This is a genomic window from Xanthobacter sp. DMC47 (assembly GCF_056313845.1).
The window spans coordinates 398,472-510,731 of the sequence record NZ_JBQUZM010000004.1; the positions used below are offsets into that span (position 1 = coordinate 398,472).

General features: G+C 66.5%; 109 protein-coding genes, 1 tRNA gene and 3 pseudogenes (1 of these 113 cut by a window edge). 58 read left to right on the top strand and 55 right to left on the bottom strand.

Features of this window, described 5'->3' with window-relative positions:
* The 3 genes from ACT54R_RS13525 to ACT54R_RS13535 all read right to left on the bottom strand — a co-directional run.
* Positions 1-604: the 5' end (the start) of a polysaccharide biosynthesis tyrosine autokinase gene (locus ACT54R_RS13525; protein ID WP_476327083.1), read on the bottom strand. 1,649 nt of this gene lie to the left of the window's left edge; only the first 604 of its 2,253 coding nucleotides appear in the window; the start codon lies at positions 602-604; its stop codon lies beyond the left edge, outside the window.
* A gap of 215 nt (positions 605-819) precedes the next feature.
* Positions 820-1,107: a hypothetical protein gene (locus ACT54R_RS13530; protein ID WP_476327085.1), complete on the bottom strand. Its 288-nt coding sequence runs from the start codon at positions 1,105-1,107 to the stop codon at positions 820-822.
* Between the two features lie 125 nt (positions 1,108-1,232).
* Positions 1,233-2,303 carry a DMT family transporter gene (locus ACT54R_RS13535; protein WP_476327087.1) on the bottom strand — a complete coding sequence of 357 codons (1,071 nt, stop codon included), beginning with the start codon at positions 2,301-2,303 and terminating at the stop codon, positions 1,233-1,235.
* Positions 2,304-2,515: 212 nt separating this feature from the next.
* Here ACT54R_RS13535 and ACT54R_RS13540 point away from each other — a divergent pair, with 212 nt between their 5' ends.
* From ACT54R_RS13540 to ACT54R_RS13550, 3 genes are all read left to right on the top strand, one after another.
* Entirely contained in the window at positions 2,516-4,492 is a 1,977-nt protein-coding gene (locus ACT54R_RS13540; protein ID WP_476327089.1) for a hypothetical protein, read from the top strand.
* 583 nt (positions 4,493-5,075) lie between these two features.
* On the top strand, positions 5,076-6,542 hold the full coding sequence (locus ACT54R_RS13545; RefSeq protein ID WP_476327091.1) for an undecaprenyl-phosphate glucose phosphotransferase: 1,467 nt from the start codon (positions 5,076-5,078) through the stop codon (positions 6,540-6,542).
* A gap of 633 nt (positions 6,543-7,175) precedes the next feature.
* Entirely contained in the window at positions 7,176-8,213 is a 1,038-nt protein-coding gene (locus ACT54R_RS13550) for an NAD-dependent epimerase (protein ID WP_476327093.1), read from the top strand.
* Positions 8,214-8,219: 6 nt separating this feature from the next.
* Here the strand turns inward: ACT54R_RS13550 and ACT54R_RS13555 are convergent, their stop codons facing one another.
* Entirely contained in the window at positions 8,220-8,972 is a 753-nt protein-coding gene (locus ACT54R_RS13555; RefSeq protein WP_476327095.1) for a competence/damage-inducible protein A, read from the bottom strand.
* Between the two features lie 170 nt (positions 8,973-9,142).
* On the opposite strand from ACT54R_RS13555, the gene ACT54R_RS13560 reads away from it, so the two are divergent.
* The 8 genes from ACT54R_RS13560 to ACT54R_RS13595 all read left to right on the top strand — a co-directional run bounded on the left by ACT54R_RS13560 (position 9,143) and on the right by ACT54R_RS13595 (position 17,353).
* Positions 9,143-10,558, top strand: coding sequence for a circularly permuted type 2 ATP-grasp protein (locus ACT54R_RS13560; RefSeq protein ID WP_168456627.1), 1,416 nt, complete (start codon positions 9,143-9,145; stop codon positions 10,556-10,558).
* Between the two features lie 257 nt (positions 10,559-10,815).
* Positions 10,816-11,766, top strand: coding sequence for an alpha-E domain-containing protein (locus ACT54R_RS13565; RefSeq protein ID WP_168456626.1), 951 nt, complete (start codon positions 10,816-10,818; stop codon positions 11,764-11,766).
* 109 nt (positions 11,767-11,875) lie between these two features.
* On the top strand, positions 11,876-12,715 hold the full coding sequence (locus ACT54R_RS13570) for a transglutaminase domain-containing protein (protein ID WP_476327097.1): 840 nt from the start codon (positions 11,876-11,878) through the stop codon (positions 12,713-12,715).
* A 180-nt stretch (positions 12,716-12,895) separates the two neighbouring features.
* Positions 12,896-13,747 (top strand): phosphate ABC transporter ATP-binding protein PstB, encoded by an 852-nt coding sequence (gene pstB, locus ACT54R_RS13575; protein ID WP_476327099.1) that lies wholly within the window; start codon positions 12,896-12,898, stop codon positions 13,745-13,747.
* An 83-nt stretch (positions 13,748-13,830) separates the two neighbouring features.
* The gene (locus tag ACT54R_RS13580; RefSeq protein WP_476327101.1) at positions 13,831-14,265 is read left to right on the top strand and encodes an HIT family protein; all 435 of its coding nucleotides are present in this window, start codon (positions 13,831-13,833) and stop codon (positions 14,263-14,265) included.
* An 8-nt stretch (positions 14,266-14,273) separates the two neighbouring features.
* Positions 14,274-15,254 carry a beta-ribofuranosylaminobenzene 5'-phosphate synthase family protein gene (locus ACT54R_RS13585; RefSeq protein WP_476327103.1) on the top strand — a complete coding sequence of 327 codons (981 nt, stop codon included), beginning with the start codon at positions 14,274-14,276 and terminating at the stop codon, positions 15,252-15,254.
* A 109-nt stretch (positions 15,255-15,363) separates the two neighbouring features.
* The gene (locus tag ACT54R_RS13590; protein WP_476327105.1) at positions 15,364-16,500 is read left to right on the top strand and encodes an ATP-grasp domain-containing protein; all 1,137 of its coding nucleotides are present in this window, start codon (positions 15,364-15,366) and stop codon (positions 16,498-16,500) included.
* A 19-nt stretch (positions 16,501-16,519) separates the two neighbouring features.
* Entirely contained in the window at positions 16,520-17,353 is an 834-nt protein-coding gene (locus ACT54R_RS13595; RefSeq protein ID WP_476327107.1) for a triphosphoribosyl-dephospho-CoA synthase, read from the top strand.
* 89 nt (positions 17,354-17,442) lie between these two features.
* Here the strand turns inward: ACT54R_RS13595 and ACT54R_RS13600 are convergent, their stop codons facing one another.
* A complete protein-coding gene (locus tag ACT54R_RS13600; protein WP_476327109.1) occupies positions 17,443-20,913 on the bottom strand; it encodes an autotransporter domain-containing protein in 3,471 nt (1,156 codons plus the stop codon).
* Positions 20,914-21,118: 205 nt separating this feature from the next.
* A complete protein-coding gene (locus ACT54R_RS13605; RefSeq protein ID WP_476327111.1) occupies positions 21,119-21,823 on the bottom strand; it encodes a HisA/HisF-related TIM barrel protein in 705 nt (234 codons plus the stop codon).
* Between the two features lie 36 nt (positions 21,824-21,859).
* Here ACT54R_RS13605 and ACT54R_RS13610 point away from each other — a divergent pair, with 36 nt between their 5' ends.
* From ACT54R_RS13610 to ACT54R_RS13665, 12 genes and pseudogenes are all read left to right on the top strand, one after another.
* Positions 21,860-22,825, top strand: coding sequence for an ATP-grasp domain-containing protein (locus tag ACT54R_RS13610; protein ID WP_476327113.1), 966 nt, complete (start codon positions 21,860-21,862; stop codon positions 22,823-22,825).
* Between the two features lie 55 nt (positions 22,826-22,880).
* Positions 22,881-23,345: a dihydroneopterin aldolase gene (folB, locus tag ACT54R_RS13615; RefSeq protein ID WP_476327115.1), complete on the top strand. Its 465-nt coding sequence runs from the start codon at positions 22,881-22,883 to the stop codon at positions 23,343-23,345.
* 68 nt (positions 23,346-23,413) lie between these two features.
* Positions 23,414-24,403, top strand: coding sequence for a class 1 fructose-bisphosphatase (locus tag ACT54R_RS13620; RefSeq protein WP_476327117.1), 990 nt, complete (start codon positions 23,414-23,416; stop codon positions 24,401-24,403).
* Between the two features lie 116 nt (positions 24,404-24,519).
* Positions 24,520-26,127 (top strand): acyl-CoA synthetase, encoded by a 1,608-nt coding sequence (locus ACT54R_RS13625; RefSeq protein ID WP_476327119.1) that lies wholly within the window; start codon positions 24,520-24,522, stop codon positions 26,125-26,127.
* Positions 26,128-26,554: 427 nt separating this feature from the next.
* Complete coding sequence (locus ACT54R_RS13630; RefSeq protein WP_476327121.1) at positions 26,555-27,631, top strand: glycosyltransferase; 1,077 nt, start codon at positions 26,555-26,557, stop codon at positions 27,629-27,631.
* A 2-nt stretch (positions 27,632-27,633) separates the two neighbouring features.
* On the top strand, positions 27,634-29,187 hold the full coding sequence (locus ACT54R_RS13635) for a glycosyltransferase family 39 protein (RefSeq protein WP_476327123.1): 1,554 nt from the start codon (positions 27,634-27,636) through the stop codon (positions 29,185-29,187).
* Between the two features lie 101 nt (positions 29,188-29,288).
* On the top strand, positions 29,289-31,358 hold the full coding sequence (locus ACT54R_RS13640) for a putative bifunctional diguanylate cyclase/phosphodiesterase (protein ID WP_476327125.1): 2,070 nt from the start codon (positions 29,289-29,291) through the stop codon (positions 31,356-31,358).
* Positions 31,359-31,790: 432 nt separating this feature from the next.
* Positions 31,791-34,303 (top strand): annotated as a pseudogene (locus ACT54R_RS13645) (BPTD_3080 family restriction endonuclease); the annotation flags it as partial.
* Between the two features lie 46 nt (positions 34,304-34,349).
* The gene (locus ACT54R_RS13650) at positions 34,350-35,294 is read left to right on the top strand and encodes an HNH endonuclease (protein ID WP_476327127.1); all 945 of its coding nucleotides are present in this window, start codon (positions 34,350-34,352) and stop codon (positions 35,292-35,294) included.
* Complete coding sequence (locus ACT54R_RS13655) at positions 35,287-36,195, top strand: hypothetical protein (protein WP_476327129.1); 909 nt, start codon at positions 35,287-35,289, stop codon at positions 36,193-36,195. The genes ACT54R_RS13650 and ACT54R_RS13655 overlap by 8 nt, the downstream gene beginning before the upstream one ends.
* 7 nt (positions 36,196-36,202) lie before the next feature.
* The gene (locus tag ACT54R_RS13660) at positions 36,203-36,571 is read left to right on the top strand and encodes a DUF4357 domain-containing protein (protein ID WP_476327131.1); all 369 of its coding nucleotides are present in this window, start codon (positions 36,203-36,205) and stop codon (positions 36,569-36,571) included.
* On the top strand, positions 36,572-38,620 hold the full coding sequence (locus ACT54R_RS13665) for a UvrD-helicase domain-containing protein (RefSeq protein ID WP_476327133.1): 2,049 nt from the start codon (positions 36,572-36,574) through the stop codon (positions 38,618-38,620).
* 28 nt (positions 38,621-38,648) lie between these two features.
* Here the strand turns inward: ACT54R_RS13665 and ACT54R_RS13670 are convergent.
* A pseudogene (locus ACT54R_RS13670) lies at positions 38,649-39,838 on the bottom strand (tyrosine-type recombinase/integrase).
* 711 nt (positions 39,839-40,549) lie between these two features.
* On the opposite strand from ACT54R_RS13670, the gene ACT54R_RS13675 reads away from it, so the two are divergent.
* The gene (locus ACT54R_RS13675) at positions 40,550-40,996 is read left to right on the top strand and encodes a hypothetical protein (RefSeq protein ID WP_476327135.1); all 447 of its coding nucleotides are present in this window, start codon (positions 40,550-40,552) and stop codon (positions 40,994-40,996) included.
* Positions 40,997-41,164: 168 nt separating this feature from the next.
* Here ACT54R_RS13675 and ACT54R_RS13680 read toward each other — a convergent pair whose 3' ends face one another.
* Together ACT54R_RS13680 and ACT54R_RS13685 are read right to left on the bottom strand one after the other, a co-directional pair.
* The gene (locus ACT54R_RS13680; RefSeq protein ID WP_476327137.1) at positions 41,165-41,404 is read right to left on the bottom strand and encodes a hypothetical protein; all 240 of its coding nucleotides are present in this window, start codon (positions 41,402-41,404) and stop codon (positions 41,165-41,167) included.
* 2 nt (positions 41,405-41,406) lie between these two features.
* Complete coding sequence (locus tag ACT54R_RS13685; protein WP_476327139.1) at positions 41,407-41,616, bottom strand: CUE domain-containing protein; 210 nt, start codon at positions 41,614-41,616, stop codon at positions 41,407-41,409.
* A 112-nt stretch (positions 41,617-41,728) separates the two neighbouring features.
* Between ACT54R_RS13685 and ACT54R_RS13690 the strand changes: the two genes are divergently transcribed.
* The 3 genes from ACT54R_RS13690 to drt3b all read left to right on the top strand — a co-directional run bounded on the left by ACT54R_RS13690 (position 41,729) and on the right by drt3b (position 45,800).
* On the top strand, positions 41,729-42,451 hold the full coding sequence (locus tag ACT54R_RS13690; RefSeq protein ID WP_476327141.1) for an SOS response-associated peptidase: 723 nt from the start codon (positions 41,729-41,731) through the stop codon (positions 42,449-42,451).
* A gap of 180 nt (positions 42,452-42,631) precedes the next feature.
* Positions 42,632-43,867, top strand: a complete 1,236-nt coding sequence (gene drt3a / locus ACT54R_RS13695) for an antiviral reverse transcriptase Drt3a (RefSeq protein ID WP_476329181.1) — start codon at positions 42,632-42,634, stop codon at positions 43,865-43,867.
* Complete coding sequence (gene drt3b, locus ACT54R_RS13700; RefSeq protein ID WP_476327143.1) at positions 43,860-45,800, top strand: antiviral reverse transcriptase Drt3b; 1,941 nt, start codon at positions 43,860-43,862, stop codon at positions 45,798-45,800. Before drt3a ends, drt3b begins: the two co-directional genes overlap by 8 nt.
* A 390-nt stretch (positions 45,801-46,190) precedes the next feature.
* Here drt3b and ACT54R_RS13705 read toward each other — a convergent pair whose 3' ends face one another.
* The 31 genes from ACT54R_RS13705 to ACT54R_RS13855 form a co-directional block, all read right to left on the bottom strand.
* Complete coding sequence (locus ACT54R_RS13705; RefSeq protein WP_024279519.1) at positions 46,191-46,517, bottom strand: hypothetical protein; 327 nt, start codon at positions 46,515-46,517, stop codon at positions 46,191-46,193.
* A 118-nt stretch (positions 46,518-46,635) separates the two neighbouring features.
* Positions 46,636-47,007, bottom strand: a complete 372-nt coding sequence (locus tag ACT54R_RS13710) for a hypothetical protein (protein ID WP_476327145.1) — start codon at positions 47,005-47,007, stop codon at positions 46,636-46,638.
* Entirely contained in the window at positions 47,004-47,882 is an 879-nt protein-coding gene (locus ACT54R_RS13715; RefSeq protein WP_476327147.1) for a glycoside hydrolase family 108 protein, read from the bottom strand. Before ACT54R_RS13715 ends, ACT54R_RS13710 begins: the two co-directional genes overlap by 4 nt.
* Before the next feature lie 385 nt (positions 47,883-48,267).
* Entirely contained in the window at positions 48,268-48,813 is a 546-nt protein-coding gene (locus ACT54R_RS13720; RefSeq protein ID WP_476327149.1) for a DUF6362 family protein, read from the bottom strand.
* On the bottom strand, positions 48,753-49,274 hold the full coding sequence (locus ACT54R_RS13725) for a hypothetical protein (protein ID WP_476327151.1): 522 nt from the start codon (positions 49,272-49,274) through the stop codon (positions 48,753-48,755). Before ACT54R_RS13725 ends, ACT54R_RS13720 begins: the two co-directional genes overlap by 61 nt.
* Positions 49,275-49,347: 73 nt before the next feature.
* Positions 49,348-49,494: a hypothetical protein gene (locus ACT54R_RS13730; protein WP_476327153.1), complete on the bottom strand. Its 147-nt coding sequence runs from the start codon at positions 49,492-49,494 to the stop codon at positions 49,348-49,350.
* Between the two features lie 10 nt (positions 49,495-49,504).
* On the bottom strand, positions 49,505-49,762 hold the full coding sequence (locus ACT54R_RS13735) for a spike base protein, RCAP_Rcc01079 family (protein ID WP_476327155.1): 258 nt from the start codon (positions 49,760-49,762) through the stop codon (positions 49,505-49,507).
* Positions 49,763-49,795: 33 nt separating this feature from the next.
* Positions 49,796-50,506 carry a hypothetical protein gene (locus ACT54R_RS13740; RefSeq protein WP_476327157.1) on the bottom strand — a complete coding sequence of 237 codons (711 nt, stop codon included), beginning with the start codon at positions 50,504-50,506 and terminating at the stop codon, positions 49,796-49,798.
* 2 nt (positions 50,507-50,508) lie between these two features.
* Positions 50,509-51,936: a DUF2793 domain-containing protein gene (locus ACT54R_RS13745; protein ID WP_476327159.1), complete on the bottom strand. Its 1,428-nt coding sequence runs from the start codon at positions 51,934-51,936 to the stop codon at positions 50,509-50,511.
* 21 nt (positions 51,937-51,957) lie between these two features.
* The gene (locus ACT54R_RS13750; protein WP_476327161.1) at positions 51,958-52,383 is read right to left on the bottom strand and encodes a hypothetical protein; all 426 of its coding nucleotides are present in this window, start codon (positions 52,381-52,383) and stop codon (positions 51,958-51,960) included.
* Entirely contained in the window at positions 52,380-56,126 is a 3,747-nt protein-coding gene (locus ACT54R_RS13755) for a host specificity factor TipJ family phage tail protein (RefSeq protein ID WP_476327163.1), read from the bottom strand. The genes ACT54R_RS13750 and ACT54R_RS13755 overlap by 4 nt, the downstream gene beginning before the upstream one ends.
* Positions 56,127-56,133: 7 nt before the next feature.
* On the bottom strand, positions 56,134-56,556 hold the full coding sequence (locus ACT54R_RS13760; RefSeq protein WP_476327165.1) for a hypothetical protein: 423 nt from the start codon (positions 56,554-56,556) through the stop codon (positions 56,134-56,136).
* On the bottom strand, positions 56,556-57,089 hold the full coding sequence (locus ACT54R_RS13765) for a DUF1833 family protein (protein ID WP_476327167.1): 534 nt from the start codon (positions 57,087-57,089) through the stop codon (positions 56,556-56,558). Before ACT54R_RS13765 ends, ACT54R_RS13760 begins: the two co-directional genes overlap by 1 nt.
* Before the next feature lies 1 nt (position 57,090).
* Entirely contained in the window at positions 57,091-57,471 is a 381-nt protein-coding gene (locus ACT54R_RS13770; RefSeq protein ID WP_169121142.1) for a hypothetical protein, read from the bottom strand.
* The gene (locus tag ACT54R_RS13775) at positions 57,468-59,846 is read right to left on the bottom strand and encodes a hypothetical protein (RefSeq protein WP_476327169.1); all 2,379 of its coding nucleotides are present in this window, start codon (positions 59,844-59,846) and stop codon (positions 57,468-57,470) included. The genes ACT54R_RS13770 and ACT54R_RS13775 overlap by 4 nt, the downstream gene beginning before the upstream one ends.
* Positions 59,846-60,166 carry a phage head closure protein gene (locus ACT54R_RS13780; protein ID WP_476327171.1) on the bottom strand — a complete coding sequence of 107 codons (321 nt, stop codon included), beginning with the start codon at positions 60,164-60,166 and terminating at the stop codon, positions 59,846-59,848. Before ACT54R_RS13780 ends, ACT54R_RS13775 begins: the two co-directional genes overlap by 1 nt.
* Positions 60,163-60,570 carry a DUF3168 domain-containing protein gene (locus ACT54R_RS13785; RefSeq protein WP_476327173.1) on the bottom strand — a complete coding sequence of 136 codons (408 nt, stop codon included), beginning with the start codon at positions 60,568-60,570 and terminating at the stop codon, positions 60,163-60,165. Before ACT54R_RS13785 ends, ACT54R_RS13780 begins: the two co-directional genes overlap by 4 nt.
* A complete protein-coding gene (locus tag ACT54R_RS13790) occupies positions 60,570-61,058 on the bottom strand; it encodes a phage tail tube protein (protein WP_476327175.1) in 489 nt (162 codons plus the stop codon). Before ACT54R_RS13790 ends, ACT54R_RS13785 begins: the two co-directional genes overlap by 1 nt.
* Before the next feature lie 11 nt (positions 61,059-61,069).
* A complete protein-coding gene (locus ACT54R_RS13795) occupies positions 61,070-61,291 on the bottom strand; it encodes a hypothetical protein (protein WP_476327177.1) in 222 nt (73 codons plus the stop codon).
* Entirely contained in the window at positions 61,288-61,629 is a 342-nt protein-coding gene (locus ACT54R_RS13800) for a hypothetical protein (protein WP_476327179.1), read from the bottom strand. Before ACT54R_RS13800 ends, ACT54R_RS13795 begins: the two co-directional genes overlap by 4 nt.
* Positions 61,626-62,114, bottom strand: a complete 489-nt coding sequence (locus ACT54R_RS13805) for an HK97-gp10 family putative phage morphogenesis protein (RefSeq protein WP_476327181.1) — start codon at positions 62,112-62,114, stop codon at positions 61,626-61,628. The genes ACT54R_RS13800 and ACT54R_RS13805 overlap by 4 nt, the downstream gene beginning before the upstream one ends.
* Position 62,115: 1 nt before the next feature.
* Entirely contained in the window at positions 62,116-62,706 is a 591-nt protein-coding gene (locus ACT54R_RS13810; protein ID WP_476327183.1) for a head-tail connector protein, read from the bottom strand.
* Position 62,707: 1 nt separating this feature from the next.
* Positions 62,708-63,070 carry a hypothetical protein gene (locus ACT54R_RS13815; RefSeq protein WP_476327185.1) on the bottom strand — a complete coding sequence of 121 codons (363 nt, stop codon included), beginning with the start codon at positions 63,068-63,070 and terminating at the stop codon, positions 62,708-62,710.
* Positions 63,071-63,128: 58 nt separating this feature from the next.
* Positions 63,129-64,421 (bottom strand): phage major capsid protein, encoded by a 1,293-nt coding sequence (locus ACT54R_RS13820; RefSeq protein ID WP_476327187.1) that lies wholly within the window; start codon positions 64,419-64,421, stop codon positions 63,129-63,131.
* An 11-nt stretch (positions 64,422-64,432) separates the two neighbouring features.
* The gene (locus ACT54R_RS13825) at positions 64,433-65,323 is read right to left on the bottom strand and encodes a head maturation protease, ClpP-related (protein WP_476327189.1); all 891 of its coding nucleotides are present in this window, start codon (positions 65,321-65,323) and stop codon (positions 64,433-64,435) included.
* Positions 65,313-66,548, bottom strand: a complete 1,236-nt coding sequence (locus ACT54R_RS13830; RefSeq protein ID WP_476327191.1) for a phage portal protein — start codon at positions 66,546-66,548, stop codon at positions 65,313-65,315. Before ACT54R_RS13830 ends, ACT54R_RS13825 begins: the two co-directional genes overlap by 11 nt.
* Before the next feature lie 8 nt (positions 66,549-66,556).
* On the bottom strand, positions 66,557-68,230 hold the full coding sequence (locus tag ACT54R_RS13835; protein WP_476327193.1) for a terminase large subunit: 1,674 nt from the start codon (positions 68,228-68,230) through the stop codon (positions 66,557-66,559).
* A gap of 38 nt (positions 68,231-68,268) precedes the next feature.
* Entirely contained in the window at positions 68,269-68,769 is a 501-nt protein-coding gene (locus tag ACT54R_RS13840) for a hypothetical protein (protein WP_476327195.1), read from the bottom strand.
* Positions 68,770-68,911: 142 nt separating this feature from the next.
* Complete coding sequence (locus tag ACT54R_RS13845; protein WP_476327197.1) at positions 68,912-69,268, bottom strand: HNH endonuclease; 357 nt, start codon at positions 69,266-69,268, stop codon at positions 68,912-68,914.
* An 82-nt stretch (positions 69,269-69,350) separates the two neighbouring features.
* Positions 69,351-69,968, bottom strand: a complete 618-nt coding sequence (locus ACT54R_RS13850; RefSeq protein ID WP_476327199.1) for a hypothetical protein — start codon at positions 69,966-69,968, stop codon at positions 69,351-69,353.
* A gap of 326 nt (positions 69,969-70,294) precedes the next feature.
* Positions 70,295-73,135: a phage/plasmid primase, P4 family gene (locus tag ACT54R_RS13855; RefSeq protein WP_476327201.1), complete on the bottom strand. Its 2,841-nt coding sequence runs from the start codon at positions 73,133-73,135 to the stop codon at positions 70,295-70,297.
* Between the two features lie 57 nt (positions 73,136-73,192).
* On the opposite strand from ACT54R_RS13855, the gene ACT54R_RS13860 reads away from it, so the two are divergent.
* The gene (locus ACT54R_RS13860) at positions 73,193-74,365 is read left to right on the top strand and encodes a DUF6161 domain-containing protein (protein ID WP_476327203.1); all 1,173 of its coding nucleotides are present in this window, start codon (positions 73,193-73,195) and stop codon (positions 74,363-74,365) included.
* A 23-nt stretch (positions 74,366-74,388) separates the two neighbouring features.
* Here ACT54R_RS13860 and ACT54R_RS13865 read toward each other — a convergent pair whose 3' ends face one another.
* The 4 genes from ACT54R_RS13865 to ACT54R_RS13880 are packed head-to-tail and all read right to left on the bottom strand — an operon-like array spanning position 74,389 to position 75,857.
* Positions 74,389-74,580: a hypothetical protein gene (locus tag ACT54R_RS13865; RefSeq protein WP_476327205.1), complete on the bottom strand. Its 192-nt coding sequence runs from the start codon at positions 74,578-74,580 to the stop codon at positions 74,389-74,391.
* Positions 74,570-75,067 (bottom strand): hypothetical protein, encoded by a 498-nt coding sequence (locus ACT54R_RS13870; RefSeq protein WP_476327207.1) that lies wholly within the window; start codon positions 75,065-75,067, stop codon positions 74,570-74,572. The genes ACT54R_RS13865 and ACT54R_RS13870 overlap by 11 nt, the downstream gene beginning before the upstream one ends.
* Positions 75,064-75,489 (bottom strand): hypothetical protein, encoded by a 426-nt coding sequence (locus ACT54R_RS13875; protein ID WP_476327209.1) that lies wholly within the window; start codon positions 75,487-75,489, stop codon positions 75,064-75,066. Before ACT54R_RS13875 ends, ACT54R_RS13870 begins: the two co-directional genes overlap by 4 nt.
* Positions 75,486-75,857, bottom strand: coding sequence for a hypothetical protein (locus ACT54R_RS13880; RefSeq protein WP_476327211.1), 372 nt, complete (start codon positions 75,855-75,857; stop codon positions 75,486-75,488). The genes ACT54R_RS13875 and ACT54R_RS13880 overlap by 4 nt, the downstream gene beginning before the upstream one ends.
* A 78-nt stretch (positions 75,858-75,935) precedes the next feature.
* Here ACT54R_RS13880 and ACT54R_RS13885 point away from each other — a divergent pair, with 78 nt between their 5' ends.
* The 11 genes from ACT54R_RS13885 (at position 75,936) to ACT54R_RS13935 (ending at position 82,119) form a co-directional block, all read left to right on the top strand.
* The gene (locus ACT54R_RS13885) at positions 75,936-76,733 is read left to right on the top strand and encodes a S24 family peptidase (protein ID WP_476327213.1); all 798 of its coding nucleotides are present in this window, start codon (positions 75,936-75,938) and stop codon (positions 76,731-76,733) included.
* 178 nt (positions 76,734-76,911) lie between these two features.
* Complete coding sequence (locus ACT54R_RS13890; RefSeq protein ID WP_476327215.1) at positions 76,912-77,175, top strand: hypothetical protein; 264 nt, start codon at positions 76,912-76,914, stop codon at positions 77,173-77,175.
* A complete protein-coding gene (locus ACT54R_RS13895) occupies positions 77,168-77,443 on the top strand; it encodes a hypothetical protein (protein WP_476327218.1) in 276 nt (91 codons plus the stop codon). Before ACT54R_RS13890 ends, ACT54R_RS13895 begins: the two co-directional genes overlap by 8 nt.
* Before the next feature lies 1 nt (position 77,444).
* Positions 77,445-77,705: a hypothetical protein gene (locus tag ACT54R_RS13900; RefSeq protein WP_476327220.1), complete on the top strand. Its 261-nt coding sequence runs from the start codon at positions 77,445-77,447 to the stop codon at positions 77,703-77,705.
* Positions 77,706-77,708: 3 nt separating this feature from the next.
* On the top strand, positions 77,709-78,287 hold the full coding sequence (locus ACT54R_RS13905; RefSeq protein ID WP_476327222.1) for a hypothetical protein: 579 nt from the start codon (positions 77,709-77,711) through the stop codon (positions 78,285-78,287).
* On the top strand, positions 78,284-79,186 hold the full coding sequence (locus ACT54R_RS13910; RefSeq protein WP_476327224.1) for a DUF2312 domain-containing protein: 903 nt from the start codon (positions 78,284-78,286) through the stop codon (positions 79,184-79,186). Before ACT54R_RS13905 ends, ACT54R_RS13910 begins: the two co-directional genes overlap by 4 nt.
* Positions 79,183-80,106, top strand: a complete 924-nt coding sequence (locus tag ACT54R_RS13915) for an AAA family ATPase (RefSeq protein ID WP_476327226.1) — start codon at positions 79,183-79,185, stop codon at positions 80,104-80,106. The genes ACT54R_RS13910 and ACT54R_RS13915 overlap by 4 nt, the downstream gene beginning before the upstream one ends.
* Before the next feature lie 3 nt (positions 80,107-80,109).
* Entirely contained in the window at positions 80,110-80,535 is a 426-nt protein-coding gene (gene ssb / locus ACT54R_RS13920; RefSeq protein ID WP_476327228.1) for a single-stranded DNA-binding protein, read from the top strand.
* A gap of 9 nt (positions 80,536-80,544) precedes the next feature.
* Entirely contained in the window at positions 80,545-80,760 is a 216-nt protein-coding gene (locus ACT54R_RS13925) for a hypothetical protein (RefSeq protein WP_476327230.1), read from the top strand.
* Positions 80,747-80,998, top strand: a complete 252-nt coding sequence (locus tag ACT54R_RS13930) for a helix-turn-helix transcriptional regulator (protein ID WP_169121172.1) — start codon at positions 80,747-80,749, stop codon at positions 80,996-80,998. Before ACT54R_RS13925 ends, ACT54R_RS13930 begins: the two co-directional genes overlap by 14 nt.
* The gene (locus ACT54R_RS13935; protein ID WP_476327232.1) at positions 80,995-82,119 is read left to right on the top strand and encodes a tyrosine-type recombinase/integrase; all 1,125 of its coding nucleotides are present in this window, start codon (positions 80,995-80,997) and stop codon (positions 82,117-82,119) included. Before ACT54R_RS13930 ends, ACT54R_RS13935 begins: the two co-directional genes overlap by 4 nt.
* 89 nt (positions 82,120-82,208) lie before the next feature.
* Here ACT54R_RS13935 and ACT54R_RS13940 read toward each other — a convergent pair.
* Positions 82,209-82,284: transfer RNA gene (locus ACT54R_RS13940), tRNA-Phe, on the bottom strand.
* A 405-nt stretch (positions 82,285-82,689) separates the two neighbouring features.
* Here ACT54R_RS13940 and ACT54R_RS13945 point away from each other — a divergent pair.
* The 5 genes from ACT54R_RS13945 to glnT all read left to right on the top strand — a co-directional run bounded on the left by ACT54R_RS13945 (position 82,690) and on the right by glnT (position 87,940).
* Positions 82,690-83,346, top strand: coding sequence for an XRE family transcriptional regulator (locus tag ACT54R_RS13945; RefSeq protein ID WP_168457030.1), 657 nt, complete (start codon positions 82,690-82,692; stop codon positions 83,344-83,346).
* Positions 83,347-83,491: 145 nt separating this feature from the next.
* Positions 83,492-84,391, top strand: a complete 900-nt coding sequence (locus ACT54R_RS13950) for a class II glutamine amidotransferase (RefSeq protein WP_168456548.1) — start codon at positions 83,492-83,494, stop codon at positions 84,389-84,391.
* Positions 84,388-85,095 carry a protein glxC gene (locus ACT54R_RS13955; protein WP_476327234.1) on the top strand — a complete coding sequence of 236 codons (708 nt, stop codon included), beginning with the start codon at positions 84,388-84,390 and terminating at the stop codon, positions 85,093-85,095. The genes ACT54R_RS13950 and ACT54R_RS13955 overlap by 4 nt, the downstream gene beginning before the upstream one ends.
* A 72-nt stretch (positions 85,096-85,167) precedes the next feature.
* Positions 85,168-86,505 carry an FMN-binding glutamate synthase family protein gene (locus ACT54R_RS13960; RefSeq protein WP_168456546.1) on the top strand — a complete coding sequence of 446 codons (1,338 nt, stop codon included), beginning with the start codon at positions 85,168-85,170 and terminating at the stop codon, positions 86,503-86,505.
* A gap of 79 nt (positions 86,506-86,584) precedes the next feature.
* Positions 86,585-87,940 (top strand): type III glutamate--ammonia ligase, encoded by a 1,356-nt coding sequence (glnT, locus tag ACT54R_RS13965; RefSeq protein ID WP_476327236.1) that lies wholly within the window; start codon positions 86,585-86,587, stop codon positions 87,938-87,940.
* A 73-nt stretch (positions 87,941-88,013) separates the two neighbouring features.
* Here the strand turns inward: glnT and ACT54R_RS13970 are convergent, their stop codons facing one another.
* The 4 genes from ACT54R_RS13970 to ACT54R_RS13985 form a co-directional block, all read right to left on the bottom strand.
* Complete coding sequence (locus ACT54R_RS13970) at positions 88,014-88,454, bottom strand: cupin domain-containing protein (protein ID WP_168456545.1); 441 nt, start codon at positions 88,452-88,454, stop codon at positions 88,014-88,016.
* A 147-nt stretch (positions 88,455-88,601) separates the two neighbouring features.
* On the bottom strand, positions 88,602-89,213 hold the full coding sequence (locus ACT54R_RS13975) for an OmpA family protein (protein WP_476327238.1): 612 nt from the start codon (positions 89,211-89,213) through the stop codon (positions 88,602-88,604).
* A gap of 44 nt (positions 89,214-89,257) precedes the next feature.
* A complete protein-coding gene (locus ACT54R_RS13980) occupies positions 89,258-89,605 on the bottom strand; it encodes a cysteine rich repeat-containing protein (protein WP_051460615.1) in 348 nt (115 codons plus the stop codon).
* Positions 89,606-89,884: 279 nt separating this feature from the next.
* The gene (locus ACT54R_RS13985) at positions 89,885-90,853 is read right to left on the bottom strand and encodes a LysR family transcriptional regulator (RefSeq protein ID WP_476327240.1); all 969 of its coding nucleotides are present in this window, start codon (positions 90,851-90,853) and stop codon (positions 89,885-89,887) included.
* A 109-nt stretch (positions 90,854-90,962) separates the two neighbouring features.
* Between ACT54R_RS13985 and ACT54R_RS13990 the strand changes: the two genes are divergently transcribed.
* The 12 genes from ACT54R_RS13990 (at position 90,963) to ACT54R_RS14045 (ending at position 103,834) form a co-directional block, all read left to right on the top strand.
* Positions 90,963-92,216 (top strand): sarcosine oxidase subunit beta family protein, encoded by a 1,254-nt coding sequence (locus ACT54R_RS13990; RefSeq protein ID WP_168456543.1) that lies wholly within the window; start codon positions 90,963-90,965, stop codon positions 92,214-92,216.
* A 179-nt stretch (positions 92,217-92,395) separates the two neighbouring features.
* Complete coding sequence (locus tag ACT54R_RS13995) at positions 92,396-92,665, top strand: sarcosine oxidase subunit delta (RefSeq protein WP_168456542.1); 270 nt, start codon at positions 92,396-92,398, stop codon at positions 92,663-92,665.
* On the top strand, positions 92,662-95,616 hold the full coding sequence (locus ACT54R_RS14000) for a sarcosine oxidase subunit alpha family protein (protein ID WP_476327243.1): 2,955 nt from the start codon (positions 92,662-92,664) through the stop codon (positions 95,614-95,616). The genes ACT54R_RS13995 and ACT54R_RS14000 overlap by 4 nt, the downstream gene beginning before the upstream one ends.
* Positions 95,609-96,217, top strand: a complete 609-nt coding sequence (locus ACT54R_RS14005; RefSeq protein ID WP_476327246.1) for a sarcosine oxidase subunit gamma — start codon at positions 95,609-95,611, stop codon at positions 96,215-96,217. The genes ACT54R_RS14000 and ACT54R_RS14005 overlap by 8 nt, the downstream gene beginning before the upstream one ends.
* A gap of 94 nt (positions 96,218-96,311) precedes the next feature.
* Complete coding sequence (purU, locus tag ACT54R_RS14010) at positions 96,312-97,181, top strand: formyltetrahydrofolate deformylase (RefSeq protein WP_476327248.1); 870 nt, start codon at positions 96,312-96,314, stop codon at positions 97,179-97,181.
* Between the two features lie 70 nt (positions 97,182-97,251).
* On the top strand, positions 97,252-97,470 hold the full coding sequence (locus tag ACT54R_RS14015; RefSeq protein WP_476327250.1) for a hypothetical protein: 219 nt from the start codon (positions 97,252-97,254) through the stop codon (positions 97,468-97,470).
* A gap of 192 nt (positions 97,471-97,662) precedes the next feature.
* Entirely contained in the window at positions 97,663-99,447 is a 1,785-nt protein-coding gene (gene atzF, locus ACT54R_RS14020) for an allophanate hydrolase (RefSeq protein WP_476327252.1), read from the top strand.
* A 117-nt stretch (positions 99,448-99,564) separates the two neighbouring features.
* Positions 99,565-99,846 carry a hypothetical protein gene (locus tag ACT54R_RS14025; protein WP_476327255.1) on the top strand — a complete coding sequence of 94 codons (282 nt, stop codon included), beginning with the start codon at positions 99,565-99,567 and terminating at the stop codon, positions 99,844-99,846.
* Positions 99,843-100,583 (top strand): zinc ABC transporter ATP-binding protein AztA, encoded by a 741-nt coding sequence (aztA, locus tag ACT54R_RS14030; protein WP_168456536.1) that lies wholly within the window; start codon positions 99,843-99,845, stop codon positions 100,581-100,583. Before ACT54R_RS14025 ends, aztA begins: the two co-directional genes overlap by 4 nt.
* A 242-nt stretch (positions 100,584-100,825) precedes the next feature.
* Positions 100,826-101,698: a metal ABC transporter permease gene (locus ACT54R_RS14035; RefSeq protein ID WP_476327257.1), complete on the top strand. Its 873-nt coding sequence runs from the start codon at positions 100,826-100,828 to the stop codon at positions 101,696-101,698.
* Positions 101,699-101,709: 11 nt separating this feature from the next.
* Positions 101,710-102,699 (top strand): metal ABC transporter solute-binding protein, Zn/Mn family, encoded by a 990-nt coding sequence (locus tag ACT54R_RS14040; RefSeq protein WP_476327259.1) that lies wholly within the window; start codon positions 101,710-101,712, stop codon positions 102,697-102,699.
* Positions 102,700-102,760: 61 nt separating this feature from the next.
* Positions 102,761-103,834: a CobW family GTP-binding protein gene (locus ACT54R_RS14045; protein WP_476327261.1), complete on the top strand. Its 1,074-nt coding sequence runs from the start codon at positions 102,761-102,763 to the stop codon at positions 103,832-103,834.
* A gap of 163 nt (positions 103,835-103,997) precedes the next feature.
* Here the strand turns inward: ACT54R_RS14045 and ACT54R_RS14050 are convergent, their stop codons facing one another.
* Entirely contained in the window at positions 103,998-104,567 is a 570-nt protein-coding gene (locus ACT54R_RS14050) for a TetR/AcrR family transcriptional regulator (RefSeq protein WP_476327263.1), read from the bottom strand.
* 244 nt (positions 104,568-104,811) lie between these two features.
* Between ACT54R_RS14050 and ACT54R_RS14055 the strand changes: the two genes are divergently transcribed.
* Both ACT54R_RS14055 and ACT54R_RS14060 read left to right on the top strand, forming a co-directional pair.
* A complete protein-coding gene (locus ACT54R_RS14055) occupies positions 104,812-106,005 on the top strand; it encodes an acyl-CoA dehydrogenase (RefSeq protein WP_476327265.1) in 1,194 nt (397 codons plus the stop codon).
* Positions 106,006-106,145: 140 nt separating this feature from the next.
* Positions 106,146-107,333, top strand: coding sequence for a CaiB/BaiF CoA transferase family protein (locus ACT54R_RS14060; protein WP_476327267.1), 1,188 nt, complete (start codon positions 106,146-106,148; stop codon positions 107,331-107,333).
* 58 nt (positions 107,334-107,391) lie between these two features.
* On the opposite strand, the gene ACT54R_RS14065 is transcribed toward ACT54R_RS14060, so the two are convergent.
* The 5 genes and pseudogenes from ACT54R_RS14065 to cysS all read right to left on the bottom strand — a co-directional run bounded on the left by ACT54R_RS14065 (position 107,392) and on the right by cysS (position 111,979).
* Positions 107,392-107,838, bottom strand: coding sequence for a DoxX family protein (locus tag ACT54R_RS14065; protein ID WP_476327269.1), 447 nt, complete (start codon positions 107,836-107,838; stop codon positions 107,392-107,394).
* 157 nt (positions 107,839-107,995) lie between these two features.
* Positions 107,996-109,594: a citramalate synthase gene (gene cimA, locus ACT54R_RS14070; RefSeq protein WP_476329183.1), complete on the bottom strand. Its 1,599-nt coding sequence runs from the start codon at positions 109,592-109,594 to the stop codon at positions 107,996-107,998.
* 183 nt (positions 109,595-109,777) lie between these two features.
* Positions 109,778-110,116: pseudogene (locus tag ACT54R_RS14075) on the bottom strand (endonuclease domain-containing protein); the annotation flags it as partial.
* Positions 110,097-110,594, bottom strand: a complete 498-nt coding sequence (locus ACT54R_RS14080) for a GNAT family N-acetyltransferase (protein WP_476327271.1) — start codon at positions 110,592-110,594, stop codon at positions 110,097-110,099. The pseudogene ACT54R_RS14075 and the gene ACT54R_RS14080, both read right to left, overlap by 20 nt.
* Complete coding sequence (gene cysS, locus ACT54R_RS14085) at positions 110,591-111,979, bottom strand: cysteine--tRNA ligase (RefSeq protein WP_476327273.1); 1,389 nt, start codon at positions 111,977-111,979, stop codon at positions 110,591-110,593. Before cysS ends, ACT54R_RS14080 begins: the two co-directional genes overlap by 4 nt.
* Positions 111,980-112,260 lie beyond the last annotated feature (281 nt).

The window sequence follows — 112,260 nt, forward strand, 5'->3', positions numbered from 1 at the left end:
CAAGCTGATCGACGATGTAGGCCTCGGCGAGCTGGTTCGCCACGTCGGCCGCCATCACAGGATCGGTGGCCCTGTAGTCGATGCTGATGACGTAGCTCAGGCCAACTCGCTTCACGCGGAGCCGCTGGCCGAAGTCGATGATCTGCGTGCGCTCAATCTCGTAGTCGCTTAGAGGAGCGCTGCGGACGAGGAACGGGAAGATGAAGCCGACAACGGTGCTGAACACCGAATTGCCCTTCTCCTCGATTTCCCTCTTCTTCGCCTCGACGAGCTTCAGATCCTTGATGACCGCCTTGGCGATACGCTCGGACTGGAGGATCTGGACCTGGCTGTCGATGCCGCTGGAATCCATCACGCCCGTCAGCTGGGGCATGACTTCGAGGCCGCGCGCCTGCTGCGTGTCGATCAGCAGCTCGGCACTGGCTGTATATTGCGGCGTTGCAAAAAAACAGTAGAGCGCAGCCAAACTCGCCACCGCGCCGGCGACGGCCGCAATGACCCACTTCTGACGCCGGACGACCTGGAGCAAATTGACCAGATCGAAATCACCATCGCTCTGGATATTCAGAGACTTTCCCGGCCCAGACTTGTCGATACGAAGCATGCCGCTAAAGCCCCGCTAACGTCGGCTACAGTCAAAGCACGCGCATGACCGCGTCAGGCCATGCCGCCTGACGCCCAGCGCGGGACGCCACCCAAAAGCACGCCATCCGGCGCCCCAAACAAAAATGACCCACTCCGTGCGCCCCTGACCAAACCTGTTACGACGGTCAAGACACGTACGAAATGGGCCACATACTTGAAGTTGGCGCCGAACGATCAGCAGAAGAAGCGGCAGAACGGGGAAACCGGACGGCCGAGGAACTTGCTGATCCGCTGGTCATACTTGTAGGCGCGATACTGGATCAGCGACCACTTCCAACCAGCGACGCCACCAACCGACTGCGTGCCAAGCCGATTGCCCGTCTGGAAATTCGCATTGTTGCGAAGAGCCGAAAAACGCTCACCCCACAACCCGGCCGCCTGCGACGGCACAACCGTCCCGAGGACCAGACCCGCAACAGCAGCGCCCGTCAGCGCCGCCTTGATCTTGGAAACATTCGCCATCGCCCGCACTCCGATTAGGTGAACCATGTTTACCACAAGGCCTGTGGCGCTGCAACAATCCCAACCGCCCCCCGCTCGCCGCACGGGAAAGTCTGCCGGTATTCGACCTGAAACGACCTACCGAGCTACCTAGAAACCGCCTTCCTATGCGGAAGTTCCAAGATTTTCCTGTCTTCTTCTAACGTCATTTTCTGGTGCTCGAGCCGGCGGAGGCCTCGCGGGTCCGTGCCTCTAGTGCCTTGCGAAACCACATAGTCGCTGGGCGCGTCATGAACATCTGCGGTCACGTCCAAGTTCTGGGAAACGTGGCCTTGGCCCCCGCGGCCGTGGCGCTCGCGCCACACCAGGACCAAACCCGCGCAAACGACGATCGCAGCCCCCGCCAGGACCAGAGAATCGGGCCATTCCCCGAAGGCGAGCACGCCGAACACCATGGCCCAGAGGAGCGTCGCGTAGTTGAGCGGGGCCACGACCGAGGCCGGCGCGTAACGCGTCGCAGCCGTCATCAGGATTTGGCCCAGACCGCCGGCGATCCCCGTGGCGATGAGAAGGAGTGCCGTCCGCACATCCGGGATGACCCAGCCGAACGGCATGGTGGCGAGGCCCGCGAGCGACGCGACGATGGAGAAATAGAAGACGATGGCCTCGCTGGTCTCCGTCCGGGTCAGGTGGCGGACCTGGGTGACGGCGAGCCCTGCGATCACGGCCCCCACAAGGGCCATGGCCGCGCCGATCAGCGGCCCGGGACCGCTTCCCAGCGAAGCGTGGGTGAAGGACGGCCACAGCATGATGAGGATACCGGCGAATCCGACGCCCAGCACCGCCCATCGATAGGACGGCACGCGCTCGCCAAGCAGGATGGCCGCGAGGACGACGGCGACCAGCGGGGTGGCGTAGGTGAAGGCCACGGCCTCCGCGAGCGGAATGAACGCCAGCGCCGCGAAGCTGAGCCACATGGCGCTCACGCCCACCAGGCCGCGGACGACATGGCCGAACGGCTGGCGTGTGACGAAGGCACTCGACATCCGCCCCCGCCACAGAAGCCAGACCACCAGGGGGACGAGGCCGAAGGCGCTGCGGGCGAACACGACCTGGCCGCTCGGTACGTCGTCTGCGACGAAGCGCACGAGAGCGGACATGACAGCGAAGAAGAACGTGGCGCTGATTTGCAGGGCGATGCCTGCTGGGGCATTCATGGGGAAAAGTCCGGTGAGTGACGCTCATATAGCGCCTTGCCAACGCAATGGGCATGCGGATGCCGCAAGGCAGAGGCCCGAGCCCCGCGTCCAGGGAGGAGGAGACGGTGGCATCCCGGGAGCCGCAATGCGCACGGGCTGCGCATCGAGCAATGCGCAGCCCGGCGCGAAACCGCCCTCCGGCGTTCGCGTCGGGCGGCTTCGGCGCGTGCGTGGCGCGCGCCGTCCGCATGCTGGCCGTGCTGGTCCTCGCCGCGGCTCTCGCACCGACCGCCTCAGCCGGAGAGACCGCCGCCCTGTCGGAACCGGTGCGCATGATCCTCGATCGGCCGACGCTCACTGCGCTCGAAACCAAAGGGTTTGCATTCGGCACGCTGCTCGGTGCGCCGCGCGCCGCGACGCTGGCGGAACTCAAGTCCGCAAGCCCCGTCTATGCCCACCTCGCCCGCCGGATCACCGCCGACGTGACCATGCTTAAGGCCGAGATGGCGGCGAACCGTCGCCCCCTGCTGGAGGTCACGGACGACAATGTCGGCCGGGTGATTGACCTGCGCTGGCTCGGCTCGCCGCTCGCCCGCTTCCGGCTCATCGGCGTCGTCAACCGGACCGACCGGCGCGACTTCACCGCGCTCACGCCGTCCCCCTCCTGCGGCGAGGTGCGGCTCGTGTACCGCCTCGCCTACCGTTTCCAGCGCGGCGCCACGACCTATGCCTCCCGCCTGCCCGTCAACATCAACATGGTGTTCGACGTGCCCGCCGGGCCCAGCGGCGACTGCCCCGCTCTCGCCCGCATCTGGACACCCGCCGACCCCCGTCCGACCCCCGGCGACATGGCCGGCTGGCTGGCGGCCGGCCCGCTCCGGGGGCTTTCGCTCCGGCAGGTCGAAATCAATGCGCAGGTGGTGCGCCTGCCCTCCGGCATGGAAACCGAGCTCGGCGGCCAGGCCATCTATCTGATGCGCGTCTTTCGCATCGATGGCGATCAATTGGTCCCGAAGCCGCTCGAGAACACGCCGGACGTCGCGCGACTGTCGGCGGATGCGGCGCTCAAGGCTAGGCTCGTGGACTATGTCCGCGGCCACCTCGCCGAGATCGATCGCGGCGTCTACCAGCTGCCGGATGCCTTCCTGGCCGAGAAGGCGCTCTCCTTCTCCACCTTCGGTAGTGCGCGCACGGCCAACCACCCCTTCGCCGCGCTTTTCACGCCGGCGGATTTCGCCGATGTGCCCTACGAATCGCTCGGCTATGTCGCATCACCCGCCGGACTGATCGCGCGCCTCGACGACAACACCTGCACCGGCTGCCATCAGGGCGCTGCGACCGCCGGCTTCCATCTCATCGGGTATGACGAGCCGGGTACGTCGCCGTTGAACGTGGTCAAGATTCCCCTTTCCCCGCATCTTCATGCCGACGACGCGCGACGCCGGGCCTATCTGGCCGCGCTGGCGGCGGGCCACGCGCCGGATCCCTTCCGTCCGCTGTCCATCGCACCGGCCGCGGACTGGTCGCGGCCTGCGCGGGCCGTCCCGGGAACCGCGGCAGCGACCATGGCCTGCCTGGCCCCGCAGGACGAAGCTGCGTTTCACGCCAGCTGGCGCTGCGGCGACGGCCTCTCCTGCCAAGTCATCGCGCACAATCCGCGCCTGCCCCTCGGCACCGGGCAATGTATGCCGAAGAGGTCCAGCGGCCTCGTATCCGGCATGGCCTGCCTGTCAGGCGCGCTGGTGCCGGGCGCCGCGCCCTATCTCGATCGCCTCCGGATCGTGCGGCAGATCAACAGTCCCGCCGCTTCCGCCTCTCCGTCCTCCTATACCTGCCGACCGGCCAAGCTCGGGGTGCCCGGCGGCTCGGCGTACCGCCAATGCACGGCGGAGGAGCGTGCCTTCACGAACCGTGGGAACGCCGGCCCGATGCGGGAAATCTGCGCCTTCGTCGGCGGCAAGGCCTTCGACCTGTGCGTCGCGACCGACAATTTCGCGAAATGCCTCGGCGCCAGTGTCGCCCGCGGCAATCGTCCCGCCTGTGGCGACGGACGATTCTGCCGGGAGGATTTCATGTGTCAGGCGCTGCCGCCCGATCTGCCCGGCGCGGCCCGCGTGGCGCAGGAAAACGGTTTCTGCTCGCCGACCTATTTCGTGTTCCAGATGCGGATCGACGGGCACCCCGACCCGGAGCGCGGCGTCCCGTGAGGGTGCAGTGCAGCAAAGGCGGTTTCCGCCCACCCCCAGCGGCGCATTGCCGCAGCTCCGCAAATTTGTAGAAGTCTTTCGCCAGGGCTAAAGGGGTAGCCTCGCACTACCTCTCACAATGCATTGATTTTCGACGGGAAAAGCGCGTTTGATCCTCCTCCGTCGCACTGGCCTCAAATCGTTGCACGGAGGCTGGAGCATTGCCAAATCGGGAGGCGGCTTGGGGCCCGGCAAGCACTTCCGATTTATTCTGCACCGCAGCATTGCCCAAAACTTGAGCGCACCGATTGACTTCAATCAATTGTCAAACACAAATGATGTTGGGAGAGGCAAACTGCTCCAATCCTCCTTCGTTCATCGACCAATCAACTCTCCATCAAATGATAGATCGCAACATGCATTGAGCATTCTGCGAAAACAGCTCCAGATCAACTTTCTGAATTGGAATGTTTCAGGCATATGACGCCCAAGTATACGCCCAATGGCTTGGCTTTTACTCGCTTGTCGATTCTGTCCGAGGGTGCTATGTTGGCTGCACAATTTCACTTTTCCTTGCGGTATCTTTCTGCCGACTGAGGGACGAATGTCGCTTTCCACGGACAACATGCGGGTTGAACGGGCGAGCGAAGTGCATCGGTCCGGGGTGCTCCCCACGCTCGACTACGCGTCGATGCCGCCGCTCTTCGTCATATCCGACATCGCGCTCATTCTGGGACTGAGCGTCCTCGTGGACTTCCTGTTCTCGGCGCAGGCGGGCGCCGGCTTCGAGGTCACGCAGCCTCTCGGCATCGGCATCCTCGCCGCGGTGGCCTTCGTGCTCACCAACATCTCGCGCGGCCTCTACAAGCCGTGGCGCATGGTGCGTGTCGTCGAGGAGGTCCGCGCCACGATGGCCAATTGGACCTTTGCGATCCTGGTCGTCGCGACGGTGATCTTCTGCCTCAAGGTCGCGGGGAGCACCTCGCGCATTTCCACCGGATCCTTCGCCGTTCTCGGCTTCATCGCCCTGCCGTCCGCGCGCTGGGCGATGGGCGCGTGGCTGCGGCACGCCATCGCGCGCGGCGCCGTGAAGGGCCGCGCGACGATCCTGGTGGGCGATGCGGGCGAGCTCTCGAAAGTCGTGCCGGCCCATATGCTGGTGCGCCTCGGCCTCAACGAGGTACGGCGCTTCAGCCTCGCCGGTCCCGACGGCTCGGCCGGCGGGGAAATGCTCTCCGCCGCAGACAAGGAGTCGCTGAAAGCCGCGCTCCAGTTCGCGCGGCAGCATCGGGTCGAGGAAATCGTCCTCGCCATGCAATGGAGCGACATCGAGCGGCTCGATGCCGTGCGCGCCAGGCTCCGGTCTGTGCCGCTGCCGGTGAAGCTGCTGCCGGACGAGGTGGTCAACGAACTTCTCGATGCGCCCCGTGTGGATTTCGGCTCGTCCATCGCCATCGAGGTGCAGCGCGCCCCGCTGTCGCGCTTCGAGCTGGCGCAGAAGCGGCTTCTGGACATCGCCGTCGCAAGCTGCGCCGTCCTCCTGCTCCTGCCGCTGTTCGCCATCATTGCCACGGCCATCAAGCTCGACAGCCGCGGTCCGGTGATCTTCCGCCAGCGCCGCAATGGCTTCGGCGGTCGCGAGTTCACCATCTACAAGTTCCGCTCCATGACGGTGATGGAGGACGGCACGAAGGTGGTGCAGGCCCAGCGCAACGACAAGCGGGTGACCCGCGTCGGCCGGTTCCTGCGCGCATCGAGCCTCGACGAGCTGCCGCAGGTGCTGAACGTTCTGTTCGGCCAGATGTCCATCGTCGGGCCGCGGCCCCATGCCATTGCCCATGACGATGAATATTCGAAGCTGATCTCCGGCTATGCATTCCGCCATCACGTCAAGCCGGGCATCACCGGCTGGGCGCAGGTGATGGGCTTCCGCGGCGAGACGGCGGAGCTTGAGCAGATGGAACGCCGCATCGAGATGGACCTCTGGTACATCAACAATTGGTCGGTGTGGATCGACATCAAGATCATCATGAAGACCTTCATCGAGGTCCTCCGGAAGGAAGCCTACTGAGGTCATCGGCCTGCGGCCGGCGTCCGGGATGATCCCGGCCGCAGGAGTTCCCTTCCCGCCGGGACGGGGCCGGTCGAAGGGCCGAAGAGATTGAGCGGCACGCTCGCCACCCTGTCTCGCCCCGCTGAATTCCTGCCGCTGCGCGTCGCGCAACTGTGACCCTCCAGACCGGATCGTCGCCCCGAGGTCGAACGATCGGGCCGACAAGGTCAGAGCCTCTCATCCTATGGCTCTGCGATTAACCCTACTGCTTGATCCGAGCCGCGACGCTCTGATTTTCATCGCCGACCCACCGGCCCTTTGGGTAAATAAAAGACGAAATTCGCGTCGACGACTGCTGGGGGGCAGGCAAGTGATCGCAGAATCCGTCCTGGCCCTTTGGGGCATGCTGTGCTGCTCGGTGGCCTATTTCTTCGTCATGGCGCGCGCGACCTGATTGACCAGCGCCGGCCGCTGCCGGCCCTCGGACAGGTTCGCTGCGCGTGCGCGCGGTAGCCCTGGCCTCCGGGCCGATGGCCCGCCTCGCCTCCTGCCTGCGCGGCAGCGTTGATGCCGCGGAAGCGCTGATCTAAGAAGGCGCGCGTATCCGGCGAAGCTTCCGTTGTCCGGCGCGATCTGTCCCGGGGACCGCTCTTGACCTTCACCAATGCCCCCATCTTCGTCACCGGCGCGGCCGGCTTCATCGGCGCCGCCGTCGCCGAGCGGCTGCTGGAGATGGGGCATGCCGTCGTCGGGATCGACGATCTCAACGCCTATTATGACGTGCGCCTCAAGGAAGCCCGCCTCGCCCGGCTCGTCGGTCATCCCGGCTTCAGCTTCGAGCGCCTGACGCTCGCCGACCGCGCCGCTACCGCCGATCTCTTCGCCCGCCACCAGCCGAGCCATGTGGTCCACCTCGCCGCGCAGGCCGGCGTGCGCTACTCCATCGAGCATCCCGAGACCTACATCGACTCGAACCTGGTCGGCTTCGGCAACGTGCTGGAAGGCTGCCGCCATAACGGCGTCGCGCACCTCGTCTATGCCTCCTCCAGCTCGGTCTACGGCGCCAACACTGACCTGCCCTTCCGTGTCGATCAGACGGTGGACCACCCCATCAGCCTCTACGCCGCCACCAAGAAGGCGAACGAGCTGATGGCCCACGCCTATTCCCATCTCTACCGGCTGCCGGTGAGCGGACTGCGCTTTTTCACCGTCTACGGCCCGTGGGGACGGCCGGACATGGCCGTGTTCCTCTTCACGGACGCCATCTGGCACGGCCGGCCGATCAAGGTGTTCAACAACGGCGACATGAAGCGGGATTTCACCTTCATCGACGATGTGGTGGACGCCGTGGTCGCCCTGCTGCCGAAGCCGGCGACGCCGGACCCCGCCTGGACCGGGGCGGACCCGGACCCCGCCACCTCGAACGCGCCCTATCGCATCTACAATGTGGGCAACCACAGCCCCGAGCCCCTGATGACGCTCATCGGCGACATCGAGGCGGCGCTGGGGCGCAAGGCGGAGCTGGATTTCCAGCCTATGCAGCCGGGTGACGTTCCGGCCACCTTCGCCGACGTGACCAGCCTCTCGCAGGCGGTGGACTTCGCCCCGCGCACCCCCCTCAAGGAGGGCGTCGCCCGCTTCGCGACGTGGTATCGCGACGTCTGGCTGGGCCAGATCGCGAAGGGCTGAGGCGCATCAGCTGCGCGAATTGTCCTCGACCATCCGTGCCACAGCATCGCCTGCGGCGGCCAGCGTTTCGGCTTCGCGCGCGCGCACCACGAGATTGGTCTTGTAGCGCCCGTCCACTTCGTCGCGGAACGGGTAGGAGCCGATGATCGCGTCGGGATAGGTCTCGGCGATCTTGCGCAGCGGGGCGGCAATGTCGCCCTCCTTCGCCTCGGCGAGGATGGTGCGCGAAAGCATGGGCCGGCCTTTGCGCAGGTCGGGCAGCACCGCCTCCAGCATCGACTGCATGATGCGCGGCACGCCCGCCATCACGATGACGTTCTCGATGCGAAAGCCCGGCGCCTTGGACACCTCGTTCACGACGAGGCTGGCCCCGGCGGGAATACGCGCCATGCGCAGGCGCGCCTCGTTCAGGTCCTTCTCGGCGATGTATTCCAGCAGCATCGCGCGGGCGCGCGGGTCCACGTCGATGGAGACCCCGAAGGCCCTGGCGATGGCATCGGCCGTGATGTCGTCATGGGTCGGGCCGATGCCGCCGGTGGTGAAGACATAATCGAAGCGGGCGCGCAGTGCGTTGACCGCCGCCACGATATCCTCCTCGACGTCCGCCACCACCCGCACCTCGCGCAGGTCGATGCCCACGTCGGTGAGCCGTTCGGCGATGTGGCCGATGTTCTTGTCCTTGGTCCGGCCGGAGAGAACCTCGTCGCCAATCACGATCAGCGCAGCCGTGACCGATCGCGCGTCGCCTGCCTCACCCATGTCTCAGATCCCTGCCCTTGGCGGCGTCATCCAGTGTCTACATGCCTAAAATCAAGGCACATTTAAAGCGTGAGCGGCGCCTTCGCTCCGCTTTCCCGTTTAGCACTTCTTTGGCACGATGTTTGTTAAGTTCATGGGGAGCTTCCCCGGGGCGTGGAGTGTCGATCCCAATGCCGCATGCGTTCGATGAAATGTCCAGTACCGACGGCGCGGTAAGGCCGGCCTACGAGACCCTCCAGCGCTGGCTCGCCGAAGTGCCGCAGGACGTGCTGGACCACCGGCGCAAGGAAGCCGAGTTCATCTTCCGGCGAATCGGCATCACCTTCGCGGTCTATGGCGAGCAGAACGCGCAGGAACGCCTGATCCCCTTCGACATCGTGCCCCGCATCATCACCAAGGACGAATGGGGCCGGCTGTCCCGCGGCCTGGAACAGCGCGTCAAGGCGCTGAACATGTACATCAAGGATGTCTACGGGAAGCGCGAGGTGCTGAAAGCCGGCGTGGTGCCGGAAAACCTCGTCTACCAGAATCCCGCCTTCCGCCCGGAGATGAACGGGCAGCGCGTGCCGCACGACCTCTATGTCCACATCGCCGGCATCGATATCGTGCGCACCGATCCCGATACCTTCTATGTACTCGAGGACAATGCGCGCACCCCCTCCGGCGTCTCCTACATGCTGGAAAACCGGGAGATCATGCTGCGCCTGTTCCCCGAGCTGTTCTCCATGCACCGCGTCTCGCCGGTGGAGAATTACGCCGACGATCTGCTCGCCACCCTGCGCTCGCTCTCGCCCCACGGCGGGCATGAGCCGAACGTGGTGATCCTCACCCCCGGCATCCACAATTCGGCCTATTACGAGCACTCCTTCCTCGCGGACAAGCTGGGCGTGGACCTCGTGGAGGGCCGCGACCTGTTCGTGAAGGATGCGGTGGTCTACATGCGCACCACCGAGGGTCCGAAGCGGGTGGACGTGATCTATCGCCGCCTCGACGACGATTTCCTCGATCCCCTCGCCTTCCGCCGCGACAGCGTGCTCGGTGTGCCGGGGCTGATGAGCGCCTATCAGGCCGGAAACGTCACCCTGACCAACGCTGTGGGAACGGGCGTCGCCGACGACAAGGCCGTCTATTCCTACATGCCGGACATCATCAAGTTCTACCTCGGAGAGGAGCCTCTGCTCCCGAACGTGCCGACTTGGCGCTGCCGCGAGGCGGATCATCTGAAGTACGTGCTCGAGCACCTGCCCGAACTGGTGGTGAAGGAAGTGCACGGCTCCGGCGGCTACGGCATGCTGGTCGGCCCTGCCTCCGACAAGGCGCAGATCGAGAAGTTCCGCGACAAGCTCAAGGCGGACCCGGCGAACTTCATCGCGCAGCCCACGCTGGCGCTCTCCACCTGCCCGACGCTGGTGGAAAAGGGCATCGCGCCGCGCCACGTGGACCTGCGCCCGTTCATCCTGTCCGGCTCCGACAAGGTGCGCATCGTCCCCGGCGGCCTCACCCGCGTCGCCATGAAGGAGGGCTCCCTGGTGGTGAACTCCAGCCAGGGCGGCGGCACCAAGGACACTTGGGTATTGGACGCATGAGCGGGGGCGCTCATGCTTCGGGTTCTGAACGCATGAGCACGAGCGCTCACGCTCTCGCTTTTCGACGCGCGGGCGCTATCGTTCGTGCAGGTTTCTCCCCGCGCACGGGCATCCCGGCCCGTGCCATTGCCGGAGCCGGGGCCCCGCCCGGTTCCGCCGCCTGAACCGCCCCCGGAGGCACCACGCCATCCGGGTGCAGGACGCCTGAGCGCGGCTGAACCGCGCCGCGCACCCTCTCCTTCCGCAACGGGCTCCCCATGCTTTCCCGCACCGCCGACAACCTCTACTGGCTGACCCGCTACGTCGAACGCGCCGACTGCCTGGCCCGCATCCTCGACGTCTCCCAGCGCCTCGCCTACACGCCCGTGACCTACGGCGGCTCCACCAATGAGTGGAGTTCGGCCGTGCTCACCGCCGGCTGCGCCGACGAGTTCGTCGCGCGCTACGGTCCGCTGGAGGAGGCGAAGGAGGAGAATGTGGTGTCGTTCCTCGCCTTCGAGGCGGAGAACCCCTCCTCCATCCGCAACTGCTTCGAGGTGGCGCGCACCAACGCCCGTTCGGTGCGAACCGCACTGACCTCCGAGATGTGGGACGTCATCAACTCGGCCTGGATCGAGTTGCGCAACTTTCCCAACCGGGCACTCACCCGCGACGAGCTTTCGCGCTTCCTCGCCTTCGTGAAGGAAACGTCCCTGCGCTTCGACGGGGCGACCTTCCGCACCATGCTGCGCAACGACGGCTACTGGTTCGCCCGCTCCGGCGCCCAGCTCGAGCGCGCCGACAACACCGCCCGCATCCTCGACGTGAAGTATCACGTGCTGCTGCCGGAGAAGGAGCACATCGGCGGCCCGCTCGACTATTTCCAGTGGGCCTCCATCCTGCGCTCCGTCTCCGCGCTCACGGCCTTCCACTGGGTCTATCGCGACAGCGTGAAGCCGTGGCTGGTGGCGGACCTGCTCATCCTGAACCGGCAGATGCCGCGCTCGCTCGCCGCCTGCTACGACAGCCTCGCCCGCAATCTGGACGACATCGCCTCGGTCTATGGCCGGCAGGGCCCGTCCCAGCGGCAGGCGCGTTCCATGCTCGCCAGGCTCACCAACAAGTCCATCGACGATATCTTCCAGACCGGCCTGCACGAGTTCATTTCCGAGTTCATCTCGGACAACAACAAGCTCGGCGCCGAGATCACCGAGCAGTATCTGACCTGACCCCGGGGCCGTTCCCGGCCCCATCAGCTTCCCCGTCGGCGCGGCCGGCTCGCGCCGGGGGACTGTCAGTCGCGGCGCGCGCGCCGCATCGTCACCAGGGACGCCCGCAATGCGCATCCGCATCCGCCACGAGATCACCCAGCGCTTCGAGCCCGGCACCCGCAACATGGCCGTGACCGTGCGCATGACCCCGCGCGCCCATGAGGGCCAGTTCATCCTGCGCTGGGCGCTCGACCTCAGTTCCGACTGCCGCCTCCACCCGCAGGAGGATGCCTTCGGCAACCTGTGCCACACCTTCTCCGTGGACGGCCCGGCGGACCATCTCACCGTCTGCGCCGAGGGCGAGATCGAGACGCAGGACACCACCGGCATCGTGCGTGGCACGGTGGAGCGCTTCCCGCCGTCCCTGTTCCTGCGCCAGACCGACCTTACCGAGGTGGATGACGCCCTCGCCGCCCTCGCTGCCGCCATCGACGCGCCCGAGGACGACCCGCTGGCCCAGCTCCACGCCCTCATGGTCAAGGTCCACGAGACGGTGGAGGAGCAGGAGGGGCCGACCCTCGGCGATCCCCTGAGCGCGACCGAGGCCCTGAAGGCGGGCACCGCCTGCGCCGGCAGCATCGCCCATGTCTTCACCGCCGCCGCCCGCCACCTCGGCCTGCCGGCACGCCACATCTCCGGCTACGTCGCGCCCGAAGGCGATGCGGAAGGCGAGGGCGAGGCGCGCCACTGGGCCGAGGCCCATGTGCCGAAAATCGGCTGGGTCTCGTTCGATGCCGGCCGCAACATCTGCGGCACGGAGCATTACGTGCGCCTCGCCGTGGGCCTCGATGCGGTCGGCGTGCAGGCCCTGCGCAGCACCGGCCTCGATGTGGAGGAGCGCATCAGCGCCCTCGACGGCCGGGCGCCGCAGAAGCTGGCGCAGGCCCAGAGCCAGGGGCAGAACTGAGCCCGCGCTGTCCCGCGCCGACGGTGAGCCGGCGCAGGATGTCTCCCGCGCCGTGCCGCGGCAAAGTGTTTCCGCCGCTCGATTTTCCGCGCGTCACGCGCTCCGCATGAGATAGCGCAAGGACGGGGCGGCGGCGGCGGTCTAGGCAGGAGGAAAGGCTCCTGTCGAGGATCGGCCGCCATGTCCATCCACACCCCGTCGTCCCTCCCCGCGGACGGCTACACCCACGCCGGCCTGCCCGCGCCGACGGTCTTCGCCAGCCGGCAGGCGAGCCTGCCGCCGGTCAAGCTCTCCGTCCGAAACCTGAGCTTCTATTACGGCGACGCGATCGCGCTGCGGAACATCTCGGTCGATCTGCGTGCCCATTGCGTGACGGCTTTCATCGGCCCGTCGGGCTGCGGAAAGTCGACCCTGCTGCGCATCTTCAACCGCATGTACGAACTCTACCCGGACCAGACCGTGGAGGGCGACGTGCTGCTCGACGGCGTGAGCATCCTCGGCGACGCCATGGACCCGGCGAGCGTCCGGGCGCGCATCGGCATGGTGTTTCAGAAGCCGACGCCCTTCCCCATGTCGATCTACGATAACGTGGCCATCGGCCTGCGCATCAACGAGGAGCTGACCCCGGCCGATCTCGACCACCGGGTGGAAGAGGCCCTGCGCAAGGCCGCCCTGTGGGACGAGGTGAAGGACATCCTGACCCAGAGCGGGCTCAGCCTGTCCGGTGGCCAGCAGCAGCGCCTGTGCATCGCCCGCACCATCGCCCTCAAGCCGGAAGTGATCCTGCTCGACGAACCGTGCTCGGCCCTCGATCCCATCACCACGGCGCGCATCGAGGAAACCATCGAGGAATTGAAGGCGCACTACACCTTCGCCATTGTCACCCACAATCTCCAGCAGGCGGCCCGCATCTCCGACTTCACCGGCTTCATGTATCTCGGCGAGATGGTGGAGTTCGCGCCGACGCAGGACCTCTTCACCCACCCTAGGGACAGGCGGACGCAGGATTACGTCACCGGCCGCTTCGGCTGAGCCTCGGCATGGGGTGCGCAAGCGTGCGGACTTGACCCCCCGCCCGCACCCTGCAATCTCCTCCCCAACAGGGAGAGACACGCATGACCGCCACGCCGGCCTACGATCCGCAGAACATCTTCGCCCGCATCCTTCGCGGCGAGCTGCCGGCGCACAAGGTTTATGAGGACGACAAGGCCCTGGCCTTCCTCGACATCATGCCGCGCTCCCCCGGCCATACGCTGGTCATCCCCAAGGCGCCGGCCCGCAACATCCTCGACATCACGCCCGAGGACCTCGCCTATGTGGCGACCATCGCCAAGAAGGTGGCCATCGCCGGCATGAAGGCCTTCGGGGCGGATGGAATCACCGTGCAGCAGTTCAATGAGGATGCCGGCGGGCAGGTGGTGTTCCACCTCCATGTCCACGTCATCCCGCGCCATTCGGGTGTGCCCATGAAGCCACCGGCAAGCGAGATGGAGAAGCCCGACGTGCTCGCCGCCCATGCGGAGCGGCTGCGCGCCGCCCTCGCCGGCTGAGCCGCCGCGTGGATCTCATCCATGCGGCCGGGGTGAAGGTGCGCGCGCCGGCGCGCCTGCACCTCGGCTTTCTCGATCTCGGCGGATCGCTCGGCCGCCGCTTCGGCTCTCTCGGCATCGCGCTGGAGCGGCCCGCCACCGAGGTGAGCGTCCGACGCGCCACGTCCGACGCCGCCGCAGGACCTGACAGCGACCGCGCCGCCCGTGCGCGGGATCTGGTGCGCGACAAGCTCGGCATTGAGGAGCGCTTCGCCATCGAGGTGGACGCCGCCCTGCCGGCCCATGGCGGCCTCGGCTCCGGCACCCAGCTGGCGCTGGCGGTGGGCGTGGCCGTGGCAAGGCTCTCGGGGCATGTGCTCTCCGCGCGCGAGGTTGCGACCGTGCTCGGCCGCGGCCGGCGCTCGGCCATCGGCATGGAGGCATTCGCGGCCGGCGGGGTGATCCTCGACGGTGGCAAGGCGCTCGCAGGCCCCGATGCCAATGCGCCACCTCCCCTCCTCGCGCGCTTCAAGGTGCCGGAGAGCTGGCGCATCCTGCTGGTGTTCGACACCGCCCGCGAAGGCTTGAGTGGGCCGCAGGAGACGGCGGCCATGGCCACCCTCCCGCCCTTTCCGGCGGAGCAGGCGGCGCAATTGTGCCATCGCATGCTGCTGGAGGCCCTGCCCGCGCTCGCGGCGGCGGATGCGGACGGGTTCGGCCGCGTCATCGGCCACTGGCAGCGCGTGCTGGGCGATCACTATGCCGCGGCGCAGGGCGGCGGCCGCTTCCTGAGCCCGCAGGTGGCTGAGGCCATCGCCGCCATCGAGGCGGAGGGAATCCCCGGTGTCGGCCAAAGCTCGTGGGGTCCCACCGGCTTCGCCATCGTCGATGGCGAGGACACAGCGGCGCGACTGGCCGCCACCTTGCGCGGCCGCTTCGCATCGTTCACAAACCTGTCATTCGATTGCGTGCGAGGAAACAATCAGGGCGCGGAAGTGATCGCTCTCTGAATACCGCCGACGCGGCCGGAAAGAACGGGAGGAAGGCGCGTAACCGTAAGGGGCCGCGCCGCACAAAAGGCCCCGCAAGTGGGCTTTGAACCAACAGGCTGGGATCTAGATGGATATTGCTCTGATCGCCATTTCCGCCCGGCCGCTGGCGGCCAGCGCCGCCCGCGCCGGCTTCGCCGCGCTCTCGTTCGACCTGTTCGCCGATCTCGATACCTGCGCCCACACGGCGCGTTGCGTCCGGGTCCACAAGAAGAACGGCTGCGCCTTCGATGGCGATGACCTCATCCAGGCGCTGCACTCCCTCGCGCCCACCGGCCTGCCGGTGGTGCTGGGCGGGGGGCTGGAGGACGATACCGCCCTCATGACCCGCATCGCCGAGCGCAATCCCATCCTCGGCAACGCGCCGGCCATCGTGCGCGTGCTGAAGGACCCCATCGCGCTGGCCGCGCTCGCGGCCCATCTCGATATCCCCTTCCCGACCGTGACCCTCGAAGCGCCTACCGCCGAGACCTTCGGCGACGCGCCGGTGCTTGAGAAGAAGATCGGCGGGGCCGGCGGCGCCCATATCAGCCGCCGGGCGCCGGGAGATCTCTCCGCACCCGCGCCGGGCCACTATCTCCAGCGCGAAGTCAGCGGGCAGTCCCTCTCGCTGCTCCTGCTGTCCAATGGCAGCGCCGCCCGCATCGTCGGCGCCTCGCGGCAATGGCGCTCGCAGGACGAGGAACATCCCTTCCGCTATGGCGGCGCCACGGGGCCCGTCGCCCTGCCGGAGCGGTTCGCCGCGGAGATGCTGAAGGGTGCGCTCAGCGTCACCCTCGCCTGCGGGCTGGTGGGGCTGGTGTCGCTCGACTTCGTTGTGAACGACGACGGCTGGTTCCTGGTGGAGGTGAATCCTCGCCCCGGCGCCACCCTCGACATCTTCGACACCGATCCCCTGCCTCCGCTGCTCGGCCTGCATCTGGCGGCCTGCGGCGGGAAGCTGCCCGAGGTGCTGCCCGCGCCGACCCAGGCGCACGCCGCCGGCGTCATCTATGCCGCCCAAGACATGGTGGTGCCGCAGGATGCGTGGCCGGACTTCGTGGCCGACCGCCCGCCGGCCGGCGCCTCGGTGCTGAAGGGCGCCCCGCTCTGCACCGTGCGCGCCACCGGCCCCACGCCGGAAATCGCCGAGGCGCGGATGCGCGAGCGCACGCAGGCGCTGCTGCGCGACTTCGGCCTCGGTGCGGTGATGGAACCTGCGCCGTGAGCACTGCCCCCATCGACGCATGAGAGCGCTGGTTGCGAAGGAGGTGGCGGAGGCTTTCCACGCCGCCTGCCTCGCCGAGTTGTCGGCCCTGAAGCCGGGCAACGTCCATGTCTTCGCCGCGGGGCACGGCATGGAAACCACGCAGTTCGAGGCCGCAGCCGCAGCCGCAGCGCCGGCCATCGCCGTCACCGGCGAAACGGTCGGGGCACGGGTGCTGGCGGCGGTGGAGGCCTCTCTGGCGGTTGCCGGCTGCAACACAAATCTCGGCATCATCCTGCTTTGCGCGCCCCTTGCGGTGGCGGCCGAAAGCGCCGGCCCGCTCCGTGAGCGGCTTGCGCAGGTGCTGGACGGGTTGGATCTGGCCGACGCCGGGAATGCCTTCCGCGCCATCGCCGCCGCGTCACCCGGCGGCCTCGGCGCGGCCGACGAGGCGGATGTGCGGGCACCGGCCAGCGTCACGCTTCGGGAGGCCATGGCGCTTGCCGCCGATCGCGACGCCATCGCCCGGCAATATGTGACCGATTACGCGGATCTCTTCGCCCTCGGCGTTCCGGTGCTCGCCGACGGGCCGCTGGAGCGCGGGCGGATCGAGGATGCCTACCTTGCGTTCCTCGCCACGCTTCCGGACAGCCATATCGCCCGCAAGTTCGGGGCGGAGCAGGCGGAGGCGGTGCGGCGGGAGGCCGAGGTGCTGCGCGGCCGGCTCGGCGGCCTGTCCCCGTCAGCGCGCCACGATGTGCTGCTCGCCTTCGACACCAGCCTGAAGGCGCGGGGGCTGAACCCCGGCACCAGCGCAGACCTCACCGTCGCGAGCATCTTTGCCGCCCTGATCGAGGAGCGTGCGAACGCTTGAGGCTCGCTCGCCGGAGCGATCTCGTTCACGCCAGAAGAAAAAGGGCGCGCGAGGCCCTGTGTTCAGCCTTTCTCGCGCGCCCGGTCGTCTCAGAACTTCACCGCCAGCGTCGCCTTGCCGGCATTGTAGCTGGTGCCGTCACCGGCCATGCCCTCGTAGCCCAGCGAGAAGGTCGCGCCGGTCGCAAAGGCGAAGTCGATGCCCACCGAGCCGACGATGCTGTCCTCGGCGATGGCGAGGCCGTCGATGCCGAAGGCCGTGCCGGTATTGATGAAGCTCAGCACCGTCTGGGGCGTCACGTCGCCGAAGGCGTGGCGCCAGCCGGCCGAGGCGTGGGGTGTCACGACGATGCCGGAGGTGGCGAAGCTGGTGGCGACGCGCAGGCCCAGGGTGGAATAGGCGGTGTCGAACGACGAGCCGGTGGAGGCGAGGCCGGCGATGGGCGCGTTGTTCTCGATGAAGCTGCCGAGATTCACGCTGGTCCAGCCTATGCCGGCGAAGGGCTCCAGCGCCAAGCCGCTGAACGCGAAGGTGTAGCCGGCCTCGGCGAAGAGGTTGCCGGCGGTGCCGTTGTAGCTGGCTTTCGGGCTCTCGCCGGTGAGGGCGACGAAGCGGCTCTGGTCGATGCTGCTCCAGCCGTAGCTGGCGCCGGCACGCAGCTTCACCGCGTCGAAGGTCGCGCCACCGTAGGCGGCGATGCGCCAGGTCTCGGTGGTGGCCGAGGCCGCATCCGCGCTGGTCGAGGCGGAGGAATAGCCGGCGGCAAGGCCCATCACCCAGTTGCTGGCCGAGAGGTCCGCGCCGATGAGCAGGCCGCCGAGGTTGGTGTCGGCCGCGGCGGCATTGCCGTTGGCCGAGGTGGACAGCCACTGGCCGTAGCCCTGCGCCCAGGTGGTCCACACGGGTGCGGGCTCGGGCGCCTTGATGGCCTTGAAGGCTTGCGCGCCGGGCGCCGCCGGATCGGCGTAGGCACGCGCCGGCCCGCCTGCGCCGAGCGCGCCTTCGGCGCCCTTGGCGCCGGTGTAACCCGCCTGCCGCAGGCGGCCGAGGATGAGGTCGTTGACCATCATGTTCTCGGTGGCGAGCTGGCCGGGCAGCGTGGCGTAGAGGTCGCCGGAGAGCTGGGAGAGGGCCAGCGTTGGCTTGTCGTCGGCCGTCTGGGTCACGAAGGCCGAATAGAGCTTCGATGTGTCCGCCTTCGGCCCCGCGCCGATGCGCTCCAGGGCGCCGGCGACCGAGCGCTGGTTGGGCGTCACGGCGTAGGAGGCGAAGGAGACGCCGTTGCGCGCCAGCGAGAGGTAAACATTGTTGGCGTCGTAGCTCAGTGCGGGATCGACGAAGAGATAGTCGATGGGGGTGAGCACATCGAGCGAGAAGGTGCCGCTGACACCGCCTGCGGACGAGAGAATGGTGTAGTCCCGGCCCCAGGCGAGCTGGCCCACCATCTCCACCTCGGACCCCACGCCAATGACGGTGGCGCCGGTGGCGCGGATGAGGTCGGTATTGCCCACCGCGTCCACATCCACCCGGTAAGTGCCGGAGATGGCGGCGGAGCCCTTCACGTCGAGTACGCCGAAGCGCGACGTTGCGGAGCTGAGATTGATCGTCGTGTTGCCGGAGACGGCGAGGCCACCCACCGTGCCCCAGCCAAGGAGCTCGGCCGGCAGGGCGTTCGAGCCCGACACGCTCAGTGAGGCCCCGGCGAGGGAGGCGCCCTCCAGATAGACCGAAGCCTGGTTGAAGATCACCGCGCCCGAGAAATCGGACGTGCCGGTGAGGGTGGTGAGCGAGCCGGTGCCGGCAGTCAGCACCTCGAAGTTGCGATAGGTGGCGCTGTTGCCGAGGAGGCTCAGGTCGAAATCGACATTTTCGCCATTGCCACCGAGCTGCAGGGTGTCGACGCCGCCCTCCGCGTCCACGATGCCCACCACCTTGCTGCCGGCGCCATAGACAAACAGATCGTTGCCGCCGCCCATCTGCACCGCATAGGTGGTGCCGGAGATGGTGCCGTAATTGGTGACGGTCAGCGACTTGGTGGGGTCGACGCCGGAGTTCACATAGCGGATGCCATAGCCGTCGAGGCCCTGGATCGTGCCGTAGTTGGTAACGGTCGCGGCGGCGTAGGCATCGCCGCTGTTGCTGTCGTCGATGAGGATGCCGTTGTTGGCGCCGGAGATCAGCGCCGCGGTGTGGGCGGCATCGCCGTTCACCATCGTGCCGCCGCCGATGGCGATGCCCTCGGAGGTGCTGGGCTTGGTCTCGCCCGGCTTGATGCCCTTGGAGCCGAGCCCCTCGATGGTGCCGTAGTTGATGACCGTGCCGGCGTGGTCGAAGTCCACGCCGTCGCCGTCGCCGAAGCTCGCGGCCGGATCGAAGGTGCCGGAAATCTTGCCGTAATTGACCAGCGTGCCCGTGCCGTTGGAGTTCACGCCCGAACCGTTGCGGCCCTCGATGGTACCGTTGTTGGTGACGATCAGATTATCGTCCGTACCGGTGGCCTTGATGCCGTGATAGGCGCCGGAGATGAGACCGCCGGCATAGTTGTTCACCTTGAGGGTGATGGCCTGGCCCTGGTCGTCGCCGCTCACCTTGACGGCGGAATTGTTCTGCGTGTCGGCGGTTCCGGCTGCGTAATAGGACGAGATGGTCCCGTAATTGTTGATGGTGACGCCGTTGGTGCCCTGGATGCCGTCATTGTCGGCGGCGGTGATGAGGCCGGTCTTCTGGTTGGTAATGGTGATGGTGGCGTTGGTGGAATAGATGTCGCCGAGGTCGATGCCCTGCCCGCCTGACTTCGACTGAATCGTGCCCGCGTTGGTGATGGAGATCACCGGCGCGGCGGTGCTACCGGCGGTGGACGAGATCTTGATGGCGTCGTCCGTGCCGGTGATGACGCCGCCCGCCTCATTGGTGATGGTGAGGCTCTTCAGCGTGTCGAAGTTCGAGGCGGTGTCGAACTTTATGGCGCGCTTGCCGGCCGAGGTGGTCTCGATCGTCCCGGAATTGGTGATGCCGATGGTGCCGCCGCCGAGGCGGATGGCATCCGAGCCGGCCGAGGAGATGGTGCCGGTGTTGCCGATGGTGATGGCGGCGGTGGCGGAGGTCGCCTTGTCGAAGTCCAGCGCCTGACCGGTCTGCGAGCTGATCGTGCCGGCGTTGTTGACGATCACCGTGCCGTTGGCGAGCGGCCCGTTGATGCGGAAGGCATCATCCTTGGACGTGACCTTGCCGGTGGCGGTGTTGGTCAGCGTGAAGGTGCCGGTGAACGCACCCGTGGTGTCGATGGTTCGTCCGGTGGAGGTGACGGTGCCGGAATTGGTGATGACCACGCCGGGCGTCGTCGTGGCATTGCCGTTCCACACGATGGAGGCGGACGAGCCCGTGCTCAGGGTCGCGCCTGCGTCGATGGTTCCCGTGTCGCTGCCGGAGACGGTCTGCTGCCCGGAGGCCGGCGGCACCGTGAAGGATCCCGCAACGGCGGGCAGCGCCGCGCCCGAGCAGACGAGCGCCAGGACGATTCGGCTTGCGGACGAATGAAGCAGCGGCAGACGGAGCATCATGGAAGGGCAATTCCGGCAGGGAGAAACGGGAAGCTCGGCCCTGCCTATGGGTGCGATGCTACAGTTCCATGACACAAAGCACCCCTACGGCACCCACGCGGGATCGTCGCGTCACCTCGGATCGGGACTGTGGCCGGCAGGTAACAGTGAACCACGCCCAAGCCCAAGCACGGCGCTCCGCCAGAGGGGGAAATGCCCCCCTCCCTCAGGCCCAGCGCCGCGCGCTCTCCCGGTCGATCCGCCCATCGTGCAGGGCACTGGCCACCAGCGCGCCGGCGATCCCGGCCCGGGCGAGCACCTCGAGATCTGCCGGCCCCCGCACGCCGCCGGCGGCATAGAGCGCGGGCGAAGCCCCCTGCGCCTGCGCACGCCGCGCAGTACGCTCCAGCGCCGACATGTCCGGCCCTTCGCCGCTGCCGACGCGGGCGAGGGTCATGACGATCACGCGCGCAGGCCACAGGCGCGCGTCGCGGTGCGCCTGCTCCGGACCGCGCGGCCCTGCGGCATCGTGGTCGAGGGAGAGAATCACGCCGTCCATGGCGAGCGCGGCCTCCACGTCAGCCGCGCCGAGGCTCTCGGTGCCGACGATGGGAGTGCCCGGCCCGGTTTTGGCGCGTGCGGCGATGCGCGCCGGGTCTCCTTCGCCGGCATCCACCCAAAGCGCGATGTCCGGGAAGCGGATGCGGAGGTCGCGCAGTGCCGCGTCATTGGTGCCGACGCCGGTTATGGCATCGATATCAGCCACATAGAGGGTCCGGAACGGCGCGAGCGCGAGCAGCCCCGAAACCACATCGCAGGGCATCGCGCTCGACGAGAGCGGCGTTTCGATGGGACGATAGGCCTCGCGCTCGCCCCTGTGGGCACGCACGACCACCCCTCCCTTCAGGTCAACGACGGGGATAAGCTGCATGTCGAGGTCCGGCTGAGCTTGTGCGAGAGGAGCCCCATGCGCGTCTTCATCTGCGAGTACGTGACATCCGGCGGCATGCGCGACAAGCCCCTGCCGGAGGCGGCCCTTGCGGAGGGCCGCCTGATCCGCGACGCCATCGTGACCGATCTCCAGGAACTCGTCGGCGTCAACGTGGTGCTGGCCTACGACGATCGCCTGTCGCCGCCCAACGAGGAGGCGGTGCCGGTGCGCAAGGGCCAGGATCCCTGGATCATCTGGTCCAGCCTCGCCCAGGACGCCGACGTGGTGTGGCCCATCGCCCCGGAAGCGGGCGGCCTGCTGGCGCGCCTCGCCCGGCTGATGCGCGAGGGCGGCGCCCGCACCCTCGCCAGTTCCAGCGAGGCCATCGTGCTCGCCTCGAACCGGCTGGCGCTGGCCCGCCGGCTCGCCGAGCACGACATTCCCCACGTGCCCACCTTCCCCATCGATGCCCTGCCCGCCGGCCTCGACGGCGATCTGGTGACGCGACCGGAAGACGGCACGGGCTGGTCCGCCGCCCGCGCCTGGCCGAACAAGGCCGCCCTGCCCCGCTCCGGCGGCCTGGTGGTTCAGCCCTTCCTGAACGGAACCCTTGCCAGCCTCAGCGTGCTGGTGCGCCCGGACGGGGTGACGCTGCTCGCGGCGAACCGCCTCAGCATCAGCCACCTCGTGGGCGTCTTCGCCTTCGAGGGCGTGCAGGTGGGTGCCATCGCCGATGAGGACGGCCGCCTGGCCGAGACGGCGCGGCGGGTGTCGGAGGCGATTCCCGGCCTCTCCGGCATCGTCTGCATCGACGTGATCCTGACCCCGCAAGGCCCGATCGTGGCCGAGGTGAACCCGCGCGTCACCGCGTCCTACGCCGGCCTTCACGCCGCGCTTGGCGTCAATCCCCTCGCCTTCGTCCCCGAATTGATCCGCGAGGGCGTGCCCCCCTCGATGCCGCGCCTGCCGCGCTCGACCCCGATCGAGGTGAAGATCCGTTGAAAGCCGCCGGCGAAACCAATAGGAAGGCAACGAGTTTGAGGCTGGAGGCGCGCCAGTGGCGGCGCCTCCGCGCGAGGATGAGATGACCTCCGACGATCCCACCGCCTTGGCGGACACGCAGGCCGACGCCAGCCCCGCGCCCCGCACCCGCCCTCACAACACCGACCGCCTGTTCCTGCGGGCCCTCCCCTTCTATGCGCGTCACGGCGTATTCGATGCGGAGCGGGAGCTGGGACAGCGCTTCATCATCGACGTGGACTGTTGGCTCGACACCCGCCCCGCCGCCTGGGCGGACGACGCGGCCCTCACGGTGTCCTACCAGGGCATCTACGAGCAGGTCGCCGCGGTGGTGGCTGACGATCCCGTCCATCTCATCGAGACGCTGGCGGAGCGCATCTCCACCCGCCTCCTCGACCATTTCGACATGGTCGAGCAGGTGCGGGTGGTGGTCCACAAGCCCGGCGCGCCTGTCACCGGTGTGTTTGGTGACGTCGGTATAGAGATTGTCCGCACCCGCTGAGGCGGATACGGAGCCAGACCCGATCGGACTGCCGTCGGCTCTGCCGCCGGATCGAAGGAGAGCACAAGGTGAGCGTTGCGGTGAGCCTCAAGACCTATCTCGCGGACTGGGCAGGGAGCGATGCGTCGCGGCAGGCTGTGGCCGCCACCGTGAGTGCAATCGCCGAAGCCGGGCTCGGCATCGCCGACCTCGTGGCCCGCGGGCCACTGGAAGAGGGACTCGCCAACATTCGCGGCGTCGATCCCAACGCCGGCGGCGACGCCCAGAAGGAACTGGACGTGGTGGCCGAGGAGCTGATCCGCGAGAAGCTCCTGCCCACCCCCACCGCCTTCCTCGCCTCCGAGGAGAGCGAGGAGCTGATCCCGCTCAATCCCGAAGGCCGCCTCGTGGTGGCGGTGGACCCGCTGGACGGCTCATCCAACATCGACACCAACGTGTCCGTGGGCACCATCTATTCCATCATGCCCTATGACGCTTCGGCAGTCGCCAAGCCCGAGGACGCGGTGATGCGGCCGGGCTCAGCGCAGGTCGCGGCGGGCTTCCTCGCCTATGGCCCGGCGACCATCCTCGTCGCCACCTTCGGCGCGGGCACGCAGGTGTTCGTGCACGACCGCCGCACGGGCGAGTTCCTGCTGGCGCGCACCGACGTGGAGATCCCAGCCGAGACCAAGGAATACGGCATCAACCAGTCCAACGTCCGGCACTGGGATGCGCCGATGCAGCGCTATCTCGCGGACTGCCTCGCCGGCAAGGAAGGCCCGCGCGGCAAGGACTTCAACATGCGCTGGGTCGGCTCCATGGTGGCCGACGCCTTCCGCATCTTCACCCGCGGCGGCGTCTATGTGTACCCGCGCGACAAGCGCAAGGGCTACGACAACGGCCGTCTGCGCCTGATCTACGAGGCCTTCCCGCTCGCCTTCCTGGTGGAGCAGGCCAAGGGCGGCGCCACCGACGGCATGACGCGGATCCTCGACATCCAGCCCCACCATATCCACCAGCGCATCCCGCTGGTGTTCGGCTCCAAGGCCGAGGTCGAGGCCATCGCCTCCTATTACTGACGCGCGCATCCCGCCTGCCGTCGGCGTGCGGGACAGCTTGACCTTCCCCGGAAAAAAACGTTCGATCGTTTCCTTCAGGCGCAGCCGCCGGCAGAGCGGCACCGAGGGAGGTGACGATGCTCGTTCCGGCCGATGACTATGCGGGGCTCGTGCGCGCCTTTTCCTGGCAGGTGCCGGCCCGCTTCAACATGGGCGTTGCCTGCGCCGACGCCCACGCGGACGGTTCGGGCAAGCCGGCCCTGATCTTCGTGGAGGAGACGGGCGCTGTCCGCTCCTACAGCTTCGACGAGCTGACAGCCCTCACCAACCGCTTCGCCAACGTGCTGGTCGCAAAGGGGCTCCAGCGCGCTGACCGCGTGGCGGTGTTCCTGCCGCAAGCGCCGGAGACGGCCATCGCCCATATCGCCGCCTTCAAGGCGGGGATGATCTCGGTGCCGCTGTTCACCCTGTTCGGCGACGAGGCGCTGGAATTCCGCCTCGCCGCCTCGGGCGCCAAGGTGCTGGTGACGGACCTTTCCGGCCTCGCCAAGATCATGCGGGTGAAGGACCACCTGCCCGACCTCGCCCACGTCTTCGTCATCGGCCCGGACGCGGGCGGCGCCGCCTCCTTCGACGCAGCGCTGGCGCAGGGCTCGGACCGCTTCACGCCGGTGGATACGGGGCCGGACGATCCCGGCATCATCATCTTCACATCCGGCACAACCGGAAACCCGAAGGGTGCGCTGCACGGCCACCGGGTGCTGCTGGGGCACCTGCCCTGCATCGAGTTCGTCCATCAATACATGCCGCAGCCCGGCGACCTGCACTGGACCCCGGCCGACTGGGCCTGGATCGGCGGCTTGTTCGACGTGCTCTTCCCCTCGCTCTATTTCGGCGTGCCGGTGCTCGCCCACCGGGCGAAGAAGTTCGATCCCGACGCCGCCATGGCGCTGATGGCGGACCACCATGTGCGCAACGTCTTCCTGCCGCCCACCGCGCTGAAGCTGCTGCGGCAGGCGGACGTGCGGCATAGCGGCCTGAAACTGCGTTCCCTCCTCACCGGCGGCGAAACGCTGGGGGCGGAGTTGGGCGCCTTCGTGCAGGAGCGGCTAGGGGTGGAGGCGCGGGAAATCTACGGCCAGACCGAGTGCAATCTGGTGGTCGGCTCCAATTCCAGCTTCTTCCCCATCCGTCCCGGCTCCATGGGCAAGGCCATCCCCGGCCATGACGTGCGCATCGTGGACGACGCGGGCGTCGAGCTTCCCCGCGACACGGAAGGCCACATCGCCATCCGCCGCGGCGATCCGGTAATGATGCTGGAATACTGGAAGAATCCCGAGGCCACCGCGCACAAATATGCCGGCGACTTCCTCCTGACCGGCGACATGGGCCGGCAGGACGAGGACGGTTATCTCTGGTACGTGGGCCGCGCCGACGACGTGATTACCTCAGCCGGCTACCGCATCGGCCCCGGCGAGATCGAGGACTGCATTCTCAAGCATCCGGCGGTGGCACTGGTGGCGGTGGTGGGCGTGCCCGATCCCCTGCGCACCGAGGCGGTGAAGGCTTGGATCGTGCTGAAGCCGGGCGTCACCCCGTCCGAGGCGCTGTCGAAGCACATCCAGGATTTCGTGAAGACGCGGCTCTCCGCCCACGAATATCCCCGCCTCGTCGCCTTCACCGACACCCTCCCCATGACCGCCACCGGCAAGATCCTGCGCCGTGAGCTGCGCAGCCGGGGGTAGGCGGATCGCCGTCGCCCATAGTGCCGGACCGACTGCGGCGGATCGTACCTCAAAGCCGTAAGCCGGCTGTAAGCTTGGCTTCCTAGTGTCATTGCCCTACGAGGGGAGGCTTGCGGTGCGTGCCCCCATCGCTTACGGGAGGGGCTGCCTGAAATCCGTACGCTGGCCGTCGGCCGGATAGGGTGTGACATTCGACATGGGGGAGGCTCGCGGCACTCTCCCCCACGTTCCGGTAGGAACTGCGCAGGCTGTCCCCAGCGCGACCGTACCTTCGACCCGTCGTTTCGCAAGGCCGCTGGATAACGCACAAAGAATGCCGGATTCCGTGCCTGCTCCCTTCGGTTCCCCGTCTCCCCGCGGCCCCGGCGTCGTCCGGCAGAGAAGCGCCGAGCCCGAATCCGACGCGGTCGCCGGAGCGCTGCCCCCGGTGCCGCACCTGTCCGTCATCGTCCCGACCTTCAATGAGCGCGGCAATGTGGAGCGGATGCTCGCTGCCATCGACGGCGCGCTCAAGGGCGTTCCCTACGAGGTCATTTTCGTCGACGACGATTCTCCGGACGGCACGGCAGACACGGTGCGGGAGATCGGCAGCCGTGACCCGCGCATCCGCTGCATCCGCCGGGTGGGCCGACGCGGCCTTGCCGGCGCCTGCATCGAGGGGATGCTGGCCGCCCAGGCGCCCCTTGTCGCGGTCATCGACGGCGATCTCCAGCACGACGTGAACGTCCTGCGCACCATGTTCGAGCGCTCGCCCGACGCGGACCTGGTGGTGGCCAGCCGGTATGTTGAAGGTGGCAGTTCCGACGGGCTGAACCGCCGTCGCGGCGCCATGAGCCGCGCGGCCACCAGCGCGGCGCGGCGGGTCCTGGGGATCAAGACGTCGGACCCCATGAGCGGCTGCTTCCTCATCCGCCGCGCACTGGTCGAACGCCTCGCGCCCGCCCTTTCCCCCAACGGCTTCAAGATTCTCCTCGACATCATGACAGCAGGCAAGGAACCCATGCGGGTGGTGGAAGTGCCCATGGCCTTTGCCGCCCGCGACGCGGGCGACAGCAAGCTCGACAGCCGGACGGTGCTCGACTTCGTCACCCTTCTGATCTTCAAGATGAGCGGCGGCACCATCTCACCCCGGTTCGTCTGGTTCTCGGCGGTGGGCGGGGCGGGGCTCGTGCTGCACCTGCTGATGCTGAAGGGCGCGCTGATCCTCGGCCTCGGCTTCGCCGTGGCCCAGTCCATCGCGACCATCGGCGCCATGACGTCGAACTTCGCCATGAACAACGTCTTCACCTACCGCGACCGGCGCGTGCGCGGCCTCGCCATGCTCCCGGCCCTGCTCAAGTTCTACCTCATCTGCGGTGCCGGCGCGGTGGCCAATGTGGGCGTCGCCAGCTGGGTGTTCGAGGGCGGATGGCGCTGGTGGCTCGCCGGTGTGGCAGGCTCGATCATCGGCGCGGTCTGGAACTTCGCCATGACCTCCCTGTTCGTCTGGGGACCGTCGAAGTGAGCGTGTCCTCGCCAGGTCTCGCAGGGCCTGTCGCGGGGGAGCGGCGGGCCGGCCTGCGGGCGCTTCAGGCGCGGGTTTCGCCGGCCCTCGCCCTTGGCGCGGTGCTGATCCTGGTGCTGGCGCTGCGCCTGGTGTTCGCGGCCACCACCGGGCTCGGCAACGATGAATCCTACACCGTCGTCACCAGCCGTCTCCCGGCGCTGAGCTATTTCGACCATCCGCCCATGGCCTGGTGGCTGGCCCATGGATCGGCCACCCTCTTCGGATCCGAGGCGCCGCTCGCGGTGCGCGCGCCGTTCCTGCTGCTCTCCCTCGTCTCGACGGCGCTGATGTACCTGCTCACCGCCGGCCTCTTCGGCCGCTGGGCCGGGATATGGGCGGCGCTGATGATGGCCTGCGCACCCGTGCTCGGCCTTACCAGCGCCACCTGGGTGCTGCCGGACGGGCCGCTCATCACCTTCCTGCTCGCCGGAACGCTGGTGATCGCCCACGTCCTGTTCGACGAGCGGGCCCACCCGGCCATGTGGCTCCTGGCCGGTGCCTTCGGCGGGCTGGCGCTGCTGTCGAAATATCACGGCGTCTTCCTGTTCGCCGGCACCTTCCTGTTCCTGCTCCTCAGCCCGCGACACCGGCGATGGCTGGCCACCCCGTGGCCCTATGCGGGCGGCGTGATTGCCCTTGTCGTGTTCTCGCCGGTCATCATCTGGAACGTGCGGAACGGCTTCGCCTCGCTTGCCTTCCAGAGCGAGCGGGCGGCGGCGGCGGGGTTCCACCCGCTGATGGCGGTGATGGTGGTGGCCGGCATCGCCCTGTTCCTCACCCCCTGGATCTGGGTGGGTCTCGTCGCGGCGGCGGGGCGGGCGCTGAGGATGAGGCCTGTCAATCCTCGTGCGCTGCTGCTGATCTGCCTCGCAGCCGGCCCGGTGCTGGTGTTCCCGGCCATCGCGGCGTGGTCGGGGGCCAAGCCCTTCTTCCACTGGGCGGCGCCGGGCTACCTGATGCTCTTCCCCCTGCTCGGCCGGGCCACGGCGCGGCGATGGGCCGCCGACGCCTGGATTCGCGGCTGGACGGTCTGGTCCGTGGGCTTCACGGCGGCGGGCGTCGCCGTGATCGCAACGGTCTCCATGGTGCCCTCCCTCGGCACGGCGGCCTCCGACACGGGCGGCGATCCCCTGCGCGAACTCGCCACCTGGAGCGACATCGACACCGCCGTCCGGCGCCACGAGCTGACACCCGGCCGCTATGCCTTCGTGTCGGTGCCCGTGTGGCACATGGGCGGGAAGGTGGGCTATGCCCTCGGCCCGACCTGGCCAGTGGCGTGCATGGGCGACGACTGCCGCGGCTTCCTCATGAGCGACATCCAGCACGGCCAGAAGGGCGTCGACGCAGTGCTCGTGCTCGATGCCGGATCACCGGCGCAGATGAAGGACATGAGCCGGCGCTTCCAGAGCATCGAACCCCTCGAGACGGTAAATATCCGCCACGCCGGGACAGCCGTCGCACGGGTGGTGCTGGCGCTCGGGCACGGCTATCTCGGCGATCCCCCGCCGCGATAGGCCCCCGAGGGGGCTACCTTTGGCCACCCCGCTCCCTCCTGTTCAAAAGCCCGCGCCGTGATAGCTTGACCTTGAGCGTCGCGGGAAGGGCGAGAGGCGACATGGCCGGAACTTTCGACTGGCTCGACAAGGGGATAGCTGAGGCGCTCGACGCCGTCCCCGTGCCGGTGTTCGTGAAGGACCAGGACAGCCGGTTCATTCTCATCAACCAGCGCTGCGAAGAGCAGCTGGGCGTTCCGCGCGTCGAAATGATCGGCCATACCGGAGAGGGCCTCTTCCCGCCCGGGCAGGTGACGCGCTTCATCGAGAACGATCGCCGCGCGATGGGGGGCTCCGCCGTCTCCTGCGAAGAGGTGGTGCGCAACCTCGCCACCGATCAGGATCGTACCCTGCGCACGATACGCCGGCCGATCCACGATCCGCTTTGCGGGACGCGATCGCTCGTCGGGGTGTCCATCGACATCACCGAGGCCAAGCGGACCGAACTCTCCCTGCGCGACAGCGAAGAAAAGCTGCGGGGCCTGTTCGAGCTTTCGCCTCTCGGTATCGTCCTAAATGGAATGGATGGCAGATTTCTTGAGTTCAATCCCGCTTTCGCGGCCATCTGCGGGTACAGCGCCGAGGAATTATGCCACCTCGACTACTGGAAGCTCACCCCGGAAACATACGCCACCGAGGAACAGACTCAGCTTCAGGCCCTGCTCACGCGCGGTCATTACGGTCCGTACGAGAAGGAATATATCCGCAAGGACGGCAGCCTCGTTCCGCTCCGCCTTACCGGCGTGCTGCTTCACGCCAGCGACGGCACGGCCTACATCTGGTCCATCGTCGAGGACATCACCGCGCAGAGAAAGGCGCAGGAAGCGGTCTGGTTCCACGCCAATTTCGACGACATCACCGCGCTGCCCAACCGGCGCCTGGTCTACCAGCGGCTTGACGAGGAAATCGCCCGGGCACGCGAAGGCGGCCGGCGCATGGCGCTGCTGTTCGTCGACTTCGACCGCTTCAAGGAGATCAACGACGCGTTCGGCCACGACAAGGGCGACTTGCTGTTGAAGGAGGCCGCGCGCCGCCTCTCCGCCGGCCTGCACCCCACCGACACGGTGGGCCGCCTCAACGGCGACGAGTTCATGATCGTTATGGGCGCGCAGGAGGAGACCCAGCGGCTGGATGAAGTGGCGGAGGCCCTCAGGCAGGCACTGGGTGCGCCCTACCGGCTGGGTCCCGATCTCGCCTATTCTTCGGTGAGCGTCGGCATCGCCGTCTTCCCCCAGGATGGCGATAATGCCGACACGCTGGTGCGCCACGCAGACCAGGCCATGTACGAGGCCAAGGCGCTGGGCCGCAACCGCATCTGCTTCTTCCACCGGGCCCTGCAGGAAGAAGCCACGCGGCGCAGCCGCATCGCCAACGAATTGCGCGGCGCCATCGCTGGCGGGCAGTTCCGCCTGTTTTACCAGCCCATCCTCGACCTTGCGACGGGCGAGGTGGTGAAGGCAGAGGCGCTGTTGCGCTGGCAGCATCCCGAACTGGGACTGGTCGGTCCCGCCGACTTCATCCCCGTGGCCGAGCAGACGGGGGAGATCCTCGCCATCGGCCAATGGGTCTTCGAGGAGGTCCTGCGCCAGCTCGCCACCTGGGATGCGGCCGGAATGCCCCCCGTGCGCGTCGGCATCAACCGCTCGCCGGTGGAGTTCCGCCAGTCCGGCGACGTGCTCGCAGCCTGGCCCGCCCGGCTGGCGGAGCACGGTCTCTGCGGTCAGCGGCTGGTGGTGGAGATCACCGAGGGACTGCTGGTGGAACTGGGCGACACGGTGCGCGATCAGTTCGAGCGCCTACAGCGGATGGGGATCGCCCTCTCCCTCGACGACTTCGGCACGGGCTATTCCTCCCTCGCCTACCTGAGAAAGTTCGACGTGGACTTCCTCAAGATCGACCGCGCCTTCGTGCAGGGCGTCGCGCCCGGAGCGGACGATCTCGCCTTGTGCGAGGCGATCATCGTGATGGCGCAGAAACTCGGCATCGAAGTGGTCGCCGAGGGCATCGAGACCGAGGACCAGCGGGCCCTTCTGGCGGCTGCCGGCTGCCGGCTCGGCCAGGGCTTCCTCTTTTCCCGCCCCCTGCCCGCAGAAGCCTTCGCAGCCTTTGTCCGCGGGGCGCGGCACGACTGACGCGCGAGATGATGCGGAGAGGGATTGGGGAGCGGCGGAGATCGCCGGACGCCATTGCAGCAGCGACCGACCTTGGCCACCGACGTCGACCTTTGGCACGCCATTCGGCTCATTCCCATGGAGATGCCGGCAGGATCGTCGGCAAGCTCTCAGAGCCTAAAGGGGCGGTGCCTTCGACTGTGCTGCGGAAGATGGATACGATCCTGGAAGCACGTCGGCACAGGACTCTTGACTGCTCCGCGTGCACGTCATGCGGGGGATTGGGAAGGGTCGTGACATAGCGCGGGACGAGATTGCGGCTGCGATCGCGACGTTGGCCGGAACACAAAAAGCATGACTCGCTCTGCTGGGACGCACTGAGGCAGATCGAAAGCATTGGCATCAGGAGGTGTGCCGATATGATGCCGGTTGCATTCCGGGGGGATTCGCACCTTGTCGAGCTTTTACGAGCGGCCGATCCTGAATTCGCCCTATCGACCGCCTGCACAGCATCACCCGCTTGCCCCGCACGGACAACCGCTCGATGGCGCTCCACGGTCGGGGCGACGCCCAGCACGGTTCATTGCGCCGGTTCCCTCGTCGCGAAAGAAGCCATCGGCGGGCCAGGGCGCCCTCGATCTCGAAACCTATACGGACTACGCCCTTATCAACGAGATCCGCGGCTACCTCGCAATTTGGCGGGCGGTGCGCAACCCAGCCGACTGGGGCGTGACGGCGGCGACGCAGCGCCTCCTGGAGCACTGGCGGCACCATAAGTTCAACGGCCCGAAGCCGTTCTTCTGTCAGATCGAGGCGGTGGAGACCATCATCTGGCTCACCGAGGTCGCCCCCCGCCGGGCGGCGACGAAAGGCATCCTGGATCAGCTGGCCAAGGCCAACGAGGAGGCCAACCCGGCCCTCTTCCGCCTCGCCATGAAGATGGCGACGGGCACCGGCAAGACCACCGTGATGGCCATGCTGATCGCGTGGCAGGCGGTGAATGCGGGCGCAAGGCCTCCAAGGACTTCTCCCGCGCCTTCCTCATCATCGCGCCGGGCATCACCATCCGCGACCGGCTGCGCGTGCTGCTGCCGAGCGAGCCGGACAATTATTTCGAGACGCGAGAGATCGTGCCGCCGGAGATGCTGCCGGACATCCGCCGCGCCGAGATCGTCATCACCAACTATCACGCCTTCCAGCACCGCGAGACGCTGGCGCTGCCGAAGGTGGCGCGGAGCTTCCTGCAGGGCAATGCGCCCGAGCCGATCCGCACCTCCGAGACCGACACGGAGATGCTGGAGCGCGCCTGCGGCAGGCTCCTGAAGTTCGAGCGCGTCAACGTCATCAACGACGAGGCCCACCACTGCTACCGCCACAAGGTGGGCGGCGACGAGGAAGGCAAGCTCACCGCCGAGGACCGGCGCGAGGCGGCGGAGAACGAGGAGGCCGCGCGGCTGTGGGTCAACGGCATCGAGGCGCTGGACCGGCAGCTCGCCAAGGGCGGGCGCGGGCGCGGCGTGCGGGCGGTCTATGACCTCTCCGCTACGCCCTTCTTCCTGCGCGGCTCGGGCTATCCGGAGGGCTATCTCTTCCCCTGGGTGGTGTCAGATTTCTCGCTGATGGACGCCATCGAGAGCGGCATCGTGAAATTGCCGCGGGTGCCGGTGAGCGACAACCTCGCCCAGAGCAGCACCGTGGTCTACCGCAACCTGTGGAAGGAGATCGGCAAGAACCTGCCGAAGTCCGCCTCGGGCGCCGGCAAGCTCAGCCCGCACGATCTGCCCAATCTGCTCAAGACCGCGCTCAACGCTCTCTACAGCCATTATGAGAGCGTGTTCGCGGCGTGGGAGCGGGCCGGCATCGGCGTGCCGCCGGTGTTCATCGTGGTGTGCCAGAACACCGCCATCTCCAAATTGGTGTTCGACTGGATCGCCGGCTGGGAGACCGGCGGCGAGGGCGAACGGGCCGGCTTCTTCCCCGGCCATCTGGAGCTGTTCCGCAATTATGACGAGCACGGCGGTCGCCTTCCGCGCCCGCGCACGCTGCTCATCGACAGCCGGCAGATCGAGGCGGGCGGCACGCTGGACAAGAGCTTCCGCGAGGCGGCGGGGCCGGAGATCGAGCAGTTCAAGCGCGAACTGCTGGCGAGACAGGGCGCCGGCAGCGTCGGCGCAGAGGTGGACGAGGCGGACCTTTTGCGCGAGGTGATGAACACCGTGGGCCGGCCCGGCCGCCTCGGCGAGCAGATCCGCTGCGTGGTGTCGGTCTCCATGCTCACCGAGGGCTGGGACACCAACACCGTCACCCACGTCCTCGGCGTGCGCGCCTTCGGCACCCAGCTTCTGTGCGAGCAGGTGGTGGGGCGGGCGCTGCGCCGGCAATCCTATGAGGAGAACCCGGCCACCGGCCTGTTCGAGCCGGAATATGCCGACATCATGGGCATCCCCTTCGACTTCGCCTCCACCCCGCAGGAGACGAAGGTGACGCCGCCGAAGCCGGTCACGCGCGTCCACGCCATCAGGGAGCGCGCCGCGCTGGAGATAGTCTTTCCCCGCGTCAGCGGCTACCGGCGCGAGGTGGAGAGCGAGCGGCTGGAGCCGACCTTCTCGGAGGACAGCCACCTCGTCATCACGCCGGAGGATATCGGCCCCACCTCCGTTCTCATGGAGGGGATCGTTGGCGCGGGCGTCACCATCTCGCCCACCGTTCTGGCGCGGCTGCGGTCCTCGGAGATCAGCTTCAACCTCGCCAAGCACCTCCTCTATTCGCGCTTCCGCGATGAGGACGACGTGCCCAAGCAGCACCTCTTCCCGCAGATTCAGCGCATCGCCCGACGTTGGATCGAGGAGGGCTATCTGGTGACGAAAGACGTGCCCATGGGCGCCATCCTCTATCAGGACCAGCTCGACCGCGCGGCGGAGAAGATCGACATCGCGCTCACCCGCGGCGGCGGCGGACGGGTGGTACATCGAAATGTCGCACAGACATCTATGTGGTGCTCGGTAGACTAATATGCCGCATCTATACGTTGCAAATACAGACAATGAATGGTTTGACTTCCTGAAAGCCAACCAACCCCTTGAGGATATTAATTTTTGGAAACCAAGCCCTCAGGTTTTCAAGGCGGTAGATGAAGGCGAATTATTTGTTTTTCGCCTCAAGAGCCCCCGAAATGTTATCGGTGGATATGGCATCTTGGTCAGCAGCATCAACGTCCCGATTCAATTTGCATGGGATTCATTGGGAATCGCCAATGGACACAAATCACTCGACGAGATGATGCGCGTAATTCGTCGATACAGGACAGATCAAACGATCACACCTCAGACACTGATCGGATGTCGCGTCTTGTCAAACCCGGTATTTTTGGAACCCCATGAGTGGTTTCCAGTTCCCTTGGACTGGTCTAGCAACATCGTTACAGGCAAAGTGTACAATACCGAATCCGACGAAGGGGGCCGCCTGGTTCGAGAACTGGAGTTTAGAACAAATTCGACGGTGCTTTTTGAACGTGAGCGCACGAAATTTGACGGCTTTGGAGAAACCCCGCAAGCTCGTTACGGAGCGCCCATCGAAGTCCTTCCTCGCCTCGGGCAAGGAGCCTTTCGCATCAAGGTGGCTGGCGCCTACTCTTTTCAGTGCGCGATATCGGACACCAAAGTCCTGCCTGCACTAGAAGCCGCCCACATCCGCCCATATTCGAGCGGAGGATTACATGAATACCAGAACGGTCTTCTTCTAAGAAAAGACATTCATAGCGTTCTGGATTCAGGCTTTGCAACTATCTCGGATGATTATAAATTCCATGTCAGTGGGAAAATCCGCGAAATATTCAACAACGGAAATGAGTACATAAGACTTCACGGGGCCTCCTTGAAGCTGCCTGCAGCTCTGGATCGCAGGCCATCGACCGAGAACGTGAGATGGCATCAGCAAAATGTTTATGTAGGTGACTAACGTCGCCGGCCCCTTCACGGTGGAGAGCCTCTCCCCCCACCGCGTGCTGCCGGCGAGCGAGGAGGAACTGATCGACCTCATCCAGGCCGAGGAAGGCCGCCGCACGGCCGCCGACGCGGACCTCGCCGGGCAGGATTTCTCCGCCATCGTCATCGATTACCTGAAAGCCGAGGGCGTGAAGCAGCAGGCCAAAGGCGACCGCATCACCTTCGAGAGCCTCAGCCCCTGGCCCGGCCAGTGGATCGGCGCCTCCGGCACCTTCATCGAGGGCGCGGACGGCCCCGAGCGCCGCGCCGCCATCCTCATCGGCCCGGAATACGGCACCGTGGGCCGGCAGGACATCGTCGCCGCCGCCCGCGAGGCCGTGGACGCGCGCTTCGACGTGCTCATCGCCTGCGCCTTCAATTTCGACGCCCATTCCTCGGAACTCGGCAGCCTCGGCAGCCTGAAGATCCTCAAAGCCCGCATCAATCCCGACATGCATATGTCGGAGGAACTGAAGAACACCGGGCGCGGCAACATGTTCGTCGTCTTCGGCGAGCCGGACGTGAAGATCCTGGACGACGGTGGCCCGGACCTGCGGGTGAAGGTCGAGGGCATGGACGTGTTCGACCCCAACACCGGCGAAATCCGCTCCAACGACACCTCGGGCATCGCCGCGTGGTTCATCGACACCGACTATAATGAGGAAAGCTTCTTCGTCCGCCACGCCTACTTCCTTGGCGCCAACGACCCCTACAAGAGCCTCAAGACGGCCCTACAGGCGGAGATCGACGCGGAAGCCTGGGCGACGCTCTATTCGGATACGTCCCGCCCGTTCCCGAGGCCGGCGGGGCGGCGGATCGCGGTGAAGGTGATAAGTCACTATGGGGATGAAGTGATGAAGGTTTATGGGGTGTGAGGGAGAAATGAAGCCGGTCATGACTATTGAGGATGAAGCCGTGTTTGTGTTCCGGGCGGACTGCGCGCAGGGGATCGGAACGCCGGTAGAAGGACGAGCCTTCAAGGTATTTGCTGGCTCAACCGCCATGCGTTCGGGCACACCGAGAAGGAAGCGGGACGAGAGCTACCGCGACCGCCTCTTGAGTATTGGCGTGCTCGCTCCGGATACCGACCAGCGGCTGTATCGCTTCGAGCAGGATTTCATTTTCGACAGTGCCAGCCGAGCTGCCGGAATCATCAAAGATGGCAACGCCAGCGGGCCGCAACTATGGAAAAATGAAAGGACCGGCCTGACGCTGAAAGCCCATCTGGATAGAATACAAAAGGCAACCTGAATGCCCATCGTCCTCGCCGACAGCTTCATCTCCGCACTCGCCCGCCTCAGCAATGAGGAGCAGAAGCAGGCGAAGCTGACGGCGTTCGACTTGCAATCAAATCCGGAGCATCCCGGCCTTAAGTTTCACCGCATCGACAAGTCGAAGGATCCGAACTTCTGGTCGGTGCGCGCCAACCGCGACATCCGCCTCGTGATCCACAAGACCGGTGACAGCCTGCTGCTGGCCTATGTGGACCATCACGACGCCGCCTATGCCTGGGCCGAGCGGCGGCGGATCGAGGCGCATCCGCGCACCGGCGCCATCCAGATCGTGGAGGTGCGCGAGCGTGTGGAGGAGGTGGCCGCGCCCGGCCTGCCCCTGCCAGTCCCGGCGCCAGCCCCCATCGCCTCTCCGGCCCTCTTCGCTGGCCTCGACGACGACGCCCTCCTCTCCCTCGGCGTCCCGGCGGACTGGCTGGCCGACGTGCGCGCGGTGAATGAGGACGGCTTCTTCGCCCTCGCCGCCCATCTGCCCGCCGAGGCCGCCGAGGCACTGCTGCAATACGCCGCCACCGGGCGCCTTGCGCCGGCGCCAGTGCCGGCCGCAGACCCGTTCGCCCATCCCGATGCGCTGCGCCGCATCCGCCTCATCGCTAACCAGGAGGAGCTGGAGCAGGCCCTGGCTTTTCCGTGGGAGAAATGGGGCGTTTTCCTGCACCCCTCCCAGCGATCGCTGGTGGAGCGCACCTTCAACGGCCCCGCCCGCGTCGCCGGCTCGGCCGGCACCGGCAAGACCATCGTCGCCCTCCACCGCGCCGTGCGCCTCGCCAGGGCCAATCCGGCGGCGCGCGTGCTGCTGGCGAGCTTTTCTGATCCACTGGCCGAGGCCCTGGCGCAGAAGCTGCGTGTGCTCGCGCCCGACACCGGCGGCGTGGTGCCGCGTATCACGACCGCCTCGTTTCGCGGCATCGCCGGAGAGATGTTCCAATTGGAGCACGGCGTGCGCCCGCGCATCGCCTCGGATGGGGTGCTGCGCGCCCGGCTGAACGCCGCCGCCGCCGAGACCGGCCTCAAGGGCTTCTCGGAGCGCTTCCTGCTCTCCGAATGGACCCATGTGGTGGACGCCTGGGGGCTGTCATCTCTCGATGCCTACACCGGCGTGCCGCGCATGGGCCGCAAGAGCCGCCTCGGCCCCAACCAGCGTGCCCACCTCTGGCCAGTGTTCGCGGCCGTGCGCACGGCGCTGGCGGCGGAACGCTACACCACCTGGGCGCAGGTGTTCTCCTCCCTCGCCGAGGCGCTGGCCGCCCGCGCGGCGCGGCCCTTCGACCATGTGGTGATCGACGAGGCGCAGGACCTCGCGCCGGCCGAGCTGCGTTTCTTCGCGGCGCTGGCCCCGGCGGGCACGGACGGACTGTTCCTCGCTGGCGACGTGGGCCAGCGCATCTTCCAGCATCCCTTTTCCTGGGCCGGACTCGGCGTGGAAGTGCGCGGCCGCTCGCACACGCTGAAAGTCTGCTACCGCACCTCCCAGCAGATCCGCCGCGCCGCCGACCGCCTGCTGCCCACTGTGCTGCGCGATGCCGACGGGCTAGAGGACGAACGGCGCGGCATCGTCTCCGTCTTCGACGGGCCGCCGCCCGAGGTGGCGCGCCTGTCCTCTCCCGAAGCCGAAGCGGAACGGGTGCGCGTGACGGTCTCCGCCTGGCTCGCCGAGGGCATCGCCCCACAGGAGATCGGCATTTTCGTGCGCACAGAGGAATTGGTGCCCCACGCCCGGACTGCGCTTGCCGGGCTGCTCGGGGCCGAGTTCATCACCACCGCGCCCATGAGCCTCGCCAAGGGGCTGGAGTTCCGCGCAGTCGTGGTGATGGCCTGCAACGAAGGCATTTTGCCCCTCGACGCACGTGTCGCCGACGCCGCCGACGAGGCCGAGTTGGACGACATCTACGAAACCGAGCGCCGCCTGCTCTATGTAGCCGCGACGCGGGCGCGCGAGCATCTGTTGCTGTCAGGTGTTTTTCCCGGTTCTGAATATCTCGCCGACTTCGCCCAAGGGGAGAAATAGCCGACGAGCACCCCAGAAGGGCGCTTGCTCACCCCTCCCCCTTCCACACCTCCAGCTTGTCCGCCCACCACTGCATCATCCGCACACGCTCCTCCCAATGCTCCCCGCGCGCATAGGCGCGGCGGATGGCATCGGCGTCCTCGTGGGCGAGTTGGCGCTCGATGGCGTCGGCGTTCTACTGGCTGCTTTCATTCAGCAGCGTGGACGCGGTGGCGCGGAAGCCGTGGGCGGTGACTTCATCGGCAGTGTAGCCATGCGGCGCAGGGCGGCATTCAGGGTTTTTCCCGAGATTGATCGCACAGTGGAGCGGACATAGGGGAAAACGAGCCGCCCGGTTCCCGTATGCCGATGCAACTCGCGCAGAAGCGCCACCGCCTGCGTCGAGAGGGGAATGCGGTGGGCGCGGCGCATCTTCATCCGCGCGGCGGGAATGGTCCAGACCGCCTTCTCCAGATCGAATTCCGCCCATTCGGCCGCACGAAGCTCGCCGGGACGGGGAAAGAGCGGCGGGAGAAGGGCCAGCGCCGTGCGCGTCGTCGCCTGCCCATCAAAGGAATCGAGCGCGCTCAAAAGAGCGCCGAGTTGCGCGGTGCCGATCAGCGCGGCGCGGTGCTTCACCTTGGGAGCCACCAGTGCGCCGCGCAGGGCGAAGGTCCGATCGTTCTCGGCGCGCGCGGTGGCGATGGCATAGCGGAAGACCGAGCCCACGGTCGATCGCAGCCGCCGGGCGCTCCCCCGTCGGCCGCGCTGCTCCACCTTGCGCAGGACGACAAGCACCTCGGCCGCTGCAATCTCCGAGATCGGACGTTCGCCGAGATCGCCATAGGCGAAGGACAGCAGCCATTCGACCTTCGCCAGAGTGGCGGGCGCTCGGCCTTCGCGCCGCAGCTTGTCGAGATATTCCTCGGCGACAAGGCGGAACGTGTTGCCGGAGGTGGCCACCGCCGCAATGCGCGATTCGCGCCGGGACCTCGCAGTGTCGATGCCGTCCGCGAGCTGCACCTTGGCTTCGTCTCTCTTCTCGCGCGCCTTGGCGAGCGTGACGATCAGGTAGGCGCCCAAGGCGAGGAGCTTCTCCTTGCCCTCGAAGCGTTACTTCAGCCGCCAGAGGCGCGAGCCATTCGGATTGACGAGGAGGTGCAGCCCGCCGCTGTCGGACGCCTTGAACGGCTTCCCAGTGGGCTTGAGATTGCGAATGGCGAGGTCTTTAAGTGCCATCGGTGGGGTGTCGCCGCTGGGGGTATGGAGCCGATACCCCCAAAGCTCCCCCCAGATTCGCCGGATGCAACCGCACCTTCCCGCACCATGCCGGACAAGCAAAACGAACTAAGCTATTGACTTTTCAGTACTGAAAGATCGACTTGGGCGCTACTAGAGCGTGAAATGGTGCCCAGGGGCGGGGCGCTGCTGCCGCGGAACATCAGGCCATTAGATCTAGGTGGGAAAGCCGGCTATCTCACCCATACTCAACGGCTCGCAGCCCGCCCTTTCTCACCCAAGAGGCCCGTCGGCGCCTCCCAGAGGAGAGCGAAGCCTTCCAGTGGTGCCGGGGCCGGCGCTTTAGCTCTCAGTCGCCCTTGCCCGCTCCCGCCCATCAATGAATTCAGCGAGAGGCGCCTCCGGCGCCGAGCTTCAGGCTGCGATCGCCGACGCCGATCACCTGCTGGCGCCTATGAGGAGCGGGCCGGCTCACACCGTCCGTAGCGTCGCGACGAAGGGAATCCTACCCCGCCAGCCTATCCAACGGTCGCTGCCCTTCGGCCTTTAACTGCAAGCCGCATCCCTGCTGGCGGTCACGATTGGAGGAAACGCGGTAGACGGCGAAGGGAGGCGACGGCTCGCGAGGACTGCCCCCGTCGCTTCGTCTACCGCGGCGAATCATGCCTAACTGTTGCCTGCTCGCACACTCACGCCAATCGCGGTGCAACCATGGAAAACGACCGTATCAATAGAATAAAGTCCGGAATAAGCGGTATAATAAAAATTCAAGAACAAGCGAAAATAGATCGGGCCACGCAGGCAAAACAAAGAGAAGACTATGAAGCAGCAAAAAAATTAGAATGGGAAGAGAAGCGCATAATTATTAATTCGACAGTCGATTCTGTATCAGCGGAATTAAATGATGGACAATTTAAATTAAACAAACAACATAAGAGGTCTGCACACGCGACAAACATATTTACTGTTATAGAAATTATCGCATATCCGATTACCCAGATTCCACTTACATTAACGGTCTACGACTCCTGGAAAGTCGCGGCAAATTGCCCACTATTTGAGAACAGGACCGCTTGGAGCGGTGTAGAATTATCAGACATTACAGCTGACCTAGTGCGCGAAGTACTCTTAGCTTACGTCGAAAAAGCTGTGAAGTGATAGGCACGACCCCGCTTCAGAGCCGCCTCTCAAGTTAGGAGAGGTGGCTCTGAGGCGAGACACCAAAGGGGGGCGACATACTGGCAACCACCGAATTTGCGACCCCCCGGCATGCGCCTCGCCCTCCTAGGAGATAACGAAGCCTTCCATTGGCGCCTCACCCTAGTTCTAGCTTTCCGTTGATCTTGCTCGTTCCCTCGCATCAACGAATTCGGCGAAAGGTGACCGCCGTAGAACGCGGGCGCCGTGGCGCAAAAGCAGATAGCGGCCTTTGCGTTGGGTCAACGCCGCCTCGAATGCTCCAATGGCGACGATGGCGTTTCCGCATGACGCCATTACCTCGATGATCCTCACGCCGGCGTCGTCCCACATCTCGACATTGAAATCATGCTCGACCTTGCCGCCCATGATCAGTCCCCCAGCGCGTGGCGGCGCCGGCGGAAGCCGGACGACGCATCGGCCTGGAGCCGAGACATCTCGTGCTCAAGGTAGGCCTGACCCACTAGGAGAGCGCGGATCGTGGCGCGGGCATCGCCATCGCAGGCCGCCAGGGCCTCCTCGATCTCCGTATCGCTGACGTCAAAAGGGGTTCGCTCGGCGGGCTGGGGCTCGCTCGACATGGGTCATCTCCGGCGCTGATCTGCGCCTATGGATTCCACGAGAACGAAAACAGAACAAGCCACGAGATATAGGGGCTGGCGCGCGGCCAGCGCTGTGCCGTAGCCTTTAGCTATGTGCAACCTCTACAGCCACACCTCAAACGTTCAGGCGATCATCGATCTCGTCGGCGCGACGCGGAACCTCGCCGGCAATCTGCCGCCACAGCCGGCCATATTCCCGGACTATCAAGCGCCAATCGCCCGAACTGGCGCCGACGGGGCGCGCGAGATTGCCATGGCGCGATGGGGAATGCCGTCTTCGCAGCTGGCGCTTATGGAGGCGGCCAAAAAGCGCGCCGCAAAGCTGGAGGCCAGGGGTCAAACGGTCGACTTCAAGGAGCTGCTGCGTTTGGAGCCGGACGCCGGGACGACTAACATCCGCAACACGTTGAGCAAGCACTGGCAGCGATGGCTTGGCCCGGAGTGCCGCTGCGTCGTGCCCTTCACTAGCTTCAGCGAGTTCAACAAGGCCGCTGGCGGCGATGTGTGGTTCGCCTTTTCGGAGGCTCGGCCGCTGGCGGTTTTCGCCGGGATCTGGACGGCGGGATGGACCTGCGTCCGCAAGATGAAGACAGGCGTTGAGACCGCTGACCTGTTCGGGTTCCTCACCACAGAGCCAAGCGAACCGGTCGCAACGATCCACCCGAAGGCGATGCCCGTGATTCTAACTGAACCAGCGGAAATCGAAATCTGGATGACGGCACCCTGGCAGGACGCCGTAGCGCTGCAACGCCCGCTCCCTTCGGATCTGCTTAAGATCGTGGCGCTGGGCCTCAAGAAAGACGGTAGCGGATAGGAGACACGTCGCCGCCACAAGGGGCGAGACAACCCGGCTCTCACGACTGTTTCATTCCGCCAAGCGACCTTGCAATTGAAGACCAACGAAGGCGTCATAGAGGTTGTGTCGGAAGCTCCACCGTCATAACAATTTCTCCTTTGTCGGGAGGAGGTCAAGCTGCCGGGATCGGTATTTTCGATAAGCTCGCTGGGTCGCTTGGTTCGTGCTGGCGATTCACAGCGGTTTGGCATTGACCTCGCCAAAAACGGGGTCGCGCTGCTTGAGCCAATAAGCCAAGCGGCAATCAGTCGGTCTATCGATCTGTCTGCGGGCCTGTCGATTGCCCGAGTGAGGCGGAAGCCGTGCAAATCCTACATTGATTTTCCACAGCAGCTCGTACTGCGGGCTGTGTCATCCTACATCGCTCGTAGGTACCGCCTTGCCCCGCCCAACAGGGATCGTATTATCGCCGATGTAATTCGGAGCATGATGGACGGGACGCCGTTCACCGTAATTCGGCGAGATATAGAATCATTTTATGAATCAGTGGATCATCAGAGACTAAAGGATCTACTAGCGTATAACACATCGATACCGAGTGACGTTAGACACTATATTATTCAATATTTTGATGTTCATTGCCCATCTTTGCGCTTCGGGTTACCCAGGGGAATCGGCCTCAGCGCAACACTCGCTGACCTTGCAATGAGAGAATTTGACCAAAAAGCCCGCTCGCTGCCCGGCGTATATCGATACTATCGTTACGCGGATGATATGCTTGTTTTTTGTTTCCAAAACGTAGGCGGTGTAGAAAGTGGGTTACTGGGCTGTCTGCCTGAAGGAATGAAATTCAATTCTAAGAAATCGACACTGATAGACTACACCTCCACAAAGGTACTTTCCCCCACCTCATTTGAGTACCTCGGCTACGAAATTGCTACATCCACCGGCGCCGGGCCTGCCGCGCGGACGGTGGATGTAGGAATAGCCGAATCAAAGATAAAGAGGATTAAAACGAGAATAATTCTCTCGCTCCAATCGTTTCTGAAAAACGGGAATGGCCCATTGTTAATCGACCGCCTTTCCATGCTGGCTGGAAACTACCAAATCAGCCGCCAAGGAGTGTCGGAGTGGCGCCATGGGCCTAAGGTGCGGTCGGGCATCTACTACAACTATGCACTAGTTGGAGGATACAAAGGACTTCAATTTAAAACAGCCCCTCCCCAGGCATTATCCGATCTCGATCGATTTCTCCACGGACTACTGAAAGGCAAGTCGAGCAAATTTAAAGCACGACTCGCGGCCGGACTGACGCAGGTGGAGATAAACCAACTAAACTCGATCTCTTTCCGGCTCGGATTCCAATCACGGCGCATGATTAGATTTGAGAGCGGGCGACTGACTGAAATACGAGGAGCTTGGAGAAATGATTGATCAGTCTAGCCCATCATTCCGATTTAGAAGCCTCTTAACTGAGACACTTCCCTACGAGGTTCCTGTTATATTTTCTAACGATACATTTCACCAGATTCTAAATAGACAGTTTGCAACGAGACTCGATCAAGCTCTTGTGCGCCTTCTAAAAACGGCGGAGGGATCAAAATACACAATTCCATATAATTATCATATTTCAAACGGCGACGGAAGTTTCCGAACTTTAAGCATCATTCATCCGATGATGCAGAATAAAATCTCTGAATTCTACGAACTAAACCACGGCGCCATCTTAAGCCACACGTCTCGTGGCAGTTACTCTTTGAGACACCCCTCCAACCTGGCCTCACCTTTCGGGAGGGACTTAGTTTTCGACGCCGAATCTAAAGGGAAATCAGGCCAGCCAGAGCTACAACGGCCGAAGGGCGACCCCATCCTGTCGCACATGACATCGTACTTCTCATATACAAGGTATAATTTGCTAGGAAAATTTATTGCATCCCGTGAGTTTCGCAAACTCGAAATGACGTATCCAAGAATGCGTCAACTTGATATATCGAAGTGTTTTTATAACATTTACACGCATTCGATTAGTTGGGCGGTCAAAGACAAAAGTTTTTCTAAAGAGCACCATCAGAAATACAGTTTTGAATCCGAATTTGATAAATTAATGCAGAGGTCAAATTACAATGAGACGAATGGAATTGTCGTTGGACCGGAACTTTCTCGAATATTTGCTGAAATAATTCTTCAAAGTGTCGACGTACGAATAGAGCAATTGCTTACCATGAAAGGAATGAAATCCGACGATGTCTATAGTATACGTAGATATGTAGATGACTATTTCGTATTTTCAACAGATGATCGGGCACTTGACGATATTGAAGTGGAAATTCGCAGAGCTCTTGGCGAGTACAAACTTTACGTTAACGAGAAGAAGATATTAACCAAGGGTCGCCCCTTTGTTTCAGACTTAACTCTTGCCCGTCATGAAATTGATCAAGCTTTTAGCCTTATAATTTCTTCACTGTCCGCAGTCATGGGGCAAGACCCAACGGCACGCTCGGCAGCTGCACAGACGATCGTAGGGCAATTCCGCTCTATTCGACTTATCGTATCGAGATACAATGTTAAATTTGCAAACTTTAGTGGTTGGCTTTTGGCTCGTCTAAGGAGGATTATGAGACGATGCAAACGTGAAGCAGAAAATTGCTCCGATGCAAACACAAAGGAGACTTTATCACGTGTCGCTATTGCAGCATTGGAGGCCGCTCTTTACATTTGTTCGGTGGATCTGAGAGTGCGAACTACCTACTCGTTGTGCCAGATAGCAGCCCTAATGTCGGATCCCGTAGATGTTTTTGGCGAGCAGAACGCCGGCTTAATAAGGCACCTCATTTGCGAGCGCTTGGCGGCGATCGCCAAAATTCGCGTGGCCAACAGACCGTCCATATGTTCGATTGATGATGTCGAACTGTGTAATATTCTAATATGTGGATCTCAATTCATTGGGCATGAATTTCATTCATCTCCTGTAATTGAGAACATATTTCGAAATGTCATGACCGAAGATAGAATCACATACTTTAATTTTATAACATTTTCATTTTGCATGCGAAAGAATAGAACCTTATATGTAAGTCAGCTTTCACATATTCAGGATCTTGTGAAACGCAGAATTCTCGACCCGAACACTGATGTCGCCGTAGACTCGGAAGCGTTCCTTATGGCCGTTGATTATATTTCTTCACCTGACATAGCGGACTCTGACAAGCAGGCAATTTTCGCTCACGTTGCTGGGCGAAGTACCCTACCGAGCTATGCCACCCTCCGGGTGATTGCGGAGCATTGCCGATTCGTTGACTGGACGGGGTTGTCAGTCGAGCATCAGGTCCGGCGAAAGCAGTTGCGGCCCGTGTACGCTTGGAGTTAGATCGTCTTGGGGCTGTATGCCGAATGCGGCGGTTCGTCCGTCGACAACGCGTTTAGACGGGGTCTTGGCTTGCATCCGCCCGCGGAGACCTGGTTTTAGCACGGGCTATCTTTTCGGGGATGGCACACACGGGTCGGCATGCAGCCCCACTACGCTGGCACTACCCCTTGTCAACTTTCACCGTATGCAATCGGCGTCAGGGATGAAGCTATTGCAGTTTGCTCCGTAGGCAAGATCACGGTGCCACGCATAGCTAACGCCGAGGCGAGAAGATCGCGCAACAGTACATCCACCTCTGCCTGCGCTAATCGGACTTCCTCCGCCGCCTCCCCCGGCCGGGTCAGGGATGCGAACACGCCGTCCGCATCCCAGTCGATTCGCAGGCGGACCCTAGGGTTGTTTGAGGACATGCGTCTTGATCCCCAGCCAGAACACTGTCAGGGCGCCGCCGACCAGCACCGTCAGGACGGCGGTGCCGATTACGAGCGCCGCCCGGTTCCACATGCGGCGGAAGCGGCGCAGGTGCTCGATATCGGCGCGCGCCTCCTCGATCCGGGCTTCGTCCGAGGTGGAAAGGCCGATCTCCTTCAGCACCTTGCGGACGGCCTTCTCGGCCGCGTCTTCGGCCACCTCCACCACCATCAGCTCCAACGCCCGTTCTGAAATGATGATGGCCCCACTCGGCGCGCGCGCAGCGGCCGGAACCTCCCCCGTCATCTCTCACCTCCAGCCGCAGAGCCGCTTGCCAACAGCATTGTGCGCCTTGGCCTGACGGATGGTTTCATCGGTGTCATGGTCCGACCAGCGCATGGGCTTGGCCGAGGCGCAATAGACGCTAGTCGCGCCGCTTGAACCCGTCGTCGTCACGCAGCCGGCGAGGATCGGCATTGCGGCGGTCAGCATCAGCGCGAGCTTCATTCGCCCGCTGGACGGCACGGTCGGCATTGGCCTTGTCCTTCTGGATCTGGCGGGCGGCGCCACTGCGGTCCCCCCGGCGGTAGGCGATGGCAACGGCGCCGGCGGCGAGAACCGCCAGCGCTCCCTTGAGGCCGAGGAGGCGGAACGCGAACACGGTCGCAGCGAGGACGGCGGCGGCGATCAGCGCCTCAGTCCAGTCACCGCCGAACAGCAGCGCGACGATGAAGCCCCCCACAGCCGACACCGTGGGGAGGAACCACAGGGTGGCGAGGAGAGCGGCGGGGATCATGCCGCCGCCTCCGCCGCCTCGGCGGGATTATCGTTCGCCGCCGTGCCGAGCTGCGGCGGGTTGAGGTCCAGCGCATCCGCGAGCGCGTCGGCCTTGTTCTTCGCCCACATGCGGTAGACGACACCGCCCACCAGGGCGATCGCGCCGAGCACCATGAGGATGGTCAGCACCGTGCCGGCGAGCGCGCTCTTGTCCGCCAGCGGCGTCACCGCGTCCGTCGCCGTGGAAATGGTGGTGCTCACCACCCCGCCGCCGGCGAGCGCGTCGCCGATGGCCTTGGGCGGCGCCTTCCGGGCCGAGGAGACATAGGCCTTGCCGCTCGCCGTCTTCGTCGGCATGGGCAGGTTGACCGAGCCGCTGGCGAGGGCAAGCCCCAGTTCGCGGACCTCGGCCACCCTCCTGCCCCAGCCGTTGCCGAAGACGGACCAGGTGCGCAGGGACTTCAGCATGGCGAGGCGCCGCGCCTGCACATCAGCCACGATCGCGTCCACGTCCTGAATGGCATCAACGGCCGCAAGGGTGGACGGGCCAAGCACGCCGTCCGCCGGCAGGCCGAGCGCACGCTGAAGCCACTTCGTCGCCTGCGCTGGGCCGGAGTTCACCGCTCCGTCGAAGACCACATAATCGAGGCCGGCCGGCAGACGGTCACCGCGCACGAGATCCCAATAGCGGCGCTTATAGATCTCCTGCAGCTCGGCGTCCGTGATCTCGCTCACGTCGCGCAGCGGGAGGCCCTTCGAGCGGCGATAGTCGTCATAGACTCGCTTGATGACGCCCTTCATGGTGGGGCCGCCGGGGTCGGACGGGTGGTTGGAATATCCGCCTTCGTGCACGAGCACGGCGGCGAGCGCGGGAGTGAAGTTCTCCGCAACCATCAGATAGTCCTTTCGGGTGGTGGAAAACAAAAGGCCGCCCGAAGGCGGCCGTGGTAAAAGGGTGTGTCTGCCCTTGCCCTGACACTCGGGTCGACGGGAGCCGGGCGGTCTGCCCCACAGTTCGCCCGGCTCACCCCCCCCTCAAGAAGCGTCTCCCGGAACCATCGGCCGCCTTGGTCGTTCACCCGATCGTGAAGAGGGTTGAGCGATGCCGGGTTTCTTGGAGTTCGTCGTGGTCGCACTGTTGCTGGCGACACTTTTGTCGGCAGTCGTGAGCCGCGGTTAGGGATTTCGCGATGATTGCTGTCACCATCGCATTCGCGGCGCTCGCTGTGCTGGCGGTGAAATTGCCCGCCTAGCCTTGGGTGGATGAGCGTGCGGCGGGTCAGTCGATCGGCCGTCCATCGCGGTCCAGGCAAACCGCAATCGCAAGGGCACCCCGCCGCCGGGCTGCGTCGAAGTCCGAGCGGGTCAAGCCGGCCTGTCCGAGAATGGTCGCCACCTTCCGTCCGCGCGCCTTGCCGCGGCTCCAGAGGAGGAGGCTTCGGCGCGCCTCTTCGTCTTCCGCGAGGTAGAGGCCGCACCATTCAAAGGCGCGTTCCATCCGCGAGATCTGCGCGGGAGACGGTGGCGGCCGGTTCATGCGCGGCTCGCCGGCGAGCCGCTGCCCCGTGCCTTCCGGTTCCGGAAGAGCAAGGCCGCCGACCACGCCGCGCACCCTGTCCGGCCCAAGATGGCCCGGCAGGCGCGCCAGCACGAGGAAGGCTTCCACGAGGCGCTCATGGATATAGGCGCCAGTCCAGCGCGCGGGCGCAGTCTCGATCCGCAGGTCACGAATGATCCTGCGCTTTTCCTCGATCGGGATGGGCTTCATGGGGAACCAAATCCCTGCAATTCGGCGCGCAAGGGAGCGGCCGCCGGCATGGCGCACGGTCTCGGCGACAGGCGCCGCGCGACCTCCTCGCCCCGCGCCCTCGCGTTGCGAACGATGGCCCGAACCGAGGCCGGCGACTTGCCGGCCTCGATGCAGATGGTGTCGGTATCGACCCCCGCATTCCAAAGGGAGAGCACGAAGGCCCGCCGGGTGGAGCTGGCTCGCCGCGCGTCGAGGACGGCCCGGCGATCCCGCGGCGGGAGTCCCAGGCGGCGGGCGGCCCGCTCGATCGCATTCCGCGACACATTGAGATGGGCCATCATTTCGAGCATGGTCGGCCCGGCGTTCCAGTGCGCGCGGAGCCATGCCGCCTGTTCCCGCGTCGGGTGCCAGCGGGCGGCGGCGCGGCGAGCGGCCTCGAAGCCCTCCGGCCGCCGCCACCCATGATCTCGCGCGATGTTGCGGATGACGGCGCCCCCGGCACATCCGAACTTATGGGCGAGCACGCGGGAGGGCACGCCACGTTCAAAGAGTGCGCGGAGATCCGCGAGTTCTTCCTCTGAAAGCGGCCGGCGGCGCCGGCGCCCGCCCTCAGATGCGCTCAATGAGATAGGCGCCATCGGCATCGGTGAGGCGTTTGCCGTCATTATCGACCAGGAAGACGAACCCCGGCGGCGGACGCAGCTCTGCCGCCTGCCTCAGCAATGCGATCCAGCAAGACAGGGAGATCCCCAGCATCTGGACCTCCTCACCACATCGCCACGATGCCGGCCGCCAGCGTCCCCGTCGCCCACACGCGGGTGACGCGGACGGGGAAGATCCCGACGACATCGGGCACGGTCACCACCTCGCCGCCGAGCGTGGTGACCTTCAGGTTTCCGGGCGTGCCCACCCAAAGCGAGCGGCAGGGGACCGCAAGGTCCACGGTGTCGCTTGGCGCGACCGTCGCAAGGTGGGAACAGGGCGACGACAGGTTGTCAGCCTGCGCGCTGAAGGGATCGGGCATCGTTCGTCTCCAGATGGTGCCGGCTTGCCGGCGTCAGAAAGCCCACGCGGCCATGAAGCCCGTGCGCGTCGTGGTCCACGTCCACGTGATGGTGTTTCCGGTGCTGGCGGAGGCCTGAAGCGGCGTCGATCCGTGCGCGGCATATCCCGTGCTTTCAGGCGTGTTGAACACGTCCGAGGTTGCGCCCGTGAGGCCGGACATCACCGGCGCCGAAATGGTGTTGTTCCACCCGGCGACACTGAGAACGAACCCACCGGCCGGAACGTCTATGCCGGCGATCCCCCCGGAGGTGGCGGTGGTGGCGGAAACCGAACCGCTATCGCTCGCCCCCGTGCCCGCGCCCGGACGGTTCATGACGCGGTATGTGGCGATCGAGCAGCTGGTGACCGTGTTGGAAAAGGTCACCACCACGTCGCCAGAGACCCCGGTCGGGACCACCGCACGCGCGACGCACATGGCCTGCAAAACGCCGCTGGCGTATGGGGTCTCCAGCGCGGCAGCCACGCCCCCTATGGTCACGCTGGAAAGCGTGCGGGTAGCAGATGCCCCTTGATACCATTCAATCGAAACAAACACCTCGCGGGTCTCGGCCGCTCCCGGTTCGGCGCCGAAGTCGCAAGAGGCGAAGGTGTAGGATGAGGCATTGGTGGCGCTTGAATAGCCCGCCCGGAAGGCGATCGATGGCGCCGCGGCGACGGCAGCATTGTTGACCCCGAGCGCGAAGACTTGGCTGAAGGGCAGCATGGTCAGGCGTCGTTCACGGCATCGAGGGTGACGTTGACATAGGCCGCGACAAGCTTGGCGTCGGCCGCATAGGTGTCGGCGGCGTCCGCCGCGTCGCGGAAGATCTCGACGAAAAGCAACGCATTGTTCGCGGGCGTGCCGGCCGGCGTGACGGTGGTGATGTCCGTGTAGCAGGTGGCCGTGCTCATGCCCGAGGTTGCCGTTGCTACCGCAACAACGGTTCCCCATGCGCGATCGAGATTGTCCGTGCCGTCATAATAATCGACGCAGGCGGCCCGAACGCCCCAGCGCACGTTGCCCACCGCGCCATCCCCCGGCTGCCAGATCAGGCGCGCCGTGAAGGTCCCCTCATTCCAGCTTTTGGGCATGGGAATGCAGATCTGCGCATATTCTGCCGTCGCAGCGTCGAAATCGAGAGTGCGCACCATGCGCTTGTTTGCGGCAGTCTCCACCAGCCCCCACGCGGCGCCGCTGGTGGTGCGCGGCGTGAACGCCGCAGCGGGGATGCACATGCTGCGCGTCCCCGTCGCCAGCTTCCCGGCAAGGGAGGCGTCCAGGCCGGACACGTCCCCCGTGCCAAGGGTCACGTCGCCCGTCCGCCCCGCAACCGAGGAGACCGCGCCGAGCGGCGCGAGGATCTCCAGCCAGTTCGCCAGCGTCGTCGCCGGCGAGGCGGACAGGATGAAGCTCTTTCGAACGTCGGAGCGGATTGCCACGTCGCCGACCTGCGCCGTGAGCGCCAGCATCGCGGCTTGAGAGGCAACCGGAAACGTCTCGGTAATCGCCAGCGCCGGAAGCTGTGCGGCCGGCACCTTGCCCCCGCTGTCCAGCGTCGCCACGCCGTTCGCCGCCCCGAGGGCGGATGTCGGAACCGGAGAGATGTTCACCCACGCGGCGGCGTGGCGCTCCCACGTGGCATCGGTCGCAGTATCATAGAGGCGCATGCCTTGGGCCGGCGCCGTGAAGCGCCAGGCGCCCGCATCCGTCGCCACCGCCAGATAGCCGCCATAGCCGGTCCACGCGCCCGTGGGAGCGCTGCCCACGAGATAGAGATCGCTCGCCGCAGGGGTCGAAGGCGGCGCATTCGTGCCCGCGCCCTTGGCGACATAGGTCGGCACGCCATCGTCAAGGATGCGCTGGCGCTCGATCAGCTCGCGCATGCGTTCGGCGACATAGGCGCCGGTGGTGCGCAAGGGCGAGTTGTACACGATGATGTAGGAGGATCCGGCAAGCGCCGCCCCAGGCCAGCCATAGGCCAAGGTGAGGTGGGTATTGTCCACCACATCGAGGATCCGCACCGCCCGGCCGCCGGCCTCCAGAGTGTCGCCCGCGACGATGGGCGTGCTCCAGAGCGTGCCGGCGCCGACCACGGCGGTGCCACCCGCCGGCACCGTCACGGTGCCGGTCGCATAGAAGTCGCTGAAAGACATGAAGCGATCCTTGAGCTGCCGTCAGGTGGCGGCGGTGACGAAGATGCGGCAGCGCGCCACCTGCTGCGGCCATTGCGGGATGATCTCGGCCGTCCAAGCGCCCGGCTGGAAGGCAACAGCCGTTGCGACGCCCTCGCTCACCAGCACTTCCGGAGCCCCCGGCCCACCCGCCAGAATGCAGGCGGTGCCGGTTGGCAGGTTCCGCGCGATCTCCACGGGCTCGCCCACCACGGCCACGAGTTCGTCGGCATCGAGGACGGGCGCATCCGGGCGGGACGCCACCATACCGTCCACCACATAGTGGGCGGCCGGATCCAGCGAAGCCGTCTGCACGAGAAGCAACTCTTCCCGTCCGCTGCGAACTGCCGCCAATGCGTCCTCAAGGCGCGTCACGCTGAGCATCGAGATGATTTCGCCAGAGCGATTATCGTATTTGATGAAGATCATCTCTTGAACTCCGTCATGGAAATGATGCGGGAGCCGTAGAAGCCAGACGAACCGACGCCGCCGACCACGACGCGATAGGTGGTCGCGCCGGATATATTGTCCGCGTCGAGGAATTCGAGCGGCAGGGGATTGCCGCCGAAATTGATCATGGCCGTGCTGCCCACGTAGCCGGCGGGATAGGCCCCGAGGAACAGCGTCCCGCTGTACACGACTGTTTCGGCCGCGCCGGCCACCGAGCGATAGACAGTGACGGGGACCGTCCCGCTCCCGCGATCGGTGTAAGGCATGTTCCAAGCGATGGTGCCGATGTTGGCGCGGACGATGCAGGCCGAGCCGGCGGTGCGGACGATCGAAGTCGTGAACACCGTGACGGTCGTCGCGCTCGGCGAAGACGATGGCGGCAGCGTCGTCGTCAGCGTCTCGGTCACGAACGCCGTCACCGCCCCCGGCGCGATATTGCTCGTGGCCACGCCGCCGATGATGATCTTGTCCGTGGTCACGGACGACGCCTCAAGGCTGATCGTCTTCACGGCCCCGGCGGCAATCTTCGGCGAGGTGATGGAGCCTGCCGCCACCATGTCCCCGTTGAGATAGACGACAGGCGTCGGCCCCGTATTGTCCACGAGGAAGACGGGAACCCCGTTGATGCCGTCCCCGCTCACATAGAAGCGATCGGCATCAATCTGCACTTCACCGATGGCGCCGCCCATGCCATCGCTGCGGGCGATGACCCGCAGTCCGGCCGAGGCCTCTTCGGCTGTCGCTTGCAGCTCATAGGCTGCAATGGCACCGGCCGGCGTCACGGCGACGACGAAGCGCGCCTTCAGGCTGGCGTCCACGCCTGCCACCGCCGCCGCCAGTTCCGTGACTTGCTGGGCAATGGCGCTGTCCGGCCCCACGGCGGCGGTGATTTCCTCCGAGAACTTGGCGGAGGCCGCGCCGAGCTGCACGGCAAGGGTGCGCGCCATGTCGCGGCGATTGAGGTCGCCGGCGGCATCCACGTCCGCGACGATGATCGCGAGGGCATTGAAACCCTCCTGCAGGGACATGAGTGCGGCCTGCGTCCGCTTCAGCACCAGGTCACGCGTCGCGTCCGTGAACTGTTCCGCAGACACCGGGAGCTTGCTGCCGTCGATCACCGGCGCGGCCACGTCCACCGTTGCCCACGGGCCTTGCGTCGCGCCCACGGCCGACACCTGAAGACGGATCGCCGCCGGCTCCACAACCACGGACAGTTCCGCCGCCGTGATATCAGGGAGCGAGGTCCAGCTCTCGCCTTCGTCATAGGAGATCCGCGCCCGGTAGAAGAGCGCGCCCGATGCAGGAAACCACGAGGCCGAGAGCACCGGCTCCAGCACATTTTGCTCCAGCGTCGCCAGCAAGCCCGCGACGATGGGCGCCTTCGGCAGGCTGAGGGATGGCAGGCCCGGCAAAGGATCGGGAGCGCCATCGTCGTCATGCACGCGCGGATCATCCACAACGAACGTCAGCGACACCCGGTCTCCGCTCGGCGCTCCGGACAGGGCGATGCACCGGCGCTGCCATGCCGAGCCAAATCCATGGGCGAAGGTCGGCAGCTCCGACCCATCGGCCCGCGCGAGCACCGCCGCCAGCGTCTGCCCCTGCGCCGTCTCGACAATGGCGAGATCCGCCGCATCGAGGACGCACAGGGCATCCGATCCCCCGCGCGCGCACTTCACCGGCCCGAAGGCCGCGCCTGTCCTGTCCCGCAGCACCACATAGTGCTGCCCCGAGCCAGCCCAGGCCGGGGCCGGCTCAAGGGTGAGGGTCGCCCCGGCCCGCGCCGCAACAACGCCGGCGGCGCCCCACGCCCCCGGCAGATCCGATTGGATCTGCACGTGCTCGCCGAGGCTGATCAGCCTCCCATCGTGTTCCGTGGTGACCGAGGGGCGCACCCGGCGATAGACGTTCTGCCGATAGTGGAAGCCGGCCTCGCGATAGGCCTGCGCCCGCTGCACGATGCCGGGGATCTGCATGCGCATCGGGTTCTCGGCCACGACGCTGGCGGGATACTGGACCTCCTCGGCCTGCCACGTGGTCTCATCCACATACTCGACAATGACCGCATCCGCCGCGTCGGAGGATGCGAACTCATAATCCACGGCGAAGGTGCCGCGCACGGTCTCCCGATCCGTGAGCAGCATGCTCGGCACGGCGCGCCATTCGTCGCGCACCAGCGTGAGCATGTCGCCGGCCCATCGGTGCTTCGCTCGCACCGTCGCCAATGCCGTGTCGAAGGCCTCAGGGACGCCGACCGAGGACGTGAACTCATAGTCGAAGCAATCGCCCCGTGCCGCCGCCGTCACCGCCAGCATCAGGACGCCCTGCAGGTCCACCTTCGCGGCCGACCGACGCGCGCCATAGTCCGTATTGGTTGCCATGTCCCAGAAGGCCCAGGCCGGCGAGCGCGTCGGTTGTTCCACCCAGGCCGATCCCGACCACACCGGCAGAATCCGCGTCTCGATCACCTTCAGGGCCTGCGCTGCGGCCGAGGTCAGCTGCTGCGTCGCCTTGAGGCGGAGCGCGATCGTGCTCACCCCTGCGAAGGCGCGGGGACCCGACAGGAAGGCACGAAGGCCCATCCACACGATCGTGTCCGACACGTTGCTGTCCGTGCTCGGCGCCGAGGTCCGCTTCAGGCGGACCTCATAGCGGCCGGGCGCCACGGTCACCTTGAAGCTCCAGCGCTTGGGCTTGTTCGTCACGCCGCCGAGGCTTTCGGCGAGGAGCTGCGACCACCCGCCCGTGGGGGCGCCAAGGTCGTTCACCGGCCGATACTCCGCCACGATGGGCACGAAGAAGGGCCGCCGGTCCCCGTCCGAATTCGTGGTGTAGAGGCCGCCCGGTGCGGCGACATCAAGCGCGAGATCCGTGGTGGTGGTGGCGGCCGGCGCCGAGATGAAGCCGCCCACATAGCCGTCCGCCGGCTTCGGCAGTTCCTGCCCCGACACCTCCGGCGAGGAATAGACGTTGACGGGGAAGAGCGTAACCTCCTCGCCCGGCTCATAGAAGGCGACCGAAACGCCAGTGAACTCCGGGTTCACGCCCGTCGCCGCGTCCCAAAGGATGGTGTCATCCATGAGGATCTGTTCACGGCTGTACCGCCCGCAGCCCTCGGACAACAGGATGTTCAGATATTCATCGTTTCCGATGTATTCCGACCACGGCACGGCGGCATAGTCGGGAGACCGCTTCACCCGCCCGTAGCTGACGGGGATGCTCTGCAGGAGCCGGGCCGAGTTGGCCTGCTTTGCGAAGCTGTAGACCTGTCCCGCGTCGTCATCCTGTCCGCCGGCCTTGGCCTTCACCAGCGTCGAAACGAGGAACGATCCGCCGATGAGGAAGGCCGCGCTGCCGACGCTGGCGGAGATCCCGAGGCCGAGGCCCGCAATCCACGTGCCCACGCCCGGCGCGAGGAGCGAGAGGCCCACCAGCGCCACGAGGCCAAGCACCTGCTTGTTCTGCGCCCGGCTCCCGCCGAGCGGCCTCGACATGACCACCAGCCGATCCGAGGCGCGGATGCGGCGTCGGCGCCAGTCCGCCCGCAGCACCGGCTCGCCGTTGATGGCGACGACGGTCGGCAGGATCTCGGTTGACCAGGCGCGCGGCGCCCCGCCCGATCGGCGCGCCCGGCGCAGGAAGCCGGCGACCGTTTCGCGCGCACGGGGCTGCGCACGGCCGAGCACCTGTCCCGGCAGGACGATGTGAACCGCTTCGTGCATCGTGTCCTCAGATTGGCTCGAAGAACCGCAGGCGCGCCCATCCACGGGCGCGCAGGGTCACCATGGCGTCGAGGGCGACGCCGGCTTCGGCATCGGCATGCAGCACCCGCCCTTCGGGCTGGAGCCATATCCCCACGTGCGCGCCTTGCGTGACGCGGGCCATCAGCACAAGGGCACCGTCCGGCGCCGCCACGAGGCCCGCCGGGTCGGCAGCAAGCTCCCGCCAGCGCCCCCGCTCCGGATGGGCGGCGAGGGTGTCCACCATCCACCGCCAAGTCACCGCATCGGGGATCTCCACCGCCGGAAGGTGGCGCCCCCACAAGGCGGCCTCCACCTCGCACGCGAGGTGCCAGCATGAGGCGCCGGGAGACCATGGCCGGCCGATGAGGCTGGTGAGGTAGGCCGCGCGGGCCGTCGCGTCCGCCGTCATCAGGCGATCAGGGAGCTGAATTCCCGGCGCGAATAGATGCGGCGCGGGAATTTCATGTTGGTGAGATCGTCGAAGGAGGCAGTGCCCTCGACGGTTGACCCGGCGACCGTCACCTTGCGGAGGAGGAATTCCCACGGGCCGCAGGCCGGCTCACTCACATCATCCTCGCGGTACTGCCGGAACAGCACCTTGAGATCCGCCCTGTAGCCTGTGGCGGCCTCAAGATAGGGCATCACGTCGCGCGCCACGTTATCGATGACGACGCGGCACTGAGGCACCTGCTGTTCCGAGAAGTTGGGCGCGTCCGCCGAGAAGGCGATGGGGGTGAACTCCGCTGGCGCGCCGGCATCGAATGTCGCCCCCGGCTCGATCCCGAAGGTGCGCGGCTCCACATCGCAGACGAAGCGCAGGGGAATGGGCGCGCCGCCCTCAAGGAACGCGGGGTGCTGCAGCTCGATCGTGTCGAAGACGAGGACGCTATTGGGGCAGGAGGCCTCGGCCTCGGCCCATGCGTCGGTCCACAGATCCACCATGTCAGGACACCACGGAAGCGGGGAACACGTAGAGATCGAAGACGACGCGCACCTTGTCGCCGCTCGCGCTCCAGCCGAGCGTTCCAGCGCGCATCTGCACCGTGCGCGCCGAGAACGCCGCGCCGTCGAGGCTGACGGGCATCGTGAACCGGACGGAGGCGCCGAACAGCGATCCCGACACGAACGCGAGGAAAGTCGCGAACTCGGCGGCGGAGAGATCGGCCGACCATTTGATGAGCGGCAGCGCATCACCGGGGCGTCGCCGCATGCGTACGTTCCCCGCTTCCATCTCGGTTTCCAGCGGATCCCGGATCGGCTTCACATCCCAGGCGTCTCGCAGCGGCTCATAGGGCACGGAGGCAGGCCAGACGGGGAGGCTCATCGGCCGACACCCCGCATGGGATTGAGGCCAAAGCGGGCGCGCACCGCCTGCCCCATCGGCCCCATCGTGGTCATGTCGGCGGCGAAGACCTTGCGCACCATGGCCTCGATATCGGCCGTGGCGTCGCGCAGAGCGGCCCGCAGATTGTCCCTGTCACTGGCGCGCCCGTCATTCCCGCCGCCGGGCTGATTGATGACGAAGGAGGGGGAGACGCTGACGTTGTTGCTGAAGGCGTTGCGGATCATGGTCTCGGCTGGCGAGATGGGCACGCGGACATCCACCGGGATCCGGCGCCCATCCGGCAGGGGCACGGCCGCTTCCGGCCCGGCCTCGCCAAAGATCGCCGCGTTGCGCGAGACGCCGCCACGCGCATACTTCTTCAGCTTGCGGGGGCCTTGCGGGGTGTGCACACCGCCGTCCGCATAGAAGGTGGATCCGCCGGAGAAGGCCGAGCCCACGGACTTCACCACTCCGCCGACGATGCCGCCGCCACCCGACCCGAGCGGCCCCTCGCCGAGCAAGGCCGCCTTCAGCGCCATTTCCGCAAGGAGCTTGATGCTGTCCTTCAGCACGTCGTTCCAATTTTTCGTCCCGTCGATCAGGCCCATGATCGAGCTTTGGGCGAGATTGCCCACCTCCTGCTGCATCTCGCGTTGGCGCTCCTGCGACGCCTTCGTCTTTTCGATGGCGACTGTCACGTCGCCATAGCGCGCGGCGAGCTGCTGGAGCTGCTGGAGCTGTTCCGGCGAGAGCTTGAGATTGTGCTCCTGCGCCGTGGCAATGGCGTCCATCATGAATTTGTATTCGGCGGCGGCCTGCGTCGTCATGCCGAGCTGCGCCTGTTCCTGCTGAAGATCGCGCAGGCGCTCGGACATGGTTTTCTGCACATCCTTGAAGCCGTAGCCGATGGATGGATCCGGTGCCGGGGCTGGAGCGGCGGGCGCGCCGTCGCGCTTGCCCTTCAGCTCATCGAGGCGCTTCTGCGCAAGCTCGACGGCCGCGATGTACTTTTCCAGCGCCGCCGTCATTTCCGCCGTGTCGGCCGTGGGCATCTTCGCATTGTACTTGCCGGCCCAGCCGCCGACCCTTTGGTTCGTGGCGACGGCGCGCGCGTACTCCAACTCCGCCTGTGCATCGGCGAGCGCCTTCTCGGCGTTCGTCACATGCTGGTCGGCAAGCGCCTTCAGCGCCGCCTCGGCGCCAGGCACGCGCGCCTTGACCTGCGCAATCGCCCCGTCAAGGTCAGTCATGGCGCTCTTATGCGCCTCGCTCGCGACCTTCGCTTGGTCCTGCCGGAGAGCCAGCGCGGCAATGGTCCCCACCGCCGCCGCAATGACGATGCCCCATGGTCCGCCGACCAGACGGAGGGCGGCAGCAAGTCCGGCACTGGCGAATGCCGCAGTGCGCTGCGCCGCCGCCAAGGCAAGCGTAGCTGCACCCGCGACAGTAAGCTGACCGGCGGCGGTCACGGCGGCGCTGACCGTGGCGGCGAGCGAAGCCGCCAGCGGACCCAAGGCAGCACCGGCCGCGATCGCGCCGAACGCCGCCGCAACCGCGATGATCTCGGTCTTGTACTTCTCCAGCGCGGCGGCGCCTTCGAGGACGCCGGACTTCAGCGCGACCTCGATCTTGAGCGCCAGCATGTCGAACATCTTGGCGACCTTGGCCGCCTCCTTCGCCACCTCATCGGACATGACAAGGCCGAGCCGCCGCGCCTCTTCGCGCGCCTTCGAGATCGAGCCGAGCCCTTGGTCCATGAAGCGCAGGAACTGCTCGCCGCCGGTACCGCCGAAGATCTCATCCGAGATCCGGATCTGCCCCGCCTTGCTGAAGCGCTTCATCTTGTCGATGATCTCTTCGAACAGGGCTGCAGGATCCTGCAGCTTCTGTTTCAGCTCGGCGGCGGTATAGCCGAGGCGCTTGAACGCCTCCTCGCTCGATCCCGCGCCGGTGCGGATGAACTCATCCGCCCGCAACTGCATTTCCTTCAGGCCATCGGTCAGCGCATCCACCCCGACGCGGGCCTGTTCGGCCGCGAACTTCAGCTCCTGAAACGGCTCGAAAGCGACGCCGGCCTTCTGCGCCTCGGCCGCAAGATCCGCGACGGAGGTGGCCGCAGCCTTCAGCGTCGTGATGGCACCGGCAATGCCGCCGCTCGCGATGATACCGGCGCCGCCGAGCGCCTCGAAGGCGGAGCTGATCGAGGCCGTGGACCCGTTGAAATAGCTCTTCAGGTTCACCGCATTCTGCTGCGCCCGCTTCTCGATCTCCAGAAAGCGGCGGTTCGAGACAGCCTTCGCCTTCTCGAAGTTCTTTTCGAAATCGCGGATCCGCGCCTCAAGGGCAACGACAAGACGTTCCTCTTCGCCGGCCATCAGTCCACTCCCCGCGCAATGGTGCGGATCTCCAGGCCGCGCCTGCGGCCGAGTTCCTTGATTTCCTTGATGTCGTAACCCACCCCGTCGAAGCGGATGCGGTCCCGCGTGGTGACGCCGGCGAGCCAGCGGATGCGGAAGATCGTGGCGGTGTCGCCCTGCAGGCCGGAGCCCTGAAGGAATTCCGAGGTGCTGGACTGGATGAGGCTCGCCCACAGGGTCGCCACGGGCGCCCATGTGGTGGTCAGCACCCCGTCCGCGTCCCGCGCTTCGGTGCCGCGCTCGATCGTGATGCGCCGGTCCAGCTGCCCCGCCTTCACCACGCCACCTCCACCAGGCTCTCGATGGTGACCACGCCGTGCGAGGTTTCCCCGTCCGGATCGCGCAGGAGGCGGGCCGAGGACACGATGGCCGTCACCGCCCGGTGCCCCCCTTCAAGCGGCAGCGTCGCGCCCTCCACCGCCGCCACGATGCCGTCCGCGATGTCGCGGGCGAGCGGAGCGCTCTTCGTCCAGACGTGTAGCGTCGCGTAGAGGCGCCGCTCGCGACCGCAGAGGGATTGCGGCTCGCGCACCGCCTGCCCTTCTCCGAACAGGATCGAGGGGAAGCGCTGCGGCGCGCCGTCCCCATCGATGATGTTGGCGGCCGGCACCAGCGCGAGGAGCGCCGGCGCCGCGAGGAACCGCGCGAGAAGTGCCCTCTGCAGGGCGCGATCCGGCGCCATCAGGTGGCGGAGGCGTGCACGACAACCACGTTGGAATTGATCTCCAGCGTGGACGTGAGCTTGATGATGGCGTTCGCCTCGTCGGCCTGATCATTGGCCGACATGACCAGAGCCGTGAAGTAGCGCATCGAGTTCTTCGGCGAAGCGCCGGCGGACGGCTTGTCCGCGAACTCGATCTTGATCGAATAGCTGTCGCGGGCGGCAGCGGCGGCGCGCAGCGCGAGCTGACCCGCATCCGCATAGTCCGAATTCATCGTGACCTCCATCGAGCCCGCGTTCTTCGTGCCCTTGGCCTTGCGGGTGCGCCCCCGGCTGAGAACGTTGGAGGTGATGAGTTCGGAGGTGTCGCCAAACGATCCGATGCTCTCCACTTCGCCGATCTCTGTCCACACCTCGGAGGTGAAATCGGCCGCCACGAAGTCCGTTGCTCCGGGCACCTTGACGGCCCCGATGTAGATTTTCGACCCGCTCGCGCTGAAGAGTGCCATGGTGCTTGCTCCTAACCTTTGGCTGTGAACATCGCGTCGAAGGCCGCCGCCGTCAGCGGCGTCTGCGGCGCGGCTTCCTTCCGCCCGCCGAACAGGGCGGCGAGCATGTCGATCCGCCCGTCATGGGCGGCGGCGATCTGCGGGATGGGGGTCGCGAGGGCGACGGCCGGGGTCCAGCCCAGCCAGCCCGTCGCGGCCTTGAAGAGCCATGCGTGGAAGTCCGCGTGGCTCATGCGTCGAAAGGGCGGGATCCCGGCTTGTCTTCCGCCTCCGCCTTCGGGCTGCGCCCGCCATTGGCGAGGAGGATCACGAACCGGATCAAGTCCGGCGCGATGTTCATGACGCCGGCGGCATAGACGCGGGCGTCGAGATCGCTGGGAGCTGACAGGCCGATGCCGGCCCGCGTCACGTCGATCGCCGCCGGGAGGTCATAGGCCTCCAGCTTGTCGATCAACGCCCCGAAGCTCTGGTGCGCGCGGCACAGCGCCATGGCGGCGCCGAGGGTGGGCGCCAGGGTGAAGGCATCGCCGCCGAGGGAAAGGCTCACGTGGCCGTCGAGAAGGTCAGTCATTTGGCGTCTTTCGCGGCTTTGCGGATGGCCCGCTTGATGGCGGAGGCGAGCTTCTTCCGGTGCAGGCGGAAGGCCGGCCAGAAGAAGGGTTCGGCCTTGGTGCCGGGGTGGTGCACGACAGGGCCAAAGCGCCCATCGTTGCCCATGGGCTTGCCGTCTTTTCCCTTGATTTCGTGGGGCGCCACACCGAACTCCACTAGGTGGGCGTAGCGCACCTTGGTATTGCCGGCGGTCACGAGCACCTGCAGTTCCGGCACCACCTGCCGGCCGCCCGGCTGGGAATAGGGCGGCGTGGTTGAGCCGCCCGGCGTTACAGCGATGCTCTCCTTCAGGTCGCCGTCATCGACAGGCGCGAGCGCGCGCATGTCATCTGCGAGCGCATTCCCGGCCTTCAGCAGGGCCGGCTGCACGGCGCCCCGGACATTCTGCGGAATGGCATTGAGGCGGCGGTTGAGACGGGCAAGCCCGTTGTCCACCTTCGCCACGCTACACCCGCACCCTTCGGAAATTGGCCGTAAGGCGGTTCGCGCCGAACGGAAGATCGGACGCGGAGACGCCGACCGTCACCGCCTCCCTATTCTCATAGAGGTGGGCAACGATGAGGAGCGCCGCCCGGCGGATGGCGGCGGGAACGTCACCGGGCTCGCCATACCCGGCCTCGAATGTCACTGAGACCGCATCGTCGCGGGGATAGGTGGCAGGCCAGGACTGGCCATAGGCGAGCTTCAGATAGGGGTCGGCGGCACCGTTCAGCACCCCGCCATAGACCTGTGCCGCCAGCGGGCGGGAGACGCCATCCGATCCCCAATAGGTCACGGAGGAGACCGCCAGCACCGGAGCGAGGGGCAGGCGAATGACGCCGCAGGCGGGGAAGCACGGCAGATCCTGCCGCCACACCTGCGTCACCAGCGCCCGCCCCAGCTCGCCGCTGTACCCGTCCAGCAAACTTTCCGCCGCCGCGATCAGATCCTCGATCAGGCCATCATCGTCGGACAGGTCCACCTTCAGGGCGAGCTTTGCCTCTTCGACCGTGAGGAGCGGAAGGGCGGGAGCCGAGACCCGGACGGGTGCCAGCATGTCAGGCCTCATCGGCCGCCTGCCGCGCCAGTGCTGCCTCGACAATGGCGGCGCCGTCGAGGCGCGTATCATTCATGTCCGGCTCGCCCACGGTCGGCACGAGCCGCAGAAGCTGGACGGTGATGACATCTTCGGGGGCCGGAGCCTCAACGGCCGGGGCGACCTCTTCGGACGCCGGAGCCTCGGCGGCAGGGGCGACATCTTCGGACGCCGGAGCCTCGGCGGCAGGGGCGGCCTCTTCGGACGCCGGAGCCTCGGCGGCAGGGGCGGCCTCTTCGAGCGCCGGAGCCTCGGCGGCCGGGGCGACCTCTTCGGGCGCTGGAGCCTCAGGGGCGATGATCTGATTTTCTTCGGTCTCGGCCATTTCGATCCTCCGGATGGGGCCGGCGGCGCGGACGCGCCGCCGGAATGCGTGTCCGACCTCAGGCCGAGATCTTCATGGCCTTCATGGGCTCCGGGTTCTGCACGCCGCCGCCCACGCGCTTGCGGGTGTAGAAGCCGACATAAGGCTTGTTCGTGAGGGCATCGCGCAGGACCGAGATGCCGACGCGATCCACCACCAGGTAGGTGGACGCCATGTCGCCGTAGAGGATCGGAATGTTGCCCGCCGCCACGTTGGGCATGTCCGGCACGTCCACGATCGCTTCGCCTGCGAGGGTCGAAGGCTGGCCGACCTGATAGGAGGGCTGCCAGAGATAGTTGCCCTGCCCATCCTTCAGCTTGCGCACCGCCATGCGGGTGAGGCGGTTCATGTACATCTTCGCCCCGGCACGGAAGGCGTCCGGCAGGGTGTAGATGAGGGTGATGATCCCGTCCGAGGTGATGGCCGCAGCCCCGCCGGAGTTCACCACCTCGATCGCACCCCACGGATGGCGGGCGGCGTTGGCCGCGCCGGTGACATAGGTGAGGATGCCGTAGGGCTTGCCGCTGCCGTCGCCGGAAAGGAACGCGATGTTCTCCTGACGGGAGAACTCGGTTTCCACCTCGCTCGCGAGCCAGCCCTCGATATCGACTTCCGCGTCTTCGAGGAGCGTCTGAGAGGCAAAGGGGAAGGCGTACAGCTCGCCCGGCGTGAAGGTCAGCGGCGCCACCTGCGGCGTGCTGGTGGCGGGGCGCGCCGCGTTCTCGGCGACCCAGCCCGAGCCCACCGTGCGGTCATTGTAGACACGGGTGAAGCCCGGCTTGCTGATGCTCTGCACCTGCGCGTTCTGCCGGATGGGCGAGATCTCCTTCAGGCGGGCCGTGATGGTGCGATCCCATTCGACAGGCGCGAGATAGCCGCCATCCGGATTGCTGCCGACCGTCATGGCAGCGCGCGGCCCCGCCTTGTTCAGGGCCTTGATCTGGGCTTCGCCCTCGCCCTCGCGGAAGAAGGCGCCCCACGCGGTGCTATACTCGGGATCGGCCGGCGCCGCCGCACCGCCGCCCGCCTTGGCCGTGGCCGCCGCCTGCTGTGCCGAGATCGCATCGAGGGCCTTCTGCGCGGCCTCGATCGCCTGATCGATCTTCTCCAGCTTGGCGTTCACGATGGTGTCGTCAGCCTTGGCCTTCAGCCGGTCATCGTTGGTCTTCTTGTACTCCTCGAAAGCCTCATTGAGCTTGGCGAGGATCTGCGCCGGGTTGCTCGCGTCGGCACGCGGCGCGGCGTGGACGGCGCGGGGAACCGGGGCAAGCGCGGTCGCGCCCAGGAGGGCGGAGGTCGAAACGTGATGCATGGCGAACCCTTTCAGGATTTCAGATTGTCAAGGAACGCAGCCGCGAGGCCGGTCCAGTCGTCGCCAGCGCCCGGCGTGGCGTCTTCAGGGGCAGCGCCCGGCGTGCCCTTGATCTTGGAAATGCGGCTGCGCGCCTGCGCGCGGGTCATGCCGCCGGAAACGAGGGTCAGCTCCAGCGCGCGCAGCTCATTGACCGCACGATCGGAGGCGCGGGCGGCGTCGTCCACCTTCACCGCATCGGCCGGCAGGAGGCCGTCCGCGAAGCCGCGCTCGATCGCGATGGAGCCGGACATATAGGTTTCGGCATCCATCCACTTCGCGATCGCGGCGGCGTCCTGCCCCGAACGCTGCGCATAGAGATCGGCCATGGCCCGGTCGAATGGCTCCAGCCAGTCGGCCACCTCGCGCATGTCATTGCGGTTGCCGGCGGCCACCACCCACGAATTGTGGATCATGATGAAGGAGGCAGCACCGACCTCGATCCGGTCGCCGGCCATGGCGATGAGGCTCGCGGCCGAGGCGGCCCAGCCCATGACCTTGACCGTGATGTCCTGCGGATGTTCGCGCAGCACGTTGTAAATGGCGAGGCCTTCGAACACGTCGCCGCCCGGCGAGTTGATCTGCACCTCGACGGGGCGGTCACCGATGGCGCGTAGCTGCTGCGACACCTTCTTCGCGGTCACGCCGCCGCCGCTCCAGAAATCCTCGCCGATCATGTCGAACATGGTGATCACGTTGTCGCCGGGCGCGAGCGCCCGCACCCCGGCCGCATCCTCGCCCCACCGCTCCAGGGCGGCCGGCGAGGTGAACGCCTGCACCATGCGCTCGGCCGGGATCGGCATGGCGCCAGGGCGCGCCTTCGCCATGATCCGGCCCGTGCAGCAGGCCGGCTTACGCTGCATTCGCATTTCCCTTGCTCCCTTGATCTGCCGAGCCCCCGGCCATCACGTGCGGCGGCGCATCGCGCTCCGGCAGATCCAGCACGTCGCGCACCTCATCCACCCACATCCACGGCGCACTGCCGCCAGCGCCGAGCGCCTTGGCGAGAAAATCCGCCTGATCTTTCATGGAACCGCGCAGCAGCGCGCCCGCGTTGAACTTGACGGCCATTTCGTCCGCCTCGGCCTCGGTCAGTAGCGTGCGCTCGCAGGCCTGTTGCCACGCCTCGAACCACGGGTTGAGGGCATAGGTGACGAAGAATTGGCCGAGGGCCTCGATACCCGAGCCCCAGCTCGTTTCATCGAGCATGAGGAGCGGGCGCGGGACGCCCGTGACCCGGCCGATCTCCTCGATCTGCATCTTGCGGATCTCGACCATCTGCGCGTCGCGGGCCGTCGAGGAGATCGGGACATACTTCATCCCCTCTTCGAGGATGAGGTTGCGACCCGCCTTGTCGGATCCGGACTTGCTCTCAAGGCTCTCCTGCAGGCGGACATAGGCCTCCGGCGACAGCCGTTGGGGGTGCTCCAGCGCGCCGCCCACCATCGTGCCGTTGCGCATCATGCGGGCGGCGGCGAGTTCGGCCGCGAGCGCGATGCCAACGGCCTCGGCCGCCTGTTTCACCAGCGAGAGGCCGGAAATGCCATCGAGGGAAATCCCGCGCAGGTGGAGGATGTCCCGCGCGGGATAGCGCACGGCCGCGCCCTTCGCGGGCCGGTAGACATAGGACACCGACCAGTCCGCCCCTTGTTCCGGCGTCACGAGGTCCGGATCCAGCGGAACCATCTGCGTCGGGGTGAGCGCTCCGCCGGCGCGCAGGTTCGGGCTGCGGATCACCAGCGCATAGCCGTTGCCCTTCACCAGGGCGCGCAGCTGCATGAGGACGCGGAAATCAAACGCCGTCTGCCACGCATTCGGCCGGCGATGCAGGAGCCGGTACAGCGGATGCGTGTCGCGCTTCTTCTTCGTGCTGGTGTCGATCAGGTGCAACGGCAGCATGCCGATGCTTCCCGAGATGAGCGACACGGCGCGGAACATGGCCGGGTTCTTCAGCGCCTTGTCCACGTTGACGTGGATCCCCGTCGCCGTCTCCGACACACCGAACCGCAGCAGCTCGGAAATCAGCGGGTTCGCGACGGCGCCGCCTTCCGCGCGCGCCCGGCGGCGGAACACGTTCCAAATGCCCATATGCCGCCTCACACCATGAGAATGCCGCGGCTCTCGTAGACCGAGACCCCACGGGCAACCGGATTGCGGCTCACCATGTCCACCGCGTTGAAGAAGGCCATGAGCGGGTCGATCTTCGCCGAGGCCTTGCGCTTCTCGATGTAGACGTTGGAGCCTCGGTACTCGGCCATGGCGTTGCCGACGCACCAGTTGAACAGGCCCGACCCGCAATGCTTCAGCGTGCCGTCCGCGAGCTTGCGCTCGGCCGCGAAGATGGCGGAGGACAGCTTGTAGCCCTGCGACACGCCGAGCACCTGCGGGTGCACGATCTCATGTTCGGACAACGCATCGAGGAGCGTGATGGCGAGCGCCGGATCAAGGCCGATGGCCCCGGTCAGCGGCAGGAGGCCCGCTTCCTTGAGGCGCAGGATGATCGCCACCACCTCGGCGATGTCCTGCGTCACCTCCTTGCACACCACCAGGTCGCCGGCCTTCTCGAAGTCCCGCAGCGTTTCGGCGACTTCCTTGTGACGCTCAAAGAGCTTCGGCTGCGCCCACGCGCGAGCCCAGGCGCGCCATTGGCGCGTCACCTTGTGACGGCCGACCACGGCGAGCCCGAACAGGTCATCCATGCCGCCGATGTCGCCGCCCACCACCGCCACGTCCGATGTCGCGATGATGCTTTCGAGCGTGATGCCGGGGTCCGCCGCCTGTGGCCAGAAATCCGCGCCGACCCACCGGTCATTGTGCATGGCCATGCCGATCTGCACATTGAGGTGCTGGGAGGCCCATTCCTGCGCGGCCTGATCACCCTTCTCCTGCGCGGTGCGCCATTCCTTCGCGAGGCGCTCGATCGTGAGCGAACGGCCGAGATTGGGCAGCACCATCGGCCAATTCTTGGGATCGGCCCACGGCTTGCCCTCGGCCGTCTGCATCTTCTCCGAGAACTCATAGAGAATGGGGAGCATGCGCACCCCTTCGGTAATGGTCCCATCGCGCACGCCGCGCGCATAGGTCAGCTCATCCTTGAAGACACCAGCCGGCGGCGTCGCCGATTGCGTGGTGATGATGATCAGGAGGCTTTCCGGGTTCGTGATCATGCCGCCCCGGATCTGGCCGAGCACGCGGCTGGCGTAGCTCGCCGCCGCCATCTCGTGCAGTTCGTCCACGATGGCAAAGGCGGGGATCGAGCCGGTGACCACCTTCGGGCTGAAGCTCGTGATCTTCAGCTTCACGTTTCGCTTGACCCCCGTGATGGGATCCACATGGAGGTCAAGGATCGTCTTCTTGTGCTCGATCACGTCGAAGCGGCGGTTCAGATAGGGATCGAGCGCGATCATGGCCGCTGCCTGCGCGAAGCACTTGTCGGCTACTTCCTGCGTCGGCCCGACGATGACCCCTTCCACGTTGGGGCGCTGGTTGAGCTGCAGGGCCAACAGGCCGAGCGCGGCGGCGTTCGTCGTCTTCCCGTTCTTCTTCGGCACCAGGTTGAAGATCTCGCCGACGAAGCGTTCGCCGGTCACCGGATCGATGGAGCCGAAGGCCGCGCGCACGATGTCCCGCATCCACGGCCCGGCCACCTCCGCCATGGTGGGCGTGCCGGGGATGTCAGGAACCCGCAGCTTGTCGAAGAGGGCCACGGCGCAATCGGCGAGCACCGGATCCAGAGGCAGGGACGGAATGGGCGTGAGGCCCTTCCGCAACCTGTCTTCCCAATCGAGGCAGGCGAAGGATGGCGCGGTCAATGCTGCCGCCGGCCTTCGAGGCGCGCATAGATGTCGCCATAGTCGTCGGGCACGGCTTGGGCATCTTGGACGCGCTGTTCCTTCTTGCCCAAGGCCGGCGCCTTCGTGTCGTCGTCATCCTCCGCGCGCGGATGGTTCCGGGGCGCCAGCGGCCCCGCCGCGTCCAGCCGCTCCAGCAACAGGCGGACGGACTGGATGTGTCCCTCGCGCGCCTTGTGCACGAGCACGTCCATGAGCATGCCCCGGATGTGCACCGCGCCGTCCATCAGCTCGCGGGAAAAATGTTTGCGCAGGGTCTTCTCATCGATCCCCATGTTCGCGGCGATGGCCTTGTGGGTCCAACCATCTGCGACGCGAACCATTACAAACTGTTGATTTTCCTTGTCTTTCTTGAAGCTCGGCCGGCCACGCCGATCCCGAATGGGCTCGATCGCGTTTCCGAACAGATCACACGGGGCAGCATCCGGTGCCACCCCGCCCGATTTCTCATCAGCCAAGGAAAAAAATCTCCGAATGGGGGGGCCGCGGGTCCCGGCTGGAGAGGGGTGGGGAGTTTTGCCCCCCCTCCCCTCCCGCCAGACTGCGGCTTACTGTTGTGTTGTTAGGCCTCGCCCGCGCGGCGGCGCGGAGGGCCGGGCATCAGCGGGCGCGGCGCTCGGCCGATTGCTTTGCGCCGTCGTGGCAGGGCTTGCAGAGCGTCTGCAGGTTGCCCTCATCCCAGAACAGCGCGGGATCACCGCGATGCGGGCGGATGTGGTCGCACACGAGCTGCCGCCTGTTGGAGATGACCTTCCCGCATGCCGGCATCTGGCACCCGAAGAGGTCGCGCGTGAATACCCGCTCGCGCACCGCCCGCCACCGGGCCGACTTGTACCAGGCGCGCCAAGGCGCCTCGGCCGCACGCTGGCGGCTGCGCTCGGCTTCATTTGCGCTCTGTGTCGGGAGACGGCTGGGGGTGGCAGGCAGGCGAGGCGGCGCGGATTGAAGGCGCGGCATCGTTCCCCTCTAACGCAAGAGCCCCGCGCGGCGAATACCGGCGGGGCTCTCTCGAAACCTGTTTATCTGTGGATGAAGGTAGTCAAATTATTTGTGCAGTGTCAACCAGCATCCGAGCGCCATCCTCGACATAGACGAGAGGGGGCAGGAACCACGGCTCGCGTGGGGCAGACGGGGCAAGGGGATGGCTTCCCTCCAACCGCCCCGCAAGCTCGCCAGCGAGCACCACGAGCGCCTCCCACCAGACGACATATTGCGCCCGGCTGAACTCCACCAAGGCAGGATCCACCCTGTGGCGCAGGAGGCAGGCGACGGGCCGGCAATTGTCGCGCAGCATGCGCACCCTGCCCTTCCGATCCGTGTCCGCCACCAACGCCTCGGCCTCGATCCCGTGCCACGGCGGACGGCTCCCGCCCTTTGCATGCGCGACCACCAGGGCGAAGGCCTCGGCTGGCAGGCGCAGCACGGCATCATGGATCACAAGCGCATCGTCCTGCGCCGTCGCGCCCATGGCGACCACGAAGCCCGGCGAGCTGTCCACCCGCACCCCAAGCGCGGCGAAATCGAGCATCGCATGCGTCGCGGAGCGGAACGACGGCCCGGCCTCACCCCAAGCGACATCCATCAGCCCGGCCATACGGTCCACGCACTGCACCCGATAGGCCCATTCCACCAGGGCTTCGATGTCGACCCGATCCATCTTACGCTCCGATTGAGGGTTAGGAGGGTTTGAGGAGGGTCATTCACAAACCCTCAACACCACAATCACCAATCAAATCAATAATATACTCCCTCCTGCGGAGGGTTAGGAGGGTTTTTCATGACATATACATGAGAATTTACACAGCGACTTCGCAGCGCCCCTTAACCCCATTTGCATTGCATATACGCGCGAAAACCCTCCAAACCCTCCGCATGCGCCGCCAACCCATTGGCGCGCAATGAAATCCAGCGTTGAGGGTTTGGGAAAAACCTTCCGCACAACTCTCCGCAACCCTCCGCAGGAGGAGGGTCTAGAGCTGCCCGTCAGTCCTCATCATCGGGGCTACGGGGCGCGTCGGGCCGCGCGGGCACGTTCTCAAGGCGGCACTCCTGATAGACATGGATGCCGCGTGGCCCTGTGCCGTGGGCCACCTTCCGCTTCATGTCGCGGCCGAAGCGGGTCTCTGTAACCGGCTTCTTCCCGTTCGCCTCAGCCCACGACACATAGGCCTGATACATCGTGCGGGCGGTCACGTACTGGCCCTCTGCCGCCGCCACGCAGGCGGTGACGAAGGATCCTACCACGTCCATCTCGTCGCGATACTCCTGGGTCGCCGCGCGCACCTCGGCCGGAATCTGGAGCCCCTCGCGCAGATAGGTGAGCGCGCCCTCGATCAGCCAATTGAGGATGCCGGGAGCTTCCGCCACCAGCTCGCCCACCACCTCCTCGAAGTCGCGCTGCTCGCCGTCCGTGAGCGTCACAGGCCAATGGATCACAGCGATGCGCCGCCAGATGCCGTTGTCCGTGCCATCGATGCGCGGATAGCCGTTGCCCGACATGTGGGCAATGAACACAGGCTGGAATTCGAAAAAGCCCTTGAACAGGTTGCGCACCGGGATGGCCTCGCCGCCAGTGAGCTTCTTCACGATCTCTTCCTTCAGCGGTGCGTTCGCCGGCAATTCGAGGATGCGCACGAAGCGCACGCCATAGAGCCGCGCCAGCTCCGGTGAGGCCGCGCCGCCCTGCTTATCGTTGGTGCCGATGATGGCCTCGGTGGGCAGGGAGGACGCGAGCGGGCCGAACACGCGCACTAGCGTCTCCAGGAACACGCTCTTTCCGTTGGCGCCGTTGCCATAATGGAAGAATACCTTCTGCACCGGCAGGCCGAGAAGGCCGAGGCCCACCCCCACCTGCACGCAGCGCCGCACCGAATCGACCGGCTGGAAGCGCGTCATGAAGGCCTCGAAGCGCGGGGCCTTGGCATCCTTGTCATAGGCGACAGGCAGCATCTTGGTGATGAAGTCTTCCCGCCTGTGCCCCTTGACGGTCTTCGCATAGGGCACAAGGCGCACAACGTCGGGATCGGGACATTCCGGATCGGGCCGGCGGCCGAACTGGATGGTGTGGGTCAGGCAGGCGAAGGCGCGCGGGTCCGCGTTGAAGCCCTCGGGCTTGCGCGTCAGGTCGCAAGCAGCCAGATCCTTCAAGGCGACGATGCGCGCCTTGTTCTTCGAGGAAACGCCGAACTTGCGCCGCGCCACCCGTCGCTTATCCAGCGCCGCCCGCGCCTCGGCGCCAGCATCGATGATCCGTTGCAGGCGCTTCGCCAGCCCCTTATCCGCATCGGTCCAGCTATCGGAGGACTTTTCCAGCCGCGCGAGGTCTTCCTCCGCCTGGTCGCCATCCTCCATCGCCCGCAGCTCGAAAGCGGTAGCTGCGAGGAGGTCCGCCTCCAGGCCGATCAGCCCGCCCACCTGTTTCGCGAGGCGCACGGCGGCATCATTGCCGCCCACCATGTCCCAATGGGTGCCGGCCCATGCGCAATAGTCCGTATTGATGATGCCCTCGGTCTCCAGCACCGTGAGGTCGCGGCCGAAGTGCGCCACAAAGCGCTTGGCATTGTCCGTATCGGAATGGTCGAGGCGGGCGCAAGCGGCCACCACGTCCATGTTCGTGCCCGGCGCGGCGCCATCCGAAGGGCCGTCATCGCCCCCCTCGGCATCGTCCGCCGGCTCGCCCGAATCGGGCTCGCTCCCATCCAGATCCGTCTCATCACCGCGCGAAGGGGCGGGCGCCGATCCCGCTGTGCCCCGCCGAGCGGGTTCCGGGATCGCGCCATCTGGCAGAGGCGCTTCCGGAGGATACACCCCGCCAACGGATGACTGCCGGCGGCTCTCCGCCTCGCGGGCGATATCGTCGAGGCGGGCGATCACATCCGCCGCATCGGCCCGGCCCGCGCCGAGGCCGCGCCGGATCTCGCGCATCACGCGCGTGTGCCCGTCCGCCTGCACCAGACCGCAGGCCTCCGCCCCGTCCTGCAGGGCGGCCATGGCCTCGCGCTCCGAAATTGCGCCGGCGGCAATGAAGCGGCCGAGTGCGCAGGCCGCCGCATAAAGCTCGGTGCCGCGCGTACCCTCCGCCGCCCGCGCCAGATCGGCCGCGATCCGGTCGAGCGCCTTGCGCGCATAATTGCGCTTCGCCACCTCGCCCGGCCGGTCGGAGGAAAGCGCCCGCGCCAGGCCGCTCTCCTGCGGCTCCGGCATTTCGGCTGGCCCTGCCTCGCGCTTGCCCGCCTTCCGATTGGCGATCAGCGCCAGCAAAGCCGGGGGCACCTCCGGTGCCGTCGCGGAGTCGAATGGCTCGCCCTCCCAGCTGTAGGCATTGCCATTGCGCATCACGCTGGGCGGCAGGATGACGTAGCCGGCATCACAGCGGATATCGATGTTCTTCAACCCCGGCGGGTCGTTGGGCCAATGCGCGCCCTCCGGCCGGCGGAACCACACATGCCGCCCGCCCGATTGCGTGATGGTGCGCGGCCCGGCCGGCAGCGGCCCCCCAATCGCCTCCGCGAGGCGTGCTTCCACGGCCTCGACACTCTCGCCCTTGGGGTCGAGATCCACCACGTAGCCACCCGCCCAGCCAGGAGCCATGCCGATCAGAGCATCGGGCCAGCGCTTCCACCAGGCGCGGATCTGCGCTTCGTTGGTGGTGGCCTTGGCGGGCCAGCCAGTGCCCTCGATGGGCTGGCCGTCCGCATCCTTGTCCGCCACCACCATCGGGCGCTTGGAGCGGGGCTTTTCTGGATGGGGATCGCATGGGAAGATGCGCCAGCCGAGGCTGGCATAGGCGAGGGCCGCTCCGAGAACTGTTGGGTCGATTGCCATCGATCAAACGCCTCGTCCAAGATCGACCGGTTGAGACACGAGATGGGGGTCTAAAAAATGGGTGATCAATTCTTGTTCGAGTTCTTTAGCGGCCTCCTTCAAGAAACACCAAAAATGTTTAGCGGCCCGGGTGCGTATGACGAAGCCAAAAAAATGGCAGCCATGCAGCCTAATCGCTGGACCAACTTTATTGGATCGATATCTCAGAATTATAAATTCCTTCTTGGCGCGGATATAAACAACATTAATCAGGTAATTTTTGAAGTAAAACAAATCGATGGCGGTCAAATTTTTGCCGTAACGACCGCAGATAGAGAAATAATAATGCCCGTCATAAGTCGAGATATAAATGTAGATGACATAAGAATAATAGAACGAAATAGTTTTTACGCAGTAGCATACGTAATTAGCAGCGTTTTTAACGAAAAATTTCCAGCCGAAATACGGGTCGCTATGTCGCTGATAGACATTATCGACGGAAAGGGAGAGCGAAAAGCGAACTCCATAATTGACAGCAGGCTGCACGATGTAAAAAAGTTCATTACAGATGCAGGACATAATTTTGATACCATCATTAAAGGATATATGAAAGAACACAGAGAAATAGTTGATACTAGAATAAATTCCAGCAAAGAGCTCGATAGAATAATACGAGAGACACGCGAAAAATCCGAAAAACAGACAGAGTATATTGAAGAAAGAATATCTGAGTCTGCCAAATCTGCGGAGTTGCAGATTGATAAACTCAGGAAAGCCCAAGAAGAGCTTATCACAATAAAGCCAGCCATAGAGCTCTGGATTTCCAAGTACAAATATCACGCAAAAGTCGCCACAATAGCCTTTTGCGCTTTTGTTTCTATAATAATATCTGCCGTATTTGTTATAATTGAATATGGAGTTATCTTTATATCGGCTGCTGGGGCTGCTGCCGGGGACAAGACACTTCTGGCGTCCGCAATAATTGTTGCCCCAGTACTTGGAATTGCATGGATCCTTAGAATCGTATCCAGATTTGCATTGCAGAATTTGAGCGGCATGGATGACGCGAATCAGCGTCAGGCCATAGCGGCTACCTATCTCAGTTTGTTGGCCGACAAGTCCGCGGCCATGACAGAGGCAGAGCGCGGCTTGGCACTTCAGGCCCTTTTCCGCCCAATTGGTGCTGCTCAAGAGGCCGAGGCATCCCCCCCGAATCTTCTCGATATAATTACCAGCCGCAAGGAGCCTTAGTCGACTGTGGTGCAATTTCTCCGTCACGCTGCCACACCCCGCTCAAGAAAGCGCACCCGTGCCAGCGTAACGTCTTCCACGCGGTCGAGGGTCAAAGCCGGCCGCTGGCCGTCCACCAGCACCAGCGGGCGGAAGGGATGCAGGGTGCGGATGCGCCAGACGACGCGCTCGATAGGCGCTAGCTCGCGCCGAGCATAGCAGGGCTCACGCCGCATCGCCGTCCCCCTTCTCCAGCCGCTCAAGGGCAAGGTCCAGCGCCGCCAGTTCCTTGATGGCGTGGCGCACATGCTCGCGCAGGTCCAGCGCCCGCGCTTCAGCGCGGGAGACCTCCCCGTCATCCGCCAAGGCCTCGCCGAGGCGCGACACCACGGCGCCGGCGTCCTGCGCGACTTCCGATATGTGGCGATACCAGCGACCCGATCCCGCTTCCGGGCGAGGCAGTGGCACGAGCACATGATTGCAGAGGGCGGCGAGCGCCCGCGTCACCAGCGGCACGCCGGCGTCGGCCTCAAGGTCCGCCACCACGTCCACGGGCGCGAACACAGGCTCTGCAGGCCGGCCGTATTTGGAGAGCACCTGAAAGCCGGTGCGGGTCACCGCTGCCGCGCTCTCAAGACCGCCGCAGGCTTCCACCAGCCGCCGCGTGGCGCCCTTGAGCGCGAGATAGTCGGCTTCCCGGTGCGGGCGAGCGAGCTTGTTCATGCTGCAGCTCCGTCGCCGCGCCGCCAGCGCCGTGCTTCAATGCGCGCCAGAGCCGGGGTTGATGGGAAGAAGCCATGAGCGAGGAATTTGACGCGGATACCGAAATCGCCATCCGCACGGACGGTCGCATCGCGGCCCTTGAGATCATGATGGTGGCGCTGGCCCAGCGCGTGCCCGGCGGCGACAAGGCCATCGCCGCTGCGCTCATCATGCTCGATGCGGTGTGCGCGGACCTTCTGGATCACCCGGATCCAGAAGTCGCGGCGTGGCACGCCAACGTCATGCGCGTCGCGCGTCAAAGCATCGAGAAGGTCGGCCGTGAGGTCATCGCGTTTCGCGACGGCGACGGGGTCCATCAGGTCGGTTAAAGGCGCGCGGTCAAAGAAGCCGGGCGCCAGCTTGCGGATCGGGAGCCCGCTCATGCGAAACCTCCCGCCGCATTCGCGGTGACCGCAGACGATCCATCGGCGACGCTGGCGTCATGACCCGCCGCAACCTCACCAGCCCCGCCCTCGACGACGCCATTCGCGTTCTGCGGAAGGCATGCGCGATCCTGCATAGAAATCGGCTGGGGCACCCCAACGGGCCAAGGAACATCGTCCGGCCAATTCGCCGCAAACCAAGCCATGGCGCGCTCGAATGAGCTGATGGTTGGGTCAAGCGCACCGTCAGCAATTTTTGCGAGCCGCTGCCCTTGGTTGAACACGAGCGTGGAAACCCGGGCTCGGCTGCGTTTTGTCGCCGCGCCATAGAGATCGGCCGTCGCGATGAGTTGGGTTCGGAGATCCATGCCTCGAAAAATGCGGCACTTGTGCCGCATTGTCAACGGCACACTTGCCGCTAGTTCGCGGCCTCACGCGCGGCCAATATGCCGCACATGACGCCATACGAACGGATTGTCGCCCGCCTGAAGGAAGTGCACCCGGATTGGTCCGAGCGCAAAGCCTCCATGGAGGCCACCGAAGGCCGAAATGCAGACCTGTTTCGCGCAATCAAGCGCGGGCGTTCCGCTTTTCCACGCGGTCAAAATTTGCAGGGCCTCGCCCGAGTGCTTGAAGTGGACCCATCTTGGCTGACAGAATTGGCTGTTAGTCCGAGGAAAATCGTCTTGTCGTTCGACCCTGACGCGCCGGACGACCAAGGCGGGGATTTCCAGCCCGACGCCCGCGGCGGCGTCTCCACGGATCGAGTATACAAGGCAGACGTCCCCGGCGCTTCTCCGGTCATCGACACGCGCGCTGGCGCAGGCCCCGGCAGCATCGGCCTACCCGCACTAGCTCCCTCTGGCGGCGTGATCTATTCCGAGGATGCGGTGCTCGGCGAGATCCTTTTGCCAGGGTACCTGCAGCAGGAGATTTCTCGCGCCCCACCGGGGCGCGTGCACTGGGTGTGCGTGCGCGGTGACAGCATGGAGCCCACCTTGAAGGGCGGCGACCACGTGGCTGTGGACACCACGGATTCCGCGCTGGGCCAGGGAGGCATGTTCGTGGCCCGCAACGGCGACGGGGAGATCATCGTCAAACGGCTATACCGCATTCCCAAATCCGATCCGCCGCAGATCGAGGTGCGGTCCGACAACGCTGCGCTGGAGCCGCCCCGGGTAGTGGACGCGGACTGGCTCACCATCATCGGCCGTGTGGTGGCGAAGATCGGCCGCATCGGTTAACCGCCGCCCGCTTGGGCCTCGACACCCAATTGCGTTGCCGCCCGGCCGGCTTTTTCGTGCGCCCCCCGAGTGCGGCACGGGATCGAGGATTCTTAAAACGGCACAAGTGCCGCATATTCTATTGACGCGGCACAAGTGCCGCATATGATTGGCGTCGTCACCTTAGAGGACGCCGCCGATGCCTTACACAGTCACTCCCTCTTTATTTCGCTCGGGAAGGCCCCACCCGAAGGCGGTCCAGCCCCTAACTCCCGACCGCCGCCGCGCCCACTCCGGCTGTACCGCGCAAGATCTCGCGACCCTCTGCGAGAAGCTCGCATCTATTGATGCGGCGACGGAAGAAAACCTCCTGCGCTACGGCTACACGCCGGAAGAGCTGAAGACCCTCATGCCCGAGGCGCGCAAGATCCTCGGCCCGGCGCGGGGGGCGTTCCATGGCTGAGGCCTTCACATCGGCCAGCCAGACGGCTGCGATCCGCGAAGAGATGGCCGCATCCATTTGCGGGCGTACGGCAGTTGCCAGCCCCAGCCTTCCGGCCGCCGATGCCTATTTGCTCGGCGGAGGCCTTCAGCAGGTCACGGCGCTCACCCAGGCCGCGTTCCGGCGCGGCGCCGCGCAGATCACGTGCGACACGGACGTGATGCTTCTCCTCTGCCACTTGGCTGCGGAGGCCCTTGATGCGCGGGCACCGAAGGCGGAGGGCGCCTGACATGCCGCCCGGCCCTCTCATGGAAAGCGGACTTCGCCGCCCGCCGCCCGGCAGCGGCCTCATGCCGCTCGCCTACACGCGCCTCTCCTATCGGGGCACAGTCCGCTCGCAGGTCGAGGCCCGCGCCGTCGCGCAGCGTCTCGGCCGCCGCCTGCCGGTCGGCTTCGGCGACCCGCCCCGCGCCGAGGTGCGCCTTGCCCCCCTCTTCCTCGCCGGCGGGGTTCTCGCCGCGCTCTTCATCTTACTCCTGCGGAGCCTCTAGCGCATGCGCCACGCCGCCGACATCTTCATCACCACTGCGTCGGGCCGGCGGTGGTACCTTCTCGATCCGCGCCCCAGCGATGTGCATTTCCGCGACATCGCCTCGCACCTCGCCAAGATCTGCCGTTTCGTGGGGGCTACGGGCCCCTTCTATTCCGTCGCGCAGCACTCCCTATTCGTGGCGGCACAGCTGCCGCCGGGCCTGCGCGCCTATGGCCTGTTGCACGACGCGCACGAGGCCTATCTCGCGGACATCTCCTCGCCCTTCAAAAAGGCGCTGCGCGCGCTCGGCGGGGGCGAGGCGCTCGCCGCCATCGTCTCGCGGGCCGATGCGGCCATCCATGAAGCCGCCGGCCTTCAATGGCCGCTCCCGGCCGATGTGGCCGAGGCAGTGCACCAGGCGGACCTCAGGGCCTTCGCCACCGAATGGCGCGACGTGGGGCCGAGCCCGAACGAACCCGCGCCCGTGCCGTGCCGCCCGCTCGGCACCCGCATCCGCCCGCAGCCGTGGCCGAAGGCCGAGGAAGCCTTTGTCGAAGAGCTGCGCATCCACCTCCCAGCCACCCTTCGGAGCGTCGCATGAGTGCCGTGAACAACGCGCGCCTCCTCTCCTACATCGAACGCATCGAGCGGCTGGAGGAAGAGAAGAGGTCCATCGCCGACGACATCAAGGATGTGAAGGCGGAGGCGAAATCCGCCGGCTTCGACGTGAAGATGATCACGAAGATGATCGCCTTGCGTCGCCTGACCCCTGCCGAACGCAGGCTGGAGAAGGAACTCACCGAGATCTATGAGGCGGCCTGCGGCCTTCTCGACGGCACGCCGCTGGGCGACGCCGCCCGCGAGCGGCTCATGAAGGAAGAGCCCAACGCCGAACCGGTGCCCGCGCCGCCTGCCCACGCGCAGGAGGTGATGCGCACCGCCGACGAAGCACGCGAGGAAGGCGGCGAGGCGTTCCGCGCCGGCGTGCGCATCATCGACAACCCCTATACTGCGGGCGATCCGCGCCGCGCCGCGTGGGACGAAGGTTTCTGCGCCGCCTCCGGCTCGGACGGAATGGACATCCCCGAAGCGTGGCGCCGCAAGGCCAAGAAAGGCGCGAAGGGCGACGACAAGCGCGAGGGTGGTGCGACAGCCGAGGCGTCCGCCGCTCCCGAGAGCGCCGTGGATCCCGACCAAGACCCCCTGCCCTTTGGCGATCCGCAAGATCCCGCCGACCCGGCGGACCCGGATGACCATCCCGGATCTTTCAAGGATCCCGCGCGGAATGCGCCTTGGGAGGCCCCGCTCGCCGATCCCGCGCCTCAACCGGAAGGTGACGCCGCCACGCGCCTCGACGATCTGGTGAAGCGCACCAAGCGCAGGCAGGCGGACACCGCCGCCGAGAAGGCTGCCGCCAAGAGCGCGCCGAAGGGCGCCACCAAGCGCGGCGGTAAGGCCCCCAGCAAGCCCCGCAAGGGCGACGGGGAGGGCCAGCCGTGAGCGAGCCCGCCCGCACCCGCAAGCCGGACCTCACCAAGGGCCTCGACAAGGTCCAGAAGTTCGGCACCATCCTCCTGCCCCACCAGGCCGAGGAGCCCATCCTCGCCGCCGGGCCGAGGCTCGCCATCTATGAGTGGCTGACCGAGCTGCGCGCCCGAGCCGAGCTGGAGAGCGTAGGCCTCAAGCCCCGCGCGACGGCGCTGCTCTACGGGCCGCCCGGCACGGGAAAGACGACCCTTGCCCACCACCTCGCGGCGCGCCTTGGGCTGGCACTGGTGACGGTCCAGGCCGAGCGGCTGATGACCCCGCAGTTCGGCGGCAGTTCCAACAATATCGGCGAGCTTTTCGATGGGCTCGCCGAGGCCGAGCACGGCTGCGTGCTGTTGCTGGACGAGATCGATTCGATCGGGAGCACGCGCTTGTCCGACGACAGTTCGGCCGGGCGCGAGCGGAACATGGTGCTCACCACCCTGCTCACGCGGGTGGAAGCCTTTCGCGGCATGGCGATCGCGGCGACCAACCGCAAGGATCAGCTCGACCCCGCCTTGTGGCGACGGTTCGGCATGCAGATCTCCGTGGACCTGCCGGACGGCGAGGAACGCTTCGCCATCCTGAACCGCTATGCGGCGCCTTTCGACTTCGGCGAGGACGGGCTCGACATCCTGACCGACCTGACACAGGGCGCCTCCCCGGCGCTGCTGCGCCAGCTCATGGAAGGCTTGAAGCGGGCGCTGGTGCTGCACCCGCGCCTCGGCCTCAACATTGATGACGTGGCCGTGGTGTTCCGCGCCATCACGTCCGCCGTCGCGCCGCACCCCGATCTGCCCCAGCCGCCGCTTTGGAAGGCCTTCGGCACCCACGCCGGCCAGATCCGGAAGATCCCGTGGCCGCCGGCCCGCCAACCCAAGGGGAGGGCCTGACCCATGGCAGGCGTCAACAAAGTCATCATCGTTGGCTACCTCGGCAAAGACCCGAGGATCGCCAAGACGCAGGCCGGCGCGCGCATCGCCAGCTTTTCCGTCGCCACCTCGGAGAACTGGCGCGACAAGGCCACCGGCGAGCGCCGGGAAGAAACCGAATGGCACCAAGTGGTGATCTATAACGAGCGCCTGGTGGATGCTGCCGAGAAATTCCTGAAGAAAGGCTCGAAGGTCTACGTCGAGGGCAAGAACGCGACCCGCGCATGGACCGACAGGGCCGGCGTCACGCGCTATGTGACGGAGGTGGTGCTCAAACCCTTCCGCGGGGAGCTGACGCTCCTCGATTCCACCGAGCGCGCGCCCGCCCCCGACGAAGGCAGCTACGGCGCCGCACCGGCCGGTCCCGACGATGAAATCCCGTTCGGCTGAGGCGCGCCCATGACACCCTTTGATCGTGCCCTCGGCATCGTCACCGAATATGAAGCCGCCGGCGAGACGAGCGCCGCGCGGATGCTGCTGCTCACCCGCATCGAGGATCTCTGTGAGGTGGCCGAGGCCGGCCGTCGGCTGGTCGAAGACCTGACGGCCGCATGGCCGCGGATCGCCGGGATGGTGGCGGAAGACCAAGGGAGGGCGCGCGATGGCGCGGCATGACATCCTTCCCATCAGCCTGCCCCCGCGCGGCCTCTCCCGCACCGAGGCTGCGGCCTATATCGGCGTGTCCGCCGGCACGTTCGATCAGCTGGTGAAGGATGGCCGCATGCCGCCGGCGAAGAGGATCAACACCCGCACGGTGTGGGATCGCAGGAAACTTGACGCTGCGTTCGATGCGTTGCCCGATGGCGCACAGGAGGAAAACCGCGACGATCCGTGGGCACGGGTGGCGGTATGAAGAGCGGCGCACCCATGCTGGACCGGCTGCAGTACGTCTATGAGGACATGGATCGCCACGGGAACGTGCGGATCTATGTGTGGCGCGGCAAGGGTCACAAGAAGATCCGCATCCGCGAGCGCCCCGGCACGCCGGAATTCCGCAAGGCCTATGATGAGGCGATTGCGCGCGCCTTCTCCCCCGTCCCCATCGAGCCGGAGGAGACGGTAGAGAAGTCCCGCGACCGCACCCCGAAGCCCGGCACGTTCCGGTGGATGTGCATTCGGTTCATGGCCGAGAGCGCGGACCACAAGCGCGACAGCGCGCGCACCCGCCATGTCCGCAAGCTCATTCTGGAAAGCATGTTCGAGGAGCCCACCGAGCCGGGCGCAAAGACCTTCTATGCGGACTTCCCCCTTGATCGACTCACGGTCAAGGCGATCCGCGTGCTGCGCGATCGCAAGCTCGCCGCGCCGGAAGCCGGCAACAGCCGAATCAAGGTGCTTCGGAAGGTGTTCAATTGGGCGATCGCCGATGAACTCCCCGGCATCGCGGTCAACCTCGCCCGTGACGTGCCCTATTTCACGGCCGCCGGTAACGGGTGGCACACATGGACCGTGGATGAGATCGAGCAATATGAGGCGCGGCACCCCCTCGGCTCAAAGGCCCGCCTCGCGCTCGCGCTTCTCCTCTATACCGGCGTGCGGCGCTCCGATGTGGTCCAGCTCGGCCGGCAGATGATCCGGAACGGATGGCTGCGCTTCACGGAGATGAAGGGCCGCCGCCACCTCGTGAAAGAGCGGGAGATCCCCGTGCTGCCGCAGCTCCAGGTGGTCATAGACGCCACACCCGGCAGCCACATGACCTTCCTCGTGACGGAATTCGGCGCGCCCTTCAGCGACGCCGGCTTCGGCAACTGGTTTCGCGATCGATGCGACGAAGCCGGCTTGCCCCAGTGCTCGGCCCACGGGCTGCGCAAGGCCGGCGCCACGATCGCCGCCGAGAACGGCGCGACCGAGCATCAGCTCATGGCGATCTATGGATGGGAGAGCCCCAAACAGGCCGCCCGCTACACCAGGAAGGCGAACCGCAAGCGCCTCGCTGGCGACGCCATGCACCTCGTGGCGCCGACCAAAGAGTGAACAAATCTTTCCCACTCTGCCTCACCCACCGTGTCCAGCGGGAAAGATAAAGCGAAAGGTTCAATGATTTCAGTATCTTAGGAAATGGATGGTGCCCAGGGGCGGAATCGAACCACCGACACTGCGATTTTCAGTCGCATGCTCTACCAACTGAGCTACCTGGGCATCCGCCGGGCCGGGGCCCGGGTCCGGAGGGGCGTCAGCGCTTCCGGAGCGGCGAGTGTATAGGGAGGAAATCGGGCCGTGTCCAGAGCCGGCGCGCTGTCGCGGCGGCGGCGGGTGGGGGCTGTGGACAAGCTGCTCCGGCGGTCGGCACGAAGCGCTGTGGAGCAAAGGGTTTGTTCGGGCCTGGCGGAAGCCGCGCACGCGAGTTTACGGCCGGTCGGCCGGTCGGCTGGGCGCCGGGCACGGCGTCTTTTTCCCCTTCCACTTGCCATGGCGTGCGTCGCCAACGGCGCGGTGCATTCTTGCGCGGAAACTGGCACAATGGCCGGCAAAGCACCGTCAGGGCGCAGATCGCGGCCGTCGGAGCAGCCGGGACTGACGGGGGGTGGCGTGGCCGAGCGGAAGATGAAGAGCGTCGCCGAGGTGAAGAGCGCCGAACAGGAGGCCGCGGACTACGCCACCGGCTCAGGGGCGCCGGCGGCCGAGGCGGTCACGCTGGAAGAGGCGCTGGGCGTGCAGGTGCGCTCCATCCGCCGCGAACTGGACCTCACGGTTTCCGATCTCGCGGGCGCGGCCGGCATCTCGGTGGGCATGCTGTCGAAGATCGAGAACGGGCAAATCTCGCCCTCCCTCGCCACGCTGCAATCCATCTCCAAGGCGCTCAACGTGCCGCTCACCACGCTCTTCTCCGCCTTCGAGGAGCGGCGCGACTGTTCTTTCGTCAAGGCGCAGCAGGGCGTCATCATCGAGCGGCGCGGCACCAAGGTCGGGCACCAGTATGAGCTGCTGGGCCACGGCCTCGGCGGGGACATCGTGGTGGAGCCCTATCTCATCACCCTCACCGAGGAGGCGGCGCCCTACACCGGCTTCCGGCATGCGGGCGTGGAGTTCATCTACATGCTCTCCGGCGAGGTGCTCTACCGCCACGCGGACCGCACCTATCACCTGCGCCCCGGCGATGCGCTGATGTTCGATTCCGGCGCGGCCCATGGCCCGGAAGACCTCATCAAGGCGCCCATGACCTACCTGTCCATCATCGTCTACGGCCGCGACCGGCACTGATCCGGCGGGTGCCTGCCCCTGGGGATCGCGAAAGTTTTCTTCCAGAGAAAATTATATTCCCTTCTAATTGACGCCCCCGGCGAACGGGCGTACTCCTTGTGACAAGGCCGCAGCGGCGGCCCGCAATGGAGTAAAATCGAACGCCATGTGCGGCATCGTCGGACTTTTCCTCAAGGACCCGAAGCTCGAGGGCGAGCTGGGTGCCATGCTCGCGTCCATGCTCTGCGTCATGACAGATCGCGGCCCCGACAGCGCGGGCTTCGCGGTCTACGGCGCAGGTGGCAAGGACAGTGTGAAGCTCTCCCTGCGCGCCGCACGGGGCTATGATTTCGAGGGCCTCGCCGCTGGCCTGTCCGGCCCGGCGAACGGCATGCCCGGCCTCGTTCTCCATGGCACCCACGCGGTGGTGGAGATCCCGCAGGTGCGGGAAGCCGCCGTGCGCGCCTTCCTCGCCGAGCGCCATCCCGAGGTGGCGGTGGTGGGCACCGGCTCGCGCATGGAAATCTTCAAGGAGGTCGGCCTGCCCTCCTCCGTGGCGCAGACCTTCGGCCTCGCGCAGATGCGCGGCACCCACGGCATCGGCCACACCCGCATGGCTACCGAGAGCGCGGTGACCACCGCCGGCGCCCATCCCTTCTCCACCGGCGCCGACCAGTGCCTCGTGCACAACGGGTCTCTGTCCAACCACAACGCCCTGCGCCGTCAGCTGAAGCGCGAGGGCATCGCCATCGAGACCGAGAACGACAGCGAGGTGGCCGCCGGCTATCTCACCTGGCGGATGCGGGAGGGTGCCTCCCTCGGGCAGGCTCTGGAAGCGGGACTGAAAGACCTCGACGGCTTCTTCACCTTCGTGGTGGGCACCGAGAGCGGCTTCGGCGTGCTGCGCGATCCCATCGCCTGCAAGCCCGCCGTGATGGCCGAGACCGACCAGTATGTGGCCTTCGGCTCGGAGTATCGGGCTCTGGTTGACCTGCCCGGCATCTCCAAGGCCAAAGTCTTCGAGCCCGAGCCCGCCACCGTGTACTTCTGGGAGCGCGCACAGTGAACGCCATTGCGCCGGACGTGACCTTCGACCTCGCCACCACGCCGCTGCGCGAGCTGAACGAGGCCCTCCACAAGGCCACCGCCGAGACCAACGCCCGCCGCTGGCGGGTGCTGAACCCCAACGGCCGCCACGCGGTGGCGGTGGGGCTGGCCATGCCCCTCACCGTCGAGATCGAGGGCAACGTCGGCTACTACTGCGCCGGCATGAATGCGGAAGCCTCCGTCATCATCCACGGCAATGCCGGACAGGGCGTCGCTGAGAACATGATGAGCGGCTTCGTGCATGTGCGCGGCGATGCCAGCCAGTCGGCCGGTGCCACGGCCCACGGCGGCATGCTCGTGGTGGATGGCAATGCCTCCGCTCGCTGCGGCATCTCCATGAAGGGCGTGGACATCGTGGTGAAGGGCTCCATCGGCCACATGAGCGCGTTCATGGGCCAGTCCGGCTCCCTCGTGGTGCTGGGCGATGCCGGCGAAGCGCTGGGCGACAGCCTCTACGAGGCGAAGCTCTTCGTGCGCGGCACGGTAAAGAGCCTCGGCGCGGACTGCATCGAGAAGGAGCTGCGGGACGAGCACAAGGCGTTGCTCGCCCAGAAGCTGAAGGCCGCCGGCCTCGAAGGCACGGTCGATGTCTCGGAGTTCAAGCGCTACGGCTCCGCCCGCCAGCTCTACAACTTCCACGTGGACAACGCGTCCGCCTACTGACGCGCGCCGCCGTCGCCCCCGCCACGGGCGGGACGCACCGACCGCATTCGAACTTTTCCGGGTGAGGACCCCATGACCGCCCACAACAATACGCCGCGCACCCCGCCGCGCTTCTCCTCGACCTTCGATCCGGCGACGCTGGCCGAAATCCGCCGGGCCGCGGCGACCGGCATCTATGACATCCGTGGCGGTGGCACCAAGCGCAAGCTGCCCCACTTCGACGACCTGCTCTTCCTCGGCGCCTCCATGTCGCGCTACCCGCTGGAGGGCTATCGCGAGAAGTGCGGCACCGAGGTCACCCTCGGCACCCGCTTCGCCAAGAAGCCGATCACGCTGAAGACCCCCGTCACCATCGCCGGCATGAGCTTCGGTGCGCTCTCCGCGCAGGCGAAGGAAGCGCTGGGACGCGGCGCGTCCACGGTGGGCACCTCCACCACCACCGGCGACGGTGGCATGACGCCGGAAGAGCGCGGGCAGTCCAAGACCCTCGTCTACCAGTACCTGCCGTCGCGCTATGGCATGAACCCGGTGGACCTGCGCAAGGCCGACGCCATCGAGATCGTCATCGGCCAGGGCGCCAAGCCCGGCGGCGGCGGCATGCTGCTCGGCCAGAAGATTTCCGATCGCGTGGCCGCCATGCGCACCCTGCCCAAGGGCATCGACCAGCGCTCGGCCTGCCGCCATCCCGACTGGACCGGCCCGGACGACCTCGAGATCAAGATCGAGGAGCTGCGCGAGATCACCGATTGGGAGAAGCCGATCTATGTGAAGGTCGGTGCCTCGCGGCCCTATTACGACACCGCGCTGGCGGTGAAGGCGGGCGCCGACGTGGTGGTGCTCGACGGCATGCAGGGCGGCACCGCGGCGACGCAGGACGTGTTCATCGAGCACGTGGGCATCCCGATCCTCGCCGCCATCCGCCCAGCCGTGCAGGCGCTCCAGGACCTCGACATGCACCGCAAGGTGCAGTTGATCGTCTCCGGCGGCATCCGCACCGGCGCGGACGTGGCCAAGGCGCTGGCGCTGGGCGCCGACGCGGTCGCCATCGGCACGGCGGCCCTCGTCGCGCTCGGCGACAACGATCCCCAGTGGGAAGACGAGTACCAGGCGCTGGGCTCCACCGCCGGTGCCTATGACGACTGGCACGAGGGCCGCGACCCCGCGGGCATCACCACCCAGGATCCCGAGCTGTCCAAGCGGCTCGATCCGGTGAAGGCCGGCCGCCGCCTCGCCAACTATCTCTCGGTGATGACGCTGGAGGCGCAGACCATCGCTCGCGCCTGCGGCAAGAGCCACCTGCACAATCTGGAGCCGGAAGACCTCGTGGCGCTGACCGTGGAGGCCGCCGCCATGGCCGGCGTGCCGCTGGCGGGCACCACCTGGGTGCCCGGCAAGACCGGCGGATACTGATCCGAACCCTCAGGCCGCGCCGCTCGACCGGCGCGGCCTTTTTCAAAGAATACCGCTTCCAAATTCCGGGGACTTTCGCATGGACCACTTCCGCTATCCGCTCCGCGAGGCCGAAGGCCGCGCTTCCGCCGCCGCGCAGATCGACCTCGCCAAGGTCGCCAAGGAACGCGGCATCAAGTATTTCCTGATTTCCTACGTGGACCTCTTCGGCGGCCTGCGCGCCAAGCTGGTGCCCGCCGCCGCCATCGGCCCCATGCAGAAGGAAGGCGCGGGCTTTGCCGGCTTCGCCACCTGGCTCGACATGTCCCCGGCCGATCCCGACCTCTTCGCCGTGCCGGACCCGACCAGCCTCATCCAGCTGCCGTGGAAGGAAGAGATCGGCTGGCTCGCCGCCGACCTCTTCATGGACGGCAAGGAAGTGGAGCAGGCGCCCCGCACGCTGCTGAAGCGGCAGCTCGCCGCCGCGGCGCGCCTCGGCTACGAGATCAAGACCGGCGTCGAGTGCGAATACTTCCTCATCACGCCGGACGGCAAGGGCATCTCGGACACCGCCGACACCGCCGAGAAGCCCTGCTACGACCAGTCCGCCCTCATGCGCCGCTACGATGTCATCAAGGACATCTGCGACGCCATGCTGAAACTCGGCTGGGGCGCCTACCAGAATGACCATGAGGACGCCAACGGCCAGTTCGAGATGAACTGGAACTACGACAACGCGCTCCTCACCGCCGACCGGCACGTCTTCTTCAAATACATGGTGAAGACCATCGCCGAGCAGCACGGCCTGCGCGCGACCTTCATGCCGAAGCCCTTCATCAACCTCACCGGCTCGGGCTGCCACGCCCATGTGTCCATGTGGCAGAAGGGCAAGAACGCCTTCTCCGATCCCAAGGGCGAGCTGGGCGTCTCGGAGCTCGGCTACCACTTCATCGGCGGCCTCATCCACAATGCGGACGCGCTCTGCGCCCTCACCAATCCCACGGTGAATTCCTACAAGCGCATCAACGCCCCGCGCACGATCTCGGGTGCCACCTGGGCGCCGAACACTGTCACCTACACCGGCAACAACCGCACCCACATGATCCGCATCCCCGATGCGGGCCGGTTCGAGTTCCGCCTCGCCGACGGCGCGGCCAACCCCTACCTGCTGCAGGCGGGCCTCGCCGCCGCCGGCCTCGACGGCATCGAGAACAAGCGCGATCCGGGCAAGCGCCTCGACATCAACATGTACACCGAGGGGCACAAGGTGAAGGGCGCCAAGCGCCTGCCGCTCAACCTGCTCGACGCCATGCGCGCGCTGGAGAAGTCCAAGGTGCTGGCGGATCGCCTCGGCAAGCCCTTCGTGGACGGCTACCTGAAGCTGAAAAACGAGGAGTGGAACGCCTTCTCGCGCCACCTCACCCAATGGGAAAGGGACAACACCCTCGACATCTGAGCCCTGCTCTGTCGGTTGTCCCCGGGAGCCCGGCGCATTCCCCTGCGCCGGGCTCTCACCTTTTTTGAACACCTCACTCCGGCGCGGGCGTCGCCAGCGGCTTGTCCTTTTCGACGATGTAGGTGATGGCGAGCTTCGTCTTGTCGCCGCCCACCTGGAAGGCGTGCGGCACCTCCGGCGGGATCTGGAAGCCGTCGCCCGGCGCCAGCGTTCGGTCGGGCTGGCCCTTCACCGAGAGCACGCCGCCGCCGGCGATGAGATAGGTGCTCTCGATGCCGGGATGGGTGTGGCGCGCGACCTTCAGGCCGCCGTCGAACTCCGCCTCCATCAGGATGGCGACGTATTTGTCCCCCGGCACGTCGGTGCGGCCGAGCACCTTGCGCGTGATTCCGGTTGGGGCGGGGGCGGGGGCGGCTTGTCCCTGTGCCATGGCCTGCGTGCCGCCGACCTCAATCGCGGCGAACCCCGCCAGCGAGCAGATGGCGCAGGAGATGAACCGGCGTCGAGCGAGCATGATTTGTCCTCCCAGCTTTGGCCCGCGCGCCGCGCAGGCGCTTTAGGATAGTGGGATTTCCGTCCGCCGCGAGAGACACGATCACCGCAAATGAAGAAGGCGCCGCCCCAGGGGACGGCGCCTCCTTTTCAAGGGTATGGGCGTGCGTCAGCGCTGGGCGACGTAGGGCGCGAGGCGGCCCACGGTGAAGATCTGGACACGCCGGTTGATGGGGTCGGTCGGCTTCTTCGGATCGAGCAGCACTTCCTCGCCGAGGCCCACCGCTTCAAGACGGGTGGGATTGATGTTGAACACGCTCACGAGCGCGCTCACCACCGCGTCGGCGCGGGCCTGGCTGAGCTTGAGGTTCACGTCACGCGGGCCGGTGACATCCGTGTTGCCGGTGACGATGAACTTGTAGCCGTGCAGGATGGGGTTGTGCATGGCGTCGGCGATGGCGCCGAGGGTGCCGTAGGACGACGGCTCGATGATCGCCGAGCCGAGGCGGAACTGGATCTGCACGTTGATCTGCGGCAGCTGGTCCAGCTTCAGGGCCAGCGACGGGCGGGTGAGCTGCTCGCCCGGATTCTGGGCCATGTGGGTCTGAACCATGCTGCGCAGCTGCTGCGCGGTGATGGTCGGGGCCTTTTCGCTCAGGCCTTGCAGACCCTGGAGGATCTGGCCATCGGAGAGCGCAGTCTGGGCATAAGCGGGGGTGATCGCCGGCACGGCGGCAGCGAGCAGCGCGGCCAGCGCGAGGCGGGTCAGAGGCGAGGTCATCGCAAAGCGTCCTTCGTTCGGGTGCGAGGATGTGGAGAGGACGCTCAGCGGTAGCCGGCGTTGGTGATGGCGGCGTTGCATTTGTCGCTCACGACCCGCGTCGCCTGGAGCAGGCAGGAGAGCAGATTGCCGTCCTGCGGCACCATGCCGGGGCACAGGCGCGCCGTGTCGGCCGAACAGACCTCCTGAATGGAATCCTGCGCCGCATCCCGCTCGGCGATGGAGGCCTTTGCGGTCGCGTAGTCAGCTTTGCACTTGGCGCTGACCTGATTGATCTTGCCGTCCATGCAGGCGAGCAGCTTGCCCTCGCCCAGATTCACGTTGGAGCAGAACTTGTTGATGTCCGCCCCGCAGCTGCGTGCCAGGAGCGCGCCGGCCTGCGCATAGCTCATGGTCTGGGCGCCTGCCGCAGAGGCAGACCCAGCCAGGATTACCGCTGCAAATAGAACTCCGCCGATCTTCATGATTTTCCCCAGCCCGTCTCAAGTGAAGTCTTCAAGACGACGTAGGGGTATCATCAAACGGTATCGGCCGACAGCGGGCATGGACATGACCGGCACCGGACTTTTCGGGACAAACTTAACGGCATGAGGAAAGCTTGACTGTTCCCGCATGAACGGGACGGCGTCATTAAGCTTGGCCTTGAGCGTTGGGCGGATATCGTGCGCCGGCTATTCGAGCGTCTCGCCGAGCCACGGCAACGCGGCGCGCAGGGTCGGCAGCACATCGTTCTCCAGCGTCTGCCGGCAGAACCGCGCCACGTCGTGCGGCAGGCGGCCGAGTTCCTGCCGCCGGCCGATCAGCGTCAGGCTGCGGGAAAAGGCCGGCCCCGGCAGCGGCGCGTACTGGAGCCGGTCGCGATCGAGCCCCGCCTCGAAGATGCAGAGCGGCGTCGTCACCGCGAACCCCTCCCCCGCCGCCACCGTGGCGGAGACGCCGAAGGGCGTGTCGAACTCCAACCGCCGCGGCAGGTCGAGCTTGAGACGGCGCAGATGCCGGTCCACCTCGATACCGGTGCGCGAGCGGGCGGAAAAGCGCACCAATGGCAGGCGTTGCGCCAGGCGCGTCACCTCCTCGACCCGCTCGGGCGCCCTCTCGCCGGCGGGCAGCAGCAGCACATAAGGCTCGGTGAGGAGGGGGAAACGCTCCAGCCCCTCGATGTCGGCGAGTTCGTCCACGCCCACCAAAAGATCGAGCTGGCGCGAGAGCAGCGCGCTGGCATGGGCGGCGGTGAGGCCGGCCAGCAGCGACACTTCCTCCGCCACCGCGCACAGCCGCCCGGCCAGAGGCGCGGAGAGCGCGCGGGAGAGGGAATCGACGAGGCCGGCGCGGATCAGGGGCAGGCGGCCGTGCTCGGTCTCCTTCAGCGCCGGCACGATCTGCCGGGCCTCGGAGAGGAGCGCGCTCGCCTTCTGCCGCAATACGCCTCCGGCCGCCGTCAGCCCCAGCGGGCGGACGCTGCGATCGAACAGCGCGACGCCCATGCGCGTCTCCAGCTCCGCCACCGCCTGCGACACCGCCGGCTGAGTGAGGCCGAGCCGCCGAGCCGCTCCCGCCATGGCGCCGGCCTCGCAGACTGCGAGGAAGATTTCCAGCGCCTTCAGATCGAACGGCAGAACCTCGCGCACCGGCACCCTCATAGAATAAGCAGGATTTATATTACCTGTGGTTTCGGGCGCGGCTATATCTTTTCCAAAGGGGTGCATCGGCGTCCGCGCCGAGGGGCTCCCAAGGGTCCCGAGGGGTTCAATGTCCCGCTATTCAGTATTCAGCCTGATCGCCAATGCGCTCAACGGCCAGAAGGGCTGGACGCCCGCCTGGCGCGATGCGGTGCCGAAGCCCTCTTATGACGTCATCATCGTCGGCGGCGGCGGCCATGGCCTCGCGACCGCCTATTACCTCGCCAAGGAGCACGGCATCCGCAACGTGGCGGTGCTGGAGAAGGGGCATATCGGCTCCGGCAATGCGGGGCGCAACACCACGATCATCCGCTCCAATTATCTGCTGCCGGGCAACGAGCCCTTCTACGAGTGGTCCATGAAATTGTGGGAGGGCCTGGAGCAGGACCTCAACTACAACGCCATGGTCTCCCAGCGCGGCATTATCAACCTCTACCACTCGGACGGCCAGCGCGACGCCTATGCCCGGCGCGGCAATGCCATGCGCCTCGCCGGTGCCGATTCCGAACTGCTCGACCGCGAGCAGGTGAAGGCGCTGTGCCCCTTCCTCGATTTCGACAACTCCCGCTTCCCCATCAAGGGCGGGCTCATGCAGGCCCGCGCCGGCACCGCGCGCCATGATGCTGTGGTGTGGGGCTATGCCCGCGCCGCCGACAAGCTGGGCGTGGACATCGTGCAGAATTGCGAGGTCACCGGCTTCATCCGCGAGGGGGACGCGGTGGTGGGCGTGGAGACCAATCGCGGGCCCATCCGCGCCGGCAAGGTGGGGCTTGCGGTGGCCGGCTCCACCTCGCGGCTGACCAAGCATCTCGGCCTGCGCCTGCCCATCGAGAGCCATGTGCTGCAGGCCTTCGTCTCGGAAGGATTGAAGCCGCTGGTGCCGGGCGTCATCACCTTCGGCATGGGGCATTTCTACGTCAGCCAGTCGGACAAGGGCGGCCTCGTCTTCGGCGGCGACATCGACGGCTACAATTCCTACGCCCAGCGCGGCAACCTGCCCGTGGTCGAGGATGTGGCCGAGGGCGGCATGGCGCTGATGCCGCTCATCGGGCGGCTGCGCATGCTGCGCTCGTGGGGCGGTCTCGTGGACATGTCCATGGACGGCTCGCCCATCATAGATGTGGGTCCCCTGCCCGGCCTCTTCCTCAACACCGCGTGGAACTACGGGGGCTTCAAGGCGACGCCCGCCTCCGGCTGGTGCTTCGCCTGGACCATCGCCAAGGAAGAGGCCCACCGCTTCAACGCCGCCTTCCGCCTGGACCGTTTCCGCACCGGCCATGTGATCGACGAAAAGGGAGTCGGCGCCCAGCCGAACTTGCACTGATGGGCGCGCAGATAACATCGACCGTCGTGCTCCGGCTTGACCGGAGCACCCATCTCTCCGCCAGGCACAGCGCCCGGCCCCAGCATGGACCCTCCGGTCAAGCCGGAGGGCGACGGCGGAAGGCGGGCGGAACGCCGGCTCTGCCACTCCCCCCTCACCCCTCCACCCGGACCTGACCCATGCGCATCACCTGTCCCTATTGCGGCGCGAGGTCGTCCCATGAATTCGCCTATCTGGGCGATGCCGCACCAACCCGGCCGGACCCGGCCGCGCCCGACGCCCCGGACGCCTTCAACGCCTATGTCTACGAGCGCGACAACGTGGCCGGCGTGATGGACGAACTCTGGTATCACTCCGGCGGCTGCCGCCGCTGGCTCACCGTGACCCGTGACACCCGCACCCACGCCATCACGGCCGTGCGCTTTACCCGGACGGAGGCGGCCGAATGACCCGGCTTTCCGCAGGCGGGCTGATCGACCGCAGCCGCACCCTCTCCTTCAGCTTCGACGGCAAAAGCTACACCGGCCATCCCGGCGATACGCTGGCCTCCGCGCTGCTCGCCAACGGCGTGCGGCTGGTCGGCCGCTCCTTCAAGTATCACCGCCCGCGCGGCATAGTCACTGCCGGCTCGGAAGAGCCGAACGCGCTGGTGGAACTGCGCTCCGGCGCCCGGCGCGAGCCCAACACCCGCGCCACCACCGTGGAGCTGTTCGACGCGCTGGACGCCACCAGCCAGAACCGCTGGCCCTCCCTCGACCACGACCTGCTCAGCATCAACCAGCTGGTCTCGCCCTTCCTCGGCGCGGGTTTCTACTACAAGACATTCATGTGGCCCGCCGCCTTCTGGGAGAAGGTGTACGAGCCCATGATCCGCCGCGCCGCCGGCCTCGGCCGTGCCGCCGAGACGGCGGACCCGGACCATTACGAGAAGGCCACCCATTTCTGCGACGTGCTGGTCATCGGCTCCGGCGCGGCGGGCCTTGCGGCGGCGCTTGCGGCCGGGCGGAGCGGCGCGCGGGTGGTGCTGGCGGACGAGGACTTCCGCCTCGGCGGGCGGCTCCTGTCCGAGCAGGCGGAAATCGACGGCGGCAGCGCGGCGGATTTCGTGGCGCGGGCGCTGGCCGAACTTTCGAGCCTGCCCAACGTTCGGCTCATGCCCCGCACCACCGTGTTCGGCGCCTATGACGGCGGCGAATTCGGCGCGGTGGAGCGCGTGAGCGACCATCTTGCCGTCCCCGCCCCCTTCCAGCCCCGCCAGCGGCTGTGGCGCTTCATCGCCAAGCGCTCCGTGCTGGCGGCGGGCGCCTTCGACCGGCCCATCGTCTTCCCCGGCAATGACCGACCGGGCGTGATGTCGGCGCTGGCGCTCGCCACCTACGCCACGCGCTTCGGCGTCGGCGCGGGGCCGCGCACGGCCGGCTTTACCAACAACGACCACGCCGTCGCCGCCCTCCTTGATGCGGCTGCGGCCGGCGTGAAGCTGGAAGCCATCGCGGACGTGCGCGACGCCGTGTCCCCGGCCCTCGCGGCACGGGCGAAGGCGCTGGGCGTCGATCTCCTCACCGGCAGCGAGGTCATCGCCACCTCGGGCAAGTGCCTGTCGGGCATCACGGTGCGCACGCCCAAGGGCATCCGCACCCTCTCCGTGGAGGCGCTGGGCGTCTCCGGCGGCGCGACACCCAATGTGAACCTCACCTGCCACCAGGGCGGCAGGCCCATCTGGCGGGAGGACATCGCCGCCTTCGTGCCCGGCGCAGTGCCGGTGGGCATGGCGGTGGCGGGCGCCGCAGCCGGCCACCTCACCCTCGCCGAATGCCTCGCGGACGGCACGGCGCTGGGCGCCGCAGCGGCGGAAGATGCGGGCTTTGCCCCCGTTGCCGCGCCTGCTCCCGTCGCAGCCGATGCGCCGAACGGCCTCAAGGCTTTCTGGCAGGTGCACGCCAAGGGCCCCGCTTTCGTGGACCAGCAGAACGACGTCACCGCCAAGGACGTGGCCCTCGCCCATCGCGAAGGCTTCCGTGCGGTGGAATTGCTGAAGCGCTACACCACGATGGGCATGGCCACCGACCAGGGCAAGACCTCCAACATGGCGGGCCTCGCCATCATGGCGGCGCTCACCGGCAAGGGCATTCCCGAGACCGGCACCACCGTGTTCCGGCCGCCCTACACGCCCGTGGCCCTCGGCGTGCTCGCCGGCCACCATCGCGGCGTGGACTTCAAGCCCACCCGCCCGACACCCACCCACAAGTGGGCGGAGGAACAGGGTGCGGTGTTCGTCGAGACCGGGCAGTGGCTGCGCGCCGCGTGGTTCCCGAAGGCGGGCGAGGACTGGCAGGCGGCGGTGAACCGCGAGGTGAAGGCGACGCGCGAGAGCGTTGGCGTCATCGACGTGTCCACCTTCGGCAAGATCGATCTTCAGGGACCGGATGCCGGCGTGCTGCTGGATCGCGTCTACATCAACATGTTCTCCACCCTCGGCGTGGGCAAGGCGCGCTACGGCGTGATGCTCCGCGAGGACGGGATCGTGATGGACGATGGCACCACCGCCCGCCTCGCCGACGACCATTATGTGATGACCACGACCACCGCCAACGCCGCCAAGGTGTTCCAGCATCTGGAATTCTGTCTTCAGGTGCTGTGGCCGAAGCTGGACGTGTGCCTCGCCTCCATCACCGAGCAGTGGGCGCAGATCGCCGTCTCCGGCCCGCGCTCCCGCGATGTGCTGGCGAAGCTCGTGGATGGCGCGGATGTTTCCAACGCCGGCCTGCCCTTCATGGGGGCGCTTCAGACGACCGTGATGGGCGGCGTCGAGGCACGCATCTTCCGCCTCTCCTTCTCCGGCGAACTCGGCTATGAGATCGCGGTCCCGGCCCGGCATGGCGACAAGCTGATGCGGGCGATCATGGCGGCCGGCGCGCCCTATGGCATCACGCCCTATGGCGTCGAGACGCTGGCCGTGCTGCGCATCGAGAAGGGCCATGTCTCCGGCAGCGAGCTGAACGGGCAGACCTCCGCCCGCGATCTCGGCCTCGGCCGCATGGCCTCCACCAAGAAGGACTTCATCGGCCGCGTGATGGCGGGACGCCCCGCCTTCACCGATCCCGAGCGGCCCACCTTCGTCGGCTTCCGCCCGGTGGACCGGAGCGCGCGGCTCAAGGCCGGGGCGCATTTCCTGGCGCTCGGCGCGGCCGCGACCACCGAGAATGACGAGGGCTACATGACCTCCGTCGCCTGGTCGCCCATCCTCGGCCACTCCATCGGCCTCGGTCTCCTCAAGCGCGGGCCGGAGCGCATCGGCGAGAAGCTGCGCGCCTATGACCCGGTGCGCGGCGGTGACATCGAGGTCGAGGTGTGCTCTCCCCACTTTGTCGATCCCGAAGGGGAGAAGCAGCGTGTCTGATCTCTTCCAGTCCCTCTCCCCCGCCCACCTCGTGCCGGCCGGGCACTATGGCGTTGAGGGCGCCACCGGCGTCACGGCGCAGGTGGTGGCGAACCTCGCCGCCGCGATGCTGGTCGCCCGCAAGGGCAAGACCGGCGCGCTGATTGCCGCCGTCACCGCGGCCGGCCTGCCGCTGGTGGATGCGCCGAAGGCAAGCTTTGGCGCCGGCCTTGAAGCCGTCGGCACTGGCCCCGGCAAGTGGCTGGTGTTCGCCGAGGGATCGACCGGCGCCGCGCTGCGCCGTCGCCTCGAAGAACTGGCGGCCGGCCTTGGTGCCGTCACCGACCAGAGCGACGCCAATCTCGTGCTCGACATCGCTGGCCCCAAGGCGCGCGAAGCGCTGGCGAAGGGCGTGGCGGTGGACCTCGATCCCCGCGCCTTCCAGCCGGGCGATGCGGCGACCACGCCGGTCTCCCACGTGGGCGTCACCTTCTGGCAGCGCGACGACGCGCCGACCTATCGCTTCGCGGTGGGCAACACCTTCGCCCCGGCCTTCCTGCGCTGGCTGGCGGCGAGCGCGGCGGAATACGGCTTCGTGCTCGCAGGCACCCACCGAGGTTGACGGCAGCGCGGCGCGCGCCTCCTCTCCGCACCCGAATTCATCTGAGAGCGGCGCCCGGCTGCGTCACACGCGCGGCGCCATAAAAGGACGCATCATGACCAGCCCCAACGAGCCGTTCATTCTCGCCTTCTCCTGCCCCAACCGGCCGGGCATCGTCGCCGGCGTCTCGACCTTCCTGTTCGAGAAGGGCTGCAACATCCTCGAGGCGCAACAGTTCGACGACACCGAGACCCGCCGCTTCTTCATGCGCGTGGTGTTCAACGTGGTGGAGGGCGAGGCCAGCCTCGCCGAGATCCGCTCCGGGTTCGCGGCGGTGGCGCAGACCTTCTCGCTGAGCTTCACGCTCCGGCCGGTGGCCGAGAAGCGCAAGGTGCTGCTGCTCGCCTCCAAGTTCGACCACTGCCTCGCGGACCTGCTCTATCGCTGGCGCATCGGCGAGATTCCGATGGAGATCGCCGGCATCGTCTCCAACCACCCGCGCGAGACCTATGCCCATCTGGATTTCGACGGCATCCCCTTCCACCACCTGCCGGTGACCAAGGCCACCAAGCTGGAGCAGGAAACGCAGGTCTGGGAGATCTTCCAGTCCTCCGGCTCGGAACTCGCCGTGCTCGCGCGCTACATGCAGGTGCTGTCGGACGGGCTGTCGGCCAAGCTGTCGGGCAAGTGCATCAACATCCACCACTCCTTCCTGCCCGGCTTCAAGGGCGCCAAGCCCTACCATCAGGCCCATGCGCGGGGCGTGAAGCTCATCGGCGCCACCGCCCATTACGTGACTTCTGACCTCGACGAAGGCCCGATCATCGAGCAGGACGTGGAGCGCATCTCCCACCAGGATTCGCCCGAGGATCTCGTCCGCAAGGGCCGCGACATCGAGCGCCGCGTGCTGGCCCGGGCCATCTCCTGGCATTTGCAGGACCGGGTGCTGCTGAACGGTTCCCGCACCGTGGTGTTCCGCGACTAACCTCAAAAAAGGGAACCCGGCACCGGGGCCGGGGCGTTGAGGGGGCGATATCCACGACAAGGAGAGCCCCATGCAACGCCAGGGCATGCTCATCGCCGCGGCCTTCGTGCTGGTCCTCGCGCTGGTCGCGGCGAACATGTTTTCCAACCGCGGCACCCCCGCGCCGAGCGAGACCGCGCCGGAGAACATCACCGTGCCGCGCGGCAATCCCCCGCCGCTGACCACGGCGCCCGATGCCCCTCCCGGCCGCACGCTCGCGCCGTCGGAGCAGAACGGGACCCGTCCGTGAACGGCGCCTAATTTCTAGGCATGAGCCCCGTTTCCTGCGCCCCGCTGCGGCAAATCCAGCCGCGGCGGGGCGCAGTTCGTTCAATCCAAATACTTGATAAAATTGCAATTATCAGAAATTGCATACAAGTGGCGCGCTTCCTGCTAGACCCCTGCCATCAGGCGCGTGGAGCGCCGTCCATCAGGGTAGACCATGCAGACCGTCGCCAGCCTCCTCGAAGCCCACAGGTCCGGCCTCCGCTCCGTCTCGGAAACGGTGCGCGGCGTCTATGCCCGGCTCGCGGTGCATGACGACCCGGCCATGTTCATCACCCTCCGCGAGGAAGCCGATGTGCTGGCCGAGGCCGCCGCGCTGGAGGCTGCCGGCAACACGGGGCTGCCGCTCTACGGCATCCCGGTGGCGGTGAAGGACAACATCGACGTCGCCGGCCTGCCCACCACCGCCGCCTGCCCGGCCTTCGCCTATGTGCCGGAGCGCGACGCCACCGCCGTGGCGCGGCTCAAGGCGGCGGGCGCGCTCATCATCGGCAAGACCAACCTCGACCAGTTCGCCACCGGCCTCGTGGGCGTGCGCTCGCCCTATGGCATCCCGCGCAATTCGGTGAACCCGGAGCTGGTGCCGGGCGGCTCCTCCTCCGGCTCGGCGGTGGCGGTGGGCGCGGGCATCGTGCCGGTGTCGCTGGGCACCGACACCGCCGGCTCCGGCCGCGTGCCGGCCATGCTGAACAACATCGTGGGCCTCAAGCCCTCCCTCGGCCTCGTGCCGAATACCGGCCTCGTGCCGGCCTGCAAGTCGCTGGACTGCATCTCCATCTTCGCCCTCACGGTCGATGACGCCATGGCGGTGCTGAACGTGATCGCAGGTTTCGATGCGGAGGATGCCTATTCCCGCGACCTGCCCGTCGCCCCGCTCGCGGCCGCGCCTCCTGCGCCCGTGCTCGGCATCCTGCCCGAGGCGCAGCGGGAGTTCTTCGGTGATGCCGAGTCGGCCGCCGCCTATGAGGAGGCCCTGGAGCGGTTCGCGTCGCTGGGCGCGGTGCTGAAGGAGATCGATTTCTCCGCCTTCGCCGAGACCGCGCGCCTGCTCTATGAGGGGCCGTGGGTGGCCGAGCGCTGGATCGTCGCCGAGCCGCTGCTCACCACCGATCCCGAGGCGGTGCATCCGGTCACGCGCGCCATCACCGAGCCCGGCGGCAAGGCGAGCGCGGCGGATACCTTCCGCGCCATGTACAAGCTGAAGGAATTGCGCGCCCGCGTCGCCCCCATCCTCGCCGGCATCGACGCTCTGCTGCTGCCCACCGCGCCCTCCGCCTACACGGTGGAGGAAGTGCTGGCGGACCCCATCCGCCTCAATTCGCGCAATGGCACCTACACCAATTTCGTCAACCTGATGGACCTGTGCGGCATCGCCGTGCCGACCAAGATCACGGCGGCCGGCGTGCCCTATGGCATCACCCTCCTCGCCCCCGCCGGGAAGGATGGAGAAATGGCGGCGCTAGGCCGGGCCTACGTCGCGGCGGGCACCCTGCCGCTGGGCTGCGGCCATGCGCCGGCGCCCGCCCTTCCGCCGCTTGCGCCGGCGCAGGAGCCGGGACGGCTCGATGTCTGCGTGTTCGGCGCCCATCTCTCCGGCATGCCGCTCAATGGCGACCTCAAGGCCATGGGCGGACGCTTCGTGCAGGCGGCGAAGACGGTGCCGTCCTATCGCATGAAGCTTCTGCCCGGCGCCGTGCCGCGCCCCGGCGTGGTGCGGGTCAATGCGGACGGCGCGGCGGTGGAGGGCGAGGTGTGGTCCCTGCCCTTCGAGGGCGTCGGCCGCTTGCTCGCCACCATCCCGTCGCCGCTGGGCCTCGGGCAGGTGGAACTGGACGACGGCACCCGCGTCACCGGCTTCCTCGCCGAGGCGGCAGCGCTCGACGGGGCACGCGACATCACCGCGTTCGGCAGCTTCCGGGCGTTCACCACAGCGGCCGAATGAGCGACACGGCTGACTGAAGGGAACCGCACAAAAGCGTGCGGAGGGGCCTCGACAGGCTGGACAAGGCTGAGCGATACACTGTATCAACTAGCCATCGAAACCAGCCCGCCGGGTCCCATGTCCCTGTCTCTCTCCCCCTCCGCAGCGACGCCGCCGGCCAGCGGCCGGCAGGACCGCGCCGCGCCCCTCGGCGCCGCCGGGGCCGCGGGGGAACACGAGCATGGCGACCACGGGCACGGGCATCATGCCCATGCCGCTGCTCCGGCGGGCCGCCGCCCGCCCGTGCGCATCGGTGCTTCGGTGCTGCGCATGTCCCTCGGCGGGCGTCTCGCGCTGGTGTCCGTGCTGCTCCTCATCCTGTGGGGCGCGGTGGCCCTGGTGACGGGAGGCGGCGCATGACCGTGCAGATTTCCTTCCGCAACCTGACCCTCGGCTATGAGCGCCACCCGGCCGTTCACCACCTGTCCGGCGACGTGGAGAAGGGCGCGCTGCTCGCCATCTGCGGCGCCAACGGCGCCGGCAAGTCCACCCTCCTCAAGGGCATCGGCGGCGCGCTGAAGCCGCTCGGCGGCACCATCGACCGCCATGGCCTCGACCCGCGCGAGATCGCCTACCTGCCGCAGGGCGCCGAGATCGACCGCAGCTTTCCCATCCATGTCTACGACATGGTGTCCATGGGTCTGTGGCGGCGCGCCGGCCTGTTCGGCGGCATCGGCCGCGCAGACCGCGCGAAAATCGAGCACGCCATCGCCGCCGTCGGCCTCGAGGGGTTCGAGAACCGTCCCATCGGCACCCTCTCCGGCGGGCAGATGCAGCGCACCCTGTTCGCCCGCCTGCTGCTGCAGGACGCCCGCGTGATCCTGCTCGACGAGCCGTTCACCGCCCTCGACGCCAAGACGGTGTCGGACCTCGTGGACCTCGTTCGCCGCTGGCATGGCGAGAAGCGCACCGTGATCGCGGTGCTGCACGATTTCGACCTGGTGCGCGCGACCTTCCCGCAGACGCTTCTCCTCGCCCGCACACCGGTCGCCTGGGGGCCAACGGCGGAAGCGCTCGGCCCCGAAAACCTGCTCAAGGCCCGCCGCATGGGCGAAGCGTGGCGGGACGACGCCATCCCCTGCCCCGACGCAGCCTGACCAAACATTCACCGACCGGCCCCGCGCCGGTCTGATCCTGACCACGCATTCACGACCGGCTGACGCCGGTCTTCTGGACGCACCATCGCTGCTCTTGCGCTTGGCCGGGGACCACGGGCCCCGGCCAAGGCCGGTCCGGTTCCTCCAACCCACCGGATCGGCTCCCCGGCCAAGCGCAAGGGCAGGACGATGACAGATCCGGCCGGCCGCCCGCCCGCGGCACCGGCGCCCGGGATTGATCGATGAACATCTATGACACCCTCATTTCTCCCTTCGCGGAGTTCGAGTTCATGCGCCGCGCCCTCGCCGGCGTGTTCGCATTGTCGCTCGGCGCAGGGCCGGTGGGCGCCTTCCTGATGCTGCGGCGTATGTCGCTGACGGGCGATGCCATGGCCCACGCCATCCTGCCCGGCGCGGCCATCGGCTTCCTGTTCGCCGGGCTCAACCTCTACGCCATGACGGCCGGCGGCCTCGCGGCCGGCCTTCTGGTGGCGGTGGGCGCGGGTGTGGTGGCGCGGGCGACGGGCATGAAGGAGGACGCCTCGCTCGCGGCCTTCTACCTGATATCGCTGGCACTGGGCGTGCTCATCGTCTCGCTGCGCGGCTCCAACGTGGACCTGCTGCATGTCCTGTTCGGCACCGTGCTGGGCATCGACGACGCGACGCTGATGCTGATCGCCGGCATCACTACCCTCACGCTCCTCACCCTCGCCGTGGTGTGGCGGCCGCTGGTGCTGGAATGCGTGGACCCCACCTTCCTCGCCTCGGTGAGCCGCAGCGGCGGGGTCAGCCACATCGCCTTCCTGTCGCTGGTGGTGCTGAACCTCGTGGGCGGCTTCCATGCGCTGGGCACGCTGCTCGCGGTGGGGCTGATGATGCTGCCGGCCGCCACCGCGCGCTTCTTCGTGCGGGACCTCACCGCCCTCGTCACCACCTCGACGCTGATCGCCTTCGCGTCCGGCGTGGCCGGGCTGCTCGTGTCCTACCACCTCGGCACGCCGTCCGGCCCGTCCATCATCCTGGTCGCCGGGCTGGCCTATGCGTTCGCCGTCATCTTCGGGCCGATCGGCGGGCTTGCCGGCCGCTTCGTCCCGCGCCGTCACCTTGAAGCCTGAAGAGGACTTTCATGATCTCCCGACGTCTCCTCCTCGCCGCCGGCGTTGCCGGCTCCCTGGCCGCCGGCCTCACCCTGCCGCTGGCCGGCCCGGCCCTCGCCCAGGCATCCGCCCAGAAGATGCCCGTGGTGGCGTCCTTCTCCATCCTCGGTGATTTCGTGAAAGAGGTGGGCGGCGATCGCGTGGCCGTCACCACCATCGTCGGGACCAACGGCGATGCCCACGTCTACCAGCCCACGCCGGCCGACGCGAAGGCGGTGGCCGCGGCCAAGGTGGTGTTCGTGAACGGCCTCGGCTTCGAGGGCTGGATGGACCGCCTCATCAAGGCCTCCGGCACCAAGGCGACCATCGTCGTCGCCACCAAGGGCATCACGCCGCGCACCCGCAGCGCCACCGAGCCGCAGGACGACGACGAGAAGGACGCCGGCCACGGCAAAAAGGGCAAGGAGGCCCATGCCGGCCATGACCACGGCCCCATCGATCCCCACGCCTGGCAGTCCATCGCCAACGCCAAGGTCTATGTGGCCAACGTGCGCGACGGCCTGATCGCCGCCGATCCGGACGGCCGCGACGTCTACACCGCCAACGCCGCCGCCTACACCGCCAAGCTCGACGCGCTGGAGGCCGAGGTAAAGTCCGCCATGGCCAGGATCCCGGCCGAGCAGCGCCGCATCATCACCTCCCACGACGCCTTCGGCTATTTCGGCGAGGCTTACGGCCTCGTGCTGATCGCCCCCGAGGGCGTCTCCACCGAGAGCGAGGCCTCGGCCAAGGACGTGGGCCGCATCATCCGCCAGATCAAGGCGCAGAAAATCCCGGCCGTGTTCGTCGAGAACGTCACCGACCCGCGCCTCATCCAGCGCATCGCCAAGGAAAGCGGCGCCAAGGTGGGCGGAACGCTCTATTCCGACGCCCTGTCCGATGACAAAGGCCCCGCGAGCACCTACATCGACATGATGCACTCCAACGTGCGCGAACTCTCGTCCGCTCTGTCGAGCTGAGAGGCGCCCGTTTCCTTCCGGCGGCCGCCTCGCGCGGCCGCCGCCGTACCAAGGTGAAGCCATGGCTGAAACGCAGGCCGAGAAGATCCCCGTCACCGTGCTGACCGGCTATCTGGGTGCCGGCAAGACCACGCTGCTCAACCGCATCCTGTCGCAGCCGCACGGCAAGAAATTCGCCGTCATCGTCAACGAGTTCGGCGAGATCGGCATCGACAACGACCTCGTGGTGGGCGCCGACGAGGAAGTGTTCGAGATGAACAACGGGTGCATCTGCTGCACCGTGCGCGGCGACCTCATCCGCATCATCGACGGCCTCTTGCGCCGCAAGGGCGGCTTCGACGGCATCATCGTCGAGACGACCGGGCTGGCGGACCCCGCCCCCGTGGCCCAGACCTTCTTCGTGGACGAGGAAGTGCAGGCCAAGACCAAGCTCGACGCGGTGGTGACCGTCGCCGACGCCAAGTGGCTCTCCGACCGCCTGAAGGACGCCCCCGAGGCGAAGAATCAGGTGGCCTTCGCCGACGTGATCCTCCTCAACAAGACCGACCTCGTGACCGGCCCCGAGCTGGACGCGGTGGAAGCCCGCATCCGCGGCATCAACCCCTATGCCAAGCTCTACCGCACCCAGAAGTCCGAGATCGACATCGCCAAGGTGCTGAACCAGGGCGCCTTCGACCTTGAGCGCGTGCTGGAGCTGGAGCCCGCCTTCTTGGAGGAGGACGAGCACCACCATCACCACCACGCCCATGGCGAGGCCTGCGGGCCGGACTGCGGCCATGATCACGGCCACGATCATGACCACGACCACCATCACCACGGGCTGAAGGCGGTGCATGACGAGGAGATCCAGTCGGTCTCCTTCTCCACCGACAAGCCGCTGGACCCGGACAAGTTCTTCCCCTGGGTGCAGAACATCGTGCAGGTGGAGGGGCCGAACATCCTGCGCTCGAAGGGCATCCTGTCGTTCAAGGACGACCCGGACCGCTTCGTGTTCCAGGGCGTCCACATGATCCTCGACGGCGACCACCAGCGCCCGTGGAAGGCCGACGAGAAGCGGCTGAGCCGCATCGTCTTCATCGGCCGCCAGCTCAAGCGCGACCTGCTCGAAGAGGGCTTCCTCGCCTGCGTGGCGTGAAGGCAGGCTGAGCGAGGGCCCTGTCTTCCCCACGCCGCCCTCCCTGTCCCAACCGTCGCCCTCCGGCTCGACCGGAGGGCCTATCCATCCGCCTGGGCAAATCCCGGGATGGGTGCTCCGGTCGAGCCGGAGCACGACGGCGGAATTGCTGCTTCGGCGCGCCTCAGGCCACCAGCCCGCGCACCAGCAGGTCGTGATACTCCAGCGCGACCTCTTCGGCCGACTTGTCGCCGCCCGGCTTGAACCAGCGCACCATCCAGCTCAAGAGCGAGAGCACCGCGCGCCCGGTCATGGCCGCGCCGACCTCCCGGAACGAACCGTCTGCGACGCCATCGGCAATGATCCGGCGCAAGAGGCCCTCATGGGCGTCGCGCAGGGCGAGGGCATCGTCCTTCAGCCCGGTATTGGCCATGCCGGAGAAGCCCACGAGCATGGTGACGAAGCAATCGTAATTGTCGGCAAGGAAGCGGGCGTGAGCGACCATGAACTGCTTCAGCTGTTCGGCCGGCGGGTCCTCCCGCCGCACCGCCGCGGATGACGCGTCGTTGAGGCCGGAGAGCGTGAAGATGATGATGGCGTCATAGATCTCCTGCTTCGAGGAGAAGTAGTTGTAGATCGCGCCCTTGGAATAATTGAGCGACCGCGCGACCTCGCTGAGCGACGACTCCACATAGCCCTTCTGCGCGAACATCTGCGCCGCCTGCCGCAGGATTTCCGCGCGCGGGTCGCTCATCATAGGCGGACGGCCGAGGCGCGTGCCATCGCCCTCCGCCGCGACGCGCAGAGCCGCCGATTTCGGCGGACGGCCACGCCGCCGGGCGGGGGCCGGGCGGGCCGGCGCATCCTGTTCGTGGTCGCCTCGATCCTGCAGCGTCGTGCTCCTTGACGATTGGCTTTTATTTATATACCGACTGGTAGGAATGTAAATGCCTGCCGCCACCCGGCGGGCCAGCGAGCGAGAGAGCGGGAGACGCACCATGGCCGCATCCGGAAAGCCGACCTTCGACTGGGCCGACCCCTTCGACCTCAACAGCCAGCTCACCGAGGACGAGCGGCTGGTGCGTGACACCGCCCGCGACTATGCGCAGGAAAAGCTCCTGCCGCGCGTGACCTCCGCCTATCTCGACGAGCGGTTCGACCGCGAGATCATGAACGAGATGGGCGAGCTCGGCCTCCTCGGCCCCACCATCCCGGCGGAATACGGCGGCGCCGGCCTCGGCTATGTGGCCTACGGCCTCGCCGCGCGGGAAGTGGAGCGGGTCGACTCGGGCTACCGCTCGGCCATGAGCGTGCAGTCGTCCCTCGTCATGCACCCCATCTACGCCTACGGCACCGAGGAGCAGCGCAAGAAATACCTGCCCAAGCTCGCCACCGGCGAGTGGGTGGGCTGCTTCGGCCTGACCGAGCCGGACGCCGGCTCCGATCCCGCCGGCATGCGCACCCGCGCCGAGAAGATCGACGGCGGCTATCGCCTCAACGGCGCGAAGATGTGGATCACCAATTCGCCCATCGCCGACCTCGCGGTGGTGTGGGCGAAGTCCGCGGCGCACGACAATGCCATCAAGGGCTTCGTCGTGGAGCGCGGCATGAAGGGCTTCTCCACCCCCAAGATCGAGGGCAAGCTCTCGCTGCGCGCCTCTATCACCGGCGAGGTGGTGCTGGAGGACGTGGAGATCCCGGAGGCGAACCTCCTGCCCAACGCCGCTGGCCTGCCCGGCCCCTTCGGCTGCCTTAACCGCGCCCGCTACGGCATCGGCTGGGGCGCCATGGGCGCGGCGGAGGCCTGTTATGCGGCTGCCCGCCAGTACACGCTGGACCGCAAGCAGTTCGGCAAGCCGCTCGCCGCCACCCAGCTGGTGCAGAAGAAGCTGGCAGACATGGCGACCGAGATCGCGCTGGGCCTCCAGCTCGCGCTGCGCGCCGGGCGGATGTTCGATGAGGGCACGCTGCCCATCGAGGCCATCTCCTTCCTCAAGCGCAACAATTGCGGCAAGGCGCTGGACATCGCCCGGGTCGCCCGCGACATGCACGGCGGCAACGGCATCTCGGCCGAATTCCACGTCATCCGCCACGCGGCGAACCTCGAGACGGTGAACACCTACGAGGGCACCCACGACATCCACGCGCTGATCCTCGGCCGCGCGATCACCGGGATCCAGGCGTTCTTTTGATTGTCTCCCTCTCCCCTTGCGGGAGAGGGTGGATCGCGGCAAAGCCGCGAGACGGGTGAGGGGTTGAAGCCGCCCCCCTCACCCCCAGCCCCTCTCCCGCAAGGGGAGAGGGGAGCCAAAGCCGCCAAGCGAGTCTTCCCATGCCCTCCCCTGCCTCCCCTCCCCTCGCCGGCCTCCGCGTCCTCGAACTCGCCCGCATCCTCGCGGGGCCGTGGTGCGGGCAGCTGCTCGCCGACCTCGGGGCGGAGGTGATCAAGGTGGAGCGGCCGGGTGGCGGCGACGATACGCGCACCTGGGGCCCGCCCTTCCTGAAAGGGGCGGACGGGGCGGACCTCGGCGCCGCCTATTTCCATGCGACCAATCGCGGCAAGCGCTCGGTGGCGGTGGATTTCGAGACGGAAGAGGGGCAACAGATCATCCGTGATCTCGCGCGGCAGAGCGATGTCCTCATCGAGAACTTCAAGGTGGGCGGGCTCAAGAAATACGGGCTCGATTACGAGAGCCTGAAAAAAGAGAACCCCCGCCTCGTCTATTGCTCCGTCACCGGCTTCGGCCAGGACGGCCCCTATGCGCCGCGCGCGGGCTACGACTTCCTCGTGCAGGGCATGGGCGGCATCATGGACCTCACCGGCGCGCCGGATGGCGAGCCGCAGAAGGTGGGCGTCGCCTTCGCCGACATCTTCACCGGCCTCTATGCCACCGTGGGCATTCTCGCGGCGCTGCGCCGGCGCGACGAGACCGGCACGGGCGGGCATGTGGACATGGCGCTGCTGGACACGCAGGTGGGCGTGCTCGCCAACCAGGCCATGAACTACCTCACCTCCGGCAAGGCGCCGAAGCGCATGGGCAATGCCCATCCCAACATCGTGCCCTACCAGGTCTTCCCCTGCGCGGACGGCTATTTCATCGCCGCCATCGGCAATGACGGCCAATTCGCCCGCTTCTGCGCCGTGCTGGGCGCGCCGGAGCTGGCGCAGGCGGCCGACTACGCCACCAATCCCGCCCGCGTCTCGAACCGCGCCGTGCTGGTGCCGAAGCTCACCGCGCTGACCATGGCCTTCGCCCGCGACGACCTCCTCGCTGCGCTGGAGGCGAAGGGCGTTCCGGCGGGGCCGATCAACACCGTCTCGCAGGTGTTCGAGGACCCGCAAGTGAAGGCGCGCGGCCTGCGCGTGGACCTTACGGAGGCGGGCGGCGGCACCATTCCGGCCGTGGCGAGCCCCATCGTGCTGGACGGCGAGCGGCAGGTGGCGAAGAGCGCCAGCCCGCGGCTGGGTGCGGACACGGAAAAGGTGCTCGCGGCGCTGAAAGCGCTGGCGCAGGACTGAAAAGAAAAGGCCGGGCATTCGCTGCCCGGCCCTTTTTGCATTTCGGCTCGCGAGCCTGTCAGGCCGCCACCGCCTTTGTATGGTTCAGCGGCAATTCGAAGAGGCCGAAGACGCTGGGATTGCGCTTCCAGGCATCAAGCGCGACCGCCAGCGAGGCGATGGCCCAGAACACCAGATATTCGATGCCGTGCCCGGCCCAGTACCAGCCGAGACCATGGACCGCTACGGTGGCATAGGCGGCGACCGCCATCACCCCCGCCGAGATGATACCCACGTACTTCGTGAACAGCCCGAAGGTGAGGCCGATGCCGCAAACCAGCTCCATCGTGATGGAAAGCACCACGAAGGCTTCCGGCGGCGTGAGGCCCGCCTTGGAAAAGAATCCAACGGCCCCCGAGAAGCCGATGATCTTGGAAATGGCATGGGGGAAGTAAAAGAGCCCGCACAGGATCCGCGTTATCACCATCGGATCGGAGACATCGAAGCGGGATTGAACGTTGGACATGACCAAGCTCCCGATATGCGCAGGCCATGAATGCCTGCAAGCTCGCAATCAAGCTTGGACGAAAGCTTAGGCCCGGTAGCGGGGTAGACATTGATTTCAAACAATCCCCCCGCGCGCCGCTGCAAACCGCGCTTGCAGCCGCGCACGGGGGCGAGCGTCAGGCTGGCGCGCCTTCCTTCAAGAGCTTCCAGGTGATGGAATCGAGGAGCGCCTCGAAGGAGGCGTCGATGATGTTGGGAGAGACGCCCACCGTGGTCCAGCGGTCGCCGGTCTCGTCCGCGCTCTCGATGAGCACCCGCGTCACCGCTTCCGTGCCGCCGTTCAGCACGCGCACGCGATAGTCGGTGAGGTGCAGGCCGGAAATGAACGGCTGGTACTTGCCGAGGTCCTTGCGCAGGGCCACGTCCAGCGCGTTCACCGGGCCGTTGCCCTCGGCGGCGGAGATCAGGGTCTCGTCGTCCACCTTCACCTTCACGATGGCCTCGGCCACGGTGACAAGCTCGCCCTGCGCGTTGTAGCGGCGCTCCACGTTCACCTTGAAGCGCTCCACGGAAAAGAAGTCCGGCACCGAGCCGAGCATCCGCCGCGCCAGCAGGGCGAAGGAGGCGTCCGCCGCCTCGTAGGAATAGCCCAGCGCCTCACGCTCCTTCACCACCTCCAGCAGCCGGGAGATGCGCGGGTCCTTCTTGTCCACCGGCACGCCAAGGCGTTCCAGCTCGGACAGGACGTTGGAGCGGCCGGCCTGGTCGGAAACCATCACGCGGCGGCGGTTGCCCACCTTCTCCGGCGCGACGTGCTCGTAGGTGGCGGGGTCCTTCAGGATGGCCGAGGCGTGGATGCCGGCCTTGGTGGCGAACGCGCTCTCGCCCACATAGGGCGCGTGCCGGTCCGGGGCGCGGTTCAGCATCTCGTCCAGCGTGCGGGAGACGTGGACCAGTTCGCCCAGCGCCTCTTCGCCCACGCCGATGTCGAAGCGCTCGGCGAAGTCCTTTTTCAGCAGCAGGGTGGGGATGAGCGAGCAGAGATTGGCGTTGCCGCAGCGCTCGCCGAGGCCGTTCAGCGTGCCCTGGATCTGTCGCGCGCCGGCCCGCACGGCAGCCAGCGAATTCGCCACCGCCTGCTCGGTATCGTTGTGGGCGTGGATGCCGACATTGGTGCCAGGCACCACCTTCACCACTTCGGAAACGATCGCCTCCACCTCGTGGGGCAGCGTGCCGCCATTGGTGTCGCACAGCACCACCCAGCGCGCGCCGGCATCATAGGCGGTGCGGGCGCAGGCTAGGGCGAAGTCGCGGTCTTCCTTGAAGCCGTCGAAAAAGTGCTCGCAATCCACCAGCGCCTCGCGCCCGGCGGCAATTGCTGCCTCGACGCTGTCGCGGATGGAGGCGAGGTTCTCCTCCTTGGTGGTCTCCAGCGCCACCCGCACCTGATAGGCGGAGGACTTGGCGACGAAGCAGATGGCGTCGGACTGCGCCGCCAGCAGCGCCGCCACGCCCGGGTCGTTGGACGCCGAGCGGCCGGGGCGCTTGGTCATGCCGAAGGCGGTGAGCCGCGCCTTCGCCTCATGCTTCTCCGCGAACAGCTGCGTGTCGGTGGGATTGGCGCCGGGATAGCCGGCCTCCACATAGTCCACGCCCAGCCGGTCCAGCAGGGAGAGCACGCGCAGCTTGTCGGCCACGGTGAAATCGACGCCATTGGTCTGCGCTCCGTCGCGCAGGGTGGTGTCGAAGAGATAGAGGCGTTCCTTCGTCGGCATTGTTGTCTCTTTCCCCCGTCCGCCTCGGGCGTCAGCTCTTGCGGCGCCAGCCCCCTCACCCGTCTCGCGGCTACGCCGCGATCCACCCTCTCCCGCAAGGGGAGAGGGGCTTCCCGGCCTTGCCTCCCCTCTCCCCTTGCGGGAGAGGGGCTGGGGGTGAGGGGTGGCTTTCACCGCCTGATAAATCGCCTCCAGCACGGACTGCGTCCGCAGGAGGATGTCGTTGTTCCAGAACCGCAGCACGCGGAAGCCGTTGGCCGCGAAATAGGCATCGCGCACCGCGTCGCGCGCCGATTCCACATGCTGGCCGCCATCCGCTTCCACCACCAGCCGATGCTGGAAGCAGAGGAAGTCCGCCACATAAGGCCCCACCGGCACCTGCCGGCGGAACTTCGCGCCCTCCAGCCGACGGTCGCGCAGCACTTGCCAGAGCTTGCGCTCGGCATCGGTCATCGTCTCGCGCAGCGCACGGGCGCGCGCTTGCTTTGCCGAAGCGGGAGGCTCAGTGCCGGGGGCCGGCATCGTCCTCCCCCAGAGTCTTCGTCATCGCCGTGTTGGCGAGCCAGGTGTCGGCCAGCGGCACCATGTTGCGGCGCTGGGGTTCGTAGCCGCGCTTCTGGAAGAAGCCGAGGGCGGTGTCGCTGGCGTCCACGGTGAGCTTGCGGGTGCCGCGCGCCTTGGCCAGCGTCTCGGCGGCATCGCACAGGGCCTTGGCGACGCCGGTGCCCGCCGCGTCCGGCGCCACGTAGAGCATGTCGATGTGGGCGTTGTCCTTCAGCGAGACGAAGCCGGCCACCGCCTTGCCGCGCAGGGCGACGAGGGTGAGGCTCGCGGCGAGGCGCGCGGCGAAGGCCTCCGCGTCGTCGGCCTTGGCGGCCCAGGCGTCCTGCTGCTCGCTGTCGTAATCATCGCCGGTCAGTTCGGCGATGGAGGCGCGGAATAGGTCGGCCAGCGCCGGCGCGTCGGCGGGGAGGTAGGGGCGCAAAGCGATGGCGGTCATCGCGACACCTCCCAGCTGGTGGTCCCGTCCTTGTTGTCCATCAGCACGATGCCCTTGGCGGCCAGTTCCTCGCGGATCTGGTCGGCGCGCTTGAAGTCCTTCGCCTTGCGGGCGGCGAGCCGCTCGGCGATGAGGCCGGAGATGACCCCTTCATCCAGCGCAATGGCCTCCTTCTGCCGCGCGCGCCACCCGCTTTCGGTGTCGCCCAGAAGGCCAAGCAGGTTGGCCGCGCCCTTGAAGCGGCGACGCAAAGCGGAGGACGTATCCTCATGCTCGGCCACCTCGGCGAGGTGGTGCAGGTGGGCGATGACGGAGGGGGTGTTGAGGTCGTCGGCGAGGCGGTCGGCGATCTCGGTCTCGAACGGGTTGCCTTCGCCCGTCTCCGCCTCCACGTCACCGATGACGCGATACCACTTGGCCAGCGTCTTGGCGGCGAAGCCGAGGCCCTGGCGGGTCCAGTTGATGGGCTGGCGGTAGTGGGTGGACAGCATGGCGAGGCGCAGCACCTCGCCGGGCCACTCGTCCAGCAACTCGCGGATGGTGACGAAGTTGCCGAGGGACTTCGACATCTTCTCGCCTTCCAGCATCAGGAAGCCGTTGTGCATCCAGGTCTGCGCCATCACGCCCGAATGGAAGGCGCAGCGCGACTGGGCGATCTCGTTCTCATGGTGCGGGAAAACGAGGTCAATGCCGCCGCCGTGGATGTCGAAGGTCTCGCCCAGATGCTTCCAGCTCATGGCCGAGCACTCGATGTGCCAGCCGGGCCGGCCGGGGGTGGCGATGCCGCAGGGCGAGGGCCAGCCGGGCACGCCCTCGGCGCTCGGCTTCCACAGCACGAAGTCCATGGCATCGCGCTTGTAGGGGGCGACGTCCACGCGGGCACCGGCCATCATCTCGTCCAGCGAGCGGCGGGAGAGGCGGCCGTAGTCCGGCATGGAGGGCACGTGGAACAGCACGTGCTCCTCCGCCACATAGGCGTGGCCCGAGGCGACGAGGCGCTCGATGAGCACGCGCATCTCCTCGATATGCTCGGTGGCGCGCGGCTCCACGGTGGGCGGCAGACAGTTCAGCGCCGCCGTGTCCTCCCGGAACCAGCGGTAGGTCTCCTCCGTCAGGTCGCGGATGGAGATGGAGCGGTCGGCGGCGCGGGCGTTGATCTTGTCGTCCACGTCCGTGATGTTGCGGACGTATTTGACATGGCTTTCGCCATAGAGGCGCCGCAGCAGGCGGAAGAGCACGTCGAAGACGATGACCGGGCGCGCATTGCCGATATGGGCGTGGTCGTAGACCGTCGGCCCGCACACATACATGCGCACGTTCAAGGGATCGAGCGGACGCAGGAGGTCCTTCGAGCGGGTCAGCGTGTTGTAGAGCCTGAGCTCCATGGATCGTTCCCCCGAATGGCGCACAAGCGCCAAGCCGGTCCACCGGCCGGGGCGTCCAGATCCTTGTCTAAGAAGATGAGCAAAGGACGGCCGCGGCCAGCTTTTCGGCTAACCGCAAATAATCGCCGCAATGGCGCAGATGGTGATGAAACCGCCGTTCATGGCGCGGGACAATGGTTCGGGCGCGGGCGCTCGTCAAGATGTTTCACGCCGTCCGGCATAGGTGCGCACCTCCGGATATCGTTATCTTCCCCAGCTTGACCTGCCCCTTGGTGAGCGTC

Coding starts and splice junctions, on each gene's coding strand:
- ACT54R_RS13530 (WP_476327085.1), bottom strand. CDS start 1,107: ATGGCGAATGTTTCCAAGATCAAGGCGGCGCTGACGGGCGCTGCTGTT.
- ACT54R_RS13535 (WP_476327087.1), bottom strand. CDS start 2,303: ATGAATGCCCCAGCAGGCATCGCCCTGCAAATCAGCGCCACGTTCTTC.
- ACT54R_RS13545 (WP_476327091.1), top strand. CDS start 5,076: ATGTCGCTTTCCACGGACAACATGCGGGTTGAACGGGCGAGCGAAGTG.
- ACT54R_RS13555 (WP_476327095.1), bottom strand. CDS start 8,972: ATGGGTGAGGCAGGCGACGCGCGATCGGTCACGGCTGCGCTGATCGTG.
- ACT54R_RS13560 (WP_168456627.1), top strand. CDS start 9,143: ATGCCGCATGCGTTCGATGAAATGTCCAGTACCGACGGCGCGGTAAGG.
- ACT54R_RS13565 (WP_168456626.1), top strand. CDS start 10,816: ATGCTTTCCCGCACCGCCGACAACCTCTACTGGCTGACCCGCTACGTC.
- ACT54R_RS13570 (WP_476327097.1), top strand. CDS start 11,876: ATGCGCATCCGCATCCGCCACGAGATCACCCAGCGCTTCGAGCCCGGC.
- pstB (WP_476327099.1), top strand. CDS start 12,896: ATGTCCATCCACACCCCGTCGTCCCTCCCCGCGGACGGCTACACCCAC.
- ACT54R_RS13580 (WP_476327101.1), top strand. CDS start 13,831: ATGACCGCCACGCCGGCCTACGATCCGCAGAACATCTTCGCCCGCATC.
- ACT54R_RS13590 (WP_476327105.1), top strand. CDS start 15,364: ATGGATATTGCTCTGATCGCCATTTCCGCCCGGCCGCTGGCGGCCAGC.
- ACT54R_RS13595 (WP_476327107.1), top strand. CDS start 16,520: ATGAGAGCGCTGGTTGCGAAGGAGGTGGCGGAGGCTTTCCACGCCGCC.
- ACT54R_RS13600 (WP_476327109.1), bottom strand. CDS start 20,913: ATGATGCTCCGTCTGCCGCTGCTTCATTCGTCCGCAAGCCGAATCGTC.
- ACT54R_RS13605 (WP_476327111.1), bottom strand. CDS start 21,823: ATGCAGCTTATCCCCGTCGTTGACCTGAAGGGAGGGGTGGTCGTGCGT.
- ACT54R_RS13610 (WP_476327113.1), top strand. CDS start 21,860: ATGCGCGTCTTCATCTGCGAGTACGTGACATCCGGCGGCATGCGCGAC.
- ACT54R_RS13625 (WP_476327119.1), top strand. CDS start 24,520: ATGCTCGTTCCGGCCGATGACTATGCGGGGCTCGTGCGCGCCTTTTCC.
- ACT54R_RS13640 (WP_476327125.1), top strand. CDS start 29,289: ATGGCCGGAACTTTCGACTGGCTCGACAAGGGGATAGCTGAGGCGCTC.
- ACT54R_RS13650 (WP_476327127.1), top strand. CDS start 34,350: ATGCCGCATCTATACGTTGCAAATACAGACAATGAATGGTTTGACTTC.
- ACT54R_RS13660 (WP_476327131.1), top strand. CDS start 36,203: ATGAAGCCGGTCATGACTATTGAGGATGAAGCCGTGTTTGTGTTCCGG.
- ACT54R_RS13665 (WP_476327133.1), top strand. CDS start 36,572: ATGCCCATCGTCCTCGCCGACAGCTTCATCTCCGCACTCGCCCGCCTC.
- ACT54R_RS13675 (WP_476327135.1), top strand. CDS start 40,550: ATGGAAAACGACCGTATCAATAGAATAAAGTCCGGAATAAGCGGTATA.
- ACT54R_RS13680 (WP_476327137.1), bottom strand. CDS start 41,404: ATGGGCGGCAAGGTCGAGCATGATTTCAATGTCGAGATGTGGGACGAC.
- ACT54R_RS13685 (WP_476327139.1), bottom strand. CDS start 41,616: ATGTCGAGCGAGCCCCAGCCCGCCGAGCGAACCCCTTTTGACGTCAGC.
- ACT54R_RS13690 (WP_476327141.1), top strand. CDS start 41,729: ATGTGCAACCTCTACAGCCACACCTCAAACGTTCAGGCGATCATCGAT.
- drt3b (WP_476327143.1), top strand. CDS start 43,860: ATGATTGATCAGTCTAGCCCATCATTCCGATTTAGAAGCCTCTTAACT.
- ACT54R_RS13705 (WP_024279519.1), bottom strand. CDS start 46,517: ATGACGGGGGAGGTTCCGGCCGCTGCGCGCGCGCCGAGTGGGGCCATC.
- ACT54R_RS13710 (WP_476327145.1), bottom strand. CDS start 47,007: ATGATCCCCGCCGCTCTCCTCGCCACCCTGTGGTTCCTCCCCACGGTG.
- ACT54R_RS13715 (WP_476327147.1), bottom strand. CDS start 47,882: ATGGTTGCGGAGAACTTCACTCCCGCGCTCGCCGCCGTGCTCGTGCAC.
- ACT54R_RS13730 (WP_476327153.1), bottom strand. CDS start 49,494: ATGCTGGGGATCTCCCTGTCTTGCTGGATCGCATTGCTGAGGCAGGCG.
- ACT54R_RS13735 (WP_476327155.1), bottom strand. CDS start 49,762: ATGCCCGATCCCTTCAGCGCGCAGGCTGACAACCTGTCGTCGCCCTGT.
- ACT54R_RS13740 (WP_476327157.1), bottom strand. CDS start 50,506: ATGCTGCCCTTCAGCCAAGTCTTCGCGCTCGGGGTCAACAATGCTGCC.
- ACT54R_RS13745 (WP_476327159.1), bottom strand. CDS start 51,936: ATGTCTTTCAGCGACTTCTATGCGACCGGCACCGTGACGGTGCCGGCG.
- ACT54R_RS13750 (WP_476327161.1), bottom strand. CDS start 52,383: ATGATCTTCATCAAATACGATAATCGCTCTGGCGAAATCATCTCGATG.
- ACT54R_RS13755 (WP_476327163.1), bottom strand. CDS start 56,126: ATGCACGAAGCGGTTCACATCGTCCTGCCGGGACAGGTGCTCGGCCGT.
- ACT54R_RS13760 (WP_476327165.1), bottom strand. CDS start 56,556: ATGACGGCGGACGCGACGGCCCGCGCGGCCTACCTCACCAGCCTCATC.
- ACT54R_RS13765 (WP_476327167.1), bottom strand. CDS start 57,089: ATGGTGGATCTGTGGACCGACGCATGGGCCGAGGCCGAGGCCTCCTGC.
- ACT54R_RS13770 (WP_169121142.1), bottom strand. CDS start 57,471: ATGAGCCTCCCCGTCTGGCCTGCCTCCGTGCCCTATGAGCCGCTGCGA.
- ACT54R_RS13775 (WP_476327169.1), bottom strand. CDS start 59,846: ATGGCCGGCGAAGAGGAACGTCTTGTCGTTGCCCTTGAGGCGCGGATC.
- ACT54R_RS13785 (WP_476327173.1), bottom strand. CDS start 60,570: ATGGCGCCGGATCGCGCCCTGCAGAGGGCACTTCTCGCGCGGTTCCTC.
- ACT54R_RS13790 (WP_476327175.1), bottom strand. CDS start 61,058: ATGGCACTCTTCAGCGCGAGCGGGTCGAAAATCTACATCGGGGCCGTC.
- ACT54R_RS13795 (WP_476327177.1), bottom strand. CDS start 61,291: ATGAGCCACGCGGACTTCCACGCATGGCTCTTCAAGGCCGCGACGGGC.
- ACT54R_RS13800 (WP_476327179.1), bottom strand. CDS start 61,629: ATGACTGACCTTCTCGACGGCCACGTGAGCCTTTCCCTCGGCGGCGAT.
- ACT54R_RS13810 (WP_476327183.1), bottom strand. CDS start 62,706: ATGCTGGCACCCGTCCGGGTCTCGGCTCCCGCCCTTCCGCTCCTCACG.
- ACT54R_RS13815 (WP_476327185.1), bottom strand. CDS start 63,070: ATGGCCGAGACCGAAGAAAATCAGATCATCGCCCCTGAGGCTCCAGCG.
- ACT54R_RS13820 (WP_476327187.1), bottom strand. CDS start 64,421: ATGCATCACGTTTCGACCTCCGCCCTCCTGGGCGCGACCGCGCTTGCC.
- ACT54R_RS13825 (WP_476327189.1), bottom strand. CDS start 65,323: ATGCAGCGTAAGCCGGCCTGCTGCACGGGCCGGATCATGGCGAAGGCG.
- ACT54R_RS13830 (WP_476327191.1), bottom strand. CDS start 66,548: ATGGGCATTTGGAACGTGTTCCGCCGCCGGGCGCGCGCGGAAGGCGGC.
- ACT54R_RS13845 (WP_476327197.1), bottom strand. CDS start 69,268: ATGCCGCGCCTTCAATCCGCGCCGCCTCGCCTGCCTGCCACCCCCAGC.
- ACT54R_RS13850 (WP_476327199.1), bottom strand. CDS start 69,968: ATGGATCGGGTCGACATCGAAGCCCTGGTGGAATGGGCCTATCGGGTG.
- ACT54R_RS13855 (WP_476327201.1), bottom strand. CDS start 73,135: ATGGCAATCGACCCAACAGTTCTCGGAGCGGCCCTCGCCTATGCCAGC.
- ACT54R_RS13860 (WP_476327203.1), top strand. CDS start 73,193: ATGGGTGATCAATTCTTGTTCGAGTTCTTTAGCGGCCTCCTTCAAGAA.
- ACT54R_RS13865 (WP_476327205.1), bottom strand. CDS start 74,580: ATGCGGCGTGAGCCCTGCTATGCTCGGCGCGAGCTAGCGCCTATCGAG.
- ACT54R_RS13870 (WP_476327207.1), bottom strand. CDS start 75,067: ATGAACAAGCTCGCTCGCCCGCACCGGGAAGCCGACTATCTCGCGCTC.
- ACT54R_RS13875 (WP_476327209.1), bottom strand. CDS start 75,489: ATGAGCGGGCTCCCGATCCGCAAGCTGGCGCCCGGCTTCTTTGACCGC.
- ACT54R_RS13880 (WP_476327211.1), bottom strand. CDS start 75,857: ATGGATCTCCGAACCCAACTCATCGCGACGGCCGATCTCTATGGCGCG.
- ACT54R_RS13885 (WP_476327213.1), top strand. CDS start 75,936: ATGCCGCACATGACGCCATACGAACGGATTGTCGCCCGCCTGAAGGAA.
- ACT54R_RS13890 (WP_476327215.1), top strand. CDS start 76,912: ATGCCTTACACAGTCACTCCCTCTTTATTTCGCTCGGGAAGGCCCCAC.
- ACT54R_RS13895 (WP_476327218.1), top strand. CDS start 77,168: ATGGCTGAGGCCTTCACATCGGCCAGCCAGACGGCTGCGATCCGCGAA.
- ACT54R_RS13900 (WP_476327220.1), top strand. CDS start 77,445: ATGCCGCCCGGCCCTCTCATGGAAAGCGGACTTCGCCGCCCGCCGCCC.
- ACT54R_RS13905 (WP_476327222.1), top strand. CDS start 77,709: ATGCGCCACGCCGCCGACATCTTCATCACCACTGCGTCGGGCCGGCGG.
- ACT54R_RS13910 (WP_476327224.1), top strand. CDS start 78,284: ATGAGTGCCGTGAACAACGCGCGCCTCCTCTCCTACATCGAACGCATC.
- ssb (WP_476327228.1), top strand. CDS start 80,110: ATGGCAGGCGTCAACAAAGTCATCATCGTTGGCTACCTCGGCAAAGAC.
- ACT54R_RS13925 (WP_476327230.1), top strand. CDS start 80,545: ATGACACCCTTTGATCGTGCCCTCGGCATCGTCACCGAATATGAAGCC.
- ACT54R_RS13930 (WP_169121172.1), top strand. CDS start 80,747: ATGGCGCGGCATGACATCCTTCCCATCAGCCTGCCCCCGCGCGGCCTC.
- ACT54R_RS13935 (WP_476327232.1), top strand. CDS start 80,995: ATGAAGAGCGGCGCACCCATGCTGGACCGGCTGCAGTACGTCTATGAG.
- ACT54R_RS13945 (WP_168457030.1), top strand. CDS start 82,690: ATGAAGAGCGTCGCCGAGGTGAAGAGCGCCGAACAGGAGGCCGCGGAC.
- ACT54R_RS13950 (WP_168456548.1), top strand. CDS start 83,492: ATGTGCGGCATCGTCGGACTTTTCCTCAAGGACCCGAAGCTCGAGGGC.
- ACT54R_RS13960 (WP_168456546.1), top strand. CDS start 85,168: ATGACCGCCCACAACAATACGCCGCGCACCCCGCCGCGCTTCTCCTCG.
- glnT (WP_476327236.1), top strand. CDS start 86,585: ATGGACCACTTCCGCTATCCGCTCCGCGAGGCCGAAGGCCGCGCTTCC.
- ACT54R_RS13970 (WP_168456545.1), bottom strand. CDS start 88,454: ATGCTCGCTCGACGCCGGTTCATCTCCTGCGCCATCTGCTCGCTGGCG.
- ACT54R_RS13975 (WP_476327238.1), bottom strand. CDS start 89,213: ATGACCTCGCCTCTGACCCGCCTCGCGCTGGCCGCGCTGCTCGCTGCC.
- ACT54R_RS13980 (WP_051460615.1), bottom strand. CDS start 89,605: ATGAGCTATGCGCAGGCCGGCGCGCTCCTGGCACGCAGCTGCGGGGCG.
- ACT54R_RS13985 (WP_476327240.1), bottom strand. CDS start 90,853: ATGAGGGTGCCGGTGCGCGAGGTTCTGCCGTTCGATCTGAAGGCGCTG.
- ACT54R_RS13990 (WP_168456543.1), top strand. CDS start 90,963: ATGTCCCGCTATTCAGTATTCAGCCTGATCGCCAATGCGCTCAACGGC.
- ACT54R_RS13995 (WP_168456542.1), top strand. CDS start 92,396: ATGCGCATCACCTGTCCCTATTGCGGCGCGAGGTCGTCCCATGAATTC.
- ACT54R_RS14000 (WP_476327243.1), top strand. CDS start 92,662: ATGACCCGGCTTTCCGCAGGCGGGCTGATCGACCGCAGCCGCACCCTC.
- purU (WP_476327248.1), top strand. CDS start 96,312: ATGACCAGCCCCAACGAGCCGTTCATTCTCGCCTTCTCCTGCCCCAAC.
- ACT54R_RS14015 (WP_476327250.1), top strand. CDS start 97,252: ATGCAACGCCAGGGCATGCTCATCGCCGCGGCCTTCGTGCTGGTCCTC.
- atzF (WP_476327252.1), top strand. CDS start 97,663: ATGCAGACCGTCGCCAGCCTCCTCGAAGCCCACAGGTCCGGCCTCCGC.
- ACT54R_RS14025 (WP_476327255.1), top strand. CDS start 99,565: ATGTCCCTGTCTCTCTCCCCCTCCGCAGCGACGCCGCCGGCCAGCGGC.
- aztA (WP_168456536.1), top strand. CDS start 99,843: ATGACCGTGCAGATTTCCTTCCGCAACCTGACCCTCGGCTATGAGCGC.
- ACT54R_RS14035 (WP_476327257.1), top strand. CDS start 100,826: ATGAACATCTATGACACCCTCATTTCTCCCTTCGCGGAGTTCGAGTTC.
- ACT54R_RS14040 (WP_476327259.1), top strand. CDS start 101,710: ATGATCTCCCGACGTCTCCTCCTCGCCGCCGGCGTTGCCGGCTCCCTG.
- ACT54R_RS14045 (WP_476327261.1), top strand. CDS start 102,761: ATGGCTGAAACGCAGGCCGAGAAGATCCCCGTCACCGTGCTGACCGGC.
- ACT54R_RS14050 (WP_476327263.1), bottom strand. CDS start 104,567: ATGAGCGACCCGCGCGCGGAAATCCTGCGGCAGGCGGCGCAGATGTTC.
- ACT54R_RS14055 (WP_476327265.1), top strand. CDS start 104,812: ATGGCCGCATCCGGAAAGCCGACCTTCGACTGGGCCGACCCCTTCGAC.
- ACT54R_RS14060 (WP_476327267.1), top strand. CDS start 106,146: ATGCCCTCCCCTGCCTCCCCTCCCCTCGCCGGCCTCCGCGTCCTCGAA.
- ACT54R_RS14065 (WP_476327269.1), bottom strand. CDS start 107,838: ATGTCCAACGTTCAATCCCGCTTCGATGTCTCCGATCCGATGGTGATA.
- cimA (WP_476329183.1), bottom strand. CDS start 109,594: ATGCCGACGAAGGAACGCCTCTATCTCTTCGACACCACCCTGCGCGAC.
- ACT54R_RS14080 (WP_476327271.1), bottom strand. CDS start 110,594: ATGACCGCCATCGCTTTGCGCCCCTACCTCCCCGCCGACGCGCCGGCG.
- cysS (WP_476327273.1), bottom strand. CDS start 111,979: ATGGAGCTCAGGCTCTACAACACGCTGACCCGCTCGAAGGACCTCCTG.